This window comes from Psychroflexus aestuariivivens (assembly GCF_004010055.1).
Lineage (GTDB): Bacteria > Bacteroidota > Bacteroidia > Flavobacteriales > Flavobacteriaceae > Psychroflexus > Psychroflexus aestuariivivens.
Genome location: NZ_RQVT01000061.1, coordinates 1 through 115,343 on the forward strand (window position 1 = coordinate 1; position 115,343 = coordinate 115,343).

General features: G+C 34.5%; 115 protein-coding genes and 5 tRNA genes (1 of these 120 running past the window's edge). 29 read left to right on the plus strand and 91 right to left on the minus strand.

Translation table 11 applies throughout. The annotated features are described in order from the left end of the window. Positions 1-241 precede the first annotated feature (241 nt). The 3 genes from cdd to porU form a co-directional block, all read right to left on the minus strand. Positions 242-724, minus strand: coding sequence for a cytidine deaminase (gene cdd, locus EIG86_RS12825; protein WP_127846586.1), 483 nt, complete (start codon positions 722-724; stop codon positions 242-244). A 76-nt stretch (positions 725-800) separates the two neighbouring features. Next, positions 801-1,979: a type IX secretion system outer membrane channel protein PorV gene (porV, locus tag EIG86_RS12830; RefSeq protein ID WP_127846587.1), complete on the minus strand. Its 1,179-nt coding sequence runs from the start codon at positions 1,977-1,979 to the stop codon at positions 801-803. Positions 1,980-2,010: 31 nt separating this feature from the next. Then, a complete protein-coding gene (gene porU, locus EIG86_RS12835) occupies positions 2,011-5,829 on the minus strand; it encodes a type IX secretion system sortase PorU (protein WP_127846588.1) in 3,819 nt (1,272 codons plus the stop codon). Positions 5,830-6,001: 172 nt separating this feature from the next. On the opposite strand from porU, the gene gldJ reads away from it, so the two are divergent. From gldJ to EIG86_RS14195, 6 genes are all read left to right on the plus strand, one after another. Next, entirely contained in the window at positions 6,002-7,681 is a 1,680-nt protein-coding gene (gldJ, locus tag EIG86_RS12840) for a gliding motility lipoprotein GldJ (RefSeq protein WP_127846589.1), read from the plus strand. A gap of 67 nt (positions 7,682-7,748) precedes the next feature. Next, positions 7,749-9,029 carry a UDP-N-acetylmuramoyl-tripeptide--D-alanyl-D-alanine ligase gene (locus tag EIG86_RS12845; protein ID WP_127846590.1) on the plus strand — a complete coding sequence of 427 codons (1,281 nt, stop codon included), beginning with the start codon at positions 7,749-7,751 and terminating at the stop codon, positions 9,027-9,029. Then, a complete protein-coding gene (locus EIG86_RS12850; RefSeq protein ID WP_127846591.1) occupies positions 9,019-10,365 on the plus strand; it encodes an MATE family efflux transporter in 1,347 nt (448 codons plus the stop codon). The genes EIG86_RS12845 and EIG86_RS12850 overlap by 11 nt, the downstream gene beginning before the upstream one ends. A gap of 77 nt (positions 10,366-10,442) precedes the next feature. After that, positions 10,443-11,552, plus strand: a complete 1,110-nt coding sequence (locus EIG86_RS12855; protein ID WP_127846592.1) for a vWA domain-containing protein — start codon at positions 10,443-10,445, stop codon at positions 11,550-11,552. A 1-nt stretch (position 11,553) separates the two neighbouring features. After that, a complete protein-coding gene (locus EIG86_RS12860) occupies positions 11,554-13,017 on the plus strand; it encodes a magnesium chelatase (protein ID WP_127846593.1) in 1,464 nt (487 codons plus the stop codon). Between the two features lie 21 nt (positions 13,018-13,038). Then, positions 13,039-13,215 (plus strand): hypothetical protein, encoded by a 177-nt coding sequence (locus EIG86_RS14195; RefSeq protein ID WP_192901738.1) that lies wholly within the window; start codon positions 13,039-13,041, stop codon positions 13,213-13,215. A 59-nt stretch (positions 13,216-13,274) separates the two neighbouring features. Here the strand turns inward: EIG86_RS14195 and EIG86_RS12865 are convergent, their stop codons facing one another. From EIG86_RS12865 to alaS, 7 genes are all read right to left on the minus strand, one after another. Beyond that, entirely contained in the window at positions 13,275-15,920 is a 2,646-nt protein-coding gene (locus tag EIG86_RS12865) for a T9SS type A sorting domain-containing protein (protein ID WP_127846594.1), read from the minus strand. Between the two features lie 355 nt (positions 15,921-16,275). Continuing rightward, positions 16,276-17,481, minus strand: a complete 1,206-nt coding sequence (locus EIG86_RS12870) for a receptor L domain-containing protein (RefSeq protein WP_157983140.1) — start codon at positions 17,479-17,481, stop codon at positions 16,276-16,278. A gap of 188 nt (positions 17,482-17,669) precedes the next feature. Continuing rightward, positions 17,670-18,389 carry a LytR/AlgR family response regulator transcription factor gene (locus EIG86_RS12875; RefSeq protein WP_127846596.1) on the minus strand — a complete coding sequence of 240 codons (720 nt, stop codon included), beginning with the start codon at positions 18,387-18,389 and terminating at the stop codon, positions 17,670-17,672. After that, positions 18,386-20,410 (minus strand): tetratricopeptide repeat-containing sensor histidine kinase, encoded by a 2,025-nt coding sequence (locus EIG86_RS12880; RefSeq protein WP_127846597.1) that lies wholly within the window; start codon positions 20,408-20,410, stop codon positions 18,386-18,388. The genes EIG86_RS12875 and EIG86_RS12880 overlap by 4 nt, the downstream gene beginning before the upstream one ends. A 140-nt stretch (positions 20,411-20,550) precedes the next feature. After that, positions 20,551-21,114, minus strand: coding sequence for a TetR/AcrR family transcriptional regulator (locus EIG86_RS12885; RefSeq protein WP_317129936.1), 564 nt, complete (start codon positions 21,112-21,114; stop codon positions 20,551-20,553). 2 nt (positions 21,115-21,116) lie between these two features. Next, positions 21,117-22,067, minus strand: coding sequence for a GSCFA domain-containing protein (locus EIG86_RS12890; protein WP_127846598.1), 951 nt, complete (start codon positions 22,065-22,067; stop codon positions 21,117-21,119). 51 nt (positions 22,068-22,118) lie between these two features. Beyond that, positions 22,119-24,728, minus strand: a complete 2,610-nt coding sequence (alaS, locus tag EIG86_RS12895) for an alanine--tRNA ligase (RefSeq protein ID WP_127846599.1) — start codon at positions 24,726-24,728, stop codon at positions 22,119-22,121. Positions 24,729-24,838: 110 nt separating this feature from the next. On the opposite strand from alaS, the gene EIG86_RS12900 reads away from it, so the two are divergent. The 6 genes from EIG86_RS12900 to EIG86_RS12925 all read left to right on the plus strand — a co-directional run bounded on the left by EIG86_RS12900 (position 24,839) and on the right by EIG86_RS12925 (position 28,984). Further along, positions 24,839-25,813, plus strand: a complete 975-nt coding sequence (locus EIG86_RS12900; RefSeq protein WP_127846600.1) for a M23 family metallopeptidase — start codon at positions 24,839-24,841, stop codon at positions 25,811-25,813. Then, the gene (locus EIG86_RS12905; RefSeq protein WP_127846601.1) at positions 25,813-26,142 is read left to right on the plus strand and encodes a MerR family transcriptional regulator; all 330 of its coding nucleotides are present in this window, start codon (positions 25,813-25,815) and stop codon (positions 26,140-26,142) included. The genes EIG86_RS12900 and EIG86_RS12905 overlap by 1 nt, the downstream gene beginning before the upstream one ends. A gap of 13 nt (positions 26,143-26,155) precedes the next feature. Continuing rightward, complete coding sequence (locus EIG86_RS12910; protein WP_127846602.1) at positions 26,156-26,755, plus strand: LemA family protein; 600 nt, start codon at positions 26,156-26,158, stop codon at positions 26,753-26,755. Between the two features lie 15 nt (positions 26,756-26,770). Beyond that, a complete protein-coding gene (locus EIG86_RS12915; protein WP_127846603.1) occupies positions 26,771-27,208 on the plus strand; it encodes a TPM domain-containing protein in 438 nt (145 codons plus the stop codon). A 5-nt stretch (positions 27,209-27,213) separates the two neighbouring features. Beyond that, a complete protein-coding gene (locus tag EIG86_RS12920) occupies positions 27,214-28,023 on the plus strand; it encodes a TPM domain-containing protein (protein ID WP_127846604.1) in 810 nt (269 codons plus the stop codon). Between the two features lie 67 nt (positions 28,024-28,090). Continuing rightward, positions 28,091-28,984 (plus strand): sulfotransferase domain-containing protein, encoded by an 894-nt coding sequence (locus EIG86_RS12925; protein ID WP_192901739.1) that lies wholly within the window; start codon positions 28,091-28,093, stop codon positions 28,982-28,984. 6 nt (positions 28,985-28,990) lie between these two features. Here EIG86_RS12925 and EIG86_RS12930 read toward each other — a convergent pair whose 3' ends face one another. Beyond that, a complete protein-coding gene (locus EIG86_RS12930) occupies positions 28,991-31,759 on the minus strand; it encodes an outer membrane beta-barrel protein (RefSeq protein ID WP_127846606.1) in 2,769 nt (922 codons plus the stop codon). 334 nt (positions 31,760-32,093) lie between these two features. Continuing rightward, positions 32,094-32,522: an organic hydroperoxide resistance protein gene (locus EIG86_RS12935; protein ID WP_127846607.1), complete on the minus strand. Its 429-nt coding sequence runs from the start codon at positions 32,520-32,522 to the stop codon at positions 32,094-32,096. Positions 32,523-32,613: 91 nt separating this feature from the next. Between EIG86_RS12935 and meaB the strand changes: the two genes are divergently transcribed. Continuing rightward, positions 32,614-33,699 (plus strand): methylmalonyl Co-A mutase-associated GTPase MeaB, encoded by a 1,086-nt coding sequence (gene meaB, locus EIG86_RS12940; protein WP_127846608.1) that lies wholly within the window; start codon positions 32,614-32,616, stop codon positions 33,697-33,699. Here the strand turns inward: meaB and EIG86_RS12945 are convergent. Genes EIG86_RS12945 through EIG86_RS12955 form a run of 3 tightly spaced genes read right to left on the minus strand, consistent with a single transcriptional unit; the run spans position 33,696 to position 35,856 of the window. Then, positions 33,696-34,268 carry a phosphatase PAP2 family protein gene (locus EIG86_RS12945; protein WP_127846609.1) on the minus strand — a complete coding sequence of 191 codons (573 nt, stop codon included), beginning with the start codon at positions 34,266-34,268 and terminating at the stop codon, positions 33,696-33,698. The genes meaB and EIG86_RS12945 overlap by 4 nt on opposite strands. Further along, entirely contained in the window at positions 34,268-34,492 is a 225-nt protein-coding gene (locus EIG86_RS12950; protein WP_127846610.1) for a hypothetical protein, read from the minus strand. The genes EIG86_RS12945 and EIG86_RS12950 overlap by 1 nt, the downstream gene beginning before the upstream one ends. After that, the gene (locus tag EIG86_RS12955; protein WP_127846611.1) at positions 34,492-35,856 is read right to left on the minus strand and encodes an MATE family efflux transporter; all 1,365 of its coding nucleotides are present in this window, start codon (positions 35,854-35,856) and stop codon (positions 34,492-34,494) included. The genes EIG86_RS12950 and EIG86_RS12955 overlap by 1 nt, the downstream gene beginning before the upstream one ends. 177 nt (positions 35,857-36,033) lie before the next feature. Between EIG86_RS12955 and EIG86_RS14145 the strand changes: the two genes are divergently transcribed. Then, positions 36,034-36,630, plus strand: a complete 597-nt coding sequence (locus EIG86_RS14145; RefSeq protein ID WP_157983141.1) for a hypothetical protein — start codon at positions 36,034-36,036, stop codon at positions 36,628-36,630. Between the two features lies 1 nt (position 36,631). On the opposite strand, the gene EIG86_RS12965 is transcribed toward EIG86_RS14145, so the two are convergent. The 3 genes from EIG86_RS12965 to EIG86_RS12975 all read right to left on the minus strand — a co-directional run bounded on the left by EIG86_RS12965 (position 36,632) and on the right by EIG86_RS12975 (position 39,770). Next, positions 36,632-37,801, minus strand: a complete 1,170-nt coding sequence (locus EIG86_RS12965; protein WP_127846612.1) for a sigma-54-dependent transcriptional regulator — start codon at positions 37,799-37,801, stop codon at positions 36,632-36,634. Between the two features lie 208 nt (positions 37,802-38,009). Further along, positions 38,010-39,140, minus strand: coding sequence for a molecular chaperone DnaJ (dnaJ, locus tag EIG86_RS12970; protein WP_127846613.1), 1,131 nt, complete (start codon positions 39,138-39,140; stop codon positions 38,010-38,012). Between the two features lie 6 nt (positions 39,141-39,146). Continuing rightward, on the minus strand, positions 39,147-39,770 hold the full coding sequence (locus EIG86_RS12975) for a nucleotide exchange factor GrpE (protein WP_127846614.1): 624 nt from the start codon (positions 39,768-39,770) through the stop codon (positions 39,147-39,149). Between the two features lie 127 nt (positions 39,771-39,897). Between EIG86_RS12975 and EIG86_RS12980 the strand changes: the two genes are divergently transcribed. Next, on the plus strand, positions 39,898-40,566 hold the full coding sequence (locus tag EIG86_RS12980; protein ID WP_127846615.1) for a YceI family protein: 669 nt from the start codon (positions 39,898-39,900) through the stop codon (positions 40,564-40,566). An 83-nt stretch (positions 40,567-40,649) separates the two neighbouring features. On the opposite strand, the gene EIG86_RS12985 is transcribed toward EIG86_RS12980, so the two are convergent. From EIG86_RS12985 to EIG86_RS13105, 25 genes are all read right to left on the minus strand, one after another. Beyond that, positions 40,650-40,967 (minus strand): DUF3467 domain-containing protein, encoded by a 318-nt coding sequence (locus tag EIG86_RS12985; RefSeq protein ID WP_127846616.1) that lies wholly within the window; start codon positions 40,965-40,967, stop codon positions 40,650-40,652. 2 nt (positions 40,968-40,969) lie between these two features. Beyond that, positions 40,970-45,277 (minus strand): DNA-directed RNA polymerase subunit beta', encoded by a 4,308-nt coding sequence (gene rpoC / locus EIG86_RS12990; protein WP_127846617.1) that lies wholly within the window; start codon positions 45,275-45,277, stop codon positions 40,970-40,972. Positions 45,278-45,345: 68 nt separating this feature from the next. After that, a complete protein-coding gene (rpoB, locus tag EIG86_RS12995) occupies positions 45,346-49,158 on the minus strand; it encodes a DNA-directed RNA polymerase subunit beta (RefSeq protein WP_127846618.1) in 3,813 nt (1,270 codons plus the stop codon). 159 nt (positions 49,159-49,317) lie between these two features. Further along, on the minus strand, positions 49,318-49,695 hold the full coding sequence (gene rplL / locus EIG86_RS13000; RefSeq protein WP_127846619.1) for a 50S ribosomal protein L7/L12: 378 nt from the start codon (positions 49,693-49,695) through the stop codon (positions 49,318-49,320). 44 nt (positions 49,696-49,739) lie between these two features. Next, on the minus strand, positions 49,740-50,261 hold the full coding sequence (rplJ, locus tag EIG86_RS13005; RefSeq protein ID WP_127846620.1) for a 50S ribosomal protein L10: 522 nt from the start codon (positions 50,259-50,261) through the stop codon (positions 49,740-49,742). A gap of 9 nt (positions 50,262-50,270) precedes the next feature. Continuing rightward, positions 50,271-50,969, minus strand: coding sequence for a 50S ribosomal protein L1 (gene rplA / locus EIG86_RS13010; protein ID WP_127846621.1), 699 nt, complete (start codon positions 50,967-50,969; stop codon positions 50,271-50,273). A 15-nt stretch (positions 50,970-50,984) separates the two neighbouring features. Beyond that, on the minus strand, positions 50,985-51,422 hold the full coding sequence (gene rplK, locus EIG86_RS13015) for a 50S ribosomal protein L11 (RefSeq protein ID WP_127846622.1): 438 nt from the start codon (positions 51,420-51,422) through the stop codon (positions 50,985-50,987). A gap of 76 nt (positions 51,423-51,498) precedes the next feature. Next, positions 51,499-52,050 (minus strand): transcription termination/antitermination protein NusG, encoded by a 552-nt coding sequence (nusG, locus tag EIG86_RS13020; protein WP_127846623.1) that lies wholly within the window; start codon positions 52,048-52,050, stop codon positions 51,499-51,501. Positions 52,051-52,055: 5 nt separating this feature from the next. After that, positions 52,056-52,253, minus strand: a complete 198-nt coding sequence (gene secE / locus EIG86_RS13025) for a preprotein translocase subunit SecE (protein ID WP_127846624.1) — start codon at positions 52,251-52,253, stop codon at positions 52,056-52,058. A 14-nt stretch (positions 52,254-52,267) separates the two neighbouring features. Further along, positions 52,268-52,340 (minus strand) — tRNA-Trp (locus EIG86_RS13030). A gap of 125 nt (positions 52,341-52,465) precedes the next feature. Continuing rightward, entirely contained in the window at positions 52,466-53,650 is a 1,185-nt protein-coding gene (tuf, locus tag EIG86_RS13035; RefSeq protein WP_127846625.1) for an elongation factor Tu, read from the minus strand. Between the two features lie 94 nt (positions 53,651-53,744). Continuing rightward, a tRNA-Thr gene (locus tag EIG86_RS13040) sits at positions 53,745-53,816 on the minus strand. 28 nt (positions 53,817-53,844) lie between these two features. Then, positions 53,845-53,917: transfer RNA gene (locus EIG86_RS13045), tRNA-Gly, on the minus strand. A 45-nt stretch (positions 53,918-53,962) separates the two neighbouring features. Continuing rightward, positions 53,963-54,044: transfer RNA gene (locus EIG86_RS13050), tRNA-Tyr, on the minus strand. Between the two features lie 19 nt (positions 54,045-54,063). After that, positions 54,064-54,137, minus strand: a tRNA-Thr gene (locus EIG86_RS13055). A 107-nt stretch (positions 54,138-54,244) separates the two neighbouring features. Beyond that, positions 54,245-55,138, minus strand: a complete 894-nt coding sequence (locus EIG86_RS13060) for a tyrosine-type recombinase/integrase (RefSeq protein WP_127846626.1) — start codon at positions 55,136-55,138, stop codon at positions 54,245-54,247. Positions 55,139-55,532: 394 nt separating this feature from the next. After that, positions 55,533-56,699: an acyl-CoA dehydrogenase family protein gene (locus tag EIG86_RS13065; protein ID WP_127846627.1), complete on the minus strand. Its 1,167-nt coding sequence runs from the start codon at positions 56,697-56,699 to the stop codon at positions 55,533-55,535. A 29-nt stretch (positions 56,700-56,728) separates the two neighbouring features. Beyond that, positions 56,729-57,613: a ComEA family DNA-binding protein gene (locus EIG86_RS13070; protein ID WP_127846628.1), complete on the minus strand. Its 885-nt coding sequence runs from the start codon at positions 57,611-57,613 to the stop codon at positions 56,729-56,731. A gap of 17 nt (positions 57,614-57,630) precedes the next feature. Beyond that, positions 57,631-59,706: an amino acid carrier protein gene (locus tag EIG86_RS13075; RefSeq protein WP_127846629.1), complete on the minus strand. Its 2,076-nt coding sequence runs from the start codon at positions 59,704-59,706 to the stop codon at positions 57,631-57,633. Between the two features lie 173 nt (positions 59,707-59,879). Continuing rightward, positions 59,880-60,551, minus strand: coding sequence for a tRNA (5-methylaminomethyl-2-thiouridine)(34)-methyltransferase MnmD (gene mnmD / locus EIG86_RS13080; RefSeq protein ID WP_127846630.1), 672 nt, complete (start codon positions 60,549-60,551; stop codon positions 59,880-59,882). Between the two features lie 2 nt (positions 60,552-60,553). Further along, positions 60,554-60,784: a PspC domain-containing protein gene (locus tag EIG86_RS13085; protein ID WP_127846631.1), complete on the minus strand. Its 231-nt coding sequence runs from the start codon at positions 60,782-60,784 to the stop codon at positions 60,554-60,556. Beyond that, positions 60,781-62,064: a DUF2851 family protein gene (locus tag EIG86_RS13090; RefSeq protein WP_127846632.1), complete on the minus strand. Its 1,284-nt coding sequence runs from the start codon at positions 62,062-62,064 to the stop codon at positions 60,781-60,783. Before EIG86_RS13090 ends, EIG86_RS13085 begins: the two co-directional genes overlap by 4 nt. Before the next feature lies 1 nt (position 62,065). Further along, on the minus strand, positions 62,066-62,740 hold the full coding sequence (locus EIG86_RS13095; protein WP_240032225.1) for an SGNH/GDSL hydrolase family protein: 675 nt from the start codon (positions 62,738-62,740) through the stop codon (positions 62,066-62,068). Between the two features lie 60 nt (positions 62,741-62,800). Then, positions 62,801-63,703, minus strand: a complete 903-nt coding sequence (locus EIG86_RS13100; protein WP_127846633.1) for a TIGR01777 family oxidoreductase — start codon at positions 63,701-63,703, stop codon at positions 62,801-62,803. 121 nt (positions 63,704-63,824) lie between these two features. Further along, positions 63,825-64,892 (minus strand): branched-chain amino acid aminotransferase, encoded by a 1,068-nt coding sequence (locus EIG86_RS13105; protein WP_127846634.1) that lies wholly within the window; start codon positions 64,890-64,892, stop codon positions 63,825-63,827. 100 nt (positions 64,893-64,992) lie between these two features. Between EIG86_RS13105 and EIG86_RS13110 the strand changes: the two genes are divergently transcribed. Continuing rightward, positions 64,993-65,568 carry a DUF4920 domain-containing protein gene (locus EIG86_RS13110; protein ID WP_127846635.1) on the plus strand — a complete coding sequence of 192 codons (576 nt, stop codon included), beginning with the start codon at positions 64,993-64,995 and terminating at the stop codon, positions 65,566-65,568. A 51-nt stretch (positions 65,569-65,619) separates the two neighbouring features. Here EIG86_RS13110 and trpA read toward each other — a convergent pair whose 3' ends face one another. Genes trpA through EIG86_RS13145 form a run of 7 tightly spaced genes read right to left on the minus strand, consistent with a single transcriptional unit; the run spans position 65,620 to position 71,958 of the window. Next, positions 65,620-66,384 carry a tryptophan synthase subunit alpha gene (gene trpA, locus EIG86_RS13115; RefSeq protein ID WP_127846636.1) on the minus strand — a complete coding sequence of 255 codons (765 nt, stop codon included), beginning with the start codon at positions 66,382-66,384 and terminating at the stop codon, positions 65,620-65,622. Between the two features lie 14 nt (positions 66,385-66,398). Next, positions 66,399-67,583 (minus strand): tryptophan synthase subunit beta, encoded by a 1,185-nt coding sequence (gene trpB / locus EIG86_RS13120; RefSeq protein ID WP_127846637.1) that lies wholly within the window; start codon positions 67,581-67,583, stop codon positions 66,399-66,401. Then, a complete protein-coding gene (locus EIG86_RS13125) occupies positions 67,580-68,212 on the minus strand; it encodes a phosphoribosylanthranilate isomerase (RefSeq protein ID WP_127846638.1) in 633 nt (210 codons plus the stop codon). Before EIG86_RS13125 ends, trpB begins: the two co-directional genes overlap by 4 nt. Positions 68,213-68,223: 11 nt before the next feature. After that, positions 68,224-68,979: an indole-3-glycerol phosphate synthase TrpC gene (trpC, locus tag EIG86_RS13130; protein WP_127846639.1), complete on the minus strand. Its 756-nt coding sequence runs from the start codon at positions 68,977-68,979 to the stop codon at positions 68,224-68,226. Further along, a complete protein-coding gene (gene trpD / locus EIG86_RS13135) occupies positions 68,976-69,971 on the minus strand; it encodes an anthranilate phosphoribosyltransferase (protein WP_127846640.1) in 996 nt (331 codons plus the stop codon). The genes trpC and trpD overlap by 4 nt, the downstream gene beginning before the upstream one ends. A 27-nt stretch (positions 69,972-69,998) precedes the next feature. Further along, positions 69,999-70,565, minus strand: a complete 567-nt coding sequence (locus tag EIG86_RS13140) for an anthranilate synthase component II (protein WP_127846641.1) — start codon at positions 70,563-70,565, stop codon at positions 69,999-70,001. 10 nt (positions 70,566-70,575) lie between these two features. Beyond that, complete coding sequence (locus EIG86_RS13145) at positions 70,576-71,958, minus strand: anthranilate synthase component I family protein (protein WP_127846642.1); 1,383 nt, start codon at positions 71,956-71,958, stop codon at positions 70,576-70,578. 290 nt (positions 71,959-72,248) lie between these two features. Here EIG86_RS13145 and fabD point away from each other — a divergent pair, with 290 nt between their 5' ends. Further along, on the plus strand, positions 72,249-73,136 hold the full coding sequence (gene fabD, locus EIG86_RS13150) for an ACP S-malonyltransferase (protein WP_127846643.1): 888 nt from the start codon (positions 72,249-72,251) through the stop codon (positions 73,134-73,136). 73 nt (positions 73,137-73,209) lie between these two features. Here the strand turns inward: fabD and azu are convergent, their stop codons facing one another. The 3 genes from azu to eno all read right to left on the minus strand — a co-directional run bounded on the left by azu (position 73,210) and on the right by eno (position 76,579). Continuing rightward, positions 73,210-73,728 (minus strand): azurin, encoded by a 519-nt coding sequence (gene azu / locus EIG86_RS13155; RefSeq protein ID WP_127846644.1) that lies wholly within the window; start codon positions 73,726-73,728, stop codon positions 73,210-73,212. A 10-nt stretch (positions 73,729-73,738) separates the two neighbouring features. Next, positions 73,739-75,019, minus strand: coding sequence for a citrate synthase (locus tag EIG86_RS13160; protein WP_127846645.1), 1,281 nt, complete (start codon positions 75,017-75,019; stop codon positions 73,739-73,741). 267 nt (positions 75,020-75,286) lie between these two features. Continuing rightward, positions 75,287-76,579: a phosphopyruvate hydratase gene (gene eno / locus EIG86_RS13165; protein WP_127846646.1), complete on the minus strand. Its 1,293-nt coding sequence runs from the start codon at positions 76,577-76,579 to the stop codon at positions 75,287-75,289. Between the two features lie 219 nt (positions 76,580-76,798). On the opposite strand from eno, the gene EIG86_RS13170 reads away from it, so the two are divergent. Continuing rightward, entirely contained in the window at positions 76,799-77,344 is a 546-nt protein-coding gene (locus EIG86_RS13170; RefSeq protein ID WP_127846647.1) for a fasciclin domain-containing protein, read from the plus strand. 55 nt (positions 77,345-77,399) lie between these two features. Here the strand turns inward: EIG86_RS13170 and carA are convergent, their stop codons facing one another. The 33 genes from carA to rpsL form a co-directional block, all read right to left on the minus strand. After that, positions 77,400-78,518 carry a glutamine-hydrolyzing carbamoyl-phosphate synthase small subunit gene (carA, locus tag EIG86_RS13175; protein ID WP_127846648.1) on the minus strand — a complete coding sequence of 373 codons (1,119 nt, stop codon included), beginning with the start codon at positions 78,516-78,518 and terminating at the stop codon, positions 77,400-77,402. 75 nt (positions 78,519-78,593) lie between these two features. Next, positions 78,594-79,076, minus strand: a complete 483-nt coding sequence (gene rplQ, locus EIG86_RS13180) for a 50S ribosomal protein L17 (RefSeq protein WP_127846649.1) — start codon at positions 79,074-79,076, stop codon at positions 78,594-78,596. Positions 79,077-79,105: 29 nt separating this feature from the next. Continuing rightward, positions 79,106-80,098 (minus strand): DNA-directed RNA polymerase subunit alpha, encoded by a 993-nt coding sequence (locus EIG86_RS13185; RefSeq protein ID WP_127846650.1) that lies wholly within the window; start codon positions 80,096-80,098, stop codon positions 79,106-79,108. 21 nt (positions 80,099-80,119) lie between these two features. Then, positions 80,120-80,725 (minus strand): 30S ribosomal protein S4, encoded by a 606-nt coding sequence (gene rpsD, locus EIG86_RS13190; protein ID WP_127846651.1) that lies wholly within the window; start codon positions 80,723-80,725, stop codon positions 80,120-80,122. Positions 80,726-80,798: 73 nt separating this feature from the next. Then, positions 80,799-81,182 (minus strand): 30S ribosomal protein S11, encoded by a 384-nt coding sequence (rpsK, locus tag EIG86_RS13195; protein WP_127846652.1) that lies wholly within the window; start codon positions 81,180-81,182, stop codon positions 80,799-80,801. Positions 81,183-81,193: 11 nt separating this feature from the next. Then, positions 81,194-81,568: a 30S ribosomal protein S13 gene (rpsM, locus tag EIG86_RS13200; RefSeq protein ID WP_127846653.1), complete on the minus strand. Its 375-nt coding sequence runs from the start codon at positions 81,566-81,568 to the stop codon at positions 81,194-81,196. A 2-nt stretch (positions 81,569-81,570) separates the two neighbouring features. Then, positions 81,571-81,687 carry a type B 50S ribosomal protein L36 gene (gene ykgO / locus EIG86_RS13205; RefSeq protein ID WP_015361145.1) on the minus strand — a complete coding sequence of 39 codons (117 nt, stop codon included), beginning with the start codon at positions 81,685-81,687 and terminating at the stop codon, positions 81,571-81,573. A gap of 4 nt (positions 81,688-81,691) precedes the next feature. Next, entirely contained in the window at positions 81,692-81,907 is a 216-nt protein-coding gene (gene infA, locus EIG86_RS13210) for a translation initiation factor IF-1 (RefSeq protein WP_003442661.1), read from the minus strand. 2 nt (positions 81,908-81,909) lie between these two features. After that, positions 81,910-83,250, minus strand: a complete 1,341-nt coding sequence (gene secY, locus EIG86_RS13215; protein ID WP_127846654.1) for a preprotein translocase subunit SecY — start codon at positions 83,248-83,250, stop codon at positions 81,910-81,912. 11 nt (positions 83,251-83,261) lie between these two features. Continuing rightward, complete coding sequence (gene rplO / locus EIG86_RS13220; protein WP_127846655.1) at positions 83,262-83,714, minus strand: 50S ribosomal protein L15; 453 nt, start codon at positions 83,712-83,714, stop codon at positions 83,262-83,264. Positions 83,715-83,718: 4 nt separating this feature from the next. Further along, complete coding sequence (rpmD, locus tag EIG86_RS13225) at positions 83,719-83,901, minus strand: 50S ribosomal protein L30 (protein WP_127846656.1); 183 nt, start codon at positions 83,899-83,901, stop codon at positions 83,719-83,721. 11 nt (positions 83,902-83,912) lie between these two features. Then, the gene (rpsE, locus tag EIG86_RS13230) at positions 83,913-84,437 is read right to left on the minus strand and encodes a 30S ribosomal protein S5 (RefSeq protein WP_127846657.1); all 525 of its coding nucleotides are present in this window, start codon (positions 84,435-84,437) and stop codon (positions 83,913-83,915) included. A gap of 4 nt (positions 84,438-84,441) precedes the next feature. Next, complete coding sequence (rplR, locus tag EIG86_RS13235) at positions 84,442-84,798, minus strand: 50S ribosomal protein L18 (protein ID WP_127846658.1); 357 nt, start codon at positions 84,796-84,798, stop codon at positions 84,442-84,444. Between the two features lie 2 nt (positions 84,799-84,800). Further along, positions 84,801-85,343 (minus strand): 50S ribosomal protein L6, encoded by a 543-nt coding sequence (rplF, locus tag EIG86_RS13240; protein WP_127846659.1) that lies wholly within the window; start codon positions 85,341-85,343, stop codon positions 84,801-84,803. 20 nt (positions 85,344-85,363) lie between these two features. Continuing rightward, positions 85,364-85,762 carry a 30S ribosomal protein S8 gene (gene rpsH, locus EIG86_RS13245; RefSeq protein WP_127846660.1) on the minus strand — a complete coding sequence of 133 codons (399 nt, stop codon included), beginning with the start codon at positions 85,760-85,762 and terminating at the stop codon, positions 85,364-85,366. A 22-nt stretch (positions 85,763-85,784) separates the two neighbouring features. Continuing rightward, entirely contained in the window at positions 85,785-86,054 is a 270-nt protein-coding gene (gene rpsN, locus EIG86_RS13250; RefSeq protein ID WP_127846661.1) for a 30S ribosomal protein S14, read from the minus strand. 2 nt (positions 86,055-86,056) lie between these two features. Then, entirely contained in the window at positions 86,057-86,608 is a 552-nt protein-coding gene (gene rplE / locus EIG86_RS13255) for a 50S ribosomal protein L5 (RefSeq protein WP_127846662.1), read from the minus strand. Between the two features lie 2 nt (positions 86,609-86,610). Next, positions 86,611-86,922: a 50S ribosomal protein L24 gene (rplX, locus tag EIG86_RS13260; RefSeq protein WP_127846663.1), complete on the minus strand. Its 312-nt coding sequence runs from the start codon at positions 86,920-86,922 to the stop codon at positions 86,611-86,613. Positions 86,923-86,932: 10 nt separating this feature from the next. Then, entirely contained in the window at positions 86,933-87,301 is a 369-nt protein-coding gene (gene rplN, locus EIG86_RS13265; RefSeq protein WP_127846664.1) for a 50S ribosomal protein L14, read from the minus strand. 2 nt (positions 87,302-87,303) lie between these two features. After that, positions 87,304-87,561, minus strand: coding sequence for a 30S ribosomal protein S17 (rpsQ, locus tag EIG86_RS13270; protein WP_003442683.1), 258 nt, complete (start codon positions 87,559-87,561; stop codon positions 87,304-87,306). 11 nt (positions 87,562-87,572) lie between these two features. Further along, positions 87,573-87,764 carry a 50S ribosomal protein L29 gene (rpmC, locus tag EIG86_RS13275; protein ID WP_127846665.1) on the minus strand — a complete coding sequence of 64 codons (192 nt, stop codon included), beginning with the start codon at positions 87,762-87,764 and terminating at the stop codon, positions 87,573-87,575. 6 nt (positions 87,765-87,770) lie between these two features. Then, complete coding sequence (rplP, locus tag EIG86_RS13280) at positions 87,771-88,190, minus strand: 50S ribosomal protein L16 (RefSeq protein ID WP_127846666.1); 420 nt, start codon at positions 88,188-88,190, stop codon at positions 87,771-87,773. Between the two features lie 17 nt (positions 88,191-88,207). Continuing rightward, entirely contained in the window at positions 88,208-88,918 is a 711-nt protein-coding gene (gene rpsC, locus EIG86_RS13285) for a 30S ribosomal protein S3 (protein ID WP_127846667.1), read from the minus strand. A gap of 7 nt (positions 88,919-88,925) precedes the next feature. Continuing rightward, positions 88,926-89,333, minus strand: coding sequence for a 50S ribosomal protein L22 (gene rplV / locus EIG86_RS13290; RefSeq protein ID WP_127846668.1), 408 nt, complete (start codon positions 89,331-89,333; stop codon positions 88,926-88,928). A 7-nt stretch (positions 89,334-89,340) separates the two neighbouring features. Continuing rightward, the gene (rpsS, locus tag EIG86_RS13295) at positions 89,341-89,619 is read right to left on the minus strand and encodes a 30S ribosomal protein S19 (RefSeq protein WP_127846669.1); all 279 of its coding nucleotides are present in this window, start codon (positions 89,617-89,619) and stop codon (positions 89,341-89,343) included. Between the two features lie 3 nt (positions 89,620-89,622). After that, positions 89,623-90,450, minus strand: a complete 828-nt coding sequence (gene rplB / locus EIG86_RS13300) for a 50S ribosomal protein L2 (RefSeq protein WP_127846670.1) — start codon at positions 90,448-90,450, stop codon at positions 89,623-89,625. Positions 90,451-90,459: 9 nt separating this feature from the next. Beyond that, positions 90,460-90,750, minus strand: coding sequence for a 50S ribosomal protein L23 (gene rplW / locus EIG86_RS13305; RefSeq protein WP_127846671.1), 291 nt, complete (start codon positions 90,748-90,750; stop codon positions 90,460-90,462). Positions 90,751-90,755: 5 nt separating this feature from the next. Beyond that, positions 90,756-91,385: a 50S ribosomal protein L4 gene (rplD, locus tag EIG86_RS13310; protein ID WP_127846672.1), complete on the minus strand. Its 630-nt coding sequence runs from the start codon at positions 91,383-91,385 to the stop codon at positions 90,756-90,758. Beyond that, positions 91,385-91,999: a 50S ribosomal protein L3 gene (gene rplC, locus EIG86_RS13315; RefSeq protein ID WP_127846673.1), complete on the minus strand. Its 615-nt coding sequence runs from the start codon at positions 91,997-91,999 to the stop codon at positions 91,385-91,387. Before rplC ends, rplD begins: the two co-directional genes overlap by 1 nt. Positions 92,000-92,185: 186 nt before the next feature. Continuing rightward, the gene (rpsJ, locus tag EIG86_RS13320) at positions 92,186-92,491 is read right to left on the minus strand and encodes a 30S ribosomal protein S10 (protein ID WP_127846674.1); all 306 of its coding nucleotides are present in this window, start codon (positions 92,489-92,491) and stop codon (positions 92,186-92,188) included. 12 nt (positions 92,492-92,503) lie between these two features. Beyond that, positions 92,504-94,612: an elongation factor G gene (fusA, locus tag EIG86_RS13325; protein WP_127846675.1), complete on the minus strand. Its 2,109-nt coding sequence runs from the start codon at positions 94,610-94,612 to the stop codon at positions 92,504-92,506. 5 nt (positions 94,613-94,617) lie between these two features. After that, positions 94,618-95,094, minus strand: a complete 477-nt coding sequence (gene rpsG, locus EIG86_RS13330; protein ID WP_127846676.1) for a 30S ribosomal protein S7 — start codon at positions 95,092-95,094, stop codon at positions 94,618-94,620. A gap of 19 nt (positions 95,095-95,113) precedes the next feature. Then, positions 95,114-95,488, minus strand: coding sequence for a 30S ribosomal protein S12 (gene rpsL / locus EIG86_RS13335; protein ID WP_019039484.1), 375 nt, complete (start codon positions 95,486-95,488; stop codon positions 95,114-95,116). A gap of 328 nt (positions 95,489-95,816) precedes the next feature. Between rpsL and EIG86_RS13340 the strand changes: the two genes are divergently transcribed. Next, positions 95,817-97,415: a BamA/TamA family outer membrane protein gene (locus EIG86_RS13340; RefSeq protein ID WP_127846677.1), complete on the plus strand. Its 1,599-nt coding sequence runs from the start codon at positions 95,817-95,819 to the stop codon at positions 97,413-97,415. A gap of 102 nt (positions 97,416-97,517) precedes the next feature. On the opposite strand, the gene EIG86_RS13345 is transcribed toward EIG86_RS13340, so the two are convergent. Beyond that, on the minus strand, positions 97,518-99,410 hold the full coding sequence (locus EIG86_RS13345; RefSeq protein ID WP_127846678.1) for a S8 family serine peptidase: 1,893 nt from the start codon (positions 99,408-99,410) through the stop codon (positions 97,518-97,520). Between the two features lie 598 nt (positions 99,411-100,008). Here EIG86_RS13345 and EIG86_RS13350 point away from each other — a divergent pair. The 5 genes from EIG86_RS13350 to rlmB all read left to right on the plus strand — a co-directional run bounded on the left by EIG86_RS13350 (position 100,009) and on the right by rlmB (position 107,104). Then, positions 100,009-103,155: a SusC/RagA family TonB-linked outer membrane protein gene (locus EIG86_RS13350; RefSeq protein WP_127846679.1), complete on the plus strand. Its 3,147-nt coding sequence runs from the start codon at positions 100,009-100,011 to the stop codon at positions 103,153-103,155. 95 nt (positions 103,156-103,250) lie between these two features. Then, complete coding sequence (locus EIG86_RS13355) at positions 103,251-104,570, plus strand: RagB/SusD family nutrient uptake outer membrane protein (RefSeq protein WP_192901740.1); 1,320 nt, start codon at positions 103,251-103,253, stop codon at positions 104,568-104,570. A gap of 11 nt (positions 104,571-104,581) precedes the next feature. Beyond that, the gene (locus EIG86_RS13360) at positions 104,582-105,421 is read left to right on the plus strand and encodes a hypothetical protein (protein ID WP_127846681.1); all 840 of its coding nucleotides are present in this window, start codon (positions 104,582-104,584) and stop codon (positions 105,419-105,421) included. Between the two features lie 6 nt (positions 105,422-105,427). After that, positions 105,428-106,294, plus strand: coding sequence for a hypothetical protein (locus EIG86_RS13365; RefSeq protein WP_127846682.1), 867 nt, complete (start codon positions 105,428-105,430; stop codon positions 106,292-106,294). Positions 106,295-106,363: 69 nt separating this feature from the next. Then, on the plus strand, positions 106,364-107,104 hold the full coding sequence (rlmB, locus tag EIG86_RS13370) for a 23S rRNA (guanosine(2251)-2'-O)-methyltransferase RlmB (RefSeq protein ID WP_127846683.1): 741 nt from the start codon (positions 106,364-106,366) through the stop codon (positions 107,102-107,104). Positions 107,105-107,111: 7 nt separating this feature from the next. Here rlmB and EIG86_RS13375 read toward each other — a convergent pair whose 3' ends face one another. Then, positions 107,112-107,873, minus strand: a complete 762-nt coding sequence (locus EIG86_RS13375) for a rhomboid family intramembrane serine protease (RefSeq protein ID WP_127846684.1) — start codon at positions 107,871-107,873, stop codon at positions 107,112-107,114. A gap of 107 nt (positions 107,874-107,980) precedes the next feature. On the opposite strand from EIG86_RS13375, the gene EIG86_RS13380 reads away from it, so the two are divergent. Continuing rightward, positions 107,981-109,258, plus strand: a complete 1,278-nt coding sequence (locus EIG86_RS13380) for a replication-associated recombination protein A (protein ID WP_127846685.1) — start codon at positions 107,981-107,983, stop codon at positions 109,256-109,258. Positions 109,259-109,348: 90 nt separating this feature from the next. Then, a complete protein-coding gene (locus tag EIG86_RS13385; RefSeq protein ID WP_127846686.1) occupies positions 109,349-109,948 on the plus strand; it encodes a lipoprotein signal peptidase in 600 nt (199 codons plus the stop codon). A gap of 162 nt (positions 109,949-110,110) precedes the next feature. On the opposite strand, the gene EIG86_RS13390 is transcribed toward EIG86_RS13385, so the two are convergent. The 3 genes from EIG86_RS13390 to EIG86_RS13400 are packed head-to-tail and all read right to left on the minus strand — an operon-like array spanning position 110,111 to position 112,059. Further along, positions 110,111-110,548, minus strand: a complete 438-nt coding sequence (locus tag EIG86_RS13390; RefSeq protein WP_127846687.1) for a hypothetical protein — start codon at positions 110,546-110,548, stop codon at positions 110,111-110,113. A gap of 33 nt (positions 110,549-110,581) precedes the next feature. Continuing rightward, on the minus strand, positions 110,582-111,403 hold the full coding sequence (locus tag EIG86_RS13395; RefSeq protein ID WP_127846688.1) for a ZIP family metal transporter: 822 nt from the start codon (positions 111,401-111,403) through the stop codon (positions 110,582-110,584). Between the two features lie 2 nt (positions 111,404-111,405). Further along, a complete protein-coding gene (locus EIG86_RS13400) occupies positions 111,406-112,059 on the minus strand; it encodes a metal-dependent transcriptional regulator (protein ID WP_127846689.1) in 654 nt (217 codons plus the stop codon). 108 nt (positions 112,060-112,167) lie between these two features. On the opposite strand from EIG86_RS13400, the gene EIG86_RS13405 reads away from it, so the two are divergent. The 3 genes from EIG86_RS13405 to EIG86_RS13415 form a co-directional block, all read left to right on the plus strand. Then, a complete protein-coding gene (locus tag EIG86_RS13405) occupies positions 112,168-114,429 on the plus strand; it encodes a TonB-dependent receptor (RefSeq protein ID WP_127846690.1) in 2,262 nt (753 codons plus the stop codon). A gap of 45 nt (positions 114,430-114,474) precedes the next feature. Continuing rightward, entirely contained in the window at positions 114,475-114,867 is a 393-nt protein-coding gene (locus tag EIG86_RS13410; protein WP_127846691.1) for a DUF2721 domain-containing protein, read from the plus strand. Between the two features lie 125 nt (positions 114,868-114,992). Beyond that, positions 114,993-115,343, plus strand: the start of a protein-coding gene (locus tag EIG86_RS13415) for a hypothetical protein (RefSeq protein WP_127846692.1). Its footprint extends 534 nt past the window's final position; 351 of the gene's 885 nt are visible here — the first part of the coding sequence; the start codon lies at positions 114,993-114,995; its stop codon lies beyond the right edge, outside the window.

The window sequence follows — 115,343 nt, forward strand, 5'->3', positions numbered from 1 at the left end:
TAAATCTCCAATAAATCAATTAGCGGGGTGCAAAACTACAACCTTTTTGGATAATATGACAAATAAATCTGAAAGAATTTTGAAAGTAATTTTAAAAAAATAACTAACCCATTACTATCAAGAAACTTAGACTATGAAATAATTTGAAATCTAAATCTCAACCCTTATATAATTAATTCAAAAACTATAAATAATAGTCTTTTTATTCATCTGAGATTTAAAACTTGATCTTATTCAATAATTACAAAAACTTGTTATCAAAAGCTAATGGGAGAATATCTAACAACGCATTCACCATGATAATTTTTCCAGATTCACCCATAAAATAAATAACAATAGGTGAGTTCTGTTTCTTTTCATATTCTGCGATAGCTTGCCGACAAGCACCACAAGGCGCTATTGGTTCGAGAACTTTATGTTTTTGTGAAGTTGCAGTAATGGCTAGCGCTTCAATTTTAGCTTCAGGATAATTAGCTCCAGCTGCATAAATTGCTGTTCGTTCGGCACAAAGCCCAGACGGATATGATGCATTTTCTTGATTGCTTCCTGTGACAGTTTCATCATTATTCAAATAAAGAGCTGCTCCAACTTGAAATTTCGAATAGGGTGCGTAAGCTTTGTTGCGTGCATTTATAGCAGATTTCATGAGTTTCTGAGCATGCCCAGGTAATTCGCTAAAATCTTCGAAAATTTGATATTTAAATTTAAATTCTTTTTCAATCATAATAATGTGTTGAGACAAAGAAAGTATCAAATTGAATATTTGATACTTTCTTTAAAAACTAAATTACAATATTTTTTTAATATTCAGAATAATAATCATCCCCGATATTGAAAGTTAAACCAAAACGCAAGGTTCCTTCTAAAGGATTTTGAACCTTCGAGGTTGAAAATAAATAAGAAGCATCTATATTTATGGTCGAGTATTTAAATCCTGCTCCCATGGTCAAAAACTTTCGGAATCCTTTTTCCTCTGATTCATTAAAGTAACCAAGTCGCAATGCGAAACTGTCTTCAAACCAGTATTCTGCACCCAATGCCCAGGTAATTTCTTTCAATTCTTCAGAAATACCGTCTGGCGCATCATTCCAAGATGAAAAAATAGCTGAAAATTCGTTGGTATTCTTGTAATCAGTAAATTCATCTTGGCTTTCAGGTGTTAATTCTGTCGTCGAGCCTTCAACATATTCAGGTTTTGGTGGAGTTGGCACTAAAAGTTTATTAAATTCGACGCTTACAGCAATGGTATTAGCAGCATCTAAGATAAAGTCAAAGCCTGCCCCTGCTTTAAAATTGGTTGGCAAAAAATTTTCATCCCCAGCATCGTCATATTTTATTTTTGGACCAATATTACTGACATTCAACCCAGCTCTCCAACGTCCATTAAAATCTCTATAAATTTTCTCTTCACTTCTATAGAACATCGCAATATCTGCTGCAAATGTGCTTGCAGGTGAAGCGTCTGCAATACCTGTAGGAATTCGTAAATTTGATTGAATAAATCTCCCAGCTACAGCCATAGAAAATTCTTCACTCAAACGCAATGCATAACTCAAATCTATAGCAAATTCATTAGGTGATGCTATTCTAGCAACTTGTTCTGCGGTTTCTCTTAATTCTACTTCCCCTAAAGAAAAATATCTAATACTGGCTGCTACACTGCTTCTTTCATTAATCCTGTTGAAATAAGACAAATTAGCAATATTAATATCGTTAACCAGTTCACGCAAATATGGCGTATAAGCCAAACCAAAACCTTGTCGAGTTTCTGAAAAGGCAAATTTAGCGGGGTTCCATTGCTGGGAAAATGCATCCACACGTGTAGCGACACCTTGGTCTCCTAAAGCTGCTGACCTAGCATCTCCAGCGACTAAAAGTGAAGGGATTGCTGTTGTGATTACTCGATTGTTGTCTTGTGCAATTACGTCTTGACAAAAGATTGTAAAAATTGCTAAAAGTGAAAATGTTATTCGTTTCATAGTAAAAATTGAGATTGCAAATATATGTAAATTATAGAATGACTAGCTTTTCATATTTCTCAACTTTTTGTTGAGTTACTGTAGATTTTACAGTTAGCTTATAAACGTAAACACCCTTACCGATTTTATTACCAAAATCATCACGACCGTTCCAGGTCATATCTCTAAATAAAAATCCACTGGTATTGGCAATCTGATTTTGCGTCCATACTAATTTTCCAGTCACAGTAAACACCTGGACCATTACTTCTAACGGCTCAAATGGTCGATTGTGGTTAAACCAAAATTCTGTATAATCAATGAAGGGATTTGGATAATTCAAAACTCTGGTAATTTTTAAATCATCTTGCTCTGCAACAGTAAAATTCAAACTAACCGTTTGCGAATTATTATAAACATCCCAAGCTTTGAAAGTCAGTGTATGCTCCCCTTCTTCCAAATCTCTTAATCGATAATAAACCTGACCACGCGTATAATCGTCTGTTTCCGCTTCATAATATTCATTTAAAACAATAGGGTTGGATTCGTCTCCGTCCAAAATGGCAACAATATCATGACCTATGCCACCGGCTGTATTGATACCGTTTTCATCTTCAAGGTTCGCTAATATATAAGGTTGACCATCTGTGATTCCACCATCTACGAAATTTTCATCATTCATAAATAAGTTAATCAGCGGACCACTATTGTCTTCTGGTGCATTTTCGTTAATATCTCCAATCAAGATTTCTTTATTGAAACCGCTATATTCTTCCAAAGCGTTATCTCTGGCAGAATAAAAACTTACACGCCCAACATCTACAGGAAGTCTTGTATCTTTGGGTAAAACAAAATCAAACTCAAAACTTCCATTTTGAACAGAGGCTTTTCCACGGAAAAGGTTTTCTCCTAAAGTGGTAAAATCCATTATCAGCAATTCCCCTCCCTGACTAGCACCATCATTTCCTAGAGTACTTCGCTCTATCCTTTTGTCGAAAACAATAGCTGTAAGTTCTCCATTATAACTATTCAATCGTTGATTGTTTTGATCTACAATTTCACCACTAAATTTATGCTTACTCAAAGCTTTTAAAGTGTCATTATACTGTTCTATTGGAATATCATCAATACTTGAAAGTCTAACTCTAGGTTTGGGGAGTGGTAATTTCATTGCGGGATCTCCAACAAAAAAGACAATTCGTTTTCCACTGACAGATAAATTTTGTTTAGCACGCATAACTGCTTGTGCGATAGTTTCGTCATTATTATCGTAGTCAAATAAAAATGGTGCAAATTCATTGTTAAATTGAACTCCTGCAAACACGCTAATCGCTCTAGTTGTGGTAACCATAGAACTAGCACCACCATTCTCGTTCCAAAACGTCAATTCGCCACCTGTCATCCGTAACGGGTTGTCAAACTTAGAAAATTCACAAGTTATAGTGATGAAACAGTTGTATCTAACTGGATTTTGCCATTCCTGAGCGTTAGTTTGGGTTACAATTCGTTCCTGAGCTAAACCGTCTTCACCGCCGTGACCAAAATAATTTACAACAGACGTCCCTACTTCTATCGCATCAGAAATAGCGACATTCACATCTGGATATCGATTTCCTCCAGCACTTGTGATTTGCTGAAAAGCATCAGAATGAATTTTTTTGACATTAATAGTTGGTTTGTTTTCTGAAATATTGTCGCCCAATTCATCCAAATCGACCTGCAAACCAAAATCTCCTGCATCATCAGCATCATCTGAAATCAAAACAAAATTATTTCTCCAGGAAGCATAAGCGTCCCTAGTTTCTGAATTTATGATTTTTTCAACCATTGAATTGGCACGCTGAGGAGTATCTGCCAAAATTCTTCCGACCGCTAAATCCATCAAATTTGAGTTGCTCATATTACCTTCATTAGGATCCATCATAGCATAATAATCGTCAGACATATAGGACGATGAATTTGTCGCAAAACTCGATACACGCTGAAAAGTTGGAACAATGTTAGTATTGCCTTGCAAGCGGCTTTTGTAATCGACAGAAGCGTCACCAATAAAGCCAACCAGACTTAACCTATTTTGCTCTGAAGATGCATTATCATAAACGTATTTTATAAAATTTCTAATTGCGCCGATATCTTGCTTGCCAGAATTGAATTCTTCAAATATCTTTTCCGTTTCGACAACTTTTACATTCAAATTATCATTAGACCGTCTATATTGAGCCAATCGATTCGCTGCTGAAATAAAATCTGAACGAGTGATTATCAAATAATCTACATCCTGAAATTCTCCCTGAGCATTATTGAAAATTCTACCTTTCAAATTCTGGTTGTCAACTCTGGTATTGCCACTTTCAATTTTTGGTTCAAAATAATTATCGGTTACAGCTTGATAATGTTGAATTTCCCCCAACTGTGCTTTGAAGATGAGATTTGCTTCTGAATCAGAATTCATAATAAAAGTCGGATTTATAGGATCTGTGATATTCCAAATCTGATTTATTCCTGAAGCGTTTTGAACAATATATTCTCCAACACCAGTTAAATTAGCTACTTCATTATTTTTGAATTTGAATTGCTCTGAACTCCCAATTAATTCTCTTTTGGCTTCAAGAGTAATAAAATCTAAAAACCCAACTGCAGCGGGATTGCCATTTTTATTGTAAGTAATATTAATATTAACTAAATCTGAATCTGAATCTACAGCACCTATAAATTGAGAACCTGTCGATGGTGAATCTGGATTATTCGCAGAAAAATTAATATTAGGCAAAGATTGACCATTTACCGAAACACTCATCGAAGATTGTACTTGTGAAATAGCTGCACCGTAAACTCGAATATCAACTGGTTCATCCGTGACTAAATTTGGAAATTCAAACTCATACTCACGCTCAGTTTCAATATCAAAACGATCGCCAAACCAACGCCGACCTACTAAAGATGGACTGGTTTCATCAACCTCATAAAACTGAAAGTCGTCAAAATTAGTAATACTGATTTGAGCTGAGGATGGCGGCTCGCTCATAATATTCATTCTTTTTCCTTGTCCACCAGAATTTGTTATATAATAATAGGAGCGGTCTGCGTACAAATTCAAATTTGTTAAATTTTCTTGACTCCAGGCATTGGTATCCTGACCATAAAATAAAATATAATCACCAGAATCAAAAACGCCATCACCTCCATCTTCAACCTGAATAGCAAGTTCTGGGGGATCATAATATTCATTATCTGAATTCATTAAAGGCAACATCTCTCCTCCATGACCATAAATCTTCAAACTTTGTGACGATGTATTGCTAAATGACATTCCTAAATTTCTCAAAAAATCGAAAGTCAATCTATAAACACCATCTTTTTCGATATAAAATTTATACAATTCGCCTGAACTCAATATAGAGTTCGTCAAATTAGTATTCGAAAAACTAGTAATCTGGGAAGTCCGATTCAAAGACTGATCAGGAACTAAATCAAAAGAAACGATACGCTTTACATTACCATTTTCTTCAATGAACGGGTTGAGTTCTAAAGCCAATTTCGTGGTATTGCCAGCTTTGGCAAGTTCTATACTGAAATCTAGATTTTTAGGGATATTCTGAACATTTTTCAACAATGATTTTGGAACATTTTCATATTGAACATTACTCAAGCTATAATTTGCCGAATTTAAATTAAAGTAGCGACTGTAGGTCACCGACTTTGAATTCATATCATATTCAAAAAAAAGTTCGTTAAATCCAGGGACATTCAAGATATCATCTGTGTGGGTAGCTACATTTTTATTATCTTGCCAAATAATTTGAACAGAAGTTTGTTGCGAAAACGCAACGCAAGAAATCAAAAGAATAATTAAATTTGTACCAAATTTCATAAAATAGTAATGCTTGTCAAATCTTGAAATAAAACGTTCAATATACAATGATAGTATATTAAGTAAAGAAAAAAAGGAACAAATAAAATAAATTCTATTTAAAGAAAATATTCTTGATAATACACCGTTAATTACTATATTGCGGGTTCAAATTTTAGATTAAAATCGAAATATGATGATTAAAAATGTTTTAAAAACTTGTACAGTAGCTGCCTTGGCACTCTCGATATCAAGTTGTAATAATTCTAGAGATTACGCAGGTGATTCTCGAGCTACCGGTTGGGATTTAAGCGGTAAGAATGGTGGCGTTGGTTATAAAACTGACTACCAAGAACAAGAACCTGGTCCAGGTTTGATATTTGTTGAAGGTGGAACATTCACTATGGGTCGCGTCCAAGACGATGTGATGCATGACTGGAATAATTCACCAACTCAACAACACGTCCAATCATTTTATATGGACGAAACAGAAGTTACAAATATTATGTATTTGGAATATTTAGATTGGTTGAAAAAAATGTTTCCTCCAACTGAAGAAAAATACAAAAATATTTACAGTGGTGCACTTCCTGATACTTTAGTTTGGAGAAACCCACTTGGGTTCAATGAAAACATGGTCAATAATTATTTAAGACACCCTGCTTTTCAAAACTATCCCGTAGTTGGTGTAAACTGGATTCAAGCTACAGAATTTAGTAAGTGGAGAACTGACAGAGTAAACGAAAAGAAATTGGCCGACAAAGGTTTTACAGCAGAAGAAGCTTACAAATCGGCAAGTGCTGATCAAATTTTCAATACTGAAACTTATTTGAATACTCCTTCCAAAGTTTATGGTGGTGATGAAGAACTCTTAAGAGGCGGAAGAGAATCTGAAAGAAGAGAAAAGCAATCTACAAAAAACCAGTCTGATGAAGATGGTGGTGGAGAACCTACTGGTATCTACGTTCAAAGAAAAGACGGTGAATTGCTTCCTGCATACAGACTTCCAACAGAAGCTGAATGGGAATACGCTGCTTTAGGTCAAACTTCAATTAGAGATTTCAACTCATATAGAGGTCGTAAAAAATACCCTTGGGATGGTCAATATACTAGATCTGCTGATCGTATGACCTTAGGAGATCAAAAAGCAAACTTCAAGCAAGGACGAGGTGACTACGGTGGAATCGCAGGATGGAGTGACGATGGCGCAGATATTACTGCTGAAGTCAAAACCTACGAGCCAAACGATTATGGTCTTTACGATATGGCAGGAAATGTTTCTGAATGGGTTGCTGATGTTTACAGACCAACTGTTGATAATGAATTCAATGATTTCAATTACTACAGAGGAAATGTTTACATGAAAAATGCCATAGGTGAAGATGGACAAGTTAAAGTATTAGGACCTGACGAAGTTGTCTATGATACACTTAGTGATGGTAAAATTATCGCTAGAAACCTTCCAGGTGAAATCAAACAAGTTGAAATTGATGAGCAAGAGACATATTTAAGAACTCAGTTCAACAGAAGTGATAATAAAAATTATCGTGATGGTGACAAAGCTTCTTCAAGATATTTTGGACAAGCTGGTGAAGTTGAAGAAAAAATGTACGATTCACCTGAGCACGAAGTTGTTGCTGGTGAAGAAGGAGATTTAGATAGACGTTATGACGAATCTTCAGACAGAACAACTCTTATCAATGATGAAGTTAGAGTTTACAAAGGTGGCTCTTGGAGAGATCGCGCTTATTGGTTAGACCCAGCTCAGCGCAGATACTATCCACAATATATGGCTACAGATGATATTGGCTTTAGAAACGCTATGTCAAAAGTTGGTTCAAAATCAAATCAAGGTAGACGAACAAGAAATTAAGCAACTTATTTCTTTCTATAATTTAAAGCCCTAACTTTGTGTTAGGGCTTTTTTAATTTATCAAACTATGGAAAATTTAAATACAATTTATTCGGCTTTTGATGAAAGCAATGGAGTATCTACAGATACAAGGAAAATTCAAAAAAATCAAATATATTTTGCACTTAAAGGTGATAATTTTGATGGGCATAAATTTGTTGAACAAGCTATAAAAAAAGGCGCTTCAAAAGCAGTTATTGATAATCCCGACTACCAAGGCGAAAACAGAATCCTGGTTGACGATGTACTAAAATCACTTCAGGAATTGGCAAATTATCATAGAAAAGCACTGGATATTCCAATTATTGCTATTACAGGAAGTAATGGCAAAACAACTACCAAAAAACTAGTTACTGAAGTTTTGGCTACAGAATTTAAAGTAAATGCGACAAAAGGCAACCTCAACAATCATATTGGTGTACCACTCACCCTATTATCATTTACTCATAACATTGAAATCGGAATCGTAGAAATGGGTGCAAATCATCAAAAAGAAATAGATTTTCTTTGTCAAATTGCAGAACCCAACTATGGCTATATTACAAATTTCGGTAAAGCACATTTAGAAGGTTTTGGTGGAATTGAAGGTGTAATCAAAGGAAAAACAGAACTCTATGATTTTCTGATTGAGAATGAAGGTCTGATTTTTATCAACAGAGATGATGACATTCAGGTAGAAAAAGCTATAGATCATAAACATTACAGTATTGGAGAAAGCCATCTTGCAGATTGTAATGTCAACTTTATGGAAGCCAATCCTTATGTGAAAGTTGAATACGAAAATGTTCATATCACTAGTCAACTGACAGGTGCTTACAATTATAAAAACATTTCTGCCGGGATTGGAGTCGGTAGATATTTTGGGATAGAAACTGAAAATATTAAAAAAGCAATTGAAAACTTTCAACCGGAGGACATGCGATCTCAAATTATTGAAAAGGACGAGGTGAAAATTCTTCTCGATGCTTATAATGCCAATCCAACAAGTATGGAAGCTGCCTTGAAAAGTTTTAAAGAAATGAGTTCAACTGAGAAAATTGTCATTTTAGGCGACATGTTTGAAATTGGTGAAACTTCAGCAAAAGAACATAGAAACATACTTAAATTAGCCACAGAATTAAAATTTGATCAAATCTACACCTGTGGTCAAGCTTTTGAAAATGCGGCTAAAAATTTTGATAACGTTGAAGCATTCAAAGAATTAAAAGATCTTAAAACCAATCTACAATCTAAGGATTTCAAAAACACTTTCATCTTAATTAAAGGTTCTCGTGGCATGCAAATGGAAACTTTAACCGATGTCTTCTAAAAAGCATCTTACTCAACCTAAAGTTTCGTTTAAAGAAATTAATAAAATTGCCATTCCAGCCATTATTGCTGGTATTGCTGAACCTTTAATTTCTTTAAGTGATATTGCTATTATTGGTAATGTTGAAGAAAATGCGGTTGAAGCTCTAGCAGCTACTGGAATTGTAGGATCTTTCCTTTCTGCAATTATTTGGATTGTAGCTCAAACAAAAACAGCTATTTCTGCTTTGGTTTCACAACATCTTGGTTCAAACAGACTCCACGCTGTCAAAACCCTTATTCCGCAAACCATTGTTTTCAATTTACTATTAAGTATCGTAATTTATTTCACAACGGCATTTTTTGCAGAAATTATATTTAGCGCATATAATGCTGAAGGTTTAATATTGGATTATACAAAATCTTACTATCGCATTCGTGCTTTAGGATATCCACTGACGCTGGTGACTTTTGCTATTTTTGGAGTTTTCCGAGGATTACAAAATACACTTTGGGCTATGAAATGCAGTTTGGTCGGTGGAGCTGTAAATATTGGTCTGGACTTCCTCCTAGTTTATGGGATTGAAGGTTTCATACCGCCAATGCATCTGGAAGGAGCAGCAATTGCAAGTGTTATTGCACAAGCCGTTATGCTCGCAATGGCGTTGTATTATTTTTTCATTAAAACTCCTTTTCATCTGAAATTAAGTTTCAAAATCAATCCTAACTTAAAGCCCTTGATTTTTATGGCTGCCAATTTATTCCTTAGGACTTTGGCCTTGAATATTGCTATCTATCTTGCCAATGCTTATGCTACAGATTATGGAAAAAACTACATTGCTGCGCAAAGTATTCTAATGAATATATGGTTGTTTTTTTCATTTTTTATCGATGGTTATGCCAATGCAGGAAATGCTATCGGTGGTCGCCTTCTCGGCGCAAAATCTTATACTAAACTTTGGATGCTTAGCAAAGACATTAGCAAATATGCTATTATAATAGCTTTACTTTTAGCTGGAATTTGTTTTGCTTTATACGATGAAATCGGTTTAATATTCAATAAAGATGCACAAGTCTTAGCCTTATTTACTAGTGTATTTTGGATCGTACTTGTCATGCAACCAATCAATGCGATTGCTTTTATGTTCGATGGTATTTTCAAAGGATTAGGCGAAGCGAAATATCTTAGAAATGTGTTATTAATTGCCACTTTTATTGGATTTTGGCCTACTTTATTGTTATTTGATTGGCTCGGTTTCAAACTTTACGCCATTTGGATTGCTTTTTTCGTTTGGATGTTGATTAGAAGTTCTGCTCTTGTTTTTCAATTCCGAAGTAAATATTTAAACAGAACATAATTTTAAATTCACTTTTTTAAAAACAGTTTAACAATATCTTATTTCCCTGCTCTACAAAATTCATTTACATTTAAAGTATGGGAAAATACAGAAAAAGCATCATTTTTCAACCACATGAAGACAATACGAGTTTATTCGATAAGCTTCTGGAAATCTTTATGGAATTGATCACACATACTTCAGGTGATTTTGACGAAGCCATAGATTGGTTGAAAGAATTGGACAAGGTGTACGACATCACTAATGAAGATTATACCATTGATGATTTTATAGAAGAGTTAAAAAAGAAAGGATACATTAGAGAAGAAGTAAAACCAGATGGAAAAAACGGTATCAAAATCACCAACAAGACCGAACAAGCGATTAGAAAGCACGCTCTGGAACAAATTTTCGGAAATCTAAAACGTGCTGGAGCTGGAAAACACAAAACTAAACATAGTGGCATTGGAAATGAAAAAACTGGTGATTTTAGAGAATTTCAATTTGGGGATGGCTTCGATCAAGTCTCTATGACTGAAAGTTTCAAAAATGCACAAATCCATCATGGCATCGGCGATTTTAGCATGTCTGAACGTGACTTGGTGGTTAACGATACACATCACCAAACACAAATGAGTACGGTTTTGATGATCGATATTAGTCATAGCATGATTTTATATGGCGAAGATCGCATCACTCCGGCTAAAAAAGTGGCTATGGCTTTGGCGGAATTTATAACTACTCGATATGCCAAAGACACTTTGGATATTATTGTTTTTGGTAACGATTCTTGGCCAGTCAAAATTGCAGATTTACCTTACCTTCAAGTTGGGCCGTATCATACCAATACTGTTGCTGGCTTACAATTGGCTATGAAAATCTTAAGTCGTAAGCGAAATGCAAATAAGCAAATTTTTATGATAACAGACGGTAAGCCAAGTTGCTTGAAAATGCAAGACGGATCGTATTATAAAAATAGCGCTGGACTTGACGATCATATCACAAAAAAATGCTACAACATGGCAGCTCAAGCCAGAAAATTGAATATTCCAATCACGACTTTTATGATTGCATCTGACCCGTATTTACAAGAATTTGTAAGAGAATTTACAAAATCAAATCACGGGCGTGCTTATTATTCAGGATTAAAAGGTTTGGGTGAAATGATTTTTGAAGATTACGAAAACAACAAAAGAAAAAAACTATAACATGGCATTGAATACAATAAAGACTCTTGGTGAATTGAAAGCAAATAATTACGTTTCCAAATCAATCAAGGATGAACTACGCGATAATTTAATACATAAATTAAAAAATAATATTCAAACTTTTGAGGGTATTTTTGGATACGAACATACCGTTCTACCTCAACTAGAGCAAGCCATTTTATCGAAACATAACATCAATTTACTCGGTCTTAGAGGACAAGCTAAAACGAGAATTGCAAGACAACTCGTTAATCTTTTAGACGAATATATTCCAGTAGTTGAAGGATCTGAAATCAACGACGACCCATTGAAACCAATTTCGAGATTTGCTAAAGATTTAATAGAAAAACAACAGGACGACACACCAATTTCTTGGTTGCATCGAAGTGAACGTTTTGCAGAAAAACTTGCCACTCCAGACGTCACCGTTGCCGACCTGATTGGAGATATTGACCCAATAAAAGCAGCAAATTTGAAACTGAGTTACGCCGATCATCGGGTGATTCATTTTGGAATGATTCCACGTGCAAATCGTTGTATTTTCGTGATTAATGAACTGCCAGATTTACAAGCTAGAATTCAAGTAGCCTTGTTCAATATTTTGCAAGAAGGTGATGTTCAAATACGTGGTTTCAACCTGAGATTGCCATTGGATTTGCAATTTGTCTTTACCGCCAATCCTGAAGATTACACCAATCGTGGAAGTATTGTAACACCTCTAAAAGACAGAATCGGTTCACAAATTTTAACTCATTATCCTAAAGATATCGAAATCGCTAAAAAAATTACAGCCCAAGAAGCGAATTTATCTGATTTCAAAAAACAAAACATCAAAGTTCCAGAGCTTGCGAAAACGCTGTTGGAACAAATTTCCATAGAAGCCAGACATAGCAATTACGTAGATGCTAAAAGTGGCGTGAGTGCTAGGTTGAGCATCAGTGCTTTCGAAAATATGATGAGTGCCGCAGAACGACGTGCTTTGGTTAATGGCGACGACAAAACTTGTCTAAGATTAAGCGATTTCAACGCTATAATTCCTGCAATTACTGGGAAAGTGGAATTGGTTTATGAAGGTGAAGAACAAGGTGCTGAATTTGTTGCCAATGAACTTATTGAATCTGCGATCAAAGTACTCTATACTGAATATTTCCCAGAAATTAAAAAATTAGAAAAAGAGGACGAAAAACAATCTTATGATGACGTTTTAGCTTGGTTTATGAAAAATGATGACATTCAATTTTATGAAGACGATTCCAACGCAGAATACGAATCAGCGCTTTCTAAGATCAAGCCGTTAAAGCAAATGCTGGACGAATATGTTACTGATTATGAAAAAGATGAGCAGTTTTTCTGGATGGAGTTTATTCTTTGGGGCTTATCGGTTTTTAAAAAATTAGATCGCAACCAAGTCGATACCAAATTAAATTTTGGCGATTCGTTCGGTAGTTTCATAAAAGGTTTGTAAATTTTTACAAAATTTAAAATTATGCAAAGTGAACTACCAAATCCTCAGGATGATGTGCCAAAAGAATTTGATTTCGATGTTTTTCTAGAAGAAAATTGGATGTACTTAGTCATCGTTTTTGTCATTGTATACATTGTTGTGATGTATTCAAAAATTCTTCGTGAGCGTCGAAAAAATAAAAATTCTGAATCTGAATAATATTAATAAAGCCAAAAGTTGTCAATTAACTTTTGGCTTTATTGTTGTTAAAAAAAGGCTTATTCAACAATCAATTTTTCTTTGAAACTGCGATTGTTTTGTTTAATTTCTACAAAATAAACTCCTGAAGAGAAGCCTTCTGTTTGAATTTGAATTTTACCAGATTCAAAATTCGATGTTTCAGAAAAAACATTTTGTCCTTGTAAATTGAAAATTTTCACTTCTGCTTCCCCAGAATTTTCTTTTATAGATTTAATAGTGAATTTATCGTCTTTCACTGGGTTTGGATAAATTTTAAGTTCAAAAGCTAAACTTTGGTCATCTACAGAAAGTGTTGTGTTTTCAAATGTTAGATAGAATCGATTCAAATCAGTGCTTTCAGGAATAGTTGCATCAATATTAAAGTCAAATTGAGCAAGGTTGGAATTTTCATCTAAAATCAAACTTTCCCCAGTATATCGGTCATTGAGGTATACTTTGTAGTTTTCTAAATTTTCAGTTTCCAAAACCAAAGTATAATTCTGATTTTGAAAATTATAAATCGCTAAATCTAAATTTGTTTCATCAGAAGGCAAACTGCGATTTTCTAAGCTCAGAAAATGACTAGCTTGCTGTCTAGCTAAATTTTCTCCAGGATTTCCGAGTTTTGTCGCATCATTGTAGTCTACATTGTCATTTGAATTCGGATTAAAATTAATTTGTAAAGCATCTATCTCTCTACCATTATCAGCTAAAGTTTCAGTTTTGAAAAGTTTCAAATTTAGACTTGAAGATTGGTTTTCCGAAAAAACAGTATTATTCATTTCATCTACATTTTTAGAACTTTCAGTAAACATTACTGAAGCCGCTCCATCATTCAATGTTTGCAAAAACAGGGATTGTCCTGGCTGTAAAAATTCGTTTGCAGTAGATGAACCCGTGTTGCTACCGTCATTCAAATCTACCACAACATAAGCGCCATCTTGATTCATATTTGGATCCCAAACCCAGCCAAAACTTGGGTTGATATTTGTAAAATTCACTTCGCTTAAATCTACAATAGCTTGATATGGGTTTCCAATTAGATTAAAATCGCCAGCGTTTTCACCTAAATTATCAAAAGTTATATTTCCAGTTTCCAAATTACCTTTTGCTCGCAAAATCGTCACACTTTCGGATTCATTATCAGTCAAATCTACATTACGATCGCCACGAATATACAATCGGTAAGCTTGACCAGCTTCCAAATGATCTTGATCTGTGTTAGCAATTGCAAACCAAGATTGATTTGAATTATCAAATCCAAACATAGATTGATTTCCAGTTGCTGTAATATCAAAACCATTATTGCCAGTGTCTGATCCTGTAATGTGTGTACCAAAACCTATTGGAGATTCACCATTTTCTTGCCAATTTTCATGAATAGAGTTTGTGCTATTTACGCCAGATGTTACAAATCTAAAACTTCGATTCACAGGAATGTAGCGTTCCACAGTGACTTCGCCACTGATTTCTACGCCGTCTGGCAATTCACCTATTTGACCAATATGGTTTTCATTACTCGAAAAGATAAGTTCGCCTTTGATGTTCAAAGCGGAGTTTAAATTTAAAACTGCTTCTAAATAAACTGTGGTGGATTCAGAAATATTCAATTCGCCTACAGTGAAATCATCTGTAATGGTAAAATTATCCACACCAAGATAAAGGCTGCTATTTTCAGCTTCATTTTCAGTAGGTTCTGTAGGAAGCCAGTTTCCATCGTCATAAACAAAATCGTATATATCTGTCAATTCAGCAAAAACTCTAAGTTGTGGAAAACCATTATTTTGATCTTCATTTATAAACCACACGTCTTCAAAATTCCAATTAGCGAAGTTGTTTTCATCTTGCATTTCTACAGAAGTTAAACCCGAACCAGACATATCAGAACCTGAAAATACATCAGAATTATAATACATATTACTTGTATTACTCGAAGAAATCACGCTTGCTAAACCAAAAGTATTTAGCCCATTTAGATTTCCGAATGCATAAGCGTTCTTTACATTATTTGTGTTAATTACAAAATCAAATAAACCTGAAGCTTTATTATTTGCTGTGACGTCTACTGATGAATATACATTCTCAACAGCTGAATATTGTCTTACATTGTTAGCAAATCCACTACCTAGATATATCGCATTAATCGTACCTGTAGCAAATGAATTATTAATGCCTGAAAAAACAATTTGAAAAGTAAAAGGCGAAACTCTATAGCCAGTAAAATCGACATTAGTCAGTCCTAGATTGCTAACAACAACTTGCATTTGAGCGTAAAGTCCAATAATACTTCCAAAAAAGCCAAAAGAATCATTAGGTCTGTTTATATATAAATTATCAATAATATGACCTCCACCATCGTAAGCTCCTACAAAATAAGTTCCATCGAAACCAATTGGTTTAAAACCTTCTCCATTATTTAAATTGACGCTAGCAGAAGCATCTATGTCATTAGTCTGAAGAAAATAATATTCTCCATCAATATAATTGTCATTTTCACTCAAGAAAACTAAATCGTCAAAAGTGGAAATTAAAAACGGGTCATTTTCTGTACCAATTCCACCTGAAAATGGTGAATCTGCAACTTGCAAAAAATGAACTAACAAATCTGAATGCGAAGTTTCTGCATAAATGTTTGTTTGAAAGATAATCAGTATTACCAAAAAATTGAATCTAAAGATTTGCATAGTTTTATATTAAATAATTGATTTGAATGTAAAAAATAAACCGGTCTTCGTGGAGGAAATCAAGTAGTAGAATACTTGTCTCAAAAGGTAGAAGAATTATTGGTGTAGTTAACGCTTCCTCCACATTGACCAGTTTTTATATGTAAAAAAAATTAGTTTACCCTCCCCAAAACACTTAAGAATAAATCACAACTTTTATTTACACTTCAAATATAGAATGAGTTTGAGCTGTGTTTGAAAAAATGTCGTGAATCAGGTTGGTTTTGGTGTGAATACTATTTTATTCTATTTGTTTTCAGGAAATCGTTCTTACTGAATAAAATTTAGACTAGAAAACACTGGATTCAATCTAATTCTAAAGATTGAATTCTGAATTTGAAGATTCAATTGGATATGGTCCAAACCATTCTGATTTAGAAAACTCACTGCAAACTGAACGAATATAGATTTCAAGATTTTCTTTTGAATCAACTTGTCTTAAATTGAAATGTGACCTGTGCAAATCAGTCAAATTTTCAGATGAATTGGGATCAAACCCAGGTTTTCCGAAAGCAATTTGCCAAGATTTTACACTAGAGTCTGATTGCCAAGTCATGATTTTTTCTTTATTTTCAACGGATTTTAAATCAAATTGAATTGGTTTAGGACAGTATTCGCAAGCAAATTCTATGTCTTCTTCGCTATTGCAGCCTGCAGCATTATCTTCTATAAGTCGTTGAGGAATGTAAGCAAAGAAATCGCACCACATCCACGTATTGCAAGTCGAAAGTTGTTGATTTTCCGTGATAAACAAAGCATCCACACCTCGTAAATCAGGTTGAAAATGTGCTAAACTTTTCAATATTGAATTATTGCTTACTCTTACTGAAGTTCGTGTTTCCTTGTTGAAAACAAATTCTGACAGGCCTGAAAATGAAATGAAATTTGAATTATTTTCAATTATAAAATCCTTCCCTAAATTTTGCAAATCCAACAAGCCTTCTAAATCTTGAAGAGAATTATTTGAAGAAATTTTTAAAGAACCACCAATGCTTTTTAAACTATCAAGACCAAGTAAATTTTCCAATTGAAAGTTTTGTTCAATTTTCAAATCTTTTTGAATACTTTTTAGAGAATTTAGACCTTTTAGTGTCTTTAAGTTTGAGGTGTTTCTAACAATTAAACTACCACGAATTTCTTTTATGAATTTCAGATTTTCTAAACTTTGAATAAATTCACCTTCAATAATTAAGTCGCCTTTTACAATGTCACAATCATAATGACTAAGACTGAAAAGTTCAACAGCACCTTGTGTATTTAAAATATTTTCAGTTTTGTAAATTTCGGAGGTTATCAAAAAATCCTTAGAAGAAGTTATTTTGTTGTCTTTAAATTCATCTTGAATTTTAGTTACTTCTTTATTTTCTATTGCTGAATTCGCCTCGTTTTGCTTGGAATTATAAAACTGTTCCGAGAATTCTTGTTCTTGGTTTAAATGATTTTGTGGAGAATATTCTTGTCCTGAAACCTGAAATGGTTTTAGGCTTAAAAGCTGAATGATTAGCAATACGAAAACACACAAATAAAATATTTTGATTAGAAATTGTAGTTTTTTAGACATCATCAATAGTATTTAATTGATATTTAAAGTTTTACCAAAATAAATACGAAAATGTCTAAATTCTTAAATTTTGTCGCAAACCACTTGTAAAACGGTGCAAGTCAGTCAAATCTGGTGTTAAATTCAAAAATTTAACTTTTAAAATTTGATTATATGCCGATTTTTTTCAGGAAATAGGTCTTATAAGTTTCCCCTAAAGGAATATGATTTTCTTTAATTTTAATCGTGTAGTCCGAAGTATCCGTCTCCTCTACTTTGTCTAAATTTACAATGTAACTACGGTGAGATTGCGCAAAAATATCTGGCGATAATTTTTGATTCAAATCTTTTAAAGTAATGCGTTCTATGTAACTTTTGCCGTTGTCTAAATGAATGCTGCAATATTTATCTTCTGCAGAAATATAGGTGATTTCTTTCTGTTTGACTTTAATATATTTTGAACGATTTTTGACAAGCAAATCCTTCAAAATATTGTCTTCACCATTCTCTTGTTTATTATTAGAAATCAGAAATTGAGATGCCAGTTTTATGGTTCGTTGCAATACTTGTTGATCAATAGGTTTATTCAAAAATGAAAATGCGGAAATTTCTTTAGCGCCTTCAAAATATTTTTCTTCTTGTAATGAAGTGATAAATATGATTAGCATGTTTGGTTTGAAGCGTTTCAACCATTTCCCAAGCTCTAAACCATTCATTTGTCCTGCCAAATTGATATCAATAATGGCAATGTCTGGTGCCTGACTTTCAAAAATTTTCAAGGCTTCTTCTGCATGATCGGTGAGTCCACAAACTTCGTAACCGCACTGTTCCACAATCATTTGGAGTTGGTCTGCGTAAAGCGACTCATCTTCTACTATGAGAAATTTCATTGACTATTTTTTATATCACCTGTAACAGGTAAAGGTAAATAAATCTTTATTAAAGTCCCATTTTTAGTAGCATTTATCTCCAACTTCCCTTGATTTTTCTTCACAAAGAGCTTGATCAATTGCAAACCTAAACCAACGCTATCTTTGCCTTGTCCTGTAACTAATTGTTCGTCATTCAGTTTCAGCTTTTTCAGAATATCTTCAGGAATGCCGCCAGCTTGATCTTTTATGGAAAGTAAATATGAATCTGTCTCAATTTTTCCGCTGATTTTAATTTCACTTTCAGCTGGACTAAAACGAATGGCATTGGACAAAATATTCCGAATAACCGTGGACATCATCGCTTTATCAAGTAGTAAATTCTGATTTTCAATCTCTGTTTCAATTTTTATTTGTTTTGCGAAACTCATCGTTTCTATCAATTTCAAATTGTCTTGAACCAATTTTGAAATTTCTAAAGATTCAGGCTTAAAATTGATTTGATTTTTGTTAGCCAAAGCCCATTCCAAAAGGTTTTGCAATAAATGATTGATGCGTCCTAAAGCCGATTTGGTTTGTTCACCTAAATTCAATAATTTTTCTTCATCCTTTTTCTGAATGTAATAATGAATCAAATCGCCCATGCCTTGCAAAGCTAGCATCGGACTGCGCAAATCGTGAGCAATTATGGAAAATAATTGGTCTTTGGTTTGGTTGGCTTGTTGAAGTGCTTTTTTCTGTTCTGAAATTCGGCGTAACAACATAAATATGAAAATCAAAATTAAAAACACCAACAACAAACCAAATAAATAAATTTGTTTGATGCGTTTCTCTTTGGAATTGATAACTTCCAATTGTTGAATCTGATCATTTTTGCGGTCGGTTTGATATTTTACGCTCAACTCGCGCAACATTTCATTTTGTGTAATATCAAAAACGCTGTCTTTGAGTTCGATTTGTTTTTCTAAATTTTCAAAAGCCTTTTCATAATCTTGAATATTTCGAAAATGTTCTGCTTTAGTTTCATAGATTTTCAAACGCAAGCGATTAGAATTTGAAGAACCGATTTTCTCCAAACCCTGATCTATAATTTGAAAAGCTTTTTCAGTTTTACCTTGTTGAATATTCAATTTGAACAAAGAAATACAAGATTCAACATAAACTTCCCATTGGCGATTTTCTTCAGAAGTTTCTAAAATTCCTTCCAAAAGAGAATCTGCTTCCTTCAATTTTCCTTGGTCAATATAATTTGACGCTAAGGCTGAAGCTACAATATTAGATTCATGTAAATAATCGTGAGCTCTAAATTCTGAAACCGCTTTTTTTAAATGAAAATTAGCTTTTTCATTTTGATTTTGTAAAGCATAAGCATAACCAATATTGCCATGATAAAAACCATTTTGGTGACCTATATTTTCAATTGTTTCTATTGAGGCAATCGTATCGATGACCCGTTTAGATTTTTTGTAGTAATCTATTGCAATATCTAGATCGCCATTTTCACGAAAAGCATTTCCTAGATTATAAGTGAGAATTGAGTAAATTTCATTTAAAGTGTCATTTTTTAAAATATCTAAACCTTCAAAATAAAGCTTCGTGGCAAGATCAAAATTTTCAAATCTAGACTCTATAAATGCTAAATTATTTTTGAATCTCACAAACTCATCTTTATTTTCTGTTGAATCTAGTTTTTTGCTACCTTTTAGAAGAAATGTTTTTGCTTTATCAAGTTCGCTAATATTTTGATAGTTTATATAAAACCACTTACAAACTTTGGCGTATTCAATATCAGACAAACCCTGTTGCCACTGTTCTTCTTCAGAAGCAAAAGCATCTAATTCACTTTCAAAAAAAAACATATTTTTTTGTTCGTAAAGCGAATCTACGAATTGCATTTTTTTCTCTAAATTCTTAGGATTTTCTGTTGGTACAGAAATAGTTTTTGAATTCTTTTCTTTGTCTTCAGACAAAAGCAAGAATCCAAAGAACAAAATGGAGAGTATTGCGATAAAAATTAAAAAAACTTGTCCTCTACTTTTCAAAATTTAAATCACCTTAAAACTTTCAGTTGACTAAAATAACTTAAATCACGGCTTTGGCAATTTTTAAAAGCAATTAAAATGAAAATGGTGAAATATTTTAAGAATTGTTGAAGCTTTATTTGGATATAAATTATAAACTTTCAAATTACACCTTCTAAAAGCACAACTGCCATATCGTTTTTCAAAGTTTGTTCATCAATACCTTGACGCTTGCGATACCACAAATACAATGTGCGCAAACTTGAAAGCAAGGAAAACAAAATCACCTCGGGATTTCTTTCTTTGATATCACCATTGGCAATTCCAGTTTTGATGATTGTCCTTAGGTTGGCTTCGTATTCGTCACGCATATTTTTATAATAAGTGAGATTTTGCGCATCTAAGTGCATCCAATCGTTATTCATCACCGCCAAAGCATCCGAATTTCTAATCGTAATTGCAATGTGATGCGCCACCATTGCATCTAACTTAAAACGCGTAGAACCCTCATTTTGGACAATTTGTTGCATTTCTGAAGTAAATTCTTCAGCAACTTCAATAATAATCGCTGCCAAAATATCCTGTTTAGACTTGATGTGATTGTACAAACTTGCCGCTTTCACCTCCATTTTTCCAGCAATATCTCGCATACTGACCGAAGTATATCCAAATTCTCGGAACTCGCGTTTAGCAATTTGTATAATTTGTTCTCTTCGATTCATCATATTTAAAATTGCATAAATGGAAATTTTTCTTGAAGTTCTGTTTTCAAATTATTTCTTTGAATTTCAAAGGCCTTAAAATCTTCACTTTCTGGATTTACTGCACGATGTGCTAAAGATTTCTGTAAATTTTCAACTTTTTTCAGCGTTGGAATTGCTGAATTTTCAATACAATTCAATTTGAATTTTTCCCAAATCAAATCGACAGCCAATTCATTAGGATGCACCAAATCTCTTTTGAAAAAACGATAATCTCGAAGTTCATCCAACACGAATTCATAAGACGGAAAATAATTCAAATCATTTGGAAACTGATCTAAAACTTCATGTAAAGCCGAAAACAAGTGTGCTTTACTACGGTTATTTTCTAAAACGCCGTCTTTGATATGTCTCACTGGTGAAATAGTAAAAGTTAGTTCAGCTTTGGGATTTTGAGAACGAATTAAACTTCGTATTTCTGAAATAATAACTTTGATTTCTTCTGAAGTTGAAAGTTTCTTTGAAAATTCTGAATTTGGCACTTTATGACAGTTGGCCACAAATTTATCGGAAGCCAAATGACGATAAATCCAAGCTGTTCCAAAAGTGATAAAAATATGAGTTGAATTTTTCAGAGCTGTGCTTAATATTCCTACAGCTGAATTCAAATTTGACAGCAAAAACTCAGCATCTGGATGACTCAATCGAGAATGCGCATCGAAATGATGCCACAAATTTTGATGCTGAAAAATGTCTGATTTAGAAAAAACAGTCTCTTCAGAAGCCATTTGAAAAATTTTCAAAATAGCCTGAGGATGAAACAAAATCCCAAACGGATTCTGAATCTGCTGAAATTTAAAATAATCCAGGCGATCTCCGATATTCTCAGCAAAACAAGATCCAATATTTAAAATTTTGGAATCGTAGTTTATTGGATTAGAAATACTTTGAAACGGAACTTGGGTTGTCAATTTCATATTCATAATTCGCAAATTAAAATTCCATAATCTTCCATCCAAAACAAATACTTACGCCAAAAAAGTCTTAGCCGCTTCCAAAGCTTGAGAAATTCCTGATGGATTTTTTCCGCCTGCCGTGGCAAAAAAGGCTTGTCCGCCACCGCCGCCTTGGATATGTTTCCCTAAATCTTTGATGATTTTTCCTGCATTTAGCGATTTTTCTTCTACCAAATTTTTAGAAATATAACAACTCAACAGCGCTTTTCCATTTTGCTCTGCTCCTAAAACCATAAATAAATTTTCAACCTCGCCACCAAATTGAAATGCCAAATCTTTCATAGCATTGGCATCCAAATCGACCTTTTGGCTTACAAAATTGACGCCGTCTATATTTTGAATTTTAGATGTGATTTCAGATTTCAATTGTTTGATTTTATCCTTTTTCAGACGTTCCAATTGTTTTTTCAAATCTGCATTTTCATTTTGAATCGATTCTACAGATTTTAAAACATCTTGTGGCTGATTCAACATCAATTTGATTTCATCCAAAGTTGAAGCCGCCTTTTCTAGATGTTTCAGCGCAGCTTCTCCAGTGATTGCTTCAATTCTTCTAATGCCAGAGGCAACCGAAGTTTCAGTTGTGATGATAAAATGCCATATTTTTGACGTATTGCCGACGTGCGTTCCACCGCACAATTCCATGGATTTTCCAAATTTTATGGTGCGCACGGCATCGTCATATTTTTCACCAAACAAAGCAATAGCGCCTTCAGCCAAAGCATCTTCATAAGCGATTTGGCGTTGTTCTTCCAAATCTAAATTCTCATGAATTCTGGCGTTTACAAAATTTTCAACTTTAGAAATTTCTTCATTAGTCATTTTAGAAAAATGTGAAAAATCGAACCGCAAATATTTGCTATTGACCAAAGATCCTTTTTGCTCGACATGCGTTCCTAAAACTTCTCGCAATGCCTGATGTAATAAATGTGTTGCAGAATGGTTTGCCGCTGCAGCTTCTCGTAATTTCATATCAACAATGGCTTGTTGAGGCAATTCCAAAGCTTTTGGTAAGGCTTTCGTGATGTGAATAATTTGATTGTTTTCTTTCTTGGTATCTATGATTTTGATAAAATTGCCTTCAGCATCTTTCAAAATACCTGAATCGCCAACTTGTCCGCCACCTTCTGGATAAAATGGTGTTTGGTTGAATACCAATTGGTATAAATCGCCTTTTTTGCTCGTCACTTTTCTGTATTTGGTCAATTTCACCTCAGCTTTCAGTTGATCGTAACCAACAAATTTGTGAGATGACGTATCGTCCAAAATCATCCAATCTTCAGCATTCATTTGTGCAGCAGATTTAGAACGCGTTTTCTGTTCCTGAAGTGCTTTTTCAAACTCTTCTTCATTTAGTGTGTAGCCTTTTTCATTGAGAATTAAAGTCGTCAAATCCACTGGAAAGCCATAAGTATCGTAAAGTTCAAAAGCTTTTTCACCTGAAATTGTTTTTGAATTTGAGGTTGATATAATTTTATCTAAAAGCAACAAACCTTGGTCTAAAGTTTTCAAAAAAGACAATTCTTCTTCTTTGATGACGTTTTCACACAATTGCTGTTGTTTTTCAACTTCAGGAAAAGCTTCGCCCATTTGTTTGGAAAGCACAGCAACCAATTTATATATGAAAGCTTCTTTCATATTCAAAAAGGTAAATCCATAGCGAATGGCACGTCTCAAAATTCGTCTAATCACGTAACCTGCGCCATTATTACTTGGTAATTGTCCGTCTGCAATTGCAAATGCGACTGCTCGAATGTGGTCGGCAATCACACGAATGGCAATATCTGTTTCTTCAGTTTTACCATAAGTTTTACCAGTCATTCGCTCAATTTCTGAAATCAAAGGTGTAAAAACGTCCGTGTCATAATTGGACGTTTTGTCCTGCATGACCATGCACAAACGTTCAAAACCCATTCCAGTATCGATGTGTTGTTCTGGCAAAGCTTCCAAACTTCCATCAGCTTTTCTATTGTATTGGATGAAGACTAAATTCCAAATTTCTACAACTTGTGGATGGTCTTGATTGACCAAGTCGCGTCCGTCAACTTTTTGTTTTTCTTCCTCTGAACGAATATCAACATGAATCTCTGAAGCTGGCCCACAAGGTCCTTGATCGCCCATTTCCCAGAAATTATCTTTCTTGTTTCCTAGTAAAATTTTATCTTCATCAATAATATTTTGCCACAATTTGTAAGCTTCTTCGTCTTTAGAAATACCATCTTTTTCATCGCCTTCAAAAACAGTAACATACAGATTGTCTTTAGAAATTCCTAAAACTTCTGTCAGGAAAGTCCACGCCCAAGAAATCGCTTCGGTTTTAAAATAATCGCCAAAACTCCAATTTCCCAGCATTTCGAACATGGTATGATGGTAGGTATCTTTTCCGACTTCCTCAAGATCATTATGTTTACCGCTAACACGAAGACATTTCTGTGTGTCAGTGACACGGGTGTGTTTTGGCAGAGAGTTTCCAAGGAAATAAGCCTTGAATTGATTCATCCCAGCATTGGTAAACATCAAACTAGGATCATTTTTCAGGACAATTGGCGCAGAATTAACAATGGTATGAGATTTGCTTTCAAAAAATTCCAAGAATTTACGTCGAACAAGGTTTGATTTCATAGTGACTTTGTTGAATATATTTTTGAGTGTTTTATTTTTAAATTATATTTGTAAGTTAACGCCAATGTATTGCGCAAATTACGCTTGCAAAAATACTATAAATTAAAAGAATGAGTAAAGTAAAATATTACTACGATAGCGAGACCCTTTCCTACAGGAAAATCGAGCCAAAAAAAGGCAAAAGTATAGCCAAAATATTGGTTTTTCTTCTAGGAATTGTAGCTACAAGTTTTTTGTTGCTCATTGCCTATCTTAATATACCAAATATTGAAACACCTAAGGAAAAGGCTTATAAGCGTGAGATCGAAAACATGAAATTCCAGTACGAAATCCTTAATAAACGTATGGATCAAGTTATAAGTGTTTTAGAAAATGTAGAAGAAAGGGACAATAATATTTATAGAGTATATTTTGAAGCAAACCAGATAACAGCCGAGCAAAGACGGTCTGGTTTTGGAGGTATCAATCGTTATAAAAATTTAGAAGGATTTGAAAATTCTGAAATCATTACAGAAACGTCGAAAAAGCTAGATCAACTTTCAAAACGTATTGTAGTTCAGTCTAAATCACTAGATGAAATTGCAGAAATGGCTAAAAATAAAGATGAACTTCTCGCTTCCATTCCTGCTATTCAACCGGTGAAAAATGATGATTTAAAAAGGACAGCTTCAGGTTATGGCATGCGGATGCACCCTATTTTGAAATACCGAAAAATGCACAATGGGATGGATTTTTCAGCACCTAAAAATTCTGAAGTTTATGCTACAGGAAATGCGATTGTAAAAGAAGCAAAAAAATCTACGGGTTACGGTAATTTGATTGTTTTAGACCACGATTTTGGATATGAAACCTATTACGCTCACTTAGAAAATTTTAATGTGCGACCAGGACAAAAGGTTAAACGTGGAGAAGTAATTGGTTATATTGGAAATACAGGACTTTCTACAGCACCACATTTGCATTATGAAGTCCACAAAAACAAAAGAGTGGTAAATCCAATTAATTTTTATCATGGAGATTTGACAGCTGAAGAGTATGATATTATGTTGAATCAATCTGCTTTGGAAAACCAATCTCTAGATTAATGGAACGTGGGCTAGATCAAAAACTATATTACAATATAGGTGAAGTTGCAGATGCTTTTGAAGTCAATACCTCTTTGATTCGCTTTTGGGAAAAGGAATTTGATGAAATTCAACCCAAAAAAAATGCGAAAGGCAACAGAAAATTCACCCAACAAGATGTCAAGACAATCGCTTTGATTTTTCACCTTGTTAAAGAACGTGGGTTTACTCTGGAAGGAGCTAAAACCCATTTAAGAGAAGACAAAAGCAATGTTTTATCGAAATTTGAAATTATCAGCAAATTAAAGCACGTCAAATCTGAACTTATTAAAATAAAAAATCAACTTTAAAAATAAATAACTCATGAAAAAATGGCTAATCCCAATAATTGTAATTGTAATCGTCGGCTTTGGTTTTTACAGCTGGACAAAAGGTTTCAATAATACTGCAGTAACACTGCAGGAAGATGCTAAAACCGCATGGAGTAATGTTGAAAGCGCCTACCAGCGTCGAAACGACCTTATCGGAAATTTGGTAAAAACCGTACAAGGTGCGGCAGATTTTGAAAGAAATACACTGACTGAAGTTATAGAAGCTAGAGCCAAAGCAACTTCTGTAAACGTAGATGCCAACAATTTGAATCCAGAAAGCATCAAGCAATTTGAACAAGCCCAAGGCGGTTTAACCTCCGCATTATCTAGATTGTTAGTAAGTGTTGAACGCTATCCAGATTTGAAATCCAATCAAAACTTCATGAACTTACAAACTCAATTAGAAGGTACTGAAAACCGAATTAATGTCGAGCGAAATCGTTACAATGAGACGGTAGGAGAATATAATAAACACATCAAGATTTTCCCAAATAGCATTTTTGCTGGATGGTTTGGTTTTGAAGAAATGACAAGATATCAGGCCGATGAAGGTTCTGAAGACGCCAAAGAAGTTGAATTTAATTTTGATTAGAAAAACTCAAATCTTATGACTAAAGTATCAGAATTTATCAACAACAAAGACGAAAGAGACATTGTTGAAGCCATCAAAGAAGCTGAACTCAACACCTCTGGAGAAGTACGCGTCCATATAGAACACAAATGTGACGGGGATCCTGTAGAACGTGCCAAAACTGTTTTTGAAGAATTGGAAATGCAGAAAACAGAGCTTTCCAATGGCGTTCTGATTTATGTTGCGATAGACGATCATCAATTTGCTATTATCGGAGATAAAGGCATTAATGAAGTGGTGCCAAAAGATTTCTGGGAAAGTACTAGAGATGAAATCATTAGCAATTTCAAACATCATCATTTTAAAAATGGTTTGGTTCAAGGCATTTTGAAAGCTGGAGAAGAGCTTAAAAAACACTTCCCTTACAAATCTGATGATGAAAATGAATTGAGTGACGAAATTTCAAAAGGATAAACAATATGATTTTTAATAGAAAAATAGGAATTGCAAGCTTAATTTTAGCCTTACTCTTTAGCTTCAGTGCATTTGCACAGTTGAATATTCCTGACAAACCAAAAAAAGAAATCTCTGTTTATGATGGTGCTGATTTTCTGAAAGACGATGAAACCAAACAGCTCAGGCAAAAGTTAGAAACCTATGCAGACACCACTTCTACGCAAATTGTTATTGCAACAATCAATAGTTTAAATGGTGAATATATTGGAACTTATGCCGCAGAATGGGCGGAAAAGTGGGGAATTGGTCAGAAAGATAAGGACAACGGATTACTTATCTTAGTCGCTAAGGCAGATAGTAAGATTTGGTTTACAACGGGTTATGGAATTGAAGACCGACTTACAGATGCGACTTCAAAAACGATTATTGAAAACATTATTCTTCCAGAATTTAGAAAAGCGAATTATTACGAAGGTCTAGATAAAGGTACAGATGCTGTTTTTGAAGTCTTGGCTGGAAAATTTGACGCCGATCAAATCCAAAAACAAAAAGAAGAATTCCCCTGGGCATTTTTTATTTTTCCTTTCATAATAGTTGTAGTTATTATTATAATAGCTACCAGAAGAAAAAACAAAGGTGGCGGACCTGGTAGCGGTCACAGAAATTCCTCGCCGGATTTGCTAGACATACTTATTTTAGGTAGTATGGGACGCAGCATGGGCGGCGGTAGTTTTGGAGGTTCTTCGTCTGGCGGTTTTGGCGGTGGCGGCGGATTCAGTGGTGGATTCGGTGGCGGCAGCTTTGGCGGTGGCGGCGCAGGTGGCAGTTGGTAAATTCAGCTTTGAGTATTCACATAAACCTTAAATTTTGACATTTAGCAACTTGCGAAAATCAATTCAGTTGAGGCTGAAAACTTTTTGGATGCCTCGGCTTCAATTTGAGACTTCAAAACATGTATTGCTTTTTTCAGATCCACGCGGTGGCAGCACTTGGCTGGCAGAAGTTTTGTGCAGAGCCACTCAAAAACCGATGATTTTTGAACCGCTTCACCTCAAAAATGTCTCAAAAGTCAAAGAAATTGGCTTTGGTTGGCGACAATATATTCCTGAGGATGCCAACTGGCCTGAAGCTAAAAATTATTTTCAAAATTTGTTTTCTGGAAAAATCATGAATTGGTGGTTGGCACAAATGAGTCCACGCAATGCGTTGGTCAATAGTGATTCCGCTGTTATTAAGTTCTGCAGAGGATCGATGCTTCTGCCCTATTTGGTGAAAAATTTTAAATTCGATTTGCTTCCAGTTTATATGGTTCGCCATCCGTTTGGCGTTGTCGCTTCACAGTTGAAACATGGCAGCTGGTCGCATACCGATGAAAAATTCTCACTTCCGCAAACACATTATAATGAAGTGTTCAAAATTCATCAAGAATATTTGGAAAGCTTAACCTCGAAAGCCGAATTGCTAACAGCTTATTGGTGCATCACTAATTCGGTTGTTCTGAAACATCCTGAGAACAACAGAAAATGGATTACAATTTATTACGAACATTTGGTAACTTCACCTGAAAAGGTTTTAGAAGAAATTTTTCAGCGTTGGAATATCGAAACTGATCTTAAAAATTTAGATATTGAAAAGCGAAGTAAAACAGCTTTAAGTGAATCTAAAATTGAACCTGAAATTCAGATTTCTTCTTGGCGAAATTTCTTTTCAGAATTAGAAATCGATAAAATGCAGGCCGTTCTTAAGTATTTTGAAATTTTCAAATATAGCAGAGATATTTATCCAAAATTGTGATTTCACTTACCAACCTCTTCGTTTATTATTTGGATCCTTTCCTCCGAATTTACTAAATTTATAAGTAAAACTCACCATAAAATATCGTTCCAAAATCAGTTGGTCGGTATCTTGAACAAAATCATCTCCTGTTGTTCTTCGTGTTCCGATATTTTGATCCAACAAATCGTAAACTTTGAATTTCAACGTGGCGTTTTCATCCAAAAACTGGTAACCGAGACTCATATTCCATTGCAATGAAGTAGATCTAAAGTCTGCTGCCACATTGCCGTATTTAAAATAAGTGATATCATTTCCAAACACTACATTTTTTGGCCAATAAGTTGTTGCTTCAAATGAAAAATTCAAATTGGTGAATTCTTCATTTCGATCGGAGTTGATGTTGTAATTTCTTAAGTTATAATCAATTCCAAAACGTGGCGTAAGTGTTACAACCTCATCTTTTTCATAGGTAATACCAAGTCCTGGTGATATTACGTAATTTTCACTTTCAAAACGTTGTCCGTTGGTAAAGCCTAAATTTTTAGCGTACCGACCATTTATGTTACCACGCAACCTATAAGTATCTTCATTTTCAGATTTAATTTGTTTGCTATAATAAAAATTTAGGTAAGCATTTTGGACGCCACTTATATTGTCGTAAGTCGTTGTTCGCAATAAATCTTCGTCGGTGAAATTTACTGAAACAACCTGATCAGTTATGTAGGTATAATTTGCGTAGAAACCATATCCAGATCTGGTTTTAAAATCGAAATTATTGAAATTGGCACTAATCCTTTGACTAAAAGAAGGTTTCAAATTTGGATTACCTTCGATGACATTCAATGGATTGGTTTGAATTCTAACTGGTTGTAATTGCTGCACATTAGGAATATCTGTACTATTTCTGTAATAAAAACTCAGCCTTTTAGACTTCTCAAAACTATATCGAATATTAGCACTTGCAAAAAGATTATTGAAATCATTATCGAAACCAACATTTTGAATCAGATTTTCTGTTTTCAAACTGGTATTTAGCAATCCCACATCAAATCCAGTTCGTAATTTTTCTCCTTCATATTGCAATCCAAAACTTGGAATATGTTTTTCCCCTTTCACTTCAAACTCATTACTCAAATTTTCATTGAAATCTGAATAATCATTTGTACTATCATTAAAATCAAAAACGCTCCTTTCATTTTTACTTGATTCAATTTCATATGAGTATGAAAAATCCAAAAACAAATTTTCGGTCATTACAGCACGATATCTAGCACCAAGTTCGTAAGAATCTGAATGATTGTCTTCTGAAATCAATTGGTCTTGGATTTCTGTATTGGCATTATCTCCAAAGGTTTGCCGTTCAGAAAAGAAAAAGTTATCACTTTCGGTTTTGCTGTTCCTATTTCTAAAATTCAAACTTACGAATGCACCACGATCACCAAATTTACGAGTCGCATATAGATTATTATTAAAGTTTAAACTGGTGTTTTCTGAATTATTTTCACTTATAGAAGAGTTGAACAAATCTCCATTTTCATCTAATGATTCTGAGGTATTCGAGCTTTGAGATGTCCCTTTGTTGATATTGATAGAGGGACGAATAGAAATTCTAGTTAGTGTATCTGGTTCTATAGAAAAATCCATGTTTCCTCTATGAGAATCATTATCTCTTATCGAACTATTTTCTGAATTTGAAAAAAAGTTTCGATCTGGCAAAATATTTTCTCTTCTTGTTGAAGTCCTTGTTCTTGTTTCATTGCCACCGTAAAAATAATCTGTAGAAATTTCGTATTTATCATCCCATTCATCTACAAAGTTTAGTCCAGCAGTTTCTGATTTGGTGATCCCGTTATTATTGCCAAAATTTATTCCGTTGATACCAAAACTACCTCCTGAATTTCTTGTCACTGAATAAGCCCGACTGCCCATAGCATCGTAAACTTCGTCAAAACTAAACCCAGAACTGTTTATATTATTAGAGCTTGCCAAAATACTAAGACGTCTTTCATTTTGAAAATAATTAGCAATACCACTCATTTCATAACGCTCATCTGTACCACCGCCAACAGTTGCACGTGAGAAGAAACCGCGATTTTTATCTTCGTCAATGGTAATATTGATGGTTTTGTTTTCAGAATCTCCTTCTTCTCCCGTAAATTCCTGGGATTTCGTTTTCGTATCGACAACTTGGATTTTATTGATAATTTCTTTTGGTAAATTTTTCGTAGCAATTTTTGGATCATCACCAAAAAACTCTTTACCATTGACCATTATTCTCTGAACTGGCTTTCCGTTTACTGTTATATTTCCTGAAGCATCGACTTCAACCCCTGGCAATTCTTTTAGTGTTTCTTCCAAATTGGCATTGGGACGGGTCTTAAAAGAAGCTGCATTAAATTCCAAAGTATCTTGTTTTATGGTAATTGGGGAGCGGTCGACTTTTAGAATTACTTCGTCAAGATTGCTAGCCATTTCTTGCATTTTGATGTCTCCTAAATCAATTTCAGAATCGGTCAATTCGATAATATTTTGATAAGGCTGCATTCCTGTATAACTTACATTTAGTCTAATTTTAGGAGATTTCGTTTTAATTTCAACTGAAAAATCACCCGATTTATCTGAGATTGTATAATTCAACATGGTTGAATCCTGAACACTTTCAGCATAAATTGTAGCTGAAGATAAAGTTTGATTTGTGGTTTTATCGATAATTCTACCAGAAATTGTGTATTCTTGAGCTGAAAGTAAACTTGTAAACAAAATAAAGCAAAGGGCAAATAGGAGTTTTGGCATGATTGGTTATAATTTTTTGGTTCACTAAGACTTAGAAAAAGCCACAAGGTTAAATTATAACTAAAAAAATCGTTGAATATTATACAGGTTTAAGTTGAATTTAAAATTTGTCTGATTCACTGATTTATTTTTATTCTAAAAAAATAAACATAACCAACTGATTGTATACGAATTGAATTAGATATTATCTAGCTTTCAAAAATTATATTTTCATAAAAAATTTAAACAAATTTCTAAATTGAATAGATTGAAGTGAAAAGTGAAAATAAAAAAAACGAGGATAAACCTCGTTTTTTACTTTCTTGATAAGAAATCTAAAATATTATAGAATGAATTACTCGTCTCTGAGTAAATTCAAAGTCACATCAATATTATCTCTTGTCGCACGAGAAAACGGACATACTTCATGAGCTTCATTAACTAACTTTTCGCCAGTTTCAATATCATCAACACCTGGCAAATATGAATCTAGAACGACCGCAAGTTGTAAATCTCCCTCGTCGGTTTTCCCGATACTCACATTCGCTGTAACGCTAAAATCGCCTAAATCTACTTTATGTTTAGAAGCGACTAAGCCCAAAGCACTACCAAAACAAGCAGAATAAGCAGAGCCAAAAAGTTGCTCTGGATTTACACCATCGCCACCATCTCCACCAAGTCCTTTTGGCATACTTAAAGGTAAATCTATCGGTCCGTCTTCAGTTTTTACGTGGCCTTTTCTGCCGCCTTTAGCTGTTGCTTTCGCTGTATAAAGTGTCTCCATTTTATTTTTTTTAAAAGTTCATTCGAATATACTAATCGCAATGACTGTTTAAAAAAATGAATTCATAAATTTGTACTAAATCTAAGATTAAATGTCTTCAAAAGAAACAAATAAATCCGCACTTCCTGAAAACGAAAGTGCCACCAGCACGAATTTAAGCCAAACTTCAGCTGAAAGAATTAAAGCATTGCGGAGGCAAAAAATAGATGTGGAAGATCTGATTCAGAAGATTTTAGACGGTAATAAAACTGCATTAAGTCGCGCTATTACATTAATTGAAAGTCAACAAAAAAAGCACAACTCCAACATAAAAACAATTATCAAATCTTGCTTACCTCACGCCAATAAATCCATTAGAATTGGAATTACTGGTGTTCCAGGCGTTGGTAAAAGCACATTTATAGAAAGTTTTGGTCTACAACTTATTTCTGAAGGAAAAAAGGTAGCCGTCCTAGCAGTTGATCCAACAAGTTCAATAACGCGTGGTAGTATTTTGGGTGACAAAACACGTATGGAAAAATTAGTTTTGGAACAAAATGCATTCATTCGTCCAACAGCCTCAGGCGAATCGCTTGGTGGCGTGGCAAGAAAAACCCGTGAAAGTATTCTGCTATGTGAAGCTGCTGGTTATGATGTCATTTTAGTAGAAACCGTTGGCGTTGGACAAAGTGAAACGGCGGTTCACAGCATGACAGATTTCTTTTTACTTCTGAAATTAGCCGGTGCTGGCGATGAACTACAAGGCATTAAGCGCGGCATTATAGAAATGGCAGATGCGATTGTTATCAATAAAGCAGATGGTGAAAATATAAAAGCGGCGAAAAATGCTAAAGTAGAATTCAATCGGGCGCTGCATATGTATCCTGCAAAACAAAACGGTTGGTCTCCCAAAGTAAAGTTAGCAAGTGCACTGAAAAATGAAGGTATTGATAAAGTTTGGAGCATGATTTCAAAATATTTTGAAACCACTAAAAACAATGGTTATTTTGAACAAAAACGAATTGATCAAAATAAATTTTGGCTCAAACAAAGTATTGAAGATGCTTTGAAAAAGAATTTTTATCAAAATGAAACTATAAAAAAAGCATTGCCAGAAATATTTAGAAAGATTGAGGCCAACGAAACTACGCCTTTTGAAGCTGCGGAATATTTACTCGATTTACTAAATCAAAACTAATCTTGCCTTACGTTGAATTTGCTTTGTAGCACCAAATGCAATCGATACAAACCGTAGCCAACAAGAACACCAATAATACCTCCAGTCAAAATGTCACCTGGATAATGCACGCCAATGTAAATTCTGCTGTAGGTTACAAAAAAAGCCCAAATCAATAGCCAAAGCATAATATTTTTATAGTGCTTTTTCAAAAGATTGCCAATCAACACAGCCACGGCAAAAGAACTGATAGCATGTCCAGAAAAATAGCCATATTTTCCACACCGTTTAGCTAAAAAACGCCCATGTTCTATGAAATCTTCGTTGCAAGGTCTTGGTCTTTCGAAGGTGTCTTTGAAAATATTTGCAAATTGATCGGTAAAAGCCACCATCACACCAACAATTAAAATCGTAATTAAAAGCCCCTTAGCTTTTAAAGCTCTAAAAACTAAGAATAATAAAATTGCATAAAGTGGCATTGAAATCTCTTTTTCGGTGATAAACACCCAAAACCAATCCCATTCTTTGATTCCTAGATTATTGAGATATAAAAAAAGTTCAGTATCTAATTGCTTCAACTTTTCTATCATTACTGATATCTTTCAACTTCTCGGTCGTAAAACTCAGAAGCTTCTTTAATTAAATTATTAGTTTCTTCAATTAACTCTTCTTGATTGTCCACATCAAATTCTTCTAGCCATTCTATTTCATCTGTTTTCAAATCAATGATAAATCTAGGAAATTCAGTATGAATTATAAAAATAGATTCTGGCAAATCTGTGTTATCGCCTAAAATAAACCTTGGTAATTTCATTATGAAGTTATGTTTTTCAAATCGAATTTTTCAATTTGTTGTTTAGATAAATAGTTAAAACGAATATACAACATTATTGCAGATGCAGTCAAACCTGAAAGTAAACCTAACCAAATTCCGCTACTTCCCAAAACGTCTGCTTTTCCTGCAAAATATGATACTGGGAAGCCAATGAGCCAATATGCGATGAAACATATCAAGGTTGGAATTTTTACATCCTGAAGTCCGCGCAAAGCACCTAAAATAGTAACTTGCAGACCATCACTCAATTGAAAAAGTGCTGCAATAACTAAAAGCTGTGAAGCTAATACAATAACTTCTGCATCGTCAATATATAAAGTTGGTAAGAAATTTTTCATCAAAATAAATCCTAAAGCGAAAATACTTTCAATCAAAAAAACTTGAAGAAAGATGGAGAAAGCAACGTCTCGCAAAGTCTTAAATTGTTGTTTTCCTTTCTGGTTGGCGACTCGAATTGTTGCAGTAACGCCAAGTCCAACGGCAATCATAAAAGTCATGGAAGCTAAATTCAATGCAATTTGATTCGCAGCTTGTGGATTGGTTCCTAAAGTTCCAGCAAGCAAAACTGTAGCGGTAAAAATTCCACCTTCAAACAACATTTGTAAAGCTGTTGGAAAACCTAAATTGACAAGTCTCCTAAAAATATTTTTGCTTAATGGTCTTTTCATTAGAATGAAGTAAGATTTCAGTTTTGGACGACGGCTCAAAATGAAATATAAAAGCAAAAGCATGAACACACGAGAAATTAGTGTTCCGATGGCTGCACCCTCAAGTTCTAATCTTGGAAAAAACCAAACACCATAAATCAACAAATAATTAAAAATTACATTTACAATATTTGCCAAAAGCGTAGCATACATGGCGTATTTTGTCATTGACAAACCATCAGCAAACTGCTTAAACCCTTGAAAAATCATTAACGGAATTAAGGAAAATGCCACTATGTCAAGGTATGGCAAAGCCAAATCAACAACATCTGGTGGTTGATCCATCATTTGTAAAATGGGTTTGGCTAAGAATAACAGCAAAAACAAAATTACACCATTGACAGTGCACATAATCAATCCATGTTGAAAATAAGCCCGTCCTTTTTGAGCATTTCCTTCACCATCTGCTTCAGCAATTAGTGGTGTAATAGCAAAACTAAAACCTATCCCCAAAAACAAGGCAAAAAACACCAATGTATTTCCTAAAGAAACTGCAGCCAGAGGTGCAGCCCCAAGTTGTCCTATCATTAAATTATCTATAAAACCGACCAAGACATGACCTAACTGCCCCATCATAATTGGAAAAGCCAAGTTTAAGTTTTTAGAAAACTCTTTGGTGTAAAGCGATAAATTCAAATGACAAAATTTAGTTTGCAAAAGTAAGCTTTGACATCAATTTATAGGAAAATGCTGTAATATTTTAAGCTAAATTTTTCAGAAGAAGGTTAAACCCAATTTTTAAATAGTATTGGGAAATGAAATGGCTGAGTTAGTATTTTAAATTATATTTGAACTCTAAAAAAACGACTGATTTTGAAGAAAGATTACGACAAAGGTGAAGTGATTGAGCATGTAGCACAGATTTTACAAGAAATTCCAACTTCTATGGAAATTGTAAAGGATGATTCTAAAAAAGAATGGCGTTTTAGGTATTTAGCCAAACATATGATTGAAAAAGCAATCAAAAAAGATGCACTTTTAGTTTCTGATGATGGTCGGGGAATCGCTATTTTTTTCAAAATGGATGGTAAAGGCGATGGTTTTTGGACAGAATTACTAAACGACTTGAAGTTAGCTATCAATGTTACAGGTATTAAAAAGGGATTGAAAGCTTTAAAATCTCAAAAATTTGTAAGACAACAACGACCAAATGAAGGTGAGTTTCTTTACTGCTGGTTTTGGGGAATTTTGCCCGATGCTCGTGGAAATACAAGTGACAAAACGCCTTACAAAATGAAGGACGAAATGTTCAGAATCTCCAAAGCTTTGCAATTGCCAATTTATGCTGAAACTCGCATTAGAAAAGTGAGTGTCGCTTATCGACGTTATGGATTTGAATTGCTGAAAGATTGGAAGCATCCAAGTGGAGATATTATGTATTTTCTAAAATATACTCCTCCAAAAAACTGAATTATTTTTTAATTTGAACAAAAGTTTTAACGTCATCTGCAGTAATCTTTTTGTCTCCTAAAATAATAAGTCTTTCTACTACATTTCTCAATTCTCTAATATTTCCAGTCCAATCTAAAGTTTTTAATAGGTTTTGAGCATCGTCTGTAAATTTCTTAGGTTTATTTCCTTGTTCGCTGGCTATTTTTTCAGCAAAATATTCTACTAAAACAGGGATATCATCTCGACGTTCATTGAGCGCAGGGACGTTTATAATTATGACAGCCAAACGATGATATAAATCTTCACGAAATCTTTTTTGTTCTATTTCTTCTTTTAAATTTTTGTTGGTTGCGGCAATGACACGCACATCAACTTTGATATCTTTATCACTACCAACGCGCTGAACTTTGCTTTCCTGAAGTGCTCTTAAAACTTTGGCCTGGGCAGACAAACTCATGTCACCGATTTCATCTAAAAAAATTGTACCACCATTGGCAGCTTCAAATTTACCAGCACGATCTTTATTTGCTGAAGTAAATGCACCTTTCAAATGACCAAAAAGTTCGCTTTCAATTAACTCTGAAGGAATTGCTGCACAATTCACTTCAATAAAGGGTTTCTTATGTCTGTCACTTTTTTCATGAAGCCAGTGCGCCACCAATTCTTTGCCTGTACCGTTTTCACCAGTAATCAAAACTCTAGCGTCGGTTGGTGCCACTTTTTCAATCATAGATTTGATATGAGTCAATTCTTCAGAGTTGCCAACCATTTCAAAACTTTTGCTCACTTTCTTTTTCAACTGTTTGTTTTCTTGAGCTAAATGATTGTGATCCAATGCAATTCTAACAGTATTCAAAAGGCGATTTAAATCTGGTGGTTTAGATATATAATCGAAAGCTCCCATTTTCATCGTTTCAACTGCAGTTTCTAGATTACCGTGACCAGAAATCATTACAATTGGTATTTCAGGTTTAATTTTTTGGGTCGCTGATAGCACTTCTATTCCATCCATTTTAGGCATTTTGATATCGCAGAGTACCAAATCATATTCATTTTTTTTGATTAATTCTATACCAGAAAGTCCATCTTCAGCTTCTTCAACTTCATAGGATTTTTCTTCTTCCAAAAGGATTTTTTTCAACACACGTCTAATCGCATCTTCATCTTCGATGATTAAAATTTTCGCCATAATTAAAATTAAATTTTAAGGTTTAAATATAAGTGTTCTGAAATTGTTCGGCAACGAGATTTATTTTTGTTTTGAAGAGAATGGAATTTCATAAAAACAAAACCCACCCTATGAAAAATAGGATGGGAAAAAAATTGCTATGAAAAAGAAAAACATCACTAAAAATTTTTAGTGATGTTCAAATATATATAAATTTTTGTTAACTTGTTTAAGAAAACATATCTTTTACTTTTTCAAAGAAGGATTTATCAGATTTTTTGGGATCAGGTTCAAAGTTTGTGTCTCCCACCATTTTTTCAAAAAACTCTTTTTGCTCTTTGTTTAGCGTTTGTGGTGTCCAAACATTTGTATGAACCAACAAATCGCCAATACCATAACCATTTAAGTTTGGTAAACCTTTATTTCTTAACCTCAAAATTTTACCGCTTTGTACTCCTGGTTCTACCTTAATTCGAACTTTTCCTGACACGGTCTGGATTTCTTTACTTGCGCCAAGAGCTGCTTCAGCAAAGCTAATGTACAAATCGTAGTGAAGATTTTCACCGTCTCGTTTCAGGTGTTCATGTTCTTTCACTTCAATTAAAACAATCAGATCTCCAGGTATACCATTTCCTACAGGTTCGTTCCCTTTACCTGAAACTTTTAATTGCATGCCATCTTCAACACCAGCTGGTATTTTAATAGATACCATTTCCTCGGTCATTTTAAGTCCGTGAGCATCTGTTCCACTTCCTTTTTTATCTAAGATCTGACCAGATCCGCCACACGCAGTACATGGTGAAGCAGTCTGCATTCTACCTAAAATAGTATTGGTAACACGCGTGACTTGCCCAGAACCCTTACAAGTTGTACAAGTTTTGAAAGTTGTATCGTCAGGTTTTTTCTTTCTAGAAACTTTAATTTTTTTGTCAACGCCATTAGCAACTTCTTCGAGTGTCAGACTTACACGAATTCTTAAATTCCCGCCTTTACTTCTGCCACTTTGTCCGCCGAAACCACCACCGAATCCTGAAAATCCGCTTGAGCGACCGCCGCCAAAGGCACTGCCAAAAATATCTCCAAATTGGCTGAATATGTCATCCATATCCATACCGCCGCCCCCGAAACCTTGAGAACCGTCAAAAGCACTATGACCAAACTGGTCATATTTACGTCTTTTTTCTTCATTCCCTAAAACTTCGTATGCTTCAGCTGCTTTCTTAAATTTAGTTTCGGCTTCTTCGTCACCCGGATTTTTGTCAGGGTGAAATTTAACTGCCATCTTTCGATAGGCTTTCTTAATTTCTGCCTGAGAAGCACTTTTACTAATTCCTAATATATCGTAATAATCGTCTTTCATAAATTTCTATTTACCGGTAACAACTTTAGGAAATCTGATAATTTTTTCCCCAAGTGTATAACCTTTTTCAACTACATCAATGATTTTCCCTTTCAAGTCTTCGCTAGGTGCTGGTACTTGCGTGATTGCTTCATGTAAATCAGAATCAAAATTGTCACCAGATTTGACATTCATTTCTTCCAAGCCTTTGCTGTAAAGAGTTTCTCTAAGTTTATTATGAATCAATTCTATACCTTCAGAAACTGTTTTGTCAGAAGATTTTCTTATTTCGTTTAGTGCTCTGTCAAAATCGTCTAAAACTGGCAGCAAAGACTGCATAACTTCTTGACTTGCAGTCTTAAAAAGCTCAATTCGTTCCTTAGAAGTTCTTCTTTTATAATTTTCAAATTCAGCAAATAGGCGTAAATACTTATCATTTTTGGCATCTAGCTCAATCTGAAGTTTTTCTTCTTTAGAAAGTTCTTCTCCGGTATTGTCGGTTGCTTCAACATTGACGTCTTCAGATTCAGAATTAACTTCTGAAGTGTTTTCTTTTGATTCTCTTTCCTCAGAATTGGTAGGATTATTCGATTCTTTTGTAGTTTTATCAGAATCTTTAATTTCTTCTGTATCTTTATTTTTTTTAGTCATTTTTATACTTTTACTTTTAACTTGACAAATGTATTGCCAAGTCACATAAAATGTCATAATGACAGTTATATAATTAGCATGCTTTTTGATTAATATTGATACAAATTAAATTTAAAATAAAATAATTATGAAACGAAGATTATTAAATTCCGCATTGATTTTGTCAATAGCATTAGGAACAATCGCCTGTAAAAGCGATAAAAAAACGGAAACATCTGAAGCTGAAAAGGCTAGTGAAAAAAGCGAAGAATCATTAACTTACAACTTAAACACTGACGAATCTGTGGTAAACTGGGTTGGTTCTAAACCAACTGGAAAGCACAATGGTATTGTAAAACTTCAAGATGGTGTTATAAACGTAAAAGATGGCATGATTGAAGGAGGAAGTTTCGTTTTGGACATGGAAACAATAACTGTTCAAGATTTGGAAGGTGATGACAAAAAGGACTTGGAAAATCACTTAAAAGGAACTGTAGAAGGTAAAAAAGATGATTTCTTCAACGTTGAGAAATATCCTACTGCAAGTTTTGAAATTACAGATGTAAGCAAAAAAGAAGGAAAAATGATGATGTCAGGAAATTTGACATTAAAGGGTCAAACAAAAAACATTTCTTTCCCTGTTGATATGTCTATGTCTAATGATAAAAGTGAAATGAAGTTGATGTCTGATGAAATTGTTTTAGACAGAACTGAATGGGGTATCAAATTCATGTCAAAATCATTTGTTGATAATTTAGGAGATAAATTTATCGATGACAATATTAAAATTTCATTTGGACTGAAAGCTGCTCAATAAATTTTAAAATCCTAAAATAAAAAAATGCCTCAAGTTTTTCAACTTGAGGCATTTTTTGTTTGAATAATTTTAGTTTTAACTAATTAAGCTTCACCTGTTGGACCGCCAAAATTCATTGGAATATTTGGTTTATCTTGTTCTTTAATTGTCCCGTGGTTTTTCTCAAAACGACTGATATTATCATTCAAAGCTCTTAACAATCGTTTTGCATGTTGAGGTGTCAATATTATTCTAGATCTCACCTTACTTTTAGGTGAACCTGGCATAACATTTACAAAGTCTAACACAAATTCTGATTGAGAATGATTCAAAATTGCCAAATTGCTATAAATGCCTTGTGCAATATCATCATCGATTTGAATATTAAGCTTCTTCTGTTTTTTATCGCTTTGATCGCTCATAACTAATTAAAATTTACGTTTACTTCTTGTTTTTTATCCATCATTGTTGCTAGTTCTTCTTTCGAACCAACGATAATGTCGTCGAATTCTCTAAGACCAGTTCCAGCTGGAATTCTATGTCCAACAATAACGTTCTCTTTCAATCCTTCTAAGTAGTCAATTTTTCCACTAACAGCTGCTTCATTTAGAACTTTTGTAGTTTCTTGGAAAGAAGCTGCGGAAATAAATGACTTGGTTTGTAAAGACGCTCTTGTAATACCTTGTAAGATCGGAGCTGCTGTTGCTGATTCAGCATCTCTAGCTGAAACAATTTGCTTGTCCTCTCTTTTTAGGATAGAGTTTTCATCTCTCAATTCTCTTAAAGTAACGATTTGCCCTGGCTTAAGGTTTGTACTATCGCCAGCATCCTCAACAACTTTCTTTCCGAAAATGCTATCATTTTCTTCAATGAAATCTTCCTTGTGAACCAATTGATTTTCTAGGAAAATAGTGTCTCCCGAATCTTGGATTTTCACTTTTCTCATCATTTGTCTCACTACGACTTCGAAGTGTTTGTCATTAATTTGTACACCTTGCAATCTGTAGACCTCCTGAACTTCGTTCACCAAATATTGTTGAACAGCACTTGGGCCTTTGATGTTTAAGATGTCCTCTGGTGTTACAGAACCATCTGACAATGGCATACCTGCTTTCACATAATCATTTTCCTGAACTAAGATTTGATTAGAAAGTTTTACTAAGTATTTTTTAACTTCACCAAGTTTAGACTCGATAATGATTTCACGGTTACCTCTTTTGATTTTTCCAAATGAAACTACACCATCAATTTCACTCACAACAGCTGGGTTTGAAGGATTTCTAGCTTCAAAAAGCTCAGTTAATCGTGGTAAACCACCTGTAATATCACCAGCTTTAGAAGATTTTCTAGGAATCTTAACTAAAATCTTTCCGATTTTGATTTCTTCCTCATCATCAACCATAAGGTGAGCTCCAACTGGTAAATTGTAGGATCTCATTACTTCATCTTCGTTATTTTTGATATGAAGTGTTGGAATCTTACGTTTATTTTTAGATTCTATAATTACTTTTTCCTGGAATCCTGTTTGTTCGTCACTTTCAACTTCGTAAGTCTGACCTTGAGTAATATTTTCAAATTCAATTTTACCAGAGAATTCAGAAATAATCACACCATTATAAGGATCCCATTTACAAATGACATCACCTTTTTTGATCTTATCACCTGGACTCACCATAATTTGAGAACCATAAGGAATGACATTCGTACTTAAAGCAATACCAGATTTTTTATCAATAACTTTGATTTCTGAAGTTCTTGAAATAACAATATCTATTTCATTCCCGTCACTATCTTGTCCTTTGACAGTTTTCAAATCTTCGATTTCTGCAACACCATCGAACTTAGCTTCTAATTTGTTTTCTTCTGAAATGTTACCTGCAATACCACCAACGTGGAATGTTCTAAGTGTTAACTGTGTACCAGGTTCTCCAATAGATTGTGCAGCAACAACGCCAACAGCTTCACCTTTTTGAACCGTTTTGTTAGTTGAAAGGTTTCTACCATAACATTTTACACAGATTCCTTTCTTAGCTTCACAAGTTAATGGGGAACGAACTTCAACTGAATTTAAAGCTGAATTTTCTATTTTATCAGCTGCATCTTCATTTATTTCAACACCAGCTTCTACAATTAACTCTTGAGAAATTGGATCAATAACATCATCGAGAGCAGTTCTACCAACGATTCTTTCAGCTAAACTTTCTACAACTTCGTCGTTCTTTTTTAGTGCTGAAACATCGATTCCACGAAGTGTTCCACAATCTTCTTCTCTTACAATCACATCTTGAGAAACATCGACCAAACGTCTAGTTAAATAACCAGCATCAGCAGTTTTCAAAGCGGTATCGGCAAGACCTTTACGCGCACCGTGAGTAGAAATGAAATATTCTAAAATTGAAAGTCCTTCTTTAAAGTTAGATAAAATCGGGTTTTCAATAATTTCACCTCCAGCTGAAGTGGATTTTTTAGGCTTAGCCATCAAACCACGCATACCAGTTAACTGACGAATTTGTTCTTTGGAACCACGCGCACCAGAATCCAACATCATAAATACAGAGTTGAAACCTTGTTTGTCTTCACGAATTCGCTTCATTGCCAATTCTGTCAAGTTTGCATTTGTAGCAGTCCAAATATCAATAACTTGGTTGTATCTCTCGTTGTTAGTAATCAGACCCATGTTATAGTTTCCAATTACACCTTCAACTTCTTGATTTGCATCATCAATCATGGATTGTTTTTCCTCTGGAATAATAATATCACCTAATGAGAATGACAAACCACCTCTGAATGCAAACGTATAACCAAGATTTTTGATTTCATCTAAAAATTCTGCAGTTTCAGGAACTGAAGTTTTCTTAAGCACACGTGCAATAACATCACGGAGTGCTTTTTTGGTCATCACGTCATTTATAAAACCAACACTGTCTGGTATAGTTTCATTAAACAAAACACGACCAACAGTTGTTTCAATATTTTTCTTAACAATATTTCCTTGTTCATCAAGGTCGTTTGCTCTTATTGTTATTAAAGCATTTAAGTCTACTTGTTTTTCATTATAAGCAATATTGACCTCTTCTTCTGAATAAAATCTCAAACCTTCACCTTTTACAGTATGTTCTGGAGTAGATTTTCTAGGTTTTGTCATATAATACAAGCCAAGAACCATATCTTGAGAAGGTACAGTAATTGGAGATCCGTTAGCTGGATTCAAAATACTGTGTGATGCCAACATCAATAACTGAGCTTCAAGAATTGCTTCTGGCCCTAGAGGTAAATGAACTGCCATTTGGTCACCATCGAAATCGGCGTTGAATGCAGTACAAACCAATGGGTGCAATTGAATTGCTTTTCCTTCAATTAATTTTGGCTGGAATGCTTGTATACCAAGTCTGTGAAGGGTTGGAGCACGGTTAAGCAACACAGGGTGTCCTTTCAGTACGTTTTCAAGAATATCCCAAACAACAGGCTCTTTTTTGTCAATTATTTTCTTAGCAGATTTTACAGTTTTTACAATTCCTCTTTCAATCAGTTTTCTGATGACGAAAGGCTTGTAAAGTTCTGCTGCCATATCTTTTGGCAATCCACATTCGAACATTTTCATTTCTGGTCCAACAACGATGACAGAACGGGCAGAATAATCCACACGCTTACCAAGAAGGTTTTGTCTGAAACGTCCTTGCTTTCCTTTTAAGGAATCAGAGAGTGATTTCAATGGTCTGTTAGAATCAGTTTTGACAGCAGAAGATTTCCTTGTGTTGTCAAATAAAGAATCTACAGATTCCTGAAGCATACGTTTTTCATTTCTAAGAATAACTTCAGGCGCTTTTATTTCCATTAATCGTTTTAAACGATTATTTCTAATAATTACTCTTCTATAAAGATCATTTAAATCTGAAGTAGCAAAACGACCACCATCAAGCGGCACAAGAGGTCTTAATTCTGGTGGAGTTACAGGAATCACTTTCATGATCATCCACTCAGGATTATTCTCTCTATTGTTTTTTGAATCTCTTAAAGCTTCAACAACCTGAAGACGTTTTAGAGCTTCAGTTTTCCTCTGCTTAGAAGTTTCGTTGTTTGCCTTGTGTCTTAAGTCGTAAGAAAGCTCATCTAAATCTAAACGCTTTAATATTTCCAGAAGACATTCAGCACCCATTTTTGCGATGAATTTATTTGGATCTTCATCGTCTAAATATTGATTTTCTTGCGGAAGTTCATCTAAAATATTCAGGTATTCTTCTTCTGTTAAGAAGTCCATTTTTTTAAGAGGCTCACCTTCTTCATTCTTAGCATCACCAGGTTGAATAACTACATACCTTTCATAGTAAATAATCATGTCGAGTTTCTTGGAAGGAATACCAAGAAGGTAGCCAATTTTATTTGGTAAAGATCTGAAATACCAAATGTGTGCTACAGGAACTACTAAGTTAATGTGACCAACGCGGTCTCTTCTTACCTTCTTCTCGGTAACTTCAACACCACAACGATCGCAAACAATCCCTTTGTAGCGAATTCTTTTGTATTTACCACAAGCACATTCATAATCTTTGACTGGGCCAAAAATTCTTTCACAAAACAATCCATCTCTTTCTGGCTTGTGAGTTCGGTAATTAATTGTTTCTGGTTTTAAAACTTCCCCTCTGGATTCTGCTAAAATACTTTCAGGTGAAGATAAACCAATAGAGATTTTATTAAATCTCTTTTGTGTATTCTTATCATTATTTCTTGTCATAATACAAGTGCTAAAGAATTATTGTAATATAATGTGATAAGCAATCCCACGATAAGTGGGATTGTTTATTACTCTTCTAATCTGATATCTAATCCCAGACCTTTCAATTCATGCATCAATACGTTGAATGATTCAGGCAGTCCTGGTTCTGGCATTGGTTCACCTTTTACGATTGCTTCATAAGTTTTGGCTCTTCCTATAACATCATCAGATTTTACTGTCAAAATTTCTCTCAGTGTGCTAGATGCGCCATAAGCTTCGAGTGCCCAAACTTCCATTTCACCAAAACGCTGACCACCAAATTGTGCTTTACCACCAAGTGGTTGCTGTGTAATCAATGAGTAAGGTCCGATAGATCTCGCATGCATTTTATCTTCGATCATGTGACCTAGTTTCAACATGTAAATCACACCTACTGTTGCAGGTTGGTCGAATCTTTCACCAGTTCCTCCATCGAAAAGGTAGGTATGACCAAATCTTGGAATTCCAGCTTCGTCTGTCAATTCATTAATTTGATCTAAAGTTGCACCATCAAAAATTGGTGTTGCAAACTTTTTGCCAAGCTTCTGACCTGCCCAACCTAATACGGTTTCATAAATCTGACCGATATTCATACGAGATGGTACACCAAGTGGATTCAATACAATATCTACTGGCGTTCCATCATCTAGGAATGGCATATCTTCTTCTCTAACGATTTTTGCAACAATACCTTTGTTTCCGTGACGGCCAGCCATTTTATCACCAACTTTCAATTTACGCTTTTTAGCAACGTAAATTTTAGCAAGTTTTAAAATACCAGAAGGCAATTCATCTCCTACAGTAATTGTGAATTTTTCTCTTCTTAAATTACCTTGAAGATCATTCAATTTAATTTTGTAGTTGTGAAGTAAATCAGCAACAAGAGCATTTGTTGATTTATCGGTTGTCCAAGTTCCTTTAGTTAAATGACTGAAATCTTCGACAGAATTCAACATTTTTAAAGTGTACTTTTTACCTTTCGGTAAAGTATCTTCCCCTAAATCATTTTGAACACCCTGAGCGGTTTTACCTCCAACAAGATTGAATAATTTTTCAATCAATCTATTTCTTAGTTCTTCGAATTTTACTTGATATTTAGCTTCAAGTTTATCGATTTCTTGTTTATCCTGAGCTCTTTTTCGTTTATCTTTTACTGCTCTTGTGAATAACTTCTTATCGATAACAACACCGTTAAGAGATGGAGATGCTTTCAATGAAGCATCTTTAACATCACCAGCTTTGTCACCAAAGATAGCTCTTAGTAATTTTTCCTCTGGTGTTGGATCACTTTCTCCTTTAGGCGTGATTTTACCAATCAAAATATCTCCTGGTTTGATTTCAGCACCAATTCGGATCATACCATGTTCATCCAAATCTTTGGTAGCTTCTTCAGAAACATTTGGTATATCACTGGTTAATTCTTCATTACCAAGTTTTGTATCTCTAACTTCAAGAGAGTATTCATCAATATGAACTGAGGTTAAAATATCGTCTTTGACAACGCGTTCAGAAAGTACAATAGCATCCTCAAAGTTATAACCTTTCCATGGCATGAATGCCACTTTCATGTTTCTACCTAAAGCTAATTCACCATTATCTGTTGCGTAACCTTGACACAATACTTGTCCCTTAGAAACGCGATCACCAATACGAACAATAGGTTTCAAGTTAATAGTTGAACCTTGATTTGTTTTTCTGAATTTTATTAAATCGTAAGTTTTGTCATCCGTATCAAAACTGACTAATCTTTCATCTTCAGTGCGATCGTATTCGATAATAATTTTTCTAGCATCGACATATTTCACAGTTCCCTCGCCTTCAGCATTGATCAAAACTCTTGAATCTTGTGCAACACGTCTTTCTAAGCCAGTTCCGACGATTGGCGCATCTACTCTCAGTAAAGGAAGTGCTTGACGCATCATGTTTGAGCCCATCAAAGCACGGTTAGCATCATCATGTTCCAAAAATGGAATTAATGAGGCTGAAATTGATGAAATCTGGTTTGGAGCAACATCAATATAATCTACCTCCTTTGGGTCTACAACAGGAAAGTCACCTTCCATTCGAGCAATAACTCTTTCTGGAGTAATTGTTCCGTCTTCGTCAATTGGAATATTGGCTTGTGCGATTAGTTTCTCTTCTTCTTCTTCAGCTGAAAGATAAAGTGGTTCTGATTGAAAATCTATTTTGCCATTTTCAACTTTTCGATATGGAGTTTCAATGAATCCCATGCTGTTGACTTTTCCGTAAACAGACATTGAAGAAATTAAACCAATGTTTGGACCTTCAGGGGTTTCAATAGGGCAAAGTCTTCCGTAGTGTGTATAATGAACATCACGAACTTCGAAACCTGCTCTCTCTCTAGACAAACCACCAGGTCCAAGAGCTGAAAGTCTTCTTTTATTTGTTAATTCTGCTAATGGATTGGTTTGATCCATAAACTGAGACAACTGGTTAGTTCCAAAGAAAGAATTGATTACAGATGACAATGTTTTTGCATTAATCAAGTCGATCGGTGTAAAGACTTCATTATCTCTAACATTCATTCTTTCACGGATTGTTCTAGCCATTCTGGCTAAACCAACACCAAATTGTTGTGATAATTGTTCTCCAACAGTTCTAACACGTCGATTAGAAAGGTGGTCTATATCATCTACTTCAGCTTTAGAATTTACTAATTCAATAAGGTATTTGATAATTGTAATAATGTCTAGCTTAGTTAATACTTTGCTATCCATACTAATATCAAGACCTAATTTCTTATTCATTCTGTAACGCCCAACTTCACCTAAATTGTAACGTTGATCGGAGAAAAATAATTTATCTATAATTCCACGTGCGGTTTCTTCATCAGGCGGTTCAGCATTACGTAATTGTCTATAAATATGCTCTACCGCTTCTTTTTCAGAATTGGTAGGATCTTTTTGTAAAGTGTTATAAATAATTGCGTAGTCTCCAGTAAGATTGTCTTCTTTATGAAGCAATATCGTTTTTGATCCGGTTTCTAGAATTTCTTCAATATGATCTTTTTCTAGAATAGTATCACGGTCTAGTACAATTTCATTTCTTTCAATAGAAACAACTTCACCTGTGTCTTCATCAACAAAATCTTCATACCATGTATTCAGGACTCTTGCGGCAAGTTTTCTACCAAGATATTTCTTAAGACCGGTTTTTGAAACTTTTACTTCTTCTGCTAAGTCAAAAATTTCAAGAATATCTTTATCTCTTTCAAAGCCAATAGCTCTGAATAAAGTTGTAACTGGTAATTTTTTCTTACGATCGATATAAGCGTACATAACGCTATTTATATCTGTGGCAAATTCTATCCAAGAACCTTTAAAAGGTATTACTCTAGCAGAATACAATTTAGTTCCGTTAGCATGGAAAGATTGGCCGAAAAACACACCTGGCGATCTGTGTAATTGAGATACAACTACACGTTCTGCACCGTTGATAACAAAAGTACCGCTTGGTGTCATGTATGGAATAGTACCTAAGTACACATCTTGAACAATAGTTTCAAAATCTTCGTGTTCAGGATCTGTACAATAAAGTTTTAATCGTGCTTTAAGAGGCACGCTGTATGTAAGCCCACGTTCGATACATTCTTGAATAGAATATCTTGGTGGGTCAACAAAGTAATCTAAAAATTCTAAAACAAACTGATTTCTAGTGTCTGTAATAGGAAAGTTTTCTTTGAAGGTATTATATAAACCTTCGTTGGATCTTTCTTCAGGTTTTGTTTCAAGCTGAAAAAAATCTTGAAATGATTTCACTTGGATATCCAAAAAGTCAGGATAATCCGGCTTGTTTTTTACGGAAGAAAAACTAATTCGTTCATTATGCATTGCTAACATCTAAGAAAGATTTTAATGCTTTGAATTTATGGAAAATTCATCAGCAATATTAACTTATAAAAAGTAAAATAAACACGTCGCGTATAGATACGCAAAATGGTTTAGACCTACAAGAACAAATCTTGTGGTCTAAACCTAATATAAAAACTGTAATTAAGCTTACTTAAGCTCAACTTCAGCACCTGCTTCTTCTAATTGTGCTTTAAGCGCTTCTGCTTCATCTTTTGCAACACCTTCCTTAACTGGAGCTGGAGCACCGTCAACTAAAGCTTTTGCATCTTTAAGACCAAGACCTGTCAACTCTTTTACAAGTTTAACAACAGCCAATTTAGAACCACCTGGTGCTTTAAGAATTACATCAAATTCTGTTTGCTCCTCAGCTTCTTCAGCGCCACCACCAGCACCACCGCCAGCTACAGCAACTGCAGCAGCTGCAGGCTCAATTCCATATTCTTCTTTTAAAATATCAGCTAACTCATTAACTTCTTTTACTGTTAAGTTAACTAACTGTTCTGCGAAATCTTTTAATTCTGCCATTTTCTATCGTTTTAGTAATTTAATATTTAGTAATTAGTGCGTGTTTATTCTTCTCTTTGTGAAAGTGTTTTTAATATGCCTGAAAGTTTTCCTCCACTAGATTTAAGTGCTGAAATAACATTTTTGGCAGGCGACTGTAAAAGTCCAATGATATCACCAATTACTTCTTCTTTAGACTTGATATCAACAAGTGCATCTAAGTATTGGTCCCCAACATAAACAGACTCTTCAACAAAAGCGCCTTTAAGTAGTGGTTTATCATTCTTCTTTCTAAAGTTTTTGATAACCTTAGCTGGCGCGTTTCCTGTCTCAGAAAGCATTATTGAAGTGCTTCCTTTTAGTATGTCAGTTAATTCACCAAATTCTTTATCAACATTCTCCATTGCCTTAGCAAGAAGTGTGTTTTTAACTACCATCAATTTGACATCAGCTTTAAAGCAAGCTCTTCTCAAATCGGAGGTTAGTGAAGCATTTAGTCCTGAAATATCTGCAAGATAAACATTGGATGAATCAGCTAACTTTGTAGTTAAATCTTGTATTACTATAGATTTCTCTTCTCTTGTCATAACTTAAAATTATTGCTCTGTAAATCTTTTCGTATCTATTTGAATACTTGGACTCATCGTTGTTGCTATGTGGATACTTTTTATATATGTACCTTTAACAACTGAAGGTTTAAGTTTTACCAGAGTAGTTAGTAATTCTCTTGCGTTTCCAGCAATTTTATCTGCATCAAAAGATGCTTTTCCAACAGAAGCGTGAACGATTCCAGTTTTATCAACCTTAAAATCGATTTTACCAGCTTTTACATCAGACACTGCTTTTGCAACATCCATTGTTACAGTACCTGTTTTAGGGTTAGGCATTAAACCTCTTGGACCAAGTACTCGGCCTAAAGGACCTAATTTACCCATCACACTTGGCATGGTAACAATTACATCTACATCTGTCCAGCCACCTTTAATTTTCTCTAGGTATTCGTCAAGACCAACGTAATCTGCTCCAGCTTCTTCAGCTTCTTTAGCTTTATCTGGTGTAACCAAGGCCAAGACTTTAACGTCTTTACCAGTTCCATGAGGAAGCGTTACAACACCTCGAACCATTTGATTCGCTTTCCTAGGATCAACATTCAGCCTTACAGCTAAATCAACAGACTCGTCGAAATTAGCATAAGCTACATCTTTCAACAAAGCAGAAGCATCAGCAACCGAATAAGTCTTAGACTTGTCTATTTTTGATTCTGCTTCTTTTTGCTTTTTAGTTATTTTCGTCATATCAATTTCGTTTTTTTAAAATGGTGCGTTACCTTTTACAGTTATACCCATAGATCTAGCTGTACCAGCTACCATTTTCATAGCAGATTCTACAGTAAATGCATTCAAATCCTGCATTTTATCTTCTGCAATTGCTTTGACTTGATCCCAAGTTACAGAACCAACTTTTTTACTGTTAGGTTCACCTGATCCTTTTTTCAACTTAGATGCTTCCATCAACTGAACTGCAGCTGGAGGTGTCTTTATAACAAAGTCGAAAGATTTATCTTTGTATACTGTAATTTCTACAGGCAAGACTTTTCCGGCTTTATCCTGAGTTCTACCATTGAATTGCTTACAGAATTCCATGATATTCACACCAGCAGCACCTAAAGCAGGTCCAACTGGAGGCGATGGATTTGCAGCACCCCCTCTAACTTGGAGCTTAACTACTTTACTTACTTCTTTTGCCATTTTTAAATTTTTTGTTCGAATTGTTTTCAGTGGGAAGCATTAATATTTAAAAACAACTCATTTATTTATGTAACACTTATATTTTTTCAACTTGCATATAGCTCAATTCAACAGGAGTTTTCCTGCCAAATATTTTCACCATAACCTGAAGCTTTCTTTTCTCTTCGTTTATTTTTTCAATTGTCCCTGCAAAACTATTGAAAGGCCCATCTACTACTTTAACCGACTCACCAACATTAAACGGAATTGCAACATTTTCAGTCTTGGTAGAAAGCTCATCGACTTTTCCTAGCATTCTATTAACCTCTGATTTTCTCATCGGAACAGGATCACCTCTTTTAGTCTCACCTAAAAAACCTATAACACCGTTCACATTTTTTATAACGTGACCGACTTCACCTTCCAAGTTAGCATTAACCATGATGTAGCCAGGAAAATAGACTTTTTCTTTATTAATCTTTTTTCCGTTACGGATCTGAACAACATTTTCTGTAGGCACCAAAATATCTTCAACATAATCACTCAAACCTTGATGAGCAATCTCTTTTTCGATATAATCTTTAACTTTATTTTCTGAGCCACTTATCGCCCTAACCACATACCATTTTTTTAAACCTGACTCTGACATGAATGTTAAGATTTTACCCAGTTAAAATATTGTTTGATTGCATAACTAAAAACCTCATCAACACCCCAAATCGCGAGTGAAAATAAGATTGAAAATACAGCAACAATTACCATGAGTCTTTGACCTTCAGCCCAAGTAGGCCAAGTAACATGGTTTCTAAGCTCATCGTATGATTCGCTAACGTAATTTTTTAAATTTGACATCTTTCTAAGATTTGCACGGGTTGAGAGGCTCGAACTCCCGACACCTGGTTTTGGAGACCAGTGCTCTACCAACTGAGCTAAACCCGTTTATAAATTCCATTTTTTTGGTTTGCAAAGAAACAAAATAATTTGCATTAAAAAAAATGAATTTTAAAAAGTTAAGGTATCTCAAAATGAGACACCTTAACTGATAAATTATTTATTGATAATAATTATAAAATTTCAGTCACCTGACCTGCACCAACTGTACGACCACCTTCACGAATAGCGAATCTAAGTCCTACATTCAATGCAATTGGCTGAATCAAATCGACTGTAATAGTTAAGTTATCACCAGGCATAACCATTTCAACTCCATCAGGAAGGTTTATTGTACCAGTAACATCTGTAGTTCTCACATAAAATTGAGGTCTGTAGTTGTTATGGAATGGAGTATGACGTCCACCTTCTTCTTTTTTCAAGATATAAACCTCAGCTTTGAATTTTCCATGCGGCTTGATAGATCCTGGCTTAGCAATTACCATACCTCTAGAAATTTGGCTTTTCTCAATACCTCTTAACAAGATACCAACATTATCACCAGCTTCACCTCTATCTAAAATTTTACGGAACATTTCAACTCCAGTAATTGTAGATTTAAGGTTTTCAGCACCCATACCATTTATTTCAACAGGATCACCTGTATTAGCTACACCAGTCTCAATACGACCAGTAGCAACAGTTCCACGACCAGTAATTGAAAATACATCTTCAACAGGCATTAAGAAATCTTTCTCAACATCACGCTCAGGCAATTCGATCCAATCATCCACTGCATTCATCAAGTCCATAACTGTGTTTGCCCACTTTTCGTCACCTTCCAAAGCACCTAAAGCAGATCCAGAGATTACAGGACCATTATCACCATCATATTCATAGAAAGAAAGCAAATCTCTTACTTCCATTTCAACTAACTCTAAAAGCTCCTCATCATCAACAAGGTCTACTTTGTTCAAGAAAACAACAATTCTAGGAATACCAACTTGACGTCCAAGCAAAATGTGCTCACGAGTTTGAGGCATTGGACCATCAGTAGCTGCAACAACTAAGATAGCGCCGTCCATTTGAGCAGCACCAGTAACCATGTTCTTTACGTAATCCGCGTGACCAGGACAGTCAACGTGAGCATAGTGACGATTTTCAGTTTGATATTCAACGTGAGAAGAGTTAATGGTAATACCACGCTCTTTTTCCTCTGGTGCATTATCAATTTGATCAAAAGCACTAGCTTCCGAATAACCTTTATCTGCAAGAACTTTAGTAATAGCAGCTGTAAGTGTAGTTTTTCCGTGATCGACGTGACCAATTGTACCGATATTTAAGTGCGGTTTGGAACGATCAAAATTTTCCTTTGCCATAGTAGTAAATTATTTAATCTTAGTTATATATTAGTGTTAACGTTTATAACAACATAAAAAGCCAACAAAACCAGGTTTTGAGACTTTAAAATTGAGCCAACGACGAGAATTGAACTCGTGACCTTTTCCTTACCAAGGAAACGCTCTACCCCTGAGCTACGTCGGCAAATCAAGCACAAATTAAAATAAAAAAGAGCGGAAGACCGGGTTCGAACCGGCGACATTCAGCTTGGAAGGCTGACGCTCTACCAACTGAGCTACTTCCGCTTATTAATTATTTCAATCCAAACCCGAAATTATCCGACTTGGTTGTGGGGAGAGCAGGATTCGAACCTGCGAAGGTGAAACCAACAGATTTACAGTCTGTCCTCGTTGGCCGCTTGAGTATCTCCCCAAAACTTTCTGAAAATATGAGCCGATGGAGGGACTCGAACCCACGACCTGCTGATTACAAATCAGCTGCTCTAGCCAGCTGAGCTACATCGGCTTTTCAGTATGTCAACTTGTTACTTTTTCGTAACGGGTTGCAAATATAAAACGAAAATTGGTATCTGAAAATTATTTTTTACTTTTTTTTCAAAAAATTCAATTTTCCTATTTTTTATTTATTTTCGATCTTGGATGAGCTGAACTGTGGGCTTTGGTAAGCTCTTTTAGACTGTTTTGTGTATAAACCTGAGTGGATGCTAAGCTGCTATGTCCCAAAAGTTCTTTTATAGCTGTAATATCCGCTCCTTTTTCAAGCAAATGGTTTGCAAATGTATGACGTAATAAATGTGGGCTTTGTTTTTTCTTTGTGGATATTTTTGAAAAATAATTCTGAATAACTCTATGAATTAAATTCGGATAAGCTGGTTTGCCTTTATTCGTGAGAATTAAATTTTCACAAGATTTATCAGCAACTTGTGATCGTTCTGAAATATACTTTGTCAATAAGTTTCTAGCACTTTTCAATAATGGAACTAGCCTTTGCTTGTTTCGTTTACCATGAATTCTAACTTGATTTTCTGCTAAATCCAAATCATCTAATTTCAAATCAATTAATTCTTGGCGACGCATACCTGTCATGTATAACAATTCTATAATAACATGGTCGCGTAAACCTTCAAAAGTTTCATCGGTATAGATTTCGTTTAGTTGATTGACTTCTTTAGTTGAAAATGCATTTTGTTGCCTTTTTGGTGTTTTAAGGACTTGATGTTTAGCTAATGGATTGCTTTCTATGACTTTTACTTTCAGTAAAAACTTATAATATGTTTTTAAGCTAGAAATCTTTCGATTAATGCTTTTATTTTCTAAATCCCTATTTACAAGTTCAACAATCCATTGTCTAATCATTGAATAATTGGCAATCTCTAAATTAGAATTATCAAATTCAATGTCAAGAAAATTTTGAAATTGAATTAAATCTGATTCATAAGCCTTCAAGGTTAGCTTAGAATAGTTTTTCTCATGAGAAAGATATTCTACAAATTTAAAAATTGACATATCTCTAGCGCTTTGTCTTCAAATTTAATGAAGAAAAATTAAAGTTTGGGCAAAATATAATTTTGGATCTAAACTTTATGAAAGCTGTAATAATAACAAAACGCATCATGTAAATGCTGATGCGTTTTGATTTAAATTTTATTGCGACGGTTTTACTTAAATCCTTTTAAATGAAAAATTCAAATAAACTAAGTCGCTGTCTTATAATTCTTATTATCAATAATCATTTTGGCGATAATTTTGAAGGCATTTTCGCCAAAATATTTCAACTGAAAATCGAATTCAAATAAATCAGGTAGCTGGCTTATAGTTTTTGTTATCAATGATTATTTTGGCGATAATTTTGAAGGCATTTTCGCCAAAACATTTTAACTGAAAATCGAATTCAAATAAATCAGGTCGCTGGCTTATAATTTTTATTATCAATGATCATTTTGGCGATAATTTCTTTTAAAATTTCAGAAGTTCCGCCACCGATTGGTCCGAGTCTACTGTCTCTAAACATTCTCGCTAACGGATAATCTTCAACATAACCATAACCGCCTAAAAGTTGCAAACAGTCGTAAATTACCTCATCTGCCATTTTAGTCGATAACAACTTGGACATTGTAGCTTCTTTGACAACATACTCACCCGAATCAAGACGTTTGGCTGTTGTATAATTGAAAGTTTTACACATTTCAACTTCGCTTGATCGTTCAGCAACCTTGTGTCTTAAAGCCTGAAATTTATCTATAGTTTGTCCAAAAGCTTCACGTTCGGACATATATTGAATAGCATATTCAAGAGCAAATTCTGCTCTAGCATGAGCATTGACTCCCATAATTAATCGCTCCAAAGCAAAATGTTGCATTATGTAAGGGAAACCTTGATTTCGCTCGCCCATTAAATGAGATTTTGGGATCTCCACATTATCAAAAGCTATTTCAGCAGTATCGGAAGCTCTCCAACCAAGTTTGTCTAGTTTAGTAGCAGAAATACCTGGCGTATCGCGATCTACGATAAAAATACTCATTCCTTTCCCACCTTTTTCTGGAGCAGTTTTAGCAGCAACAACCAAATAATCAGAGTAAACACCGTTCGTTATAAAAGTCTTTGATCCATTAATAACAAACTTATCATCTTTTTCTACTGCCGTTGTCTTCATTCCTGCTACGTCTGAGCCACCAAAAGGTTCGGTGATACAAAGACAACCTATCATATCTCCAGAGATTGACGCAGTCAGGTATTTTTCCTTAATCTCCTCGCTGCCTTCTTTATTGACATGAGTCATTGCCAAATAGGCATGTGCCCAAATCGCAGCTGCAAAACCACCAGAATTTATGCGTTGTAATTCTTCCAAAAGTATAACTGTGTAGAATAAATCCAAATCTAAACCACCATATTTCTCCGGGTAAGCCAAGCCGAAATATCCCATTTCTCCAAATTTCTTCCAGATGAAACGTTCTATAGTGCCTTCTTTTTCCCATTTATCTAAATGTGGAACGACTTCTTTTTTCAAGAATTCACGAAGACTTTTTCTAAACATCTCATGTTCTTCCGTAAAATACATATTGCTCATCTCTAAATATTTTTATCTACTTTTAAGTATTATTCTTCAATTGTCAAATATAATTGAATTCTGTCTAATTTATAAGCCGGAAAACCTTCTATTTTTGACAATTCCTCAAAATCTGCGATACCTTCTCTAAGCTTTACAAAGTTGACAATCTTTCTTGCCATTTCATAATCAAAATAAGGCAATTCTGAAATATCCAACACTTCGGCTTCATTGATATTGACAACTTTAATAGGTTTAGGAGTTTTTAATGCAAACTTATTTTCTAATTTTTTAATAACGTCTGACTTCAAACCATAAACGTCTTTCAGTTGAATTATATCTGAAAAACCTCCAATTCTGTACCGGTATTTGATTATGCGCTCTGAAAGCACTTCGCCTATCCCTGAAACTGAAGTCAATTCTGAAGCTGTCGCTTTGTTCAAATCAATTTTTTCAGCGTAACTCAGTTTCGAATTACTATTTGATTTTGATTGGTTTTTACTCCTGGCTTCAATCACCCAATCGGGGAATTTGAAATAATCCTGATATTTGGTCATCCATTCATCAGAAACTTGTGTTACTTTTTGAAAGTCTGCTTTGGAATTAATCCATTGATCCTTATCTCTAAAAGCGTGCAATCTCTCGATTTCACTTTCGCTCATTCCCAAAGTATATCCTTTATATTTAGTTATAAAATTAGGATTAAAAGGGTAGATTTTTCTCTTTTTTGCTAAGCTTTGTTCTTTTTTTAACGAATCTACAATCTTTTGAAGTGAATCTGTTTTAAGATTAGAAAAAGTAAAATCTGAATTCCGATGATCTATATTCAACGAAAAGTAATTAAAGGCAATTCCTAAAATCAAGATTAGGATTAATATAAAAATTCCGTTTCGGTCTCCATGATTGTAACCAAAACGGAATTTCTTATTTTTCATTTTAAATGAATTCTAAATTATTTCTTCAAAACTTCTTTTTGAAATATTTTACCTGCTTTCAAGTCTGCAAAATACTTCTTAAGGTCATTTCTTACTTCACCAGACATAATATATAGACCAATAATATTAGGGAATGACATAGCTAAAATCATCATATCTGAGAAATCTAAAACAGCTCCTAAACTAACTGATGCGCCTAATACAACAAAAAGCAAGAATATAATTTTGTAAATTAATTCTGAACGGCTGCTTTTTCCAAAAATATAGGTCCAAGCTCTCATTCCATAATATGACCATGAAATCATCGTTGAAAATGCAAAAAGGAAAACAGCAATTGCTAGCACATAAGGGAACCAAGAAATTACACTACCAAATGCATCTGTCGTTAACTGAACGCCTGAAACACCATCAACTTCATGCATTCCTGTAAAAATCAAAACCAATGCGGTTAAAGTACAAACGACAACTGTATCTATAAAAGGTTCAAGCAAAGCGACAAAGCCTTCCGATGGCGGATGGTTAGTTTTGGCTGCAGAGTGAGCAATAGCAGCAGAACCAACACCGGCTTCATTTGAAAACGCTGCTCGCTGGAAACCAACAATTAAAACACCAATAAAACCACCTTTCAAGGCAGATGGCGTAAAAGCACCAGTAAAAATAGCGTTGAAAGCAGGACCAATATTTTCAATATTCAAACCTATAACTGTAAGTGCTCCCAAAATATAAACACCTGCCATAATCGGCACAACTTTACCTGTAACCTTAGCAATACTGTTGATTCCACCAATAATAACAACGCCAACTAAAACGGCTAAGAAAATTCCGAACCAAACACCACTATCTGCATCTAAAAATGGGATTTGACTTGATAATATTTTAAAAGATTGGTTAGATTGAAACATATTACCACCACCAAATGAAGCGCCAATAGCCAAGACCGCAAAAAATGCAGCTAAGAACTTACCCAATTTGTGCATATTTCTTTTTTCCAAGCCATATCGTAAATAATTCATCGGACCTCCAAAAATTCGCCCTTCTTTATTGATGAAACGATATTTCACACCTAAAGTACATTCAACAAATTTAGATGACATTCCTAAAAAACCGGCAACAATCATCCAAAATGTAGCGCCTGCACCACCAAGTGAAACCGCAACAGCAACCCCTGCAATATTTCCAAGACCAACGGTCGCAGAAACTGCAGTAGATAAAGCTTGGAAATGAGTAATTCTACCTGGTGCATTTGGCTCGTCAAACTGCCCTTTAGCCAATTGGATAGCATGTTTAAAACCACGAATATTGATGAAACCCATTCTTACAGTAAAGAAAGCTGCACCAAAAATTAACCAGATTACTATAAAAGGAATGCCTTTTGTTAAAGGTGTACCATTTGGGTTTTGTAAAGGCACTGGTTGTTCGTATTTAATTTCTCCAAATTTATGAGCATTTTGCGCAATGACATGCTCTTTGTTATCTGGGTTATAGATGTATTCGCCTTCACTAACCAAATGTTTGATTTCTCCTTCAACTTCTGCTTTTACGGTAACATCTTCGCCTGAAATATTGATCACAGCAACATCTTGGCCTTTTTTAACTTTGGTTTTTTCTTCTACCAACCAAGTTTTTAATTGAAATTTTTTCTGAGTATTTGGCTCCCATTCAGGGGAGAAAAGAATTTTATCATCAGCATAAACTACTGGATCATAGATACCTATAGCTGCGAAAGGATCCCAAAATAAGACACCCCCCATTGCATCAACGACTGGCTGAAAGGTTCCATTGAATTTTTCTACAATAGATTCAGCTTCAATTTTGAAAGATTTTTCAACAGTATTTCCCTCGGCATCAGTAACTTTTACACTATGTGTAACGCCTTCAACCATATCGCTAGACTTTCTAGAAGTTTTCGGAGTCTCTATTTTAGACCATTGATACTCGTAGGGTGGAGTTCCTCCGGTTACAGTAATTTCGATTTGACCATCATTAATCTGGTCTGAAGGGTTGATTAATTTTTCCTTTATTTCTAGTTCTTGTGCAAATCCAAAAATAGAAGTCAATAATAACGAAACGATCAAAGTGATATTTCTTACCATAAAAATATTTGTATATAAGTATTTCAATAATTCGCGAGTTCCGAAACAATATCTGTTTCAAAATATCTCGCAATATGCAAAAAATAAATCTTCCATTCAAATGTAAATGCGTAAATTCTTTAAGTATTTTTTAACTTGTTTTCTTAATTATTTGAGGCTTAACATTCAAAATATCAAAACTTTACAGCTCTTATCATATGACGTTTTCCAGGTGGTCCTGAAATTACTTCAGTCTGAAAGCCGACAGATTTCATAGCACGGCGTGCAGAACCTTTGGCTGAATAAGTCACTAATACACCGTTTTTTCTTAGTGCTTCGTACATGATTTTGAAGATTTGCTCGGTCCACAATTCGGGTTGAACACGAGCACCAAACGCATCGAAATAGATCACATCAAACTCCTTCTGATACTGAATTTCATCAAAAAATATTTGAATCTTTTTCAAATTAAAGTATTCTGAAATCGCACCAAATTTCTCCCATTTGCAATTATGAATTTCTTTAAAAAGTTGTTTTGCATTAGTAGAAACAAGCTGCTCGGAATAATTTAAAAGTTGAATTTCTTCTGAAGATACTGGGAAAGCTTCAACTCCCGTGTAATTGATTTTCATTTGCTGTTTTTCTGCCCAAATTGAAGTCAAAAGCGCATTTAATCCCGTTCCAAAACCAATTTCTAAAACAAGAATTTCTTTTGTAAAATCAGTTTTGAAATATTCCAAACCAGAGTTAATGTAAACATGTTCGGCCTCTTGAATGGCGCCGTGTGTAGAGTGGTATTGCTCATTCCATTCCGAAATTTGAATGGTTTTAGAACCGTCGCCAGTGGTAATAATTTTCCTCTTCATTACTATAAATCAAAAACAGAAGTCCGTTTGGTGTAAACCAAATCTTTCAATCTTAACCAAAACGCAAGCGTCAAGTAAAATGCAAATCCAACGCCGAATGTTGCAAAAGACAAATAAATAAAAAATAAACGTACAGATTTGGCTTTCATTCCCAACCGATCTGCAAGTCTGGAACTGACGTAAAATCCGTGTTTTTCAAAAAAATTTCTGATGTTATTGACGCGCGCTTTCATTGTCTAATCAAATCTATTCCTATTTGACATTGCATGCATTTGTTCAGATCGCAATAGTTGGTTTTCAACTGAATCAACGCCTGACTATCCATTGCAGTATTCGCTATTTTTGGTTTCAATTTACTAAATCCTTTTGTAATATTGTTTTTCTCTGCTTTTAAATTTGAAATAATCGGATAGATTTCATTTTCAAAATCACTTCTTCCTTTGAATTTTGAATAAGCAAATTTCAATGGAATTAGTGTATTTACAATCAGTAAATCTTTAAAGTTTTGACTCAATTTTTTAGATTTTGACTTGCTTTCTTTTCCAAAATTATAATGCGTGTCCCAATAATTTGACGCTGAAACATCAAAAATATCATAAATTGCATTCAAATTTTCGGTTTGCATCAATTTTGAAAATAAATGCTGAGTCTTATTATAAAGCACTGACAATTGTGACAGCCTGATATTTGGAAAATTATCTGGACGCAATCGGAAATATTTTACCTGAACATTTGACGCTAAATCCAGTTGGAATTTTTGCTTCAAATACTGAAATTCATTGTTCAGTTTTTCAAAATAAATATCGTCGTGAGTTTTGTTTAAAATTCCACTAGCACCAAAGAGCAGTGCTTCCAGCTGAAATTGGTTTTGAGAAAGCTTATTGATGATTTTGAAATCCAAACCGTTTGCCATTTGCAAAAAACTTTGGCCATTCACATTCAATCCAAAATTTTTCGCCAACATTTTGAAACAAACCTCGTCCCAATTATTGGCAGATTGTTCCAACAATTTCAAAATCAATTTGTTTTTTGCTTCTAATCTTTCTATATAAAGGCGTTCCAACCAAGTGGAACTTTTGAAATCATCGACTTCAGAAAAGCTGTTTTCGCAGTTGATCCACTTTTCTTTGTTGTTTTCAAAAAGATTCTGATAGGAATTCAGTTGATTTTCAGAAATATAATCTTGCAATTTTAAACTCGGAATTTGGGTTTGGTCGCTTCTAAAAACATCAACATCATCATCCCAAACCACGTGCAATATAACATTATCGTAAGCTTTATCGTTTTGATGTCCGTGCGCATACCAATCTGAAGATTTCAAATGAATCTCAACATTTCCAGCCCACAATTGTTTTCCAATTTTCAGCTTTGCTTGTTGAAAATCTGGCCCAGATTCTGTTTGGTTATGCGTCCCAACTTGGGATATAGATACTGGCATTCCACATGAAGTATGCAAATTCTTGAAATCGAATTTTTTGAATTTCCAGACATAATGTAGAAAAGCTTCTTGCATTTTAGAAAGCTTTTTTTAGCTGAGATTTGACTTCATCCTGAAAAGTCTCGATCCACTTTTCATACTGCAATGCGCTAGGATGCAAATCATCTTCCGCCAACATTTTATCTGATTTGTGAAGCGGTTTGGACATGTCTTGAATACCGTAAAAAGGTACGTCATATTGTTTACAAATCTTTTCCGCAATAGCGTTGTACTTTGTAAGTTTTTCAGAAATTCCTGTCAATTCTTTATTTTTTGCATAAGGAGATTCGCTATAATCTGGAATTCCGACTACAAAAACGCTTTGCGCGTCGTGTTTTGAAAACTCGATGGCTTTTTGAAGCAAAATTTCAAATTCAGATTCGTATTGAGCGATTGGTTTATTTTGGTATTGATTGTTCACCCCGATTAAAAGCGAAATCATATCGTAAGAATTGGCTTTGATATTTTCAGATTCAATTGCATTCAATAATTCATCGGTTCGCCAACCTGTAACAGCTATAATTTTCGGTGATTTTAGATTAAAACCCTGCTGATTTAAATAATCTGAAAGTTGGTGAGGCCAAGATTGTTTTAAATCTACTTGCTCTCCAATTGTGTAGGAATCGCCTAATGCCAAATACGAATTTTCATCAGTTTGACTGTAAGTTGTGCCCATAAAAAATAGTATTGAAATTAAGATTGTAGTTTTCATAATTAAGTATTGAAACCAAATTTAATGAAAAATGAAGAAGAAAATCAGTTTTTGAAAAGATTAAAGCAAATCTTTAAGTGCTGGTTGAATCTGTGAAAATTTAAAATCGAAACCAGAAGATTGTATTTTTTTTGAACTTACCAATTGACTCCCGAGCACAATTACTGCCATTTCTCCAAGCATCAATTTGAGTACAAATTTTGGCACATTAGGCAGAATAAGCGGTTTATTCAGTTCTTTGGCTATCGCTTCTGTCAATTCTTCATTATTGATCGGATTTGGCGCAACTGCGTTAAAAACACCTTCCATTCTCAATTCTAAAATATGCAAAAACAACTCAGACAAATCGTCAATATGAATCCAAGATTGCCATTGTTTTCCAGAACCCAATGGCGCACCGATATATTTTTCTATTGGCGATTTCATTTTTTCAAGTGCTCCATCTTTTTCAGATAGCACTACCCCAATTCTTATTTTAGAAACTTCTAAGCCTAAATCTTCAAATTCATCAGCAGCATTTTCCCATTTTTCAACAACTTCTGCTAAAAAATTATCTCCTTTTTCATAATTGTCTTCTTCGTGAAGTTTAGTAAGCGAATCTTCATACAAACCCACTGCACTTGCGGAGATTAAGTGCTCGACATGATGATTGTTTTCAGAAAGGCTTCTTTTTAAAACTTTCAAACTATCTATTCTACTATTGAGAATTTCTTTTTTGTAGGATTTTGTCCAAGGTTTAGCTACACTAGCGCCAGCAAGGTTAATAATTGCGGATACATTTTTTAGACAATTTGTGTCTATTTCATCCTTTTCAGGATTCCAATAAAAACCTTGATAATCTTGATTTTTTTCAATCTTATCTTTACTTGTTGTCAGGTAATTTACAGCAATATCAGATTTATGGCAATGCTTAACTATATTTTGACCAACCAATCCTGTGGCGCCAGTTATTAAAATCCTCATTTTTTTCTTTAAATTTAAATAGATAAATCGAGGGAAATTCAGCTTTAGTAAGTGTTTAACATCAAAAAAAAACCGACTTGAAGTTTCAAATCGGTTTTTGATGAATTATATTTTTGGTGTTTTAAACAACTTTGGTAGTCCAGTCGTGTTTATCTTCAATTCTTTTATACTGAATATCCTGAAGTGTAGTCTTAAAAAATGTTGAATACGGATTTTCAACATTTGGTAAATCGTGATACTTGCCATCACACTCAAAACCTTCGACTCTTACAACGGTAGCAGCTGTTCCTGCTCCAAATATTTCTTTCAATTCTCCTTTTTCAGCAGCTTCAACTATTTGCTTTACAGAAACACGATCTACCTCAACTTCTATATCGTGATCTTTCGCCAATTGAATAATACTTTTTCTTGTCACACCATCCAAAATCCTGTCATTGGTTGGAGCTGTTAAAAGCTTGTCACCAACTCTGAAGAAAATATTCATTGTTCCTGCCTCTTCCAAATATTCATGGTCGTTTGCGTCTGTCCAAATAATTTGATCTAAGCCACGCTCTTTAGCTAAATTTGTTGGATAAAATTGCGCACCATAATTACCAGCTGCTTTGGCAAATCCAACACCACCATTAGCTGCACGGCTGTAATCTTGCGAAAACAAAACTTTAATTGGTTTATTATAATAAGCTTGCGCTGGACAGGTAATAATTATGAATCTGTATTTGTTGGAAGGAGAAGCCGAAACTCCTTCTTCTGTGGCAATGACAAATGGCCGAATATAAAGTGAATTTCCTCCACCTTTTTTAACCCAATCTTTATCGAGTTTTAATAAGGTCTCTAAACTAGAAAAGAAAAATTCTTTTGGAAATTCTGGAATAGCCAGTCGTTTTGATGACTTATTAATTCTTTCAAAATTTTGTTCTGGTCTGAATAACCAAACCTGGTCTTGGTCGTCTTTAAAAGCTTTCATGCCTTCAAAAACAGCCTGTCCGTAATGAAAAACTTTAGCTGAAGGCGCAAATTCCATCGGACCATAAGGCACAATTTTAGGCGTTTGCCATTCACCATTTATATAATCGCAATACATCATGTGGTCTGCGTATTGCTTACCAAACTGAAGATTACTAAAGTCAACATCTTGAATTCTAGATTCTTGTATCTTTGTAATATCTAATTTTATATCATTTGTTTTCATCTCTAAAATTTTGTGCAAATGTATTAAATTTAATACATTTTTAATTCAGAAAGATTCCTAACTTTGTCCCAATATTAAACTTAATTTTTAAATAATTATCATGAAAAAGCTGCTTTTATTACCAATTCTTATATTCTTTTTGGCTTGTAATCAAAACAATAACGAGGACAAAAACGAAGATACAAAAAGCGAAACAACAGAAAATAATTCTGATTCTGAACAAGAAAAAAATTCAGAAGAAAATAAAGAAATGGCTGAAATTTCTGTAAAAGATAAGAAATCTTTTGGTAAAAAATTCGAAGTTAAAGATCCTATGAATTCAGAAGATATGATGGCAAAATTCAAAGACTTGAAAGTTGGTGATTCTATCAGCGTTCAGTTTCAGTCTAAAGTTGAAGAAGTTTGTGCCAAAAAAGGTTGCTGGATGAAAATGGATTTGGATGAAGATATTCAAGCTATGGTTCGATTTAAAGATTACGGTTTCTTTGTACCAAAAGATATTCCTGGCAACGAAGTCGTATTGGACGGTAAAGCTTTTAAAGAAGAAATGTCCGTGGAAGACCAAAAACATTACGCTGAAGATTCTGGAAAAAGCGAAGAAGAAATCGCTGCCATTACAGAGCCTAAAGTGACTTACAGCTTTTTAGCTGAAGGCGTTCAAGTGGTTGAAGACTAAATCCTCCACATTATATTTTAAGCAAAACTGCCCTTTTAAAGGGCAGTTTTTTTATTTCAATTTTTGAATAAAATCTCCAATCGAGTCGATTCCTTCGGCTGACAAATGTTTGATAAACGCTGAACCAATAATACAACCTTTGGTGTGCTTTGAAGCTTTATTAAAAGTTGAATTGTCTTTAATTCCAAAACCTACCATCAAATCATTCTGAAGTTTCATCTTACCAATTCTTTCAAAATAATCTAGCGTATCACGATTGAAACCCGTTTCACTTCCGGTAGTTTTGGAAGTGCTTACCATATAAATGAATCCAGAATCCAACTCATCGATTGTTTGGATGCGCTCAGAGGAAGTTTCTGGAGTGATCAGCGGAATGAATTTCAGATTATGATTTTCAAAAATAGCTTGGTAATTTTTCTGAAAAATATCTATTGGTAAATCTGGCATAATAATACCATCGATGCCAATTTCTTCAGCCTCAATGCAAAATTCCTCCACACCAAATTGCAACATCGCATTGAAATAGCCCATAATTATCAACGGAATCTCAACTGTTTCTCGGATATTTTTCAATTGAGTAAAAAGTTTACGCGTGCTCATTCCATTTTTCAATGCTTGTGTTGAACTCTGCTGAATTACTGGCCCATCGGCAAGCGGATCGCTGTAAGGCAAACCAATTTCTATCATATCCACACTAGATTTTTCCAAAGCTAGAATAATAGATTTTGTATCTTCCAGTTTTGGAAAACCCGCTGTAAAATAAATGGAAATCAATTTTTTCTTCTTTGATAATGCCTTCTCTATTCTATTTTCCATAAGTTGAAAATTCCCTAATAATTAAAATAAGTTCTGTAAGTTTCTAAATCTTTATCGCCCCGCCCCGAGCAATTAAACACCAAAATATCGTCTTTTTTGAAATTCATATATTTAAAAATTGCAAATGCATGAGCAGTTTCAATAGCTGGAATAATGCCTTCCATTTTGCTCAATTCTAAACCAGCCTGCATAGCTTCATCGTCAGTGATTGAAATAAATTTTGCGCGACCAGTTTTATATAAATGTGCGTGTAAAGGACCAATTCCAGGGTAATCCAAGCCTGCAGAAATAGAATAAGGCTCTGTAATCTGACCGTCTTTATTTTGCATGAGCAAAGTTTTACTGCCATGAATAATGCCTTCTCTGCCTAAAATTGTTGTTGCTGCAGACGCTTCAGAATTTACGCCTTTACCCGAAGCTTCCACACCAATGATGCTGACTTTTTCATTTTCAAGAAATTCAGAAAATAAACCAGCAGCATTGCTTCCTCCACCAACGCAAGCAATCACATAATCAGGCGTTTCTCTGCCTTCTTTAGAACGCAGTTGTGTTTTCACTTCTTTAGAAATTACACTTTGCAAAGTAGTTACCAAATCTGGATAAGGATGCGGACCAACTACGGAACCGATGATGTAATGTGTGTGCTTTGGATGATTGATCCAATCTCGAATAGCCTCATTCGTAGCATCCTTCAAAGTTCTGCTGCCAGATTTTGCTGGACGGACTTCTGCCCCGAGCATTTTCATTCTAGCGACATTTGGCGCTTGACGTTCAATATCCACTTCTCCCATATAAACGATACATTGCAAACCCATCAATGCGCAAACCGTCGCCGTAGCAACACCATGCTGACCTGCGCCAGTTTCAGCAATAATGCGAGTTTTATTAAGTGCTTTGGCAAGCAGAATTTGACCAATTGTATTGTTGATTTTATGTGCGCCAGTGTGACACAAATCTTCACGTTTCAAGTAAATTTTAGTTTGGTATTTTTCGCTTAAATTTTCCGCAAAATATAATGGTGTTGGTCTTCCCACATAATCTTTAAGCAATTTCTGAAACTGACTTTGAAATTTTTCAGTTTGAATTATTTGTTTATAATTTTCTTTAAGTTCTTCTAAATTTGAATACAATAATTCTGGCACAAAAGCGCCACCAAAGTCACCGTAAAACCCAAATTCATCGACACTATATTTTTTCATAACATTTTAATTTTTTGGATAAAACTCGATAATCGTTTTCCATCTTTTAATCCATGTTCAATTTCAAATTTGCTATTTACATCAACAGCTGAAATAGTATTTGAAGCCGATAATTCCGTAATAGATTCTGCATCGTCTTCAGAAATACCGCCACTGAGAACAGTGGGTTTATGAAATTCGTGATGTTTCAAAATGTCCCAATTGAATTTTATGCCATTACCACCTTTTTTTGAACCTTTTGCATCCAGTAAAAACTTATTTACATAGAAATTATACAAGTCTATAACTTCTAAATCAGACAAATTTTGAACGGCAAAAGCTTTCCATATTTCTGTGTCTGAATGATAATTTTCCGAAAGTTGAATAGACAATTGCTGACAAAATTCTGGCGTTTCTTCACCATGAAGTTGAATCACATCTAACTCGAATATTTTTGATTTTTCTATGATGAAATCACATTCTGCATTGACAAATACACCTACTTTTTTTGCTGTCGTTGGTAATTTGAAAACTTTCTCCATATTTCGTGGAGAATTTTTATAAAATATAAACCCCAAATAATCGATTCCAAGTTGTGAAATTTCTTCAATATTCTCAGGATGTTTCATCCCACAGACTTTAATTTTCATCCTTTAAAGCTTTAAGTTTGTTGTAAATTTTGCGTCATCAGCATTTCGCCAACAAGAACTCCATCAAAACCATTATCGATTAAATTTTTGATTGTTTTTTGATTGTCGATTCCGCTTTCTGAAATTTTTGGTAAATGCTTAGGTAGCTCCTTCAGCAGTTCTAAACTGTGATTGAAATCGACTTCAAAAGTTTTTAGATTTCTATTATTCACGCCGATTAGATCGATTTTTTCTACTTCTACTTTATGAATTTCAGCAAGCTCATGGATTTCATATAAAACTTCTAAACCCAAATCCTTTGCTATTTTTGAAAACTCTTCGATTTCAGATTTTTTTAGCATTGCCCCGATGAGCAAAATAGCATCTGCACCATAAGCTTTGGATTCGAAGATTTGATAAGGGTCAACGATAAAATCTTTTCGAAGAATTGGCAAATTTGACACTGATTTGGCAAGTTGCAAATCTTCTAAACTTCCTCCAAAAAACCGCTGATTCGTCAGGACTGACATTCCAGCGGCGTTCATAATTTTATAATTTTCAGCAATTTCTGTAATATCAGCATCCAGATGAATTGACGGTCGACTTGGCGAGCGTCTCTTGAATTCTGCAATCAATCCAAATTCTGAATTCAAAACTGCGGATGCCAAGTTTTTGGATTCAGATTGAAATTGTGGTAAAGATTCCAAAATAGCTATTGGCATTAAGTTTTTTTTGAGTTCAACTAATTTTTTTTGATGATTGGATATTCTTTTTAAAATACTTTTCATCTGGCACTAATTTTTTGAAGTTTATTTAAAATTTCAAAAGCTTTACCACCTTTCAAAATAATTTTAGCTTCCTGATATGCTTCATCGATAGACACAGGTTCAGCTGTTGAAATTGCTGCTGCCGCATTGGCACAAACTACATTGTTTTGGGCGTTTGTACCGTTTCCTTTTAGGATTTGATAAAATATATCTGAAGCTTCTTTCAGGTTGTTTCCTCCGTAAATTTCTTCAGGAAAAATCGGGTTGACGCCAAAGTCTTCTGCAGAAATAAAAATCTCACGATTATTGGTTACACATTTGGTTTTGGCTGTCAAAGAAATTTCGTCATAAGCATTCAAATCATGTAAAATGCAGTAGGTTTTATTGGAATTTTGATACAAATATTGATATTTCCGCAGTAATTCCAGATCATAGACGCCAATTAACTGTAGTTCTGGCTGGGCAGGATTTACCATAGGACCGAGCATATTGAAAAAAGTTTTGAGCGCTAATGATTTGCGAATCGGCGCTACTTTTTTCATGGCAGGATGAAATAATGGCGCATGCAAAAAAGTCAAATTTGTCTCTTCCAAACAGGTCTTTAGAAAATGTTCGTCATTGGAAAATTTCACTCCCATTGCTTCCAAAACATTAGAACTTCCACTTACTGATGAAACACCATAATTACCGTGTTTAGCAACTTTCACATCCATGGCGGCAACAACAAAAGATGCCGCGGTAGAAATATTGAACGTATTTTGTCCGTCGCCACCAGTTCCACATAAATCCATCAGAGTTTCACCTTGAAAATTGATAGGTTTGCAAAGTTCTAATAGCGCATCCCGAAAACCGGTCAATTCTTCCACGCTGATACTTCTCATCATGAAAACCGTAAGAAATGATGCCACTTGTAACTGGTTGAATTCACCTTCTGAAATCTGAATTAAAATTTGCTTGGCTTCTTCGGATTTTAGCTGTTCGTGGTTGGTCAGCCGATCTAAAATATATTTCATTGTCGTTAGTTTTAAATTAAATTCAACTTAAGCTTCAACCCAATTTTTAATCATCTGTTTCCCTTCAGGTGTGAGTACAGATTCTGGATGGAATTGAACTCCACGCACATTGAAAGTTTTGTGTTTTAAAGACATGATTTGTCCATTTTCATCAACAGAAGTTGGCAATAGCGAATCTGGCAAAACTGGATCGACCACCCAAGAATGGTAACGACCAACCATGATTTTTTGGGGCAGATTTTTAAAGATGAAATCAGTATTATCCGTGATTTCAATTTCTGTAGCCACACCGTGATGAACCTGAGCCAAATTGATTAGTTTCCCGCCAAAAACTTCCATAATTGCTTGTTGTCCTAGACAAACACCAAGAATTGGTTTTTCTTCAGCATAAGTTTCTATGATTTTTTTCAACAATCCAGCTTCTTCTGGAATACCAGGTCCGGGGGACAAAAGAACTTTATCGAAGTTTGAAATTTCTTCAATTGTCACTTTATCATTTCGTCTCACCTGAACTTCAGCATTGAATTCTTCCAAATAATGCACAAGATTGTAAACAAATGAATCGTAATTATCTATCACTATAATTTTTGTCATAATTTATTTTTTAAAGTTTCAAAGCTTTTCTAAGCGCTGCTAACTTGTTATTGACTTCCTGTAGCTCGTTATTTTCTTGGCTATCGCTTACAACACCTGCTCCAGCTTGGTAATGCAAATGCAAATCTTTGCTTACAAAACTCCGAATAATAATGGCCTGATTGCTGTTTCCTTTGAAATCGATCACGCCAATTGCTCCGCCGTAAGCCTCACGGCTGGTGTTTTCATATTTTTCGATGAGTTTCATGGCGCTGTGTTTTGGTGCTCCGCTTAAAGTACCAGCAGGAAAAGTATCGGCTAAAAGTTTAAGACTTTCGCTCTCATTTATTTTGGCTGTCACTTTGCTCACCAAATGAATGACATGCGAAAAAAATTGAATTTCTTTATAAGTTTCAACAGTCACACCTTTTCCATGTTTGCTCAAATCGTTTCTAGCCAAATCGACCAGCATGACGTGCTCGGCATTTTCTTTTTTATCTTCAGATAACTGAAGTGCTAAATCGGCATCTGCTTGATCATTGCCAGTTCTTTTGAAGGTTCCAGCTATTGGGTGAATTTCGGCTTTGCCATTTTGAACTACCAAATGCGCTTCTGGTGAACTGCCGAAAATTTTAAAATTCCCAAAGTCGAAGTAAAATAGATATGGGCTTGGATTGATGCTCCTCAACTTTCTATAAACATTAAATTCATCGCCCTTGAATCTTTGTGAAAAACGGCTGGACATCACCATTTGAAAAACATCGCCGCGTTGACAATGCATCTTCGCTTTAGTTACATTTGCTTTGAAATCTTCATCACTTATATTAGAATATTCTTCACCATCTAATTCGAAATTATATTCAGCGAAATTTTGATTTTTTAGTAATTCAAAAATATCAGAAATTCGATTTTGTGTATTGAAACTGTGATCGAAAATATATGCTTCGTTCTTGAAATGATCGATAACAATGATGTTTTGAAACACCATATATAGGATATCTGGCAAGTCTAATTCTGCTTGGCTTTTATCAATTTCTAAGTTTTCGAAATACCGAACTGCATCATAACTCGTAAACCCAAATAAACCGTTGGTTAAAAATTTAAAATCATTCGTTTCAATTTCAAAATCAGATAAAAAATTTTGAAGCTCTTTGGTGACATTTACTTTTTTATTGATTTCTTTTTTCTGATAAGTTTCATCTGGATATTTTTTTTCAATAATTTCATTTTGAATTTTGAAATGCGCAATTGGATTGCAACAGATGTAAGAGAAACTGTTGTCGTTGGTATGGTAATCGCTACTTTCCAACAACAAAGAATTCGGGTATTTATCTCGAATTTTCAAATAAGCGGAAACTGGCGTAAACGTATCGGCTATTACTTGCTTAAAGGTTGTTTTTATTTGATATGGCATTTTTGTATTTATTTGATTTTTAAAAATAAAAAAAGGCTTGTCGTGATAGACAAGCCTTTATGAAATTATTGCATAGCAGGATCTAAATCACGATATCTGACGTAATTTTGACCACCACCAAGTATTTTTTGTATTGAAATTCATATTGCAAACATAAGGATAAAAAATTGTAGAAATAAAATTGACAGTTGTTAAATATTTCATTTTTATATGAAATGTGAAATTTCCTGACTTTAAAAGCTGAAATATTCAATTTATTATATTTGCATATAAATTTAGAAAACACAAATATGAAAGCCTACGTATTTCCAGGACAAGGCGCTCAATTTTCAGGAATGGGCGCAGATTTATACAATAATTCTGAAGAAGCAAAAGCCTTATTTCACAAAGCGAACGAAATTTTAGGATTCGATATTACAAAAATCATGTTTGAAGGCTCGGCGGAAGATTTAAAAGAAACTAAAGTTACTCAACCTGCTATTTTCCTTCATTCTGTGATTTTAAGCAAAGTTTTAGGCGAAGATTTCAAACCAGATATGGTAGCTGGGCACTCACTTGGTGAATTTTCTGCTTTGGTGGCCAATGGTACTTTGGATTTTGAAGATGCTTTAAAACTAGTTCATCAACGTGCTTTAGCTATGCAAAAAGCCTGTGAAATCAATCCTTCTACAATGGCGGCAGTGCTTGGTTTGGAGGATGAAATCGTAGAAAATGTTTGTGAAGAAATTGATGGTGTCGTGGTTCCTGCGAACTACAACTGTCCAGGACAATTGGTGATTTCTGGCACAAATGAAGCTGTAGAAAAAGCTTGTGAAGTACTTAAAGAGAAAGGAGCAAAACGAGCGATGTTATTGCCAGTTGGTGGTGCTTTTCACTCACCTTTGATGGAGCCAGCGAGAGAAGAATTGGCAAAAGCAATTGATGAAACTACATTTCATCAACCAAAATGCCCTATTTATCAAAATGTGAGCACAACAGCAGTTTCAGATCCTAATGAAATAAAGAAAAACTTGATGGCACAGTTGACTGCTCCTGTAAAATGGACACAAACCATGCAACAAATGTTGACTGATGGTGCTGATGATTTTACTGAAGTTGGTCCAGGTAAAGTTTTACAAGGTTTGTTGAGAAAAGTAGACAGAAAAGTTAAAGCCGAAAGCATTTCGGCTATAACTTAGTATAGATTTACAAGCATAAAAAAACCTGATATTTTGAATCAAATATCAGGTTTTTTTTAAGTTCTAAATTTAGTTATTCGACTACAAAAACGCCTCTCATCAAAGCTAAATGTCCTGGAAAACTACAAACATAGTCATACTTACCTTTTTCTGGTGCTTGAAAGGTGATTTCAGTTTTCTCACCACCTCCCAGCATTTCGGTATGCACAATTATAGCTTCTGTGTCTTCAGGGATATAATTGTTGTCTTGAGCTTCAGCAGCTTTTTGTCCAAATTCTTGAACATCAGTTCCTTTTTTCAACAAGACGAAATTATGTCCCATAGTTTCAACAGACATTGTTCCAACATGTTCAAATGTTAGGACAACTTTATCACCTTCTTCGACTCGAATTTCAGTCTTATTATACTTCATCTTGTCATTTCCTGTCAAGTAAACTTCCGAAACGCCGTCTTGCTTTTCTTTAACTTCTTTTTCAGGTTGAGAAGATTTCAATTTAATACTGTCTTCTTTTTCTTCAGATTTCTTGTCATTACCACCGCATCCTACGAGGATAAAAGCTGAAATCATAAGTAATCCAATTATCTTTTTCATTATATCTTTTTTATCTGTTATCAATATCCTTCATTTCTCTAAGGTTTTCACCTGTATAAATTTGGCGAGGACGACCAATTGGTTCTTTTTTCAATCTCATTTCTCTCCATTGCGCTATCCATCCAGGCAATCTTCCTAATGCAAACATTACTGTAAACATGTTTGTTGGGATTCCTAATGCTCTGTAAATAATTCCAGAATAGAAATCTACATTAGGGTATAATTTTCTTTTCACGAAGTAATCATCTTCTAAAGCTTCTTTTTCTAATCCTTTTGCAATATCCAATACTGGATCTTCTACTCCAAGATTACCAAGAACTTCATCGGCCGATTTCTTTATAATTTTAGCACGTGGATCGAAATTTTTATAAACTCTGTGACCAAAGCCCATCAAACGAAATGGGTCTTCTTTGTCTTTAGCTTTAGCCATATATTTTTTGGTATCACCACCATCTGCTTTGATGCCTTCCAACATGTCAATCACAGCCTGATTTGCTCCACCATGAAGTGGACCCCAAAGCGCAGAAACTCCTGCGGAAATAGATGCAAATAATCCTGCGTGTGAAGAACCAACAATTCTTACTGTGGAAGTAGAGCAGTTTTGCTCGTGATCTGCATGAAGAATTAGTAATTTGTTTAGTGCCGAAGCTATCACTGGGTCAATTTTGTAATCTTCATTTGGCTTTTTGAACATCATTTTTAAGACATTCTCTACATAACCAAGTGAATTGTCGCCGTAATCTAAAGGATGTCCTTTTGACTTACGTAATGCCCAAGAGCAAATTACTGGGAATTTTGCTAAAAGTTTGACAATTGCATTATACATATCTTCTTCAGATTCAACATTTACAGAAGAAGGATTGAAAGCAATTAAAGCACTGGTGAGAGAAGAAACAACACCCATCGGATGTGCAGACTTTGGAAATCCATCAAGGATTTTTTTCATTTCTTCATCAACGTGAGATTCAGCCTTGATGTCTTTGTGAAATTTTTCTAATTCGGTTTTAGTTGGTAGTTCTCCAAAAATTAAAAGGTAAGCCACTTCAAGGAAACTTCCTTTTTCTGCTAACTCTTCAATTGAATAACCGCGATATCTTAAAATTCCCTCTTCACCATTCAAAAATGTGATTGCACTTTCACAAGAACCAGTATTTTTAAAACCTCTGTCTAAAGTAATTAAGCCACCAGTTGTTCCTCTAAGTTTAGAGATATCTATTCCAAATTCTTTCTCTGATCCTTCGACAACCGGAAATTCATATTCGTTACCTTCAAAGCTTATTTTAGCGTTCATATATTATATTTTTGAATATTATTAAATTTTATCAAATTTACAAAAAAGTGTGTTAACTAGGCGTTAACGAAAGGAGATATTAAGCAATTTGCACTTAACTTTTAGTTAATTCAATAGGGATACGAGAAATAAAATGTGGTTTTACTATTTATCATTATTTCAGATTCTTCTTCTAATTATTTCTTTTTCAATAAAAAAATCCAAGACTACTAAACTTAGACGTTTAAGTGGTCTTGGATTTTAAATAAAAGGAATTTTTAGAAAAGCTTATTTCTTGATTTTGAAAGCATCTAATTTTGGAAAATACGCATTGTCTCCCAACTCTTCTTCAATTCTAATTAATTGATTGTATTTAGCCATCCTGTCGCTACGTGATGCAGACCCAGTTTTGATTTGGCCAGTAGACAAGGCTACAGCTAAATCTGCGATAGTATTGTCTTCAGTTTCTCCAGATCTGTGGGACATTACGGATGTGTAGCCAGCATTGTGAGCCATGTTTACTGCTGCAATAGTTTCTGTAAGTGTGCCGATTTGATTTACTTTAATCAAAATAGAATTTGCAATACTATTTTTGATGCCTTTGCTTAATCTTTCAACATTGGTCACAAATAAATCATCGCCAACTAATTGTACTTTATCGCCAATTTTTTCTGTGAGTACTTTCCAACCATCCCAGTCATCTTCATCCATTCCATCTTCAATAGAAATAATTGGATATTTTTCTGAAAGCTGCGCCAAATATGTTGCTTGTTCTTCTGAAGTCATAACTTCGGCGTCTTCACCTTCAAATTTTCTATAATTGTATTTTCCGTCTTCATAAAATTCGGCTGCAGCACAATCTAAAGCAACCATTATATCTTTCCCGAATTTGTAACCAGCATTTTCAACAGCTAGTTTAATTGAATCTAAAGCATCTTCTGTTCCTTTTAATTTAGGAGCAAAACCGCCTTCGTCACCAACGGCTGTACTTAAACCTCTGTCTTTTAGAACTTTCTTTAAATGGTGAAAAATTTCAGTTCCCATTTTTAAAGCCTGTGAAAAATCTTCTGCCAAAACAGGCATAATCATAAATTCTTGAAAAGCAATTGGTGCATCGCTGTGAGAACCGCCATTGATGATATTCATCATTGGTACTGGAAGTTTATTTGTTGAAACACCACCGATGTATCTATAAAGTGGCAGATTTAGTTCGTTTGCAGCTGCTTTTGCCGCTGCTAATGAGACACCCAAAATAGCATTGGCTCCAAGGTTCGATTTGTTTGGAGTTCCATCCAAATCTATCATAATTTGGTCTATTTCAGTTTGTTCGAAAACAGAAATCCCTAACAGTTTATCGGCAATAGTTGTATTAACATTTTGAACAGCTTTTGAAACTCCCTTACCCATGTAATCATCGCCACCATCTCGAAGTTCTACAGCTTCATGAACTCCTGTAGAAGCACCAGAAGGTACTGCAAACCTTCCTAAAGTTCCCATCTCTGTAACCACATCTACTTCTAAAGCAGGATTACCTCTTGAATCAAATATTTGTCTTGCGTGTATGTCTAAAATTGCACTCATTTTATTGTTTTTTTATTTAATGCAATTTACAAAATTAAATTTTACATAAATCAATTTTAGACTAGCTAAAAGCAGTATAATATTTGCTAAAACGTTATAGCTCAATATTTTTAAAGAGAAAATTGAATCAACCTTATACAATATCTAGTTAAATCATAATAATTAATAAACCAAAAGTCAATTTGTTACGTAAATTTAATAAACATAAAAAAAATTGTCATGAAAAATTTAAAAATGAAACTTGTATTAGTAATGAGCATTTTGGTAACAACATTTACTTACGCTCAAACTAAAATGGTTGGAGGCGCAGAAATGTATCCAACTAAAAACATTGTTGAAAATGCTGTCAACTCCAAAGATCATACGACTTTGGTAGCCGCTGTAAAAGCAGCTGAATTAGTAGAAACTCTATCAAGTGAAGGACCTTTCACAGTATTTGCACCGACCAATGCTGCTTTCGAAAATTTACCAGATGGGACTGTTGAAACACTACTAAAACCAGAAAACAAAAAGCAATTACAAACAGTTTTGACTTATCATGTAATTTCTGGTAAAATCAATGCTAAAGATGTTGTTGCGGCTATTAAAAAAGGTGGAGGAAAAGCTGAATTGAAAACAGTTAGCGGCGGAACTCTTACAGCTATGTTAGATGGTAAAAACGTGAAAATTAAGGATTCAAAAGGAAATGTAGCAACAGTAACTATTGCAGACGTTAATCAATCTAATGGAGTGATTCATGTTATCGATACTGTACTATTACCGTAAAGTTTTTTAGACCAATAATTAAAAAGTGGGCATGTTGCCCACTTTTTTTATGAAATTAAACGGTTAATTTTTCTTGACCAATCATATCAAAAAATTGATCGAAAAGATATGTTGCATCATTTGGACCTGGACCAGCCTCTGGATGATACTGAACTGAAAAGCAAGGTTTATTTTTAATTTTCAAACCAGCGACAGAATCATCATTAAGATGAATATGTGTAATTTCAATATCTTCATGATTTTCAGCAGCAGACTTGTCTACAGAAAATCCATGATTCTGTGAAGTAATTTCACTTTTACCTGTTTTCAAATTCTGTACGGGATGATTTATTCCACGGTGACCAGTATGCATTTTAAAAGTTGGTATACCTTTAGCTAATGCAATGATTTGATGCCCTAAACAAATACCAAAAGTTGGTATATTATTGGTAATACATTTTCTCGCAACTTCTATTGCATTTGAAAGAGGATCAGGATCACCTGGACCGTTTGAGATTAGAATTCCATCCGGATTCCAAGCGGTCAATTCTTCAAAACTTGTGTCGAAAGGAAAAACTTGAATATAGGCATCTCTATTAGCCAATCTTCGCAAAATATTGAACTTACAGCCAAGATCTAATACTGAAATTTTATACTTAGCATTTTCGTTTCCTACAAAATATGGTTCGACCGTAGATACTTTAGAAGCCAATTCTAAACCTTTCATATTAGGATGATTTGAAAGATCAATTTGTAATTTCTTGATGTTTTCAACATCTGAAGAAATAATAGCATTCATTGCACCGTTTTTACGAATATGGGAAACAAGCGCGCGGGTATCTATATCGCAAATTGCACTAATTTTATTTACAGTAAGAAATTCTTCTAGAGATAAGTCGGAATTTACTCTAGACGGTTGGTATGTGAAATTTTTACAAACTAATCCAGATATTTTAGCAGAGTTAGATTCACTTTCATCTTTATTTGTGCCATAATTTCCAATATGAGCATTGGTAGTGACCATGATTTGACCAAAATAAGATGGATCTGAAAAGATTTCTTGATATCCTGTCATTCCAGTATTGAAGCATATTTCACCGACTGAATCGTGAGTGAGTTCACCGACCGTGTTTCCATTAAAAACTGTACCATCTTCCAGGATTAGAATTGCAGGTACTTTTTTGTGATATTTCATTGGTTTAATGATTTAAAAAAAGGGATAAACTATTGAAAGTTTACCCCTTTTTATTAGAAAAATGATATTTGAAAATTAAGCTTCATCAGATGACTTTTCAGTATCTTGAGTAGATTCAACTTGATTTTCAGTTTTAGCTTTCTTACCAGCACGTCTGGTAGATTTTTTCTTAGCTTGTTTTTTACCAGGTGTGTAAACCTCGTTAAAATCAACAAGCTCGATCATTGCCATTTCAGCGGCATCGCCAAGTCTGTTACCAAGTTTTATAATTCTTGTATAACCTCCTGGTCTATCACCGACTTTAGGAGCAACTTCTCTAAATAATTCTGACACCATGTATTTGTCTTTCAATTTTGAAAAAACCAAACGTCTGTTGTGCGTATTATCTAGTTTAGACTTAGTGATCAATGGCTCTACAAATTGCCTTAAAGCTTTCGCCTTAGCAACTGTAGTGTTTATTCTTTTATGCTCAATTAGGGAACAAGCCATATTAGAAAGCATTGCTTTTCTATGAGAGGATGTTCTGCCTAAATGATTAAATTTCTTTCTGTGTCTCATGATTCAAATATATTTTGAACTAAACAATGTTAGTCTTTGTCTAGTTTGTATTTAGAAAGGTCCATTCCGAAATCTAAACCTTTGTTATCAACAAGTTCTTCTAATTCAGTTAATGACTTTTTACCGAAATTTCTGAATTTCATCAAGTCACTTTTGTTGTGTGAAACTAAATCTCCAAGAGTTTCAACTTCAGCGGCTTTTAAGCAATTCAAGGCTCTAACTGAAAGGTCTAAATCAACTAATTTAGTTTTCAGTAATTGTCTCATGTGAAGAGATTCTTCATCATAAGTTTCAGCTTGAGACATTTCTTCAGTTTCTAAAGTTATTCTCTCATCAGAGAATAACATGAAGTGATGAATTAATGTTTTTGCAGCCTCAGTTAAAGCGTCTTTTGGATGTATTGAACCATCGCTTATAATTTCAAAAACCAATTTTTCGTAATCGGTTTTTTGTTCAACACGGAAATTTTCGATACTATATTTTACATTTTTTATAGGTGTAAAAACAGAATCGGTAAATATAGTTCCGATTGGTGCTTTAGAAGTTTTGTTTTCTTCTGCAGGAACATAACCGCGACCTTTCTGGATAGTCAATTCAATATTCAAAGAGACTTTTTTATCCATTGTACAAATTTCTAAATCTGGATTTAGAATTTCAAAACCTGAAAGAAATTTTTGAAAATCTCCAGCAGTCATTTTGTCTTTTCCAGAGAAAGAAATTGATACGGTTTCGTTGTCAACGTCTTCTGCGATTTTCTTAAATCTGATTTGCTTCAAATTAAGAATAATTTCTGTAACATCTTCTACAACACCTTCTATTGTGGAGAATTCGTGGTCGACGCCTTCAATTCTAACTGAAGTAATTGCAAAGCCCTCTAATGATGATAACAGCACTCTTCGCAAAGCGTTACCTACTGTAAGACCGTAACCTGGTTCTAAGGGTCTAAATTCGAAAGTGCCCTCAAAATCAGTCGAATCTATCATGATAACTTTGTCGGGCTTTTGAAAATTAAATAATGCCATAAATTTGAGTGTTGTCAGTTATTATTTAGAGTATAATTCGACGATGAACTGTTCGTTTATTTTTTCTGGAATTTGTGAGCGCTCAGGAATATTCACATACGTACCTTCTTTCTTTTCGCTATTCCAAGACATCCATTCGTAAACAGATTTGTTATTAGATAATGATTCAACAATCACATTTAAAGATTTTGACTTTTCTCTTACGCTAATAACGTCGTTTGCTTTCAATTGGTAAGATGGAATATTCACAATTTCGCCATTCACAGTAATGTGTTTATGAGAAACTAATTGTCTGGCTGCACTTCTAGTCGGTGCTAAGCCAAGTCTGAAAACAACATTATCTAATCTAGATTCACAAAGCTGAAGTAAAACTTCACCTGTAATTCCAGTAGCTCTGGTTGCTTTTTCAAACATGTTACGGAATTGTTTTTCTAAAATTCCATAAGTATATTTAGCCTTTTGCTTTTCCATAAGTTGGACAGCGTATTCAGACTTTTTACCACGTCTTCTGTTATTGCCATGTTGGCCAGGAGGGTAATTTCTTTTTTCGAAAGATTTGTCGTCACCAAATATGGCTTCGCCAAATTTTCTTGCAATTTTGGTTTTAGGACCGGTATATCTTGCCATTTCTATAAATTTAATTTAGCTATCATGAATTAAGGTCTTTCCTTCGATGATAGTTTCAATTGATTAAAATTAATTAGACTCTTCTACGTTTTGGTGGTCTACAACCATTGTGCGGGATTGGAGTTACATCAATAATTTCAGTAACTTCGATTCCAGAATTATGCAAGGATCTGATTGCAGATTCTCTTCCATTTCCTGGACCTTTCACATAAACTTTTACTTTACGTAAGCCTGCTTCATGTGCAACTTTGCTTGCATCTTCAGCAGATAATTGAGCAGCGTAAGGTGTATTCTTTTTACTACCTCTAAAGCCCATCTTTCCTGAAGATGACCAAGAAATAATATCACCGTTTTTGTTTGTCAAAGAGACGATTATATTATTAAAAGATGCAGAGATATGAGCTTCACCAAAAGCATCTACAACTACTTTACGTTTCTTTGTTGTTGATTTTGCCATATTCTAAATTATTATTTAGTTACTTTTTTCTTATTAGCAACTGTCTTTCTTCTACCTTTTCTGGTTCTAGAATTATTTTTGGTTCTTTGACCTCTAAGTGGAAGACCAGATCTATGTCTAACACCACGGTAACAACCAATATCCATCAAACGCTTGATGTTAACCTGAATTTCAGATCTTAGTTCTCCTTCGATGGTAAGTTTACCAACTTCTTCTCTAATTTTACCGATTTGATCATCAGTCCAATCAGACACTTTAATATTCTCGTCAACGCCAGCTCCTTTAAGCACTTCTTGTGCTTTACTTTTACCGATTCCGAAGATATAGGTTAAAGCTATAACTCCGCGTTTTTGTTTTGGTATATCAACACCTGCAATTCTAGCCATAATTATCCTTGTCTTTGTTTGAATTTAGGATTCTTTTTGTTTATGACGTAAAGACGTCCTTTTCTTCGAACGATTTTACAGTCAGCACTTCTCTTTTTTATTGATGCTCTAACTTTCATAATATTAGTATCTATAAGTTATACGAGCCTTAGTTAAATCATAAGGACTCATTTCTAATTTTACTTTATCACCAGGTAAAAGCTTAATGTAATGCATTCTCATTTTACCTGAAATGTGTGCGGTAACAATATGTTCATTTTCTAATTCTACGCGAAACATAGCGTTAGAAAGCGCCTCAATTATTGTACCATCTTGTTCTATTGAAGGTTGTTTTGCCATAATTACGCGACTGCTTTTCTATTTTTACCTGATTTCATTAATCCATCATAATGTCTGTTCAATAAATATGAATTGACCTGTTGAATTGTATCAATTGCCACACCCACCATAATTAAAAGTGATGTTCCACCAAAGAATAATGCCCATCCTTGTTGTACATCTAAAAATGATACAATAATCGCAGGGAAAATTGCCAATAATGCTAAAAATATTGAGCCAGGAAGTGTGATTTGAGACATAATTCGATCCAAATATTCTGAAGTTTCTGAACCCGGACGAATACCTGGGATAAAACCACCACTACGTTTTAAATCATCTGCCATTTTATTAGTTGGAACAGTAATCGCAGTATAGAAATATGTAAAAACAATAATTAAAATAGCGAAAACTAAATTGTACCAAAAACCAAACATGTTTTGAAATGCAGCAGTAATACCTTGAGCCATTTCAGTATCGGACATACCAGCAACAGCAGCAGGAATAAACATTATAGCTTGTGCAAATATAATAGGCATCACACCAGATGCATTCAACCTTAACGGAATAAATTGTCTAGCACCACCTACAGCTGCTTTCTCATATTTACCAGATGCATTTTTTCTTGCATACTGAACTGGAATTTGTCTGACAGCCTTAACTAACATAACAGCAGCTAAAATTATAACAAACCAAATAACCAATTCAATTAAGATTAAGATTAAACCACCATTGGATTCAATCACTCTGGAAACAAATTCCTGAACAAAAGCCTGTGGTAAAGTAGCAATAATACCTACCATAATCAATAATGAGATACCATTACCAATACCTTTATCAGTAATTTTTTCACCAAGCCACATGGCAAATATACAACCAGTTGTAAGTATAATTACAGAAGATGAAACAAAAGTAAATGAGCTATCCATTAAGAAAGCACTTTCAGGTAAAATATTATATAAATTAATAATATACCCTGGACCTTGAACTAATGTAATAGCAATAGTTAACCATCTGGTAATTTGTGTGATTTTCTTTCTACCACTATCTCCTTCCTTTTGCAATTTCTGCAAATAAGGAATGGCTATTGTCATCAACTGTACAACAATAGAAGCAGAAATGTACGGCATAATCCCTAAAGCAAAAACTGAAGCATTGGAAAATGCTCCACCAGTAAATGCATTAAGCAAACCTAAAATACCACCATCTGTTTGTGAAGACAAGCTAGCTAGCTCATCTGCATCAATTCCAGGTAGTACGACTTGTGCACCAAATCTATACACTAGTAATAAACCGAGAGTTAAAAGAATACGATTCTTCAACTCATCGATTTTCCAGATATTTTTTAATGTTTCAAAAAACTTCATAAGATCAATAGTTAAATAGTTACTGCTTCACCGCCTGCAGCTTCAATTGTTGATTTTGCGCTTGCAGAGAATTTATGAGCTGTTATTTTTAACTTTGATTTCAATTCTCCTCTACCTAAAATTTTCAAAGGTGAATTCTTTTTCACATAACCAAGCTCAAGAAGTGTATCAAAATCAATTTGATCTTTGATTTTACCTTCTTCTACAAGCTCTTGAATACGGTCAAGATTCAATGTTTGAAACTCAACACGATTTGGATTAGTGAAACCGAACTTAGGCACTCTTCTTTGGAGTGGCATTTGACCACCTTCAAATCCAATTTTTCTAGAGTATCCAGAACGAGATTTTGCACCTTTATGTCCTCTACCTGCGGTTCCGCCATTTCCAGTTGCTTCACCTCTACCGAGTCTTTTGCTACCAGATTTTACTGAACCTTTAGCAGGTTTTAAATTGTGTAATTCCATAATTTTAGTTTATTTCTTCTACGGAAACTAAATGTTTAACTTTATTCACCATTCCCATAACAGAATCAGACTTTTCAATCTCGTTGGATTGTCCGATTTTGCGTAAACCTAAAGCTTCTAAAGTAAGCTTTTGATTCTTAGGACGCTTAATAGCGCTTCTGGTTTTTGTAATTTTTATCTTAGCCATAATTCTGTATCTTAACCGTTAAATAATTTATTTAAAGTGATACCACGTTGTTTAGCTATTTTCTCAGCATCTCTTAGTTGTAATAAAGCATCGAAAGTTGCTTTAACCATGTTGTGAGGGTTTGATGAACCTTGATTTTTTGACAAAACGTCATGAACACCAACTGATTCTAGCACTACACGAGTAGGACCACCAGCTATAACTCCTGTACCAGGAGATGCAGGTAACAATAAAACTTTAGCCCCACCATATTTACCAATTTGTTCGTGTGGCAAAGTAGATTTAGTAAGTGGAATACGAACTAAATTTTTCTTGGCATCTTCAACGGCCTTAGAAATTGCATCTGCAACTTCTTTAGATTTACCTAAACCATGACCTACAACACCGTTTTCATCACCAACAACAACTATTGCTGAGAAACCAAAAGCTCTACCACCTTTAGTTACTTTAGTAACTCGCTGAACACCAACAAGACGATCTTTAAGATCTAAACCTCCTGGTTTTACAGTTTCAACGTTTTTATAATCTTGATACATATTTTTAGAATTTTAAGCCGCCTTTACGAGCGCCTTCCGCTAATGATTTAACTCTACCGTGGTACAAATATCCACTTCTATCGAAAGAAACTGAATCAATTCCTTTGTCCAAGGCTTTTTTAGCGACTGCTTCTCCAACAATCTCTGAAGCCTCAGATTTAGTTTTATTGTTTACGTCAATTTCTTTATCTCTTGAAGATGCTGAAGCGATAGTAACACCGTTAACATCATCAATTAATTGCGCATAAATTTCATTATTACTTCTGAAAACAGAAAGTCTTGGTTTTGCCGGCGTACCGGTAATAGTCTTTCTGACACGCTTTCGTATCTTAAGTCTTCTTTTTTCTTTAGAAAATCCCATAATTAAGCTGATTTACCTGCTTTTCTTCTTATATATTCACCAACATACTTAATACCTTTTCCTTTGTAAGGTTCAGGTCTTCTAAATGAACGTATTTTGGCGGCAACCTGAGAAACAAGTTGTTTGTCAAAAGACGTTAATTTTATAATTGGATTTTTACCTTTTTCTGAAATTGTTTCGACTTTAACTTCAGGAGCCAAATCTATAACAATGTTATGAGAAAAACCAACTGCGATATCTAATTTTTGACCTTGGTTTGATGCACGGTATCCGACACCTACCAATTCTAATTGTTTAGTATAGCCATTGGTCACTCCTTCGATCATATTAAAGACTAAAGATCTGTAAAGACCATGCTTTGCTTTATGAACTTTCTTATCAGAAGGTCTTTCAAATAAAATCTGATTGTCTTCGATTTTAAGTGTGATTTCTTGAAAGTCTTGCGTTAATTCTCCAAGTTTACCTTTTACAGTGATAGAGTTATCTTTCAAATCTACTGTAACGCCTTCTGGAATACTAACGGGACTATAACCTATTCTTGACATAATTTTTGTCTTTAATTATATTAGTAAACGTAACAAAGGACTTCACCTCCAACATGTTCTTTTTGCGCTTGCTTACCAGTCATAACACCTTTTGATGTTGAGATGATAGAAATGCCAAGTCCATTTAAAACTCTAGGAATTTCGCTAGAACTTGCATACTTTCTCAAACCAGGCTTACTGACTCTCTGTATTCTTTTAATTACAGGATCGTTGGTAAACTTTTCGTATTTCAAAGCTATTTTGATAATCCCTTGGTGGTCATTATCAATAAATTTATAACTTAAAATATAACCTTGATCGAACAAAATTTTTGTGATCTCCTTTTTTAGATTAGAAGCCGGTATTTCTACAACTCTGTGAGTTGCCAAAACTGCGTTTCTAATTCTAGTTAAATAATCTGCAACTGGATCAATATTCATTTTATTGCACTTTTTAAATTAATTACCAACTTGCTTTTTTTACACCTGGAATAAGACCTTGGTTAGCCATTTCTCTAAACATAACTCGAGAAATACCGAACTGTCTGATATATCCTTTTGGTCTACCTGTAAGCTTACATCGGTTATGCAATCTCACTGGAGATGCATTTTTAGGTAGCTTTTGTAATGCTTCAAAATCACCAGCTTCTTTTAAAGCTTTGCGTTTTTCTGCATATTTATCAACCATTTTCTGGCGTTTCACCTCACGGGCTTTCATTGATTCCTTTGCCATAATTATTTCTTTTTAAATGGTAATCCCATTTCGGTTAATAATGATTTTGCTTCCTTATCAGTTTTTGCTGATGTAACAAAACTAATATCCATCCCTGAGATTCTATTTACTTTGTCAATGTTGATTTCTGGAAAGATAATTTGCTCAGTAATTCCAAGGTTATAATTTCCACGACCATCAAATCCGTCTGGTTTGATACCGTTAAAATCTCTAACTCTAGGTAAAGCTGAAGTAATCAATCTGTCCAAAAATTCAAACATTCTATATCCTCTTAAGGTTACTTTCACACCGATTGGCATTCCCTTTCTTAATTTGAAAGAAGCAACATCTTTCTTAGATATAGTCTGAACAGCTTTTTGTCCAGTAATTGTAGTAAATTCTTCAATTGAGTGATCAATTAATTTTTTATCTGCAATTGCTGCACCAACTCCTCTACTTAAAACAATTTTTTTAAGTCTAGGTACTTCCATTGTATTTTCGTAACTAAACTCTTCTTTCAGAGCAGGAAGTATCTTGCTGTTATATTCTTCTTTTAATCTTGGTACGTAACTCATAATTAAATTGCTTCATTTGTTTTTTTAGCAACTCTAATCTTTTTACCGTCTTCGAATTTGACGCCGATTCTAGTTGTTTTACCGTCTTTAGTAATCAAAGATAAATTTGAAATATGCACAGGTGCTTCCTTTTTATTGATGCCACCTTGTGGATTTGTTGCAGAAGGCTTTTGGTGTTTTGAAATCATATTGACTCCTTCAACAATAGCCTTATCCTTCTTAACAAGTATTTCTAAAATTTTACCTTCTTGACCTTTATGATCACCAGCAATTACACGAACTTGGTCACCTTTTTTTAATCTAAACTTTCTCATAAATAATAGTTTAAAGCACTTCAGGTGCAAGTGAAACAATCTTCATAAACTGATTTTCACGAAGTTCTTTGGCAACTGGGCCAAAAACACGTGTACCTCTCATCTCTCCTGTTGGATTCAACAGAACACAAGCATTATCATCGAAACGAATATAAGATCCATCAGGACGTCTTACTTCTTTGTTTGTTCGAACGATTACTGCTGTAGACACTGCACCTTTTTTAATATTACCATTAGGTGTAGCTTCTTTCACACTTACAACAACTTTATCACCAACTGAAGCATAACGTCTTTTCGTACCTCCAAGGACACGAATAACTAAAACTTGCTTAGCACCAGTGTTGTCTGCTACTTTTAATCTTGATTCTTGTTGTACCATAGTTATTTAGCTCTTTCAATTATATCGACCAATCTCCAACGTTTTGTTTTACTTAAAGGTCTAGTCTCCATAATTCTAACTGTATCTCCGTCGTTACAGTCATTTTTTTCATCATGCACTACATATTTTTTCGTTTTCAAAACGAATTTACCATACATAGGATGCTTAATTTTTTTGACTTCGGAAACGACGATGGACTTATCCATTTTGTTGCTTGTCACAACACCGATACGTTCCTTTCTTAAATTTCTTTTTTCCATTGTAAGTAGAATTAATCTAATTCTCTTTTTGTGATTTCAGTAGCGATTCTCGCAATTGATCTTCTTACTTTTTTAATCTCAGAAGGATCATCTAGTGGAGAAAGAACGTGAGTCATTTTTAAATCTGCTAACTTACGTTTGTGATTTTCTAATTCCTCATGTAGTTCTTCTACTGAAAACTCTTTTACTTCAGATTGTCTCATCTTTTATTATTCTTGATAATCTCTAGCGACTATAAATTTTGTTTTAACAGGCAATTTTTGAGCTGCCAACCTAAGTGCTTCTTTAGCTATACTTTGTGGCACACCTCCTATTTCAAATAGAATACGACCTGGCTGTACGACAGCAGCCCAATATTCTACAGAACCTTTACCTTTACCCATACGAACTTCAAGAGGCTTTTTGGTGATTGGTTTGTCTGGAAATATTTTTATCCAGAGTGAACCTTCTCTTTTCATGTAACGCGTTGCGGCGATACGTGCAGCCTCTATTTGACGTGCAGTAACAAAAGAAGAATCTAAAGATTTAATTCCAAAAGTGCCATTAGAAAGTCTATGTCCTCGTTGAGAGATACCTTTCATACGACCTTTTTGCTGTTTACGATATTTTGTTCTTTTAGGCTGTAACATGTCTTAATCTTTAATGATTATTTTCTACGACGCGCTTTCGGGCGTCTCGCTTTTCCTTTACTTTCATTTTTTGACAAACCAACTAGAGGCGAAAGTTCACGTTTACCATAAACTTCTCCTTTCATAATCCACACTTTGATACCCAGTCTACCATAAGTAGTATGAGCTTCAACTAATGCGTAATCGATGTCAGCTCTAAATGTTGATAATGGAATTCGCCCTTCTTTATAAGTTTCAACACGTGCCATTTCTGCACCGTTCAAACGTCCGGAAACTTGGATTTTGATACCCTCTGCATTCATCCTCATCGCTGCTGCAATAGCCATTTTTGTAGCTCTTCGATAAGAAATTCTGTTTTCTACTTGTCGTGCCACACTGGTAGCTACAAGTTGAGCATCTAATTCAGGTCTTTTAATTTCAAAAATATTAACCTGAACTTCCTTGTCAGTAATTTTCTTAAGCTCTTCTTTCAACTTGTCTACCTCCTGACCGCCTTTCCCAATAATAATACCAGGTCTTGCTGTGGTGATAGTAACGGTTACAAGTTTAAGTGTACGCTCAATAATTACTCTCGAAACACTAGCTTTAGATAGACGCGCATGGATGTATTTTCTAATCTTGTAATCTTCAGCAAGATTATCACCATAATCGTTTCCACCGTACCAGTTGGATTCCCATCCTTTAATGATACCAAGTCTGTTCCCGATTGGATTTGTTTTTTGTCCCATAGTCTAACTAGCTTTCAGTGTTATTTTTTTCTCCAAGTATTAATGTAATATGATTTGATCTTTTACGAATTCTGTGAGCTCTTCCTTGAGGAGCTGGTCGAAGTCGCTTCAACATACTACCACTATCTACTTTTACTTCTTTTATAAAAAGTCCAGCTTGCTCTAAATCGCCTTCTGGATTTTTTTCCTGCCAATTCGCAATAGCGGATAAAAGCAATTTTTCTAATCGTCCCGAAGCAGCTTTGGTGCTGAACTTCAAAATTTGCAAAGCATAACCTACATCTTTACCTCTCACTAAATCTGCAACAAGTCTCATTTTACGAGGAGATGTTGGGCAATTATTAAGCTTAGCGATTGCTAATTGACTTTTTTGCTCCTTGAGCATTTCTGCTCTATTTCTCTTTCTTACTCCCATTGCTCAATTATTTTTTACCTTTATTTTTTGAACCCTGATGTCCACGGAAGGTTCTAGTTGGTGAAAATTCTCCAAGCTTATGACCTACCATGTTTTCAGTAATGAATACAGGTACAAATTGTCTTCCGTTATGAACACCAAATGTTTGACCAACGAAATCTGGAGTAATCGTAGAAGCTCTTGACCAAGTTTTGATAACAGACTTCTTGCCTGACTCAAGGTTTTGAGCAACTTTCTTATCTAATTTATAGTGGACAAATGGTCCTTTTTTTAATGAACGTGCCATATCTTATTTCTTTTTACGTTCTATGATGTGCTTATTACTAGACTTAGTCTTAGAACGTGTTTTAAATCCTTTAGCTGGTAAACCTTTTCTAGATCTTGGATGACCTCCAGAAGCTCTTCCTTCACCACCACCCATTGGGTGATCGACAGGGTTCATAGCTACTGGTCTAGTTCTTGGTCTTCTACCTAACCAACGACTTCTACCAGCTTTACCAGAAATAGTTAATTGATGATCACTATTTGAAACCGCACCAACTGTCGCAATACAAGTTGATAAAATCATTCTTGTTTCACCAGAAGGTAGTTTAATAGTAACATACCGACCTTCTTTAGCCATTAATTGTGCAAATGTTCCTGCACTTCTCGCCATAACAGCACCTTGCTCAGGTCTCAACTCAACACAGGATATGATTGTTCCAAAAGGAATTTGAGACAATGGCATCGCGTTACCGATTTCAGTAGCAACTTGATTAGTCCCAGAAACTACTTTTTGACCAACTTTAATTCCGCTTGGCGCAATTATATACCGTTTCTCACCATCATCATATTTCAATAAGGCAATGAAAGCCGTTCTATTCGGATCATATTCTACAGACATTACTTCAGCTTCAATATCTTTCTTATCTCTTTTGAAGTCAATGATTCTGTAACGTTTTTTGTGACCACCACCAATATAGCGCATGGTCATTTTACCTTGATTATTTCGACCACCTGAGCGTTTATGAGATCCAAGCAGGGATTTCTCCGGCTTGCTAGCAGTGATAGCATCGAAGCCATTTGCTATTTTGAATCTCTGCCCTGGTGTATTTGGTTTTAATTTTCTAACCGACATGTTTTAAGCTTAAAGATTACTATACAAATCTATGGTCTCTCCTTCAGCTACTTTAACAATAGCTTTTTTATATGCGGATGTTTTACCAGTAACCATACCCGTTTTAGTATAACGTGCTTTAATTTTAGGCAAAACATTTAATGTACGCACTCCTTCTACTGTTACGCCATACTTAGACTCAACAGTTTCTTTGATCTGAATTTTATTAGCATTACGATCTACAACAAAAGAAAATGCGTTTCTTAACTCACTTTCGTTAGTCGCTTTCTCTGTAATAATTGGTTTTATCAAGATACTCATAGCTATTATTTATTCAGATTATTTTGTAATTCTTCTAATTTACCTTCTGAAATAAGCAAAACATTACTGTTTAGAATATTGTAAGTGTTTAATTCTGAAACAGTTACAGCTTTTGCAGTTTTCAAATTACGGGAGGACAAATATACATTTTTATTTGACTCATCCAAGACTAGAAGAGATTTTTTACTTCTAATATTCAGATTATCAAGAACGTTCAAGTAATCTTTGGTTCTAGGCTTGTCAAAATTAAAATCTTCAACAATAATAAGTGCCTCAGATTTCATCTTTTGAGAAAGTGCTGAACGTCTTGCAAGACGTTTCATTTTTTTGTTCAACTTGAAGTGATAATCTCTTGGTCTTGGACCAAAAACGCGTCCACCACCTTTAAAAATAGGAGACTTAATACTACCTGCACGGGCAGTACCAGTTCCTTTTTGTTTTTTAATTTTTCTTGTACTTCCAACGATTTCAGCACGTTCTTTAGCTTTGTGAGTACCTTGACGCTTATTAGCCAAGTGTTGTTTCACATCTAAATAAATTACGTGGTCGTTTGGCTCAATTCCGAATACAGATTCAGAAAGCTCAACCTCTCTGCCTGTTTCTTTTCCTTGGATATCTAAAACTGATACTTTCATTATTTCTGAATAGTTACATAAGTGTTATTGTGACCAGGAATACATCCTTTGACAAGAAGTAAATTCTTTTCAGGAACAACTTTTAACACTCTTAGATTTTGAACTTTTACTTTTTTGTTGCCCATTTGTCCACCCATTTTCATTCCTTTGAAAATACGAGCTGGATAAGAGGCAGCACCTACAGAACCAGGAGCTCTTAACATACTCTGCTGACCGTGAGTTCTCTCTGAACCTGCAAAGCCATGACGTTTTACAACTCCTTGGAATCCTTTACCTTTAGATGTAGCACTAACGTCTACAAATTCATTTTCTTTGAATAAATCTACAGTGACATGGTCACCTAACTTATAGTCTTCTTTAAATCCTTGGAATTCCATGACTTTTCTCTTGACAGAAGTACCAGCTTTTTTAAAGTGACCTAAGTCAGCTTGCGTGGCGTTTTTGTCTGATTTGTCATCGAAACCAAGTTGAAGCGCTTCATACCCGTCAACCTCATTGGTTCTGACTTGGGTAACTACACATGGTCCAGCTTCTATAACAGTACATGGGATATTTTTCCCATTCTCGTCGAAAATACTGGTCATGCCGATTTTTTTTCCTATTAACCCAGACATAATTAATTTTTGATTATTACTATTTATTTAAATAAAAAAAATTCAGGACAAAAAATACTTCGTCCTGAATGTATTTTTTTCCGTTTTTCCCTCGTCAAATGCTTAGGACATGTTACCCTAAAAACTAATTTAGGATTTGCTAACAACCAATTTACTTCAACAGTAAAAAATTGATTGTTATTTTAATTAGACCTTAATCTCTACTTCTACTCCACTTGGTAATTCAAGTTTCATCAATGCATCGATTGTCTTTGATGAAGAACTGTAAATATCCAATAGCCTTTTAAAAGAGTCTAACTGAAATTGTTCACGCGCTTTCTTGTTAACGTGTGGAGATCTCAAAACAGTAAAGATTTTGCGTTTAGTTGGTAATGGAATTGGTCCAGTTACCACGGCGCCTGTTGTCTTAACCGTCTTCACTATCTTTTCAGCAGACTTATCCACTAGATTATGGTCGTATGACTTTAACTTTATTCTTATTTTTTGACTCATGATAAGTTCTGATTATTCGTTTATTCCTTTAGCGCTCTTAATCACTTTCTCTGAAATATTTGAAGGTGTTTCTTCAAATTTCAAGAATTCCATTGTAGATGTTGCTCTACCAGAAGATAAAGTCCTTAAAGTAGTAACATACCCAAACATTTCTGAAAGCGGTACGTCTGCTTTGATAACTTTAGCACCTGATCTGTCTGACATGTTATTGACTTGACCCCTTCTTTTGTTCAAATCTCCAACAATATCTCCCATATTTTCTTCAGGAGTAACAACTTCAACTTTCATAATTGGTTCTAAAACAATTGCACCTGCTTTTTTAGCAGCAGCTTTGAAACCAAGCTTAGCAGCCAATTCGAAAGATAGTTGATCAGAATCCACAGGATGAAACGAACCGTCTTTAAGAGTTACTTTCAAAGTATCGACTCTAAATCCAGCTAAAGGTCCATTTTTCATAGCTTCTTGAAAACCTTTTTCAACAGAAGGAACAAATTCTTTAGGAATTCTACCACCTTTAATTTGGTCTACAAATTGCAATCCAGGTCCTTCAAAATCATCATCTACTGGTCCCATTTCGAAAACAATATCAGCAAATTTACCACGACCACCAGATTGTTTTTTATAAACTTCTCTGTGTTCTGCAGTTTTAGTTACTGCTTCTTTATATTCAACTTGAGGTTCACCTTCGTTAACTTCAACTTTGAATTCTCGCTTTAAACGATCCACCAAAATCTCAATATGAAGCTCACCCATACCTGAAATAATAGTTTGACCTGAAGCTTCATCAGTTTTCACTTGGAAAGTTGGATCTTCTTCAGCTAATTTACCAAGAGCTACACCAAGTTTTTCAACGTCAGCTTTAGTTTTTGGCTCAACAGCAATACCAATTACAGGATCTGGGAATGACATAGATTCCAATATAATTGGATTGTTTAGATCTGTAAGTGTATCACCAGTTTTAATATCTTTAAAACCTACGGCTGCACCAATATCTCCAGCTTCGATAAAATCGATAGGCTCTTGTTTATTAGAGTGCATCTGGTACATTCTAGAAATACGCTCTTTTTTGCCTGAACGATTATTCAAAACATACGAACCTGCTTCTAACCTACCAGAATAAGTTCTAAAAAATGCAAGACGACCAACAAAAGGATCGGTTGCAATCTTAAATGCTAATGCAGAGAATGGAGAATCTACGTGAGGTTTTCTAGTTTCAACTTCACCAGTATCTGGATTCTCTCCCTCAATAGCTTCAACATCTACAGGAGATGGCAAGTAGCGCATTACAGCGTCCAACATAGCCTGAACTCCTTTATTTTTGAATGCAGAACCACACATCATAGGTATGATAGACATATCTATAGTTGCAGCTCTTAACGCAGCAATAATCTCGTCTTCAGTAATAGAGTCTTCATCTTCAAAGAATTTCTCCATCAACTCTTCATCATATTCTGCAACTGCCTCAACAAGTTGTGTTCTATATTTAGTAACATCAGCTTCTAGTTCAGCAGGAATATCAATTTCTTCGTAAGTCATTCCGAAATCTTCTTCATTCCAGATTATTGCTTTCTTAGAAATTAAGTCCACAACACCTTTAAAGTCAATTTCGTCACCGATTGGCACTTGAAGTGGCACCGGATTTCCTCCCAACATTTCTTTAACTTGATTACAAACATTAAAGAAATTAGCACCTTGTCTGTCCATTTTATTCACAAATCCAAGGCGGGGAACTCTATATTTGTCAGCTTGTCTCCAAACAGTTTCAGATTGCGGCTCAACACCATCAACAGCACTAAACAAAGCCACAACACCATCTAAAACCCTTAAGGAACGCTCAACTTCAACAGTGAAATCAACGTGCCCGGGAGTATCAATAATGTTTACAATGTACTCATGGTCTCTATACGGCCATGTACAATGTGTAGCAGCAGAAGTAATTGTAATACCTCTTTCCTGCTCTTGCTCCATCCAGTCCATTGTTGCAGCACCATCATGAACTTCACCAATTTTATGACTAATTCCTGTATAATACAGAATACGTTCAGTGGTGGTAGTCTTACCAGCATCAATGTGTGCAGCAATCCCTATATTTCTAGTAAATTTTAAATCTCTTTGTGCCATTATTATTAGAATCTAAAATGTGAAAATGCTTTATTGGCTTCAGCCATTTTATGTGTATCTAAACGCTTTTTAACAGCTGCACCTTCTTCTTTTGAAGCTGCTAAAACTTCAGCTGCTAATTTTGCCGCCATCGTCTTCTCGTTTCTTTTTCTTGAATAGCTAATCAGCCATTTCATAGCGATAGAAATTTTTCTATCAGGTCTGATTTGTGATGGAATTTGAAATGTTGCACCCCCAACTCTACGACTTCTCACTTCTACGTGAGGCATCACATTAGATAGCGCATCTTTCCAAACATCAACCGATGATTTCTCTTCATCTTGCTTTTTCTCATCTATGATATCCATGGCATCATAAAAAATTTTGAAAGCAATTGATTTTTTTCCGTCCCACATCATCATATTAACAAATCTAGTCACCAATTGGTCATTAAATTTTGGATCTGGTAAAATAGGACGTTTTTTGGCCTGTCTTTTTCTCATGTCTTTTCTTTAACTCTGATTATTTTTTAGGTCTTTTTGCTCCGTACTTAGATCGGCGCTGCAAACGACCTTCTACACCTGCCGTATCTAAAGCACCACGAACAATGTGATACCTAACACCAGGTAAATCTTTTACTCTCCCGCCTCTAACTAATACTATCGAGTGCTCTTGTAGATTATGTCCTTCACCTGGAATGTACGCGTTTACTTCCTTACCATTTGTCAACCTAACACGAGCAACTTTACGCATTGCCGAGTTTGGTTTTTTTGGTGTAGTTGTGTAAACTCTGGTACAAACTCCACGTCTTTGAGGACAAGAATCTAAAGCCGCCGATTTGCTCTTCTTAGTCATCTTGCGTCTTCCTTTTCTTACTAACTGTGAAATTGTTGGCATAGTTTTACTTCAATTATTTTAAAAATTCTCTTATTTTTAAGGCTTGCAAATGTAGATATAAAATTTTAAACAACAAATTTTAATTGATTAATTTTCAATAAGAAAGAAAAGAATATTCAAATTCTAATTTTTTGATTGTAAATAATAAGGTAAAATCCATCAACTTGACATTCAAATGTAATATGATGATTTAATTTTGCGTTTGATTTACTCTAGACTTATTATGAACGAAAAAAAAATATTGAAAATTTTCATCGAAAGAAAAATGTTGATTTTACTCACATTATTTTTTTATATTTCAATATCAGCTCAAAGCCAAAACTTCTTTATGAAAGTTCAATTTGAAAATGATTCAACTTATCAAAACATCAATAAGTCCTTTCCAAATATTTCAACTGCACTTGAAGAGTTGGAAAACATAAAAATGAATTACCAAAAGAAAGGATATGCATTTTTAACAACTAAAACAGAACAAAAAAAAGACAGCTTATTCGCCAGTATTGACTTAGGACAAAAATTTTCAAATATTAAAATCAAAATCCCTTCAGATTTATATGATTATATGCCTGAAGAATTTTTTCTAAATTCAAGTGCTGACGTTTTAAATTTAAAATACGATGAGCTTGATGATTTCTTTAAAAAAATTATTCAAAAAAGCGAAGCCTTAGGCAAACCATTTATAGAAGTAAAATTAAAAGAAATTTCACTTCTAAATAAAAATACAATTCAAGCTAACCTTCAAATAGAATCTGATAGTCCACGGAAAATTGACAAAATAAATTTAAAAGGCTATGACAAACTCCCGAAGAGTTTTGTAAAATATTATGCCAATCTGAAAGAAGGTCAATTGTTTTTCGAAAAAGAAATTGATAGGAAAACTCAGAGATTGAACGCTATACCTTTTATAGAAATCCAAAAACCAACTGAAGTCTTATTCAAAAAAGACAGCACAGAAATTTTTCTTTATATAGAAAAAAGGGAAAACAATAGTTTTGATGGATTTATTGGTTTCGGAAACTCTGAAACTAATGACTTTGAAGTGAACGGTTTTATCGACTTGAAACTAAGTAACAATCTAAACTTTGGAGAGAATTTGACTATTATTTACAAAAATGATGGCAATAATCAGCAGAGGTTTGAGGCTGATACTAAACTTCCTTTCATTTTTAAAACTCCTGTAAGTATAGGTGCTGGACTTAAAATTTTTAGAACCGATTCACTATTTTCTAATACCTCGCAAAAAATAAGTGCCAATTACAGACTTAATGAGAAACTATCGATTTTCAGCAAAGCAAATTTCACAAAATCAACATCACTAAAAGAAGATTCATCAGCAGGAACTGAAATCAACGAAGAGATTGAATCTTTCAACTCAAGTTTTTATGGTATCGGCGCAGAATTCGAAGAACCTAGAACAAACATGCCTTTTAGCGAAGAAACGTTTGCGAGTTTGGGTTTCAACATAGGAACAAGAAAAAACCAAGAAACAACTGAGCAGTATATTATTGAATTAGAAGTTAGGCATCAGTTCAAGATTAATGAAAGGCAACGAATTCAAGCTAATATATTTGGGAACTATTTGTTTTCTGAGGATTACCTAAATAATGAGCTTTATCGTTTTGGGGGACTAAATAGCATTAGAGGTTTTGAAGAAAACAGACTTATCGCCTCAAAATTCACAACACTTCAGACGGAATATCGTTATATTTTAGACTCAAATATATATGTAAACAGTGTTTTAGATATTGGTTACTATGAAAATGAATTGGATGAAATTAGTGACAACATTCTAGGTTTCGGTGTAGGACTTGGACTGAACACACAAGCTGGTATATTGAAGCTAATCATCGCAAATTCAGTTGCTGATAATAAAGAAATAAGTGCTTCAAATAGTAAAATTCATATCAGTTTGACATCGTTTTTTTAAACACAAAATGCTGCAAAAAAAATTGCAGCATTTTGACGTTTCCTTTAAATATGTTGTAGTCTGAAATTACAAAGTTAATTTCAAACTTTAATTTTCATAAATTTACTCAACAATTATTTTCTTTGAGAAAACATTATTATCAGATGTCATACGTAGTAAGTACACACCAGTTTTAAGTGAAGACAAATCTAACTTATCCCCATAAAATTCTGACTTGGAAAACACCATTTTCCCTTGAATGTTATAAATAGTAACATCCAAATTCTGAGAATTCATAGTATTACCGCCAAAATATAAATTATCTTTTACAGGATTAGGATAAACATAAAACGATTCTGAATTGAAATTTTCATTACTTAGAACATCTTCTGCACCTGTAATAACAATACTGAAATCTTGCGCTCCATTTTGCAAAGAAGCCTTATGATTCACTGTAAGTGAATATGATCCTTGTGGATTATCTATTTCAATTTTTTCTACATTATCTCTAAAATTATCACCTTTAGTTGCAGGCAAAGTTGGTATAGTTGGATTTAAAATCCATGGCTCAAATGTAGTTCCATTCGACTCAACTCTCATATCCAAATCATTAACTAGCCTAATTGTAGGATCATTTTCAGCACCTTGAGACTGTGTAGGACCAGAAGGATCCGTCCAAACAATTGTCGCAACTAGCTTATCAGCATCAGGATCTGCGATAAAATCTAAAGTATAGGTCTGACCGTCAGTCAAGGTTTCTTCAGAAACGTAGGAAGTTTCTGAGTGATTAAGAAGTGCATTTGCAGCGCCTTCCATATATAACAGACCAAAACCAAACCTATAATCTGGACCCGCAAAGTTTCCTGCATCTCTTGAAGTACCGATTGCTAGAGCTTTTAGTGTCGCTGATTTCAAAAATTCATTATTTAAATCCATATTGAGTTCTTGCAAAAGTAGAAGACTTCCAGCTACACTTGGCGCTGCCATAGATGTTCCAGAAATCGACTCATACGCATCATCTGAATTTGAATATGTTGAATAAGTATTCGTACCTTTTGCAGCGATATCCGGCTTAATCCTACCATCATCTGTTGGTCCATAACTACTACTGTTATTAATCATAACACTAGATCTATTTGTATAATTCAAAACCTGCTGTGTATTAGCAACAGCTATTACGTTTTTTGCTAAATTTTTACCGGTCAATAAATCATAAGGATGTTTAGATGAATTATATGGACCTCCTTGGCTAGCTGGAGCGTTTCTACTATTTCCTGCACTAAAAACTGCTGTGTAATATGGGGAATTGAAAGTGATTTGATCAATTGTGCTTGCTTGAGAATTGTAATTTCCGAAAAAAGCATCTGGTAAATTATCAGGACTTAATCCGTACGAGTGATTAGAAATCAACAAACCACTATTGGATTCTATAATCATTTCAGATGTGTCGTTTCCAAAATCATAAGCTTTTACTGTTGAATTAAAAGCCATACCTTTAGATTGCACGTCAAATTGTCCAGACGAAGCAATTGTTCCTGAAACATGCGTTGCATGACTACTTAAAGAACCAGACTCTTGGTTGATAACACGATTATCAAATTCTTGATGTGTATCTCTTACATTTCCACCATCCCAGACGCCAATCTCAAAACCAGCACCAGAAAGTGATAAATTAAGACTACCACCTTGATAGAGCTCATTAGTTGCGACCGTAATGGCTGCATTAAAATTGTGAGTTTCTATGAAAACTGGAGTACCATCATCTAAAACATCGTATAATATTTTCTCTGAACCATCTTTGGCTTTAAAAATAGTTGGTGCTTTAAAACCAGCTGAACGAATTCGCTCTAATCTTTGTTTGCTTTCTTCATCCAATTTAGCAGATAAATCCAAATTAGAAGTAACATCAGTAGCCTTTATAATTTGAACACGCTGGTTGTCTGTTTGTGAAAAACAACTTATTGAGTAAAAGGAACAGACTAAAAAGAATAATAATTTAATGTATAAAATTTTCATATTTAATTTTTTTCGCAATTTAATACTTATTTTAGGATATCTTTAAATATAAGATTTTTTTTAAAATTTTAGGCTTTTCAAACCTATTTTAATTGTTGTATGATACTTATAATCAAAAACTAAACCAAACAAAAGAAATTATCAGTAAACTTAATTCAGGCTATCTAAAAAGCTATAGATGACCAGAACAATTCTATAAAAAGTATAATATTTCACCAGAGAATTCAGAATTTGAATAAATATTAAACCGATCATTCAATTAAAAAAAATAAAAATAAATACATGATCTACTGGAGACTGATAGGCTATTTGACGTAAGGACTAAAACAAAATACTGCACTAGTTTAAGCTTGAAAATCGAATTCAAATATTGAAAAACAAATAAGTTAGATTGAATTTCACATATAGTTTGTAGAATTATTCTTCAAAGTTTGAATTAAAAGACATTAAATGTGCGATTAAATTTCAGAGTTTGACACCCTAAAACAGAGTAATAATAGGATTTAACACTGTTAAAGTTAAATTAAGGTAAAAAAGATTTGCGTGATTAACTTTATTTTTAGACTTTTGGCGTTGGCTAATTCAAATAAATAAAAAAATGAGAACAAAGTTTAGTGGAATTTTGACGCTATTATTAGCGTTTGTTGTGCAAGTCACATTTGCACAAACACAAACAGTTACTGGTTCAGTGACTGATGGAGACGGTTTACCCATTCCCGGGGTAAATATTATCGTCAAAGGGACTTCGACTGGTACACAATCTGATTTCGATGGAAATTACTCTATTGAAGCCTCTTCAGAGCAAACACTTGTATTCAAATACATTGGTTACAAGACAAAAGAGGTGAAAGTTGGAAACCAGAGTACAATTAATGTATCCTTGAAAGTAGATACAGAAGAGCTAGAAGCTGTTACAGTGACTGCCTACCGCGGAATTCTGAAAGACAGTGATGTATCATCTGCTATTTCTACTGTAAAATCTAAATCTATTGAGCAAGTTCCTATTGCCTCTGTAGATCAAGTTTTACAAGGTAATGTAGCTGGAGCAAATATCCGTGTGACATCTGGACAACCGGGTGCTGCTGCTCAAACTATTATTCGAGGTAGAACTTCTCTCAGCGGTAACACACAACCACTATATGTTATAGATGGTGTTCCGGTAAGTGAAGATAACTTTAGAAGTTTAAATGCCAATGACATTGCAGATATTTCTGTATTAAAAGATGGCGCTGGAGCTGCTGCTTACGGAAGTAGAGGTGCCGCTGGTGTTATCTTAATTACAACTAAAAGAGGTAAAAGAAATTCTGGATTGAAAATTCAATACAGAAGTTTATTAGGGTCATCCGAAAACCCTTCATCAAACGTAGAAATGATGAATTCTCGTCAGCTTTTGACATTCCAAAAAAACTTATTGCCTGGAGCACAATTTGGTGATGGTCTTTCTGATGCAGAAATTGATGCGTTATCAACACAAAATAACACGAACTGGGCTGACATTCTTTTCAGAAAAGGAAGAACTGAATCTCATGAACTTGTACTTCAACAAGGAGGGGAAAATCTTTCTTCGTATACTTCTTTACAGTATTTTGAGCAAGAAGGAACTACTCTAAGATCAAAACTTCAAAGATTTTCTTTCAGAAACAACCTAGAGGGTGGAAATGATAAATTCAGTTATGGGACAAATATTAATTTGAACTATTCTAAAAGTAACTTTGTAGTTGATGCAACAAGAGGAGGAAATACTGGAGGTGATTTGGATAACCCATTTATAACTCCTTTCGTTAGTTTACCATACCTAAACCCTTATAACCCTGACGGAAGTCTTAATAAATTTGGAACGTTTAGATCTGGTGCATATTTAGATCAAGCTCAAACACAAATTAATTATGATGGTGTTGCAGGTTTCCAAAACACACCTTTCATAGCTTTAAACACAGCTGAATTCAATACCGATGTTGAAAATGAATTGAGAATCGTTGGTGGTGGTAATTTAAATTATAAATTTAATGATAACTGGTCAATTGGTGGAACTTTAGGACTAGATTACATACAATTTCAAAACTTAGCTATCGATGCACCAGAAAGCATCAGAGGTTTTAGTAGATTTGCTACTCAACCAGAAATTTTGGATGATTTTAATGGAGGAACTCAGTTTGAAAACTTTTTTAGAGATTTTTCTTTCAACACTAATGCCAGAATAAGTTATAATAATCTATTTGATGAAAAGCATAAGGTATATGCGGATGTCTTAACTGAGTATTATTATAGCAATATTCAGAATGGTGGATTTCAAGCTTTTGGATTGAATCCTAAACTGCCAGGTTCTGGAAGCGGATTTACTGATGGTGCAGCTTTTTTCGACCCAGACCCAGAAAACCCTACAATTGATGATAGAACTTATCCTTTTATTCCTAATGCATTTTCTTCGGAAATAGAAGAAGCACTTCTTTCATACTTTACAACATTTGGTTATTCTTATGACAACAAATATGGGGTTGACTTTACTGTAAGAAGAGATGGTAGTTCAAGATTTAATGAAGACTACAGATGGGGTACTTTCTTCTCAGCATCGGGACGTTGGAACATAGATAGAGAAGCATTTATGGATGACGTTGACTTTGTGAGTTCATTAAAACTTAGAGCAAGTTATGGAGAGGCTGGTAACAGAAGTATTGGTGCTGGATTTTATGCTGGATTCCAGACTCTTTCAGGAACACCAGGATACCGTAATGACCTTCAAATATCCGCTGCTAGCCTTGCTGATGAGCAAGTCCAATGGGAAACTACAAAACAAACAAATATTGGTGTAGATTTTGGCTTGTTTGACAATAAGTTGACAGGTGCAGTTGATGTCTACCAAAAAGACACAGAAGACTTATTCTTTGCTAGAGCATTATCTGCAGCAGCAACTGGATTTACATCAACAAGTACTAACGTCGGTGACATGAGAAACTCAGGTGTTGAATTGCAAGTTTCTTACGACTTATTCAGACAATCTAGTACTAGCGATTGGGGAGTAAACATATTCTTCAACGGTGCTTATAACGAAAATGAGGTCTTAAATATTGAAAACGAAGCAGGTTTTGTTGAGGGGGGTTCTAGTGCTAGAATTCAAGAAGGCAGACGTGCATTTACTTATTTTATGCAAAGATGGGCTGGTGTAGATCCTGCTAATGGACAACCACTTTATTTAGACGCTGAAGGTAATTTGACGACTGAGTATGATAGAGCAGCCAATGGTGTATATGTAGATAAACAATTTGACCCAGTATTCCAAGGTGGATTTGGAACGAGTGTATCATGGAAAAACTTCTCATTAGATGCATTATTCTCTTACCAGTACGACACTTGGAAAGTAAATAGTACTTATGCACTTACAGAAGATGCTAGTTTAGCTGGTTTATTGAACGTGAATACGTCTATGTTAGATTCATGGCAAGAACCTGGAGATGTAACTTCTATGCCAGGACTACAGTATGGTGGATTAAGAGGACAAGCAGGAGATCGCTATTTAGAAGATGCATCTTTTTTGAGATTAAGAAATTTAACTATCGCTTACAATGTTGATTCTGAAATATTAGAAAAAACAAAAGTATTCAGTGGTGCTAGAGTTTATGTTCAAGGGACAAACTTGTTAACCTGGACGGAATGGAGAGGTTTCGATCCAGAAATTGGTGAGCTAGGAGAATTCTTTAACTATCCAACTCCAAGAGTGTATTCAGTTGGTTTAGATTTAACATTTTAAAAATAAAAACAATGAAAAAATACTTAATTATTATATTCGTTAGTGCATTCTTTATAAGTTGCGAAGACAACTTAGATAGAATACCTGTCGATAGTTTGGTAGCTGAGACAGCTTACCAAAATCTGGAAGATCTCGATCAAGGTTTGAATGGGGTTTACACTGGTTTAAACTTGAATAACACTATTGAATTCAATTCAATTTTTACTGATAACTGTAAGATAGGTACTAACAATGGTGGACAAGCCTTAAACCTGCTTAACCAAATCTTGAATACGCAGACAAATTCAGCTGGAATTTGGAATAATAGATATCAAGTGGCTAACAGAGCTAATAGAATTTTAGCTGCGTCTGAAATCATTTCATATGATGTTAATGATCAAAGTCAAGTGAATCAATTTGAGAATATTATTGGCCAAGCTTATGCTTTGAGAGCATTTTCTCATTTTGAAATATTGACTTATTATGGTGAAGATTTATTAGACCCTACCTCTTTAGGGATAGTTTATCAAACGGAAGTTAATCAAGAAGGGCAACCACTTAGGCTTACAATGGGTGAAAGCATTCAAGCAATCTTAGATGATTTAGATTTAGCGGAATCCTTGGTTTCAAATAATCAAACAAATAAAAGCCTTGTAACTCAAGATTTTATTACATTTGTAAGAGCAAGACTAGCTTTATATACTGGTGATTACCCAGAAGCTCAAGCTAGAGCAACTGATATTATCAATAATTATACTTTGGCGAATCAAACTCAATATCAAGCTATGTTTAGTGGTACTGACCGTACTGAGGTTATTTTTGCTTATGAAGCTAGACAAGGATTTAATAGAAATATTGCCAACCTCTGGATTTTCACAGGTACAGGCGGTAATTTTGTTGGTATGTCAAATGAGCTTTTTGATGAATTAGCTGCTGCTGGCGATGTTAGGTTTGCAGTAAATTTCAATCCTGATAGTGATTTAGGTGCTGGAGAGATCGGCATTAACAAATATCCAGGTTCTGGCGGGCAGTTCATAAATGACTTTAAGGTTATGAGAGCCTCTGAAGCCTATTTGATTAGAGCAGAAGCTTATGCTAGACAAAATGAATTAATATTAGCTGCAGACGATGTACAAGCTGTTAAGAACGCAAGATCAGGTAGTTCAGCCCCTTCAGCTGCTTATACTAGTGCGAACGAGGCATTAAGAGCAATTTTATCTGAAAGAAGATTAGAATTATGTTTTGAAGGTCACAGATATATCGATATAAAAAGATATCGTCTTGACTTGAATGAAGGCCTGGAAAGAGATCCAAGAGACTGCGAAGGAAATATCCCATGTAATATCCCTGTAAATGATAGAAGATGGACATTCCCTATTCCGCAAGGAGAATTGAATGCAAATACAAATATTCAACAAAACCCAGAGTGGTTATAAAATATATGAAAATGAAAAAAATAGTTTTTTTAATATTGCTAGCTTTTGTAGCAATATCTTGTGATAAAACAGAGTCGCCTATTTATGATCAAAATCAAACTTTGGTTTATTTTGTTGAAAATGAGGTAAGGCTTGAAGTGACTCAAGGTGTTGGAGGAGAAGTAGAAATTGAAGTAGGTGCTTCAACATTATCAAATCAAGACAGAGAAGTTCAAATTGAATTTATCGGTTCGACATTTGAAGAAAATGAAAATGAAAATTTTGATTTTGATAACTCAGTAGTAATTCCAGCTGGTGAATACACGGGGTCCTTTACAGTATCTGGTGTCGATACTAACTTAGGTGCAGATCCTGAATTATTGGAATTCAGCTTATTAAGTACAACCGCTGAAAACACAGTTCTTAATAGCGTTGATATTGAAGTAAGCATGCGATTGATTTGCCCTATTCCAGATGATTTCTTGGTTGGTGAGTATATGATAGAAGATGTTGCCGGCACAGTTGGTCCTGGAAATGGTACTGAAAATTTTGCATCAGGACAAATAACTATTGAAACTGGTCCAGCCTCTACACAAAGAAATTTTAATGTAGGTGTTCTTCCTGCTTTTGCTGGTGAATTTAACGTTGTGTTGGATCTATCTTGTGGTTTATTTGTATTAGAAGATGTTAACGTTGGATTGACATGTGATGGAGAAAATTCTTATATTTTCACTGCCACTACAAGCGATAATGCTAGCACTTATGACTTGGGTGGTTCTGATGAAGAATTTATAATTAATTATATTGAAGATCCACAAGGTTCTTGTGGAGGACCTTTCCAATCTTCATTTCGTTTAACTAAAGTAAATTAAATAAAAATGAAAAAGATATTTATAACAAGTCTTATTGCATGTTTGGGTTTATTCACTATTTCATGTGACAGTGACGAATTCGATGATAATTTTGAAAACAATCCTGAATCAGGATGGGTTGAATTTGAAAGAGCAGTACAAACAGAAAGTCTACTTGATGGCAATACTGAAATACCAATAACAGTTTTCCTTGAAGTACCAATAAATAGAGGAGGAACAGCAGTAAATTATAGTGTTGAAAGAGTTTCTGGAAATGGAGTTGTGAATGAAGGGAATTTTGTCTTGAACATCCCAGAAAGCACAAGAATTGGAACTATTAATTTTGATTTAGATGTTGATGCTACAGAAGATTACCAAGTTCTATTCACTATAAATAGTACTTCAAAAGACGATGTAATCATTGGTTTACAAGGTCCTGAAGGAGAAGAAGAAACTGCTCATCCAGATGAATTGTTACTTACTGTAACAGCCCAACAATCTATATTTACTGAAAGCACTTGGGCTGTTGACTCTTCAGTTTGTTATGGAGATGGTAGTGGCGGTTGTGATCCTGCAAATTCAGGTATAAATTTAACCTCTGAAATTGAAATGACACCTGGAGCTAATCTGAATGAGTTTACAATTTCAGATATCACTGGAGGTCTATATGTTCAAGAATACGGAGCGAGTCCTAATCCTGTTGATGTTGTAGCAGATTTAGATGCTGGCACATTATCAGTAAATGCTCAACCTGACACTGTTTATGGCGGTGATGAATTCAATGGGACAGGCACTTTTACTACTAATGATGATGGTGACCTTGTAAGTTTTGAAATCACATGGTCTAATGGTTACGGAGATTCAGGTACAAATATGTACACTATACCAGAATAATCCAAAAATCAAATAAATTTACAAAGGGATTGACATACATTTGTCAATCCCTTTTTTAATACAAATAAAATGGAAAAAGAAAACATAATATTTGGAATTCACAGTGTTCTGGAAGCGTTGAAGAACGATAAAGACATAGAAAAAATCATCTTGCTTAAAGACTCAAACAATTTTAAACTAAAAGAAATTGAAGGCTTGGCAAAGAAAAATACAGTAAAAATCTCTTATGTACCAATTCAGAAATTCAAAAAGTTTGAAAATTTAAATCATCAAGGAGTGATTGCTTATGCTTCACAAATAGAATATCAAAATTTTGAACAAGTCACAGAAAAAATTTTGACAGAAACAGAAAACCCAATATTTTTATTACTCGATGGTGTCACAGATGTCAGGAATTTAGGAGCCATTCTAAGAACTGCAGAATGTACAGGTGTAAACGCTATTGTATTACCAAAAAGCGGAAGTGCCCAAGTCAACAACGAAACCATAAAAACTTCAGCGGGTGCAGCATTCAATCTAAACATATGCAAAGTTGACCATCTGAAAGATGCGATTTTCTATCTAAAATCTTCCGGAGTTAAAACCATAAGCATCACTGAAAAAACTGAGAATTCAATCTACGACACTAAAATGAGTGAACCGATTGCAATTATAATGGGAAGCGAAGGTGTCGGAATACAACCTAGCATTTTAAAATTAACCGATGAAAAAGCGAAACTCCCAATGTTAGGAAATATAGAATCTCTAAATGTTTCTGTAGCTTGTGGTGCAGTTTTATATGAAAGTTTAAGACAAAGATTGGATTCGTAATCTGAATTCAATCCTTTATATCAGGATAATGAATATCAAAATCATCATCTGTAGTTGATTGGCTAAATTCATTTTCATAAATCTCATCTTCAGGATCCAAAGGTCGAAAATTGCCATTTTTATCAAATTGCTTCATGAACTCATCCTCGACCTCAATGGTCTTCCTTTGGTTTTGAAGAGATGAATATCTTGAAAAATAATCAGACTTAAAAACAAAACTCAAAACAAATCCAGCAATAGAACCAGACAAATGACCTTCCCAAGAAATGCCAGGTTTACCAGGTAAAGTTCCCCAAACCAAGCTTCCGTAAAGAAAAACAACAACTAAAGATAAAGCAACCAAGCGAAAGTTTTTTGACCGAATACCTTTGAAAAATAAAAAAGAAACTAAAAAATATACCATTCCACTTGCACCAATGTGATAAGAGGGTCTACCAATAACCCAGGTCAACAATCCAGTCAACAACAAACCAAAAAGTAAGGTTTTCCAACTTATATCTTTGTAGAAATAAAATAAACCTGCTGACAAGACGAATACAGGAATCGTATTTCGGTACAAATGTCCAATGCCGCCATGAATAAATGGAGATGTCAAAACACCGACTAAGCCAGATAAAGATTGCGGTTTCAAACCATAAGGCGTGAAATTTAAATGAAACCTGATTTCAACCCAATAAACAATCCACAACAGGAGCACAAAAAGTGTAGGATACAAGAGTGCTGAATAAAATGGCGCTTTATTGGTTGTAAAACTTGATTGTGACTTCATAGTTTCAAAATAGCAAAAATAAACCCAAACTAAAAAACAGAATAAATGTCAGTCTTTAACTAAGATATCAAATTTAAATTCTGTCTATAAATGATTATTTTTGTAAAATGAATCAACCATTAGCAGAACGATTAAGACCTCAAAAGCTTTCAGATTACCTTAGCCAAAAACATCTTGTTGGTGAGAAGGGAACTATTTCTCAAATGATTAAAAGAGATCTTATTCCATCTATAATTTTATGGGGACCACCTGGAATTGGCAAAACAACCTTGGCAAATCTTATTTCTAAAGAAACCAAACGAAGCTTCTTCACCTTATCGGCCATCAGTAGTGGTGTGAAAGATGTACGTGAAATCATCAATAAAGCAAAGCAAAAACAGGGACTATTTGAACAAAAAAATCCAATTTTATTCATTGACGAAATCCACAGGTTCAGCAAATCTCAACAAGATTCACTTTTGGCTGCAGTTGAAAAAGGCTGGATTACTCTAATAGGTGCAACTACAGAAAATCCAAGTTTTGAAGTTATACCAGCTCTACTGTCGAGATGTCAGGTTTACACTTTAAATGAATTTTCAAAAGACGATTTAGTTCGCTTATTGAAAAAAGCAATGACGGAAGATGAATTAATTTCAAAAAGGAATATCGAGCTCAAAGAAACCACTTCCCTGCTCCGACTTAGTGGTGGCGATGCCAGAAAACTGCTAAATATTTTCGAACTTGTTGTCAATGCTGTTAGCGAAGATTCAGTTGTGATTACTAATGATTTGGTTGAAAGTAAAATTCAACAAAAAACCGTTAGATACGACAAAACTGGAGAGCAACACTACGATATCATTTCAGCATTTATAAAGTCTATTCGTGGCAGCGATCCCAATGCTGCTGTATATTGGTTAGCTAGAATGATTGAAGGCGGAGAAGATGTCAAATTCATCGCTAGACGGCTTATTATTTTAGCAAGTGAAGATATTGGTATTGCCAATCCTACTGCTCTTATTATGGCAAATAATACTTTTCAGGCAGTAACAACCATCGGCTTTCCAGAAGCCAGAATTGTGTTGAGCCAATGTGTCATTTATCTAGCTACATCTGCCAAAAGCAACTCTGCTTATGAAGCAATCAATACTGCGCAACAAATCGTCAAACAAACTGGTGATTTGCAAGTTCCGCTTTCAATTAGAAATGCACCGACAAAATTGATGAAAGAACTTGGGTATGGTGAAGGTTATAAATATGCGCATAATTATGAAAACAATTTTGTTCAAACTGAATTCCTTCCTGAAGATATCAAAAATACAGTAATCTATGAACCGGCAAACAACATCCGAGAAGCACAACTCAGAGATTTTCTAAAGCAGCGTTGGACGAAAAAATATAACTACTAAAATAGAAATATAGAATTGTCAGCTTTGACATTGAAAATAGATATACAATTCAATAAAAACGCTATTTTTGTCTCACAAATTTAAAAGAACATGTCTCTAAAGAAAGCCAGTTTCATAATTATTATAATATTGCTGATTGACCAAATTTCCAAAATCTATATCAAAACTAATTTCATGTTAGGTGAAGAAGTTGATGTCTTGGGCTGGTTCAGAATTTTATTCATCGAAAATGAAGGTATGGCATGGGGCGCAAAAATTCCTGGCCAACATGGAAAACTTATTCTCACATTATTTCGTCTTGTAGCAATTGTTGGAATTGGGTATTGGCTTTGGGATTCTGTTAGAAAAAAATCTCCTAAAATTCTCATTGTTTCCATTGCTCTAATTTTTGCTGGTGCAGTAGGAAATATCATCGATTCTGTGTTTTATGGCATTATTTTCAATGATAGCATAGGACAAACAGCGACCCTTTTTGCTGAAGAGCCTTACGGGGAATTTCTGAAAGGAAAAGTTGTTGACATGCTTTATTTCCCGATGTATAATGATATTTTACCAGAATGGATTCCAATTTGGGGAGGCGAAAGATTTGTATTTTTCGAACCTGTTTTCAATGTGGCTGACACAGCGATCAGCACTGGTTTTGGACTTTTAGTTGTGTTCAACAAACGTGCATTCCCAAAAAATAAATAATTATACCAATTTGAATATTAAATGTCGTTAATAGAGCGAAATTGCTTTTTTCATATATGACACTGTGAATAGTTTGCATAGCAGGGCTACGGAAATTGTGAACAAGGATATATATGAGAAAATGAATGAGCTAAATAGCGTCATCTGATGTTTAAATTGGAATTATCCAGATTGTTTCTCAAGTAAATCAACCAAGAGGTAATAATCTTTAATTTTTTCGTCTGCTGAAACAGGATATGGTTGGATATTCTTCAGTACCAAAACTGAATTTTCGAATTTTAAAATCGATTGCGAAGTTCCAGCTGCTGGAATTTGAAATCGCTTTTCAGTAATTTCGTCTGGAGATTCAATTTCTAAAATAACAACCGCTTCTCCTGCCCAAACGCAGGTAACTTTTTCTGGGCAACGCCCATCACTTTCCACAGATTTAAAAGTAATTTTATAATCTCCAACAGAAATAGTTTTAAGTAATTTCAGTTTTGTGAAAATTTGTGGCACCTGAACTTCACTTTCAGATGAATTCTGATTGGATTCTGAATTTTGTGCTTCAACTAATGTGAAGCAAAAAACAAGAATACTTGTAAATAAAATATTTTTCATGTTTTAAAACTGTTTTTTTATAAGGATCAAAAATTAGCCCAAACCGACATCCAAAGTCATCATTACCACAAAACCTCCGATAAAACCAAGTGTGGCAATATCAATATTCCTATCATTTTGTGATTCTGGCACCACTTCTTCAATCACCACAAAAATCATAGCCCCTGCTGCAAAACAAAGTGCATAAGGCAAAATCGGTTCAAAAGACAATACCGCCCAAGCACCTAAAACAGCTGCAAAAGGCTCTACAATTGCAGACAAATGTCCGTAGTGAAAACTTCGCCAGCGACTCAATCCCAAACCACGAAGTGGCATTGCTACGGCAAAACCTTCCGGGAAATTTTGTAAACCAATACCGATAGCTAAAGCTACTGCACCACCGATGCTAGCGCCTTCCATTCCAACAGCTGCACCACCGAAAAGAACACCAACCGCTAAACCTTCAGGAATATTATGCAATGTAATTGCTAAAGTCAGCAAAACAGATTTGTGCCATTTGGTTTTCACACCTTCTTTTCTACTTTCTTTGAAATTGATATGCAAATGCGGTAGAACCTTATCCAAACCAAAAATAAAAAAAGCGCCTAACAAAAAGCCAACCAAAGCTGGAACTACTTTTTGAAAGCCTTCGCCATGACTCATTTCTATACCTGGTGCCAATAAACTCCAAAAACTGGCCGCTAGCATTACACCTCCTGTGAATCCAAGCATGCCGTCAAAGAGTTTGCGATTCATCGTTTTAAAAAAGAAAACCAAAGACGCACCAAAACCTGTCACCAACCAAGTGAAAGTTGTTGCTATCAGTGCAGCCAAAACTGGATCTATCGATTCAAAAAATGAAATAATCTTATCCATAACTAACTTTTTATATAAATATTAGAACTTACAATTGGTGAAATGCGAAGTTGCTTTTCATTGATTTCAACTAACATAGATTCGTCAAATTTTTCTTTATCCAAAATATGAATCTCTCTTCCTAAAGCTATATTATTTTTATCCAAGTATTTCAGAAATTCTGAAGACGAATCTTTAACGCCAACTACTTTTCCAAAATCTCCAATTTCTAGATTTGAAAGTAAGGTTTTGTTGGCAACCTGGAAATTGCCTTTTGCGTCTGGAATAGGGTCTCCGTGGGGATCCCGTTTAGGGAAATCCAAGAACTTATCCAATTCTGTAATCAATTTTTCAGATTTGATATGTTCCAGTTGTTCTGCAACTTCATGGACTTCATCCCAAGAAAAATTCAATTTATCGACTAAAAACACTTCCCATAAACGGTGTTTTCGGATAATTTGCAATGCAGTTTGTTTACCAGCTTCACTTAATTGTACACCTTGATATTTCCTATAAATTGCCAAATCCTTATCAGATAATTTCTTAACCATATCTGTTACCGAAGATGCTTTGGTGTCCATTTGTTCCGCGATAGCGTTGGTACTGACACCAGAATCTGCCTGTTTTTCTAAATGGTAAATCGCTTTGAGATAATTCTCTTCTGATAATGAAAACATTAAATTGAATTTTACACTACACAAAAGTAATATTTTATTTAATCTTATTATAATTTTATATAAACAAATATTTTTATTTAGCTTTGCCTAAAAATAATTTGATTCAAAATGAAATATATATTTACTTTTATCTTTTTAATTGTAATTCAAACTTATAGTCAAAATTCTAAAATTGAAGGCCAAGTCATTTTCGACAATGAAGATTCTGTTAAAGTAAACGTTAGACTTATTGATAAAGAGGTTTATAAGATCACTGACCAGAACAATGCTTTTGAATTCATCAATCTAGAAGCTGGCGTTTATGAAGTTGAAGTGAGTTTAATCGGTTATAAAACCAAGACAAAAACCATAAAACTAGGTGAAAATGAAACTAAGAAAGTTGAATTCAACATGGAAGCTTCAACAAGTGAACTGGATGAAATTATCATCTTAGATAAACAAACTGGACTAAATAGCAAGACACCTTATAGTTTTACGCCAGTAAAAATGGATAGAATTGCTTACAAAAGTAGTCCCGCTGGTGTCATGGGCGTTTTGAGAGAAGTTCCTGGTGTGTATGGTGCTGAATTCGGACAAGGTATTGTGAAACCAATTATCAGAGGTTTGGGTTTTAGCCGTGTAGCAACGATTTATCAGGGTAATAAATTGGAAAACCAACAATGGGGCGCCGATCACGGTTTGGGGGTCAACGATCTTGGCGTCAAACGTATTGAAGTTATCAAAGGTCCTGCATCTGTGCTTTACGGCTCTGGTGCGCTTGGTGGTGTTATTTTGATTAAAGATGATGATTTTTACAAAAACGCTGAACAAATTTCTGGTTCTGCGGGTTCGAGTTTTCATTCTGTGTCGCAAGGATTTCGGACTTATGCTTCAGTTGGACAAAAGTTTGAAAATGAAGTATTTTTCGGAGCAGATTTGGCTTACGAAAATCACGCTGATTATAAATCTGGCAATGGAGAAATTATTGGTAACAGTCGCTTCAATATGCAAACTTTTCGGTTTCATTTAGGTTTAGATAAACAAAATTTTGATAATCGCTTATCGGTGACATACAACCATCAAAATCTTGGTATCATCAGCGATGATGAAATGACAAACAGCAACGCTACCAAGAGAAACGACAGAGATATGCAATTGCCATTTCAAGAAGTGACCGATTTGCTCCTTTCTTACAACCAACACATAACTAGCGAAAATTTTGAAACCAATCTTCATATTTCGCATCATTGGAATGACCGTAAGGAAATTGAAGAAAACTATAATGAAGTCGATTTGGGATTGACGCAGCACAATACGTTTTATAATGCCAATATAGGTTTTGAAACGAATTTTTTGAATCACAGTTTAGGAATTCAAGGCAATCGTCTTCAAAATAAAAACCACAGAAATGCTAAGGAAATTTTAATTCCAGATGCCGTATTTTATGAAAATGGCCTTTATTATATGCTGGATTTCGATTGGAAATCCTATTTTATCCAAGCAGCGATTCGTTACGATTACAGAGATGTTGAAGCTGACGCTTCAGATCCGTTTTTTGTAGATGCAGGTTTTATTTTACCTGGGGAACCCGAAAATAGGAAAGTGAATTCATATTTTGGCGGTTGGACAGGTTCTATTGGTGTTTCCAGGGATTTTGGTAAAATTCATAAAGTAAAAATGAATCTTTCTAGCGGATTCCGTTCGCCTGATTTAGCAGAATTATATTCTTTTGGTCAGCATCCTGGCACCAATCGTTTTGAAGTTGGAAACGCTAATTTCAATAGAGAACAAAGTCTTCAACTGGATATGAACTACAGTTTGACCACAAACCGATTTCGTTTAGACTGGTCGATTTTTGGAAGCCAAATTGACAACTATATTTTCTTTTCGGATACTGGCGAAACTCAATCAGAAAATGATTTACAAATTTGGGAATACCAACAAGTTGAAGCAGAACTGTACGGTAGTGAAGCAAATTTGCAGTATTTCGCCTTGAAAAATCGACAATTGAAACTGAATCTTGGCGCCGCTATGGTTCGTGGAAATAACTTGGATATTGACGAACCGCTGACTTTTATTCCACCAGACAATTTCAACTTTTTAGCGAAATATAGTTTTGGAAAACTTCAACAAACTTCGATTTTTGGAAAATTGAGATGGGTTGATGAACAAGATCGCCCAGGTTTTAATGAATTGCCAACAGATGATTACCAATTAGTCAGTTTGGGAATTGATCATGAGTTTAATCTGAAGAATTTGAAAATTGAGACCGCTTTAAAAATCGAAAATGTGTTTGATGAAAATTATGTTGATCATCTTTCGGTATTGCGTGCATTCAATATTCCAAGTCCTGGACGAAATCTGAATCTAAATTTGCAACTTCATTTCTAAAGCAAAAGGGTTCCAAAAGATAAGTTTATCTTTGAGAAAAAGATTATGGAAATTTCGTTGACGACTCCTGCCCTACTTTTCCCCGCAATTTCGTTATTGCTTTTGGCCTACACCAACAGATTTCTGACTATCGCTGGTTTGATCAGAAATTTGCATCAAAAGTTTCAAGAAAAGCCTGAACCAGCAATAAAAGCTCAGATTTCTAATCTACGTAAACGTGTGAACTTAATCAAAAACATGCAGCTGTTTGGCATCGTTTCGCTACTGCTTTGTGTGGTCAGCATGTTTGCTATTTACGAATCTTGGCAAACCATAGGAAGCGTCATCTTTGGAATTTCATTGGTTTTGCTGATGATTTCTTTGATTTTATCCATTATTGAAATTCAAATTAGCGTCAAAGCACTAAATATTCAACTCAGCAATATTGAAAAGGATTGACTTTTTAAATACCTAAATATCAGTTATTTTCAGTAACAATAATGAAAATATTTACGGGTGAACCGTAGATTTAAAATAAAATATTATTGTATTTTTAGATTCATATTTTATTTAAAACACGTCATGTGCCAATAATCGCAGTTACTTTTCACCTAAGAATTTTATTTTGGTTTTTTATCTTGTTGCCAGCTTTGAGTTTTAGTCAGGACACTTACAAATTCAATTTTCAAAAAGAATTTGAAAACGATGAAATCGAGCTTTTGTTTTATCAGGGCAAAGACAAACAAACACTAAAAACCAAAAATTCTAAAGTCAAAATCCCTCAGTCTCTAATCCAGAAATCAGATTCTATTATAGCAAAGTTTTCGTTTTATAAAACAAAATTGGAGAAAGCTGAATTCAATAATAAAACAATCAACCTCAATACAAATATTGGTTTAGAGGAAGTATTGATTTCAAATAATAAGAAATTTTAT

Excerpts from the sequence above, each read along its gene's own strand:
- cdd (WP_127846586.1), bottom strand. The coding sequence starts at position 724 with ATGATTGAAAAAGAATTTAAATTTAAATATCAAATTTTCGAAGATTTT.
- porV (WP_127846587.1), bottom strand. The coding sequence starts at position 1,979 with ATGAAACGAATAACATTTTCACTTTTAGCAATTTTTACAATCTTTTGT.
- porU (WP_127846588.1), bottom strand. The coding sequence starts at position 5,829 with ATGAAATTTGGTACAAATTTAATTATTCTTTTGATTTCTTGCGTTGCG.
- gldJ (WP_127846589.1), top strand. The coding sequence starts at position 6,002 with ATGATGATTAAAAATGTTTTAAAAACTTGTACAGTAGCTGCCTTGGCA.
- EIG86_RS12845 (WP_127846590.1), top strand. The coding sequence starts at position 7,749 with ATGGAAAATTTAAATACAATTTATTCGGCTTTTGATGAAAGCAATGGA.
- EIG86_RS12850 (WP_127846591.1), top strand. The coding sequence starts at position 9,019 with ATGTCTTCTAAAAAGCATCTTACTCAACCTAAAGTTTCGTTTAAAGAA.
- EIG86_RS12855 (WP_127846592.1), top strand. The coding sequence starts at position 10,443 with ATGGGAAAATACAGAAAAAGCATCATTTTTCAACCACATGAAGACAAT.
- EIG86_RS12860 (WP_127846593.1), top strand. The coding sequence starts at position 11,554 with ATGGCATTGAATACAATAAAGACTCTTGGTGAATTGAAAGCAAATAAT.
- EIG86_RS14195 (WP_192901738.1), top strand. The coding sequence starts at position 13,039 with ATGCAAAGTGAACTACCAAATCCTCAGGATGATGTGCCAAAAGAATTT.
- EIG86_RS12865 (WP_127846594.1), bottom strand. The coding sequence starts at position 15,920 with ATGCAAATCTTTAGATTCAATTTTTTGGTAATACTGATTATCTTTCAA.
- EIG86_RS12875 (WP_127846596.1), bottom strand. The coding sequence starts at position 18,389 with ATGAAATTTCTCATAGTAGAAGATGAGTCGCTTTACGCAGACCAACTC.
- EIG86_RS12885 (WP_317129936.1), bottom strand. The coding sequence starts at position 21,114 with ATGATGAATCGAAGAGAACAAATTATACAAATTGCTAAACGCGAGTTC.
- EIG86_RS12890 (WP_127846598.1), bottom strand. The coding sequence starts at position 22,067 with ATGAAATTGACAACCCAAGTTCCGTTTCAAAGTATTTCTAATCCAATA.
- alaS (WP_127846599.1), bottom strand. The coding sequence starts at position 24,728 with ATGAAATCAAACCTTGTTCGACGTAAATTCTTGGAATTTTTTGAAAGC.
- EIG86_RS12900 (WP_127846600.1), top strand. The coding sequence starts at position 24,839 with ATGAGTAAAGTAAAATATTACTACGATAGCGAGACCCTTTCCTACAGG.
- EIG86_RS12905 (WP_127846601.1), top strand. The coding sequence starts at position 25,813 with ATGGAACGTGGGCTAGATCAAAAACTATATTACAATATAGGTGAAGTT.
- EIG86_RS12910 (WP_127846602.1), top strand. The coding sequence starts at position 26,156 with ATGAAAAAATGGCTAATCCCAATAATTGTAATTGTAATCGTCGGCTTT.
- EIG86_RS12915 (WP_127846603.1), top strand. The coding sequence starts at position 26,771 with ATGACTAAAGTATCAGAATTTATCAACAACAAAGACGAAAGAGACATT.
- EIG86_RS12920 (WP_127846604.1), top strand. The coding sequence starts at position 27,214 with ATGATTTTTAATAGAAAAATAGGAATTGCAAGCTTAATTTTAGCCTTA.
- EIG86_RS12930 (WP_127846606.1), bottom strand. The coding sequence starts at position 31,759 with ATGCCAAAACTCCTATTTGCCCTTTGCTTTATTTTGTTTACAAGTTTA.
- EIG86_RS12935 (WP_127846607.1), bottom strand. The coding sequence starts at position 32,522 with ATGGAGACACTTTATACAGCGAAAGCAACAGCTAAAGGCGGCAGAAAA.
- meaB (WP_127846608.1), top strand. The coding sequence starts at position 32,614 with ATGTCTTCAAAAGAAACAAATAAATCCGCACTTCCTGAAAACGAAAGT.
- EIG86_RS12945 (WP_127846609.1), bottom strand. The coding sequence starts at position 34,268 with ATGATAGAAAAGTTGAAGCAATTAGATACTGAACTTTTTTTATATCTC.
- EIG86_RS12950 (WP_127846610.1), bottom strand. The coding sequence starts at position 34,492 with ATGAAATTACCAAGGTTTATTTTAGGCGATAACACAGATTTGCCAGAA.
- EIG86_RS12965 (WP_127846612.1), bottom strand. The coding sequence starts at position 37,801 with ATGGCGAAAATTTTAATCATCGAAGATGAAGATGCGATTAGACGTGTG.
- dnaJ (WP_127846613.1), bottom strand. The coding sequence starts at position 39,140 with ATGAAAGACGATTATTACGATATATTAGGAATTAGTAAAAGTGCTTCT.
- EIG86_RS12975 (WP_127846614.1), bottom strand. The coding sequence starts at position 39,770 with ATGACTAAAAAAAATAAAGATACAGAAGAAATTAAAGATTCTGATAAA.
- EIG86_RS12980 (WP_127846615.1), top strand. The coding sequence starts at position 39,898 with ATGAAACGAAGATTATTAAATTCCGCATTGATTTTGTCAATAGCATTA.
- EIG86_RS12985 (WP_127846616.1), bottom strand. The coding sequence starts at position 40,967 with ATGAGCGATCAAAGCGATAAAAAACAGAAGAAGCTTAATATTCAAATC.
- rpoC (WP_127846617.1), bottom strand. The coding sequence starts at position 45,277 with ATGACAAGAAATAATGATAAGAATACACAAAAGAGATTTAATAAAATC.
- rpoB (WP_127846618.1), bottom strand. The coding sequence starts at position 49,158 with ATGTTAGCAATGCATAATGAACGAATTAGTTTTTCTTCCGTAAAAAAC.
- rplL (WP_127846619.1), bottom strand. The coding sequence starts at position 49,695 with ATGGCAGAATTAAAAGATTTCGCAGAACAGTTAGTTAACTTAACAGTA.
- rplJ (WP_127846620.1), bottom strand. The coding sequence starts at position 50,261 with ATGACAAGAGAAGAGAAATCTATAGTAATACAAGATTTAACTACAAAG.
- rplA (WP_127846621.1), bottom strand. The coding sequence starts at position 50,969 with ATGACGAAAATAACTAAAAAGCAAAAAGAAGCAGAATCAAAAATAGAC.
- rplK (WP_127846622.1), bottom strand. The coding sequence starts at position 51,422 with ATGGCAAAAGAAGTAAGTAAAGTAGTTAAGCTCCAAGTTAGAGGGGGT.
- nusG (WP_127846623.1), bottom strand. The coding sequence starts at position 52,050 with ATGTCAGAGTCAGGTTTAAAAAAATGGTATGTGGTTAGGGCGATAAGT.
- secE (WP_127846624.1), bottom strand. The coding sequence starts at position 52,253 with ATGTCAAATTTAAAAAATTACGTTAGCGAATCATACGATGAGCTTAGA.
- tuf (WP_127846625.1), bottom strand. The coding sequence starts at position 53,650 with ATGGCAAAGGAAAATTTTGATCGTTCCAAACCGCACTTAAATATCGGT.
- EIG86_RS13060 (WP_127846626.1), bottom strand. The coding sequence starts at position 55,138 with ATGTCAATTTTTAAATTTGTAGAATATCTTTCTCATGAGAAAAACTAT.
- EIG86_RS13065 (WP_127846627.1), bottom strand. The coding sequence starts at position 56,699 with ATGAGCAATATGTATTTTACGGAAGAACATGAGATGTTTAGAAAAAGT.
- EIG86_RS13070 (WP_127846628.1), bottom strand. The coding sequence starts at position 57,613 with ATGAAAAATAAGAAATTCCGTTTTGGTTACAATCATGGAGACCGAAAC.
- EIG86_RS13075 (WP_127846629.1), bottom strand. The coding sequence starts at position 59,706 with ATGGTAAGAAATATCACTTTGATCGTTTCGTTATTATTGACTTCTATT.
- mnmD (WP_127846630.1), bottom strand. The coding sequence starts at position 60,551 with ATGAAGAGGAAAATTATTACCACTGGCGACGGTTCTAAAACCATTCAA.
- EIG86_RS13085 (WP_127846631.1), bottom strand. The coding sequence starts at position 60,784 with ATGAAAGCGCGCGTCAATAACATCAGAAATTTTTTTGAAAAACACGGA.
- EIG86_RS13090 (WP_127846632.1), bottom strand. The coding sequence starts at position 62,064 with ATGCAAGAAGCTTTTCTACATTATGTCTGGAAATTCAAAAAATTCGAT.
- EIG86_RS13095 (WP_240032225.1), bottom strand. The coding sequence starts at position 62,740 with ATGAAAACTACAATCTTAATTTCAATACTATTTTTTATGGGCACAACT.
- EIG86_RS13100 (WP_127846633.1), bottom strand. The coding sequence starts at position 63,703 with ATGAGGATTTTAATAACTGGCGCCACAGGATTGGTTGGTCAAAATATA.
- EIG86_RS13105 (WP_127846634.1), bottom strand. The coding sequence starts at position 64,892 with ATGAAAACAAATGATATAAAATTAGATATTACAAAGATACAAGAATCT.
- EIG86_RS13110 (WP_127846635.1), top strand. The coding sequence starts at position 64,993 with ATGAAAAAGCTGCTTTTATTACCAATTCTTATATTCTTTTTGGCTTGT.
- trpA (WP_127846636.1), bottom strand. The coding sequence starts at position 66,384 with ATGGAAAATAGAATAGAGAAGGCATTATCAAAGAAGAAAAAATTGATT.
- trpB (WP_127846637.1), bottom strand. The coding sequence starts at position 67,583 with ATGAAAAAATATAGTGTCGATGAATTTGGGTTTTACGGTGACTTTGGT.
- EIG86_RS13125 (WP_127846638.1), bottom strand. The coding sequence starts at position 68,212 with ATGAAAATTAAAGTCTGTGGGATGAAACATCCTGAGAATATTGAAGAA.
- trpC (WP_127846639.1), bottom strand. The coding sequence starts at position 68,979 with ATGAAAAGTATTTTAAAAAGAATATCCAATCATCAAAAAAAATTAGTT.
- trpD (WP_127846640.1), bottom strand. The coding sequence starts at position 69,971 with ATGAAATATATTTTAGATCGGCTGACCAACCACGAACAGCTAAAATCC.
- EIG86_RS13140 (WP_127846641.1), bottom strand. The coding sequence starts at position 70,565 with ATGACAAAAATTATAGTGATAGATAATTACGATTCATTTGTTTACAAT.
- EIG86_RS13145 (WP_127846642.1), bottom strand. The coding sequence starts at position 71,958 with ATGCCATATCAAATAAAAACAACCTTTAAGCAAGTAATAGCCGATACG.
- fabD (WP_127846643.1), top strand. The coding sequence starts at position 72,249 with ATGAAAGCCTACGTATTTCCAGGACAAGGCGCTCAATTTTCAGGAATG.
- azu (WP_127846644.1), bottom strand. The coding sequence starts at position 73,728 with ATGAAAAAGATAATTGGATTACTTATGATTTCAGCTTTTATCCTCGTA.
- EIG86_RS13160 (WP_127846645.1), bottom strand. The coding sequence starts at position 75,019 with ATGAACGCTAAAATAAGCTTTGAAGGTAACGAATATGAATTTCCGGTT.
- eno (WP_127846646.1), bottom strand. The coding sequence starts at position 76,579 with ATGAGTGCAATTTTAGACATACACGCAAGACAAATATTTGATTCAAGA.
- EIG86_RS13170 (WP_127846647.1), top strand. The coding sequence starts at position 76,799 with ATGAAAAATTTAAAAATGAAACTTGTATTAGTAATGAGCATTTTGGTA.
- carA (WP_127846648.1), bottom strand. The coding sequence starts at position 78,518 with ATGAAATATCACAAAAAAGTACCTGCAATTCTAATCCTGGAAGATGGT.
- rplQ (WP_127846649.1), bottom strand. The coding sequence starts at position 79,076 with ATGAGACACAGAAAGAAATTTAATCATTTAGGCAGAACATCCTCTCAT.
- EIG86_RS13185 (WP_127846650.1), bottom strand. The coding sequence starts at position 80,098 with ATGGCATTATTTAATTTTCAAAAGCCCGACAAAGTTATCATGATAGAT.
- rpsD (WP_127846651.1), bottom strand. The coding sequence starts at position 80,725 with ATGGCAAGATATACCGGTCCTAAAACCAAAATTGCAAGAAAATTTGGC.
- rpsK (WP_127846652.1), bottom strand. The coding sequence starts at position 81,182 with ATGGCAAAATCAACAACAAAGAAACGTAAAGTAGTTGTAGATGCTTTT.
- rpsM (WP_127846653.1), bottom strand. The coding sequence starts at position 81,568 with ATGGCTAGAATTGCAGGTGTTGATATACCAAAACAAAAACGCGGAGTT.
- ykgO (WP_015361145.1), bottom strand. The coding sequence starts at position 81,687 with ATGAAAGTTAGAGCATCAATAAAAAAGAGAAGTGCTGACTGTAAAATC.
- infA (WP_003442661.1), bottom strand. The coding sequence starts at position 81,907 with ATGGCAAAACAACCTTCAATAGAACAAGATGGTACAATAATTGAGGCG.
- secY (WP_127846654.1), bottom strand. The coding sequence starts at position 83,250 with ATGAAGTTTTTTGAAACATTAAAAAATATCTGGAAAATCGATGAGTTG.
- rplO (WP_127846655.1), bottom strand. The coding sequence starts at position 83,714 with ATGGAATTACACAATTTAAAACCTGCTAAAGGTTCAGTAAAATCTGGT.
- rpmD (WP_127846656.1), bottom strand. The coding sequence starts at position 83,901 with ATGGCTAAGATAAAAATTACAAAAACCAGAAGCGCTATTAAGCGTCCT.
- rpsE (WP_127846657.1), bottom strand. The coding sequence starts at position 84,437 with ATGTATCAAGATTATAAAAACGTTGAAACTGTAAAACCAGGAGGTTTA.
- rplR (WP_127846658.1), bottom strand. The coding sequence starts at position 84,798 with ATGGGATTTTCTAAAGAAAAAAGAAGACTTAAGATACGAAAGCGTGTC.
- rplF (WP_127846659.1), bottom strand. The coding sequence starts at position 85,343 with ATGTCAAGAATAGGTTATAGTCCCGTTAGTATTCCAGAAGGCGTTACA.
- rpsH (WP_127846660.1), bottom strand. The coding sequence starts at position 85,762 with ATGAATATTGATCCAGTTGCAGATTATTTAACTAGAATTAGAAACGCA.
- rpsN (WP_127846661.1), bottom strand. The coding sequence starts at position 86,054 with ATGGCAAAGGAATCAATGAAAGCCCGTGAGGTGAAACGCCAGAAAATG.
- rplE (WP_127846662.1), bottom strand. The coding sequence starts at position 86,608 with ATGAGTTACGTACCAAGATTAAAAGAAGAATATAACAGCAAGATACTT.
- rplX (WP_127846663.1), bottom strand. The coding sequence starts at position 86,922 with ATGAGAAAGTTTAGATTAAAAAAAGGTGACCAAGTTCGTGTAATTGCT.
- rplN (WP_127846664.1), bottom strand. The coding sequence starts at position 87,301 with ATGGTACAACAAGAATCAAGATTAAAAGTAGCAGACAACACTGGTGCT.
- rpsQ (WP_003442683.1), bottom strand. The coding sequence starts at position 87,561 with ATGGAAAAAAGAAATTTAAGAAAGGAACGTATCGGTGTTGTGACAAGC.
- rpmC (WP_127846665.1), bottom strand. The coding sequence starts at position 87,764 with ATGAGACAATCTGAAGTAAAAGAGTTTTCAGTAGAAGAACTACATGAG.
- rplP (WP_127846666.1), bottom strand. The coding sequence starts at position 88,190 with ATGTTACAGCCTAAAAGAACAAAATATCGTAAACAGCAAAAAGGTCGT.
- rpsC (WP_127846667.1), bottom strand. The coding sequence starts at position 88,918 with ATGGGACAAAAAACAAATCCAATCGGGAACAGACTTGGTATCATTAAA.
- rplV (WP_127846668.1), bottom strand. The coding sequence starts at position 89,333 with ATGGGAGTAAGAAAGAGAAATAGAGCAGAAATGCTCAAGGAGCAAAAA.
- rpsS (WP_127846669.1), bottom strand. The coding sequence starts at position 89,619 with ATGGCACGTTCATTAAAAAAAGGACCATTTGTCCACTATAAATTAGAT.
- rplB (WP_127846670.1), bottom strand. The coding sequence starts at position 90,450 with ATGTCGGTTAGAAAATTAAAACCAAATACACCAGGGCAGAGATTCAAA.
- rplW (WP_127846671.1), bottom strand. The coding sequence starts at position 90,750 with ATGAGTATCTTGATAAAACCAATTATTACAGAGAAAGCGACTAACGAA.
- rplD (WP_127846672.1), bottom strand. The coding sequence starts at position 91,385 with ATGAAAGTATCAGTTTTAGATATCCAAGGAAAAGAAACAGGCAGAGAG.
- rplC (WP_127846673.1), bottom strand. The coding sequence starts at position 91,999 with ATGTCTGGGTTAATAGGAAAAAAAATCGGCATGACCAGTATTTTCGAC.
- rpsJ (WP_127846674.1), bottom strand. The coding sequence starts at position 92,491 with ATGAGTCAAAAAATAAGAATAAAGTTAAAGTCATACGACCATAATCTA.
- fusA (WP_127846675.1), bottom strand. The coding sequence starts at position 94,612 with ATGGCACAAAGAGATTTAAAATTTACTAGAAATATAGGGATTGCTGCA.
- rpsG (WP_127846676.1), bottom strand. The coding sequence starts at position 95,094 with ATGAGAAAAAGACAGGCCAAAAAACGTCCTATTTTACCAGATCCAAAA.
- rpsL (WP_019039484.1), bottom strand. The coding sequence starts at position 95,488 with ATGCCAACAATTTCACAGTTAGTAAGAAAAGGAAGACGCAAGATGACT.
- EIG86_RS13340 (WP_127846677.1), top strand. The coding sequence starts at position 95,817 with ATGAAAGTTCAATTTGAAAATGATTCAACTTATCAAAACATCAATAAG.
- EIG86_RS13345 (WP_127846678.1), bottom strand. The coding sequence starts at position 99,410 with ATGAAAATTTTATACATTAAATTATTATTCTTTTTAGTCTGTTCCTTT.
- EIG86_RS13350 (WP_127846679.1), top strand. The coding sequence starts at position 100,009 with ATGAGAACAAAGTTTAGTGGAATTTTGACGCTATTATTAGCGTTTGTT.
- EIG86_RS13360 (WP_127846681.1), top strand. The coding sequence starts at position 104,582 with ATGAAAAAAATAGTTTTTTTAATATTGCTAGCTTTTGTAGCAATATCT.
- EIG86_RS13365 (WP_127846682.1), top strand. The coding sequence starts at position 105,428 with ATGAAAAAGATATTTATAACAAGTCTTATTGCATGTTTGGGTTTATTC.
- rlmB (WP_127846683.1), top strand. The coding sequence starts at position 106,364 with ATGGAAAAAGAAAACATAATATTTGGAATTCACAGTGTTCTGGAAGCG.
- EIG86_RS13375 (WP_127846684.1), bottom strand. The coding sequence starts at position 107,873 with ATGAAGTCACAATCAAGTTTTACAACCAATAAAGCGCCATTTTATTCA.
- EIG86_RS13380 (WP_127846685.1), top strand. The coding sequence starts at position 107,981 with ATGAATCAACCATTAGCAGAACGATTAAGACCTCAAAAGCTTTCAGAT.
- EIG86_RS13385 (WP_127846686.1), top strand. The coding sequence starts at position 109,349 with ATGTCTCTAAAGAAAGCCAGTTTCATAATTATTATAATATTGCTGATT.
- EIG86_RS13390 (WP_127846687.1), bottom strand. The coding sequence starts at position 110,548 with ATGAAAAATATTTTATTTACAAGTATTCTTGTTTTTTGCTTCACATTA.
- EIG86_RS13395 (WP_127846688.1), bottom strand. The coding sequence starts at position 111,403 with ATGGATAAGATTATTTCATTTTTTGAATCGATAGATCCAGTTTTGGCT.
- EIG86_RS13400 (WP_127846689.1), bottom strand. The coding sequence starts at position 112,059 with ATGTTTTCATTATCAGAAGAGAATTATCTCAAAGCGATTTACCATTTA.
- EIG86_RS13405 (WP_127846690.1), top strand. The coding sequence starts at position 112,168 with ATGAAATATATATTTACTTTTATCTTTTTAATTGTAATTCAAACTTAT.
- EIG86_RS13410 (WP_127846691.1), top strand. The coding sequence starts at position 114,475 with ATGGAAATTTCGTTGACGACTCCTGCCCTACTTTTCCCCGCAATTTCG.